Here is a 110,420-nt window from a genome sequence, read left to right on the forward strand (position 1 = left end):
AAAGAGCCAACATGAGCGAAAACAGCCTGGCCATCCGCAAATTCAGCGATCTCGCCAACCCGACGCGGTTCCTGGCGTTGGCTGACCGTCTGTTGCCCTGGCTTTCCGGGCTGACGGCGCTGTTCTTCGTTGCCGGCGTCTGGCTTTCCTTCACGACGGAAGGTGATTACCAGCAGGGCGAAACGGTGCGCATCATGTATGTGCACGTGCCCGCGGCCTGGCTGTCGATGATGTGCTATTCGGTGATGGCCTTGGCAGCTCTCGGTACGCTCGTCTGGCGCCATCCGCTTGCCGACGTCTCCTCGCGCGCGGCAGCCCCGATCGGCGCCTGTTTCACCTTCCTGGCGCTCGTCACCGGCTCGCTCTGGGGCAAGCCGATGTGGGGCACCTGGTGGGTCTGGGACGCGCGGCTGACCTCGGTCTTCGTGCTGTTCCTGATGTATCTCGGACTGATGGCGCTCAACCGTGCGATCGACGATCCGGCGCGGTCCTCCAAGGTTTCGGCCATTCTGGTTCTCGTCGGCTTCGTCAACATCCCGATCATCAAGTTCTCGGTCGAGTGGTGGAACACGCTGCATCAGCCGGCGAGCGTCATGCGGCTCGACGGACCGACGATCGATCCGGAGTTCCTGTGGCCACTGATCGTGATGGCGATCGCCTTCACGCTGCTTTTCTTCACGCTGCACATCGCCGCCATGCGCAACGAAATCCTGCGCCGGCGCGTCACGGCGCTCAGGCGCCTTGCGGCCCGTGCTGCCGGACGGGGAGCCCGCGCACAATGATGAGCCACGCCGCCTACGTTTTCACGAGCTATGGAATAGCCACGCTGACGGTCCTCGGTCTGATTGCCTGGGTCGTGCTCGACGGTCGTGCCCGCCGGCGTGAACTCACCGAACTCGAAGCCGCAGGCATCCGCCGGCGCTCGGCCGAACCGGCTTCCGGAGAAACACGATGAGCAACGCACCCGCTCCGGGTAACGAGGAGCGCAAACCCGGCCCCATGCGTTTCGTGCTGGCGGCGCTGCCGCTCGTCATCTTCGCCGGGCTTGCGGCGATCTTCTGGAGCCAGCTCAATTCCGGCAAGGACGTGAGCGAAATCCCCTCCGCGCTGATCGGCACCAAGGCGCCGAAACTCGACATGCCGGCGCTCGAAGGTGCGACGCGCGATGGCCAGCCGATGCCGGCTTTGACCGATGCGGCGATCAAGGGCAAGCTGACGCTCGTCAACGTCTGGGCCTCCTGGTGCGTGCCTTGCCGGCAGGAGCATCCCTTCATCCTGGAACTGTCGAAGGATCCGCGGCTGACCGTCGTCGGTATCAACTACAAGGACCAGAACGAAAACGCGCTCAGGTTCCTCGGCGAACTCGGCAATCCCTTCTCCGCCATCGGCGTCGACCCGCGCGGCAAGGCGGCGATCGACTGGGGCGTCTACGGTATTCCGGAATCCTATCTCGTCGGCGCTGACGGCACGATCCTCTACAAGCGCGTCGGCCCGTTCGACGAAAACAGCGTGAAGACGGGTCTGCTGCCGGCGATCGAAAAGGCGACTGCGGGTTCGTAACCGCTCCCGGCATTAGCTCTCATTCGGATGGGAGGGATTTGCTCCTCATCCGCCTGCCGGCTCCTTCTGCCCGCAAGCGGGGCGAAGAAGACACGCTCGGTAGCCCTAAACTCTCGCATCGCATCGACGGCATAAAACCGTGCTTTCCCTGCCGGGCAGTCGTGGAATGAAGTGAGTGCCTCAAGTCCCTTCGCCCCATCTGCGGGAGAAGGTCGCGGATGCGGGATGAGGGGCTGCGACAGCGACCGAAGCCCGCTTAAATCCCCGCCTGCCAGTCCCGGACCGCATCCAGCGGCCAGACGAGCATCAGTACGTTGAGCGTAAGATTGTCGCGGATCAGCCAGCCCGTGAAGAGCTCGAAGACGATGGCGACCGTTACGGTCAGCCAGACGGGCATGCGGGCGGCAAACAGGAAGCCGGCGGCCATGGCCAGTGTATCCATCGTCGAATTCAAGATGCTGTCGCCGAAATAGTCGAGCGAAATCGTCGCCGAGCGGTAGCGGTTGATCACCATCGGCGTGTTTTCGGCGATCTCCCAGGCGGATTCGATCACGGTCCCAAGGAAGAGCTTTGCCGTCAGCGGCTTGCCGCGCAGGAGCAGATGGCCGAGGCCGTAGAACAGGAAGCCGTGGATGATGTGCGACGGTGTGTACCAGTCGGCGATATGCTGCGAGTTGCCGCTGGATTTGACCACGGGCTCGAACAGTTTGACGTAGCCGCATTCGCAGATCCAGAGGCGACCCATCAGATGCTGGGTGACGATCTGGATGATGAGAACAGCAAAACAGGCGGCGAGCCAGAGGAGTGCGTGCCGGTTGCGGCTGTCATTCTCCTCGAGCATCGTGCTCACTCGGCGTTCTCCTGGTCAAGCGAGTGCTTCATGATCAGCGGCATCTGGGCGAGCGTAAAGAGAATGGTGATCGGCATCGTGCCCCAGACCTTGAAGGCGACCCAAAAATCGGTCGTGAACGAGCGCCAGACCACTTCGTTGAGCACGGCGAGAACCAGGAAGAACAGGCCCCAGCGCAGCGTCAGCTTGCGCCAGCCGGCCTCATCCAGCTTGAAGGCGGAGTGGAAGACGTAGCCGAGCAGCGACTTGCCGAACAGCAGGCCGCCGAGCAGGATCGTGCCGAACAGCGTGTTGACGATCGTCGGCTTCATCTTGATGAAGGTGTCGTTCTGCAGCCAGAGCGTCAGCGCGCCGAACACGAAGACGACGATGCCCGAAATCAGCGGCATCATCGGCAGGGTGCGGGTCAGCACCCAGGAGACGGCAAGCGCGATTGCGGTCGCGGCCATGAACAGGCCGGTGGCGATGAAGATCGGACCGCCGAGTTCGGCGAGCGCCGGAAAATGCCCGGCCAACCATTCGCCACGCGAATTGGCAAAGAAGAAGACCATCAGCGGCCCAAGCTCCAGCACCAACTTGAGCAAGGGGCTGACTTCCTTCTGCGGCTTGGCAGCCTCGATCGACGACATCTGGGGGTCCTGTTTCTGCATGTACCTGCTGCTCATAACACCAGCTTTGCGGCAAAACCATATCAAGGCAACGGGCCGGCGTAACTACGCGCAGGCCCGATCGCCCCGTCAGGCGGCAACGCCGGCGATCGCCTCGGCAAAATCCTTGGCTTCGAACGGCTCGAGATCGTCGATCCCTTCGCCGACGCCGATGAAATAGACCGGCAACTTGTGCTTGGCGGAGATGGCGACGAGGATGCCGCCGCGCGCCGTGCCGTCGAGCTTGGTCATGATCAACCCGCTGACGCCGGCGACGTTGCGGAAGATCTCGACCTGCTGCAGCGCGTTCTGGCCGGTGGTGGCGTCGAGCGTCTGCAGCACGGTGTGCGGCGCATCCGGATCGAGCTTGCCGAGCACGCGCACGATCTTTTCGAGTTCGGCCATCAGTTCCGCCTTGTTCTGCAGGCGGCCGGCGGTGTCGATGATCAGGACGTCGGACTTCTTCTCGCGCGCTTGCTGGAAAGCCTCATAGGCAAGGCCAGCGGCATCGGCGCCGAGTTTGGACGAGACGATTTCGGAGTTGGTGCGCTCGGCCCAGATCTTCAGCTGCTCGATCGCCGCGGCCCGGAAGGTGTCACCGGCGGCGAGCATGACTTTCAGGCCCGCGCCGGAAAGCTTGGCGGCGAGCTTGCCGATCGTCGTGGTCTTGCCGGTGCCATTGACGCCGACCACCAGGATCACGTGCGGCTTGTGGCTGAGATCGAGTTCCAGCGGCTTGGCGACGGGCGAAAGCACCTTGGTGATCTCGCCGGCCATGATGCGCGACACGTCCTCGCTCGAGACATCCTTGCCGTAGCGTTCCGAGGCGAGCGTGTCGGTGATGCGCATCGCCGTTTCGACTCCGAGGTCGGCCTGGATCAACAGGTCTTCGAGATCCTGCAGCGTCGCTTCGTCGAGCTTGCGCTTGGTAAACAGGCTGGCGATCTGGCCGGTCAGTTGCGATGAGGTGCGCGCGAGGCCGCGGCGCAGGCGCTGGTACCAGCTGAGCTTTTCCTTCGGCGCGGCGACGGGTTCTTCCTTGGGCTTGCGCTCGGTGGCGGAGAAGCCCTTGGGCAAAGCGGGCGTAGCAGTGGGCTCGGCCTCGGCTGTCTCGGTCGGCGCGACGTCAGTGGCGGCATCTGCTGCGTTGGCTTCTGCGGTCTCGATGCTTTCGCGGAGGGCTGCGGCTTCACCCCCGTCTGCCCTGCCGGGCATCTCCCCCACAGGGGCGGAGATCACGCTGGGCTCGCTCTCGAGTTCGGAAGCAAGCGTTTCGGTTGGCGTGACCTCGTCTGCTTCGGCAGTCGTGACGTCGCTTGCCGTGGGTTCGGCATCGTCAGCAGCTCCCTCGATTCTCTCGACGATTTCGGCCTCGCGGGAGGCTACGATGATCTCATCGGAGGGAGCAGGCTCCTTGTGCGCAACAGGCGCCGCAGTCTCGGTGGCAGCTGTTGTTTCCTCAGCTGTGGCCTCGGTCTCCGTCTGCTCTCTCCCCTTGAGGGGGAGATGTCCCGAAGGGACAGAGGGGGGTATCGCGGCTTCAGTCTCGGCCGGCGTTACCACAGCTTCGACCGGGGCGGCTTCGTCGCGCGCCAGCTCTTCGGCGTCGTCGGAGGCGGGGCCACCCGCCGTCTCGATCTCGGCCTCAAGCACCGGATCGTCGTCGGACAACGGCAGGGTCTCGATGTCGACAGGTGGTTCGAAGGCGGTTTCCGGGCTCTCTTCGACGATCTCTGCCTCGGCAACGGCGGCAGGCGGTTCGACCGCCTCGGCGCTCGGCTCCGGCTGCGCCTCGACTTCGGGCGCAGAGACGATCGTCTCCTCCGGTACACCTTCCGGCGGCTTCGTTTCCTCCACCGCGCCCTTGCCGAAGGTGAAGATCCTCTTGATGAAACCCATTGCCATTCAGGAATTCCGCATAAATCAGGCCGCAGCCATCTGTTTTACCTGCATCGTCAGATGCTTGCCATTGTGGCCGGTGATTGAGACCGGGACAAGCGCACGGGGCGTCAGGTCAGCCGCGTCGACGAGCGTGAAGTTTTGTGTGTGGGCGAGCCCGTTGTTCTCGACCAGGATCGTCTGCTCGCTGCCGACCATACCTTCGAGGTGGCGGGCGTAGAGCGTCGCGCCGACGGCGCGAAGCCGCGCAGCACGATCCTTGACGAGCGCCCGGTCGAGCTGCGGCATGCGTGCCGCCGGCGTGCCGGGACGCGGGCTGTAGGGAAAGACGTGCAGATGCGCGATGCCGCAGTCCTCGGCGAGGCTCGCGGCATTTTCGAACATCTCTTCGGTCTCGGTCGGAAAGCCGGCGATCATATCGGCACCGAGGCTGATATCGGGGCGCAAGCGCCGGACCTGATCGGCAAAGGCGCGGGCGTCGGCGCTCGAATGACGGCGCTTCATGCGCTTCAGGATCAGGTCGTCGCCATGCTGCAGCGACAGGTGCAGGTGCGGCATGAAGCGCGCCTCGTCGGCGATCAGGTCGAAGAGGTGTTTGTCGGCCTCGATGCCGTCGATCGAGGAAAGCCGCAGGCGGCGGATTTCCGGAACCTGTTTCAGAAGCGTCTTCGCCAGCAGCCCGAGGGTCGGCGTGCCCGGCAGGTCGGCGCCGTAGCTGGTGGCGTCGACGCCGGTCAAGACGATCTCGCAATAGCCACTCTCAACCAGCCTGCGTGCCTGGTCGACGACGGCGCCCATCGGCACGGAGCGGGAATTGCCGCGGCCATAGGGGATGATGCAGAAGGTGCAGCGGTGGTCGCAGCCGTTCTGCACCTGGATGAAGGCGCGCACGTGGCCATCGATGTGCTTGACCATCTGCGGTGCGGTGGCGCGCACGCTCATGATGTCGTTGACCCGCAGCTTTTCTTCAGCCGAGACGCCGAAATCCGGCAGTGAACGATAGGAGGCGCTCTTCAGCTTCTCCTCGTTGCCGAGCACGGCGTCGACCTCGACCATTTCGGCGAAGGTCTCTTTTTCGGTCTGGGCGGCGCAGCCGGTGACGATGATGCGGGCATGCGGATTGTCGCGCCGGGCACGGCGGATCGCCTGGCGCGCCTGGCGCACGGCCTCGCCGGTGACGGCGCAGGTGTTGACGAGGATGGCGTTGTTCAGCCCCGCCTTTTCGGCTTCCGCCCGCATCACTTCGGATTCGTAGGTATTGAGACGGCAGCCGAAGGTTATGACCTCGACGCCGCTCAAAGCGCCCGGGCTCCGCCCGCTTCGGCCTCGTCGCGCTGCCAGGTTCCCGTCGTCGGGTTCAGCGTGCCGGACCATTCCCATTCGGCAGGTCCCGTCATGACGACATGATCGTCGTGCTCACGCCATTCGATCGTGAGCTTTGCCGGGGCAGGGGCTGATGCGACGTCGATCACCACCTTGCGGCCGGTGCGGCCGGTGCGCGCGGCGCTGACCGCAGCCGCGCAAGCCGCCGAGCCGCAGGCAAGCGTCAACCCGGCGCCGCGTTCCCAGGTGCGGGTGCGCAGCGACGAGGGCGAAAGCACCTGCGCCAGCGTGATGTTGGCGCGCTCGGGAAACATCGGATGGTTTTCGAGCAGCGGGCCGAAACGATCGAGATCGAAGGACATCGGGTCCTTGTCGACCCAGAAGACGGCGTGCGGATTGCCCATCGACATGGCCGAGGGCGAGTGCAGGACGGGATTGTCGATCGGTCCGATCTGCAGTTCGATGCGGCTCGTATCGGCAAATTCCTCGGCAAGCGGGATCTTGTCCCAGGCAAAGACCGGCTTGCCCATGTCGACCGAGATCGTGCCGTCCTCATGCTCGATGGCGTTGAGGATGCCTGCAATGGTCTGGAAGGTGAAGGCCTTCTTGCCGGTTTCGGCGGCCAGTGCCTGGACGACGCAGCGCGTGCCGTTGCCGCAGGCCTGGGCCATGGAGCCGTCGCAATTGACGATATCGATCCAGGCGTCGGTGCCCTGAGCCTTGGGGTCGTGGATCGCCATGATCTGGTCGAAGGCGGTTGCCGGATCGGCATTGAGCGCGATCGCAGCGGCCGGCGTCACCCGATCCTTCCGACCGCGCATGTCAACGACGAGGATCTTGTTTCCAAGCCCGTTCATCCTGGCAAATTGCACGTTGTCGGTCATGTCGCGATTGTCCAAACGGGCCCGCTCCGGGCGGGCCATCCTTCATTCGGGCTGTATATGGCGGAAAAGCCCGGAAAATACCAGTGCCGCCTTTATTCGGCTCCCTCGCCGCTGGTCGGTACATCGAAGATTTCGCCGGGGCGAAGCGGCCGGAAGCGGCTGCGGGCAATGCCCGCCGCATCGAGCGCCCGTTCCAGCGCCTGTCGCGGCTCTTCGACGCCCTCGTCGGTCAGGCGAAACGTACCCCAATGGTGGCCGGCGACATGGGCGGCGGCGCAATCGACCATGCCGCGCACGGCTTCCTCCGGGTTCTGGTGCTGGTCCTGCATGAACCAGCGCGGCTCGTAGGCCCCGAAGGGCAGGTCCGCGAGGCGGAAGGCGCCGTGTTTTTCGCGGGCGGCGCGATAGTTGATGCCGTCGTGAAAGCCGGTATCGCCGACGTGGTAGATCTTGCCGGCCGGCGTCTCCACGACGAAGGCGGCCCAGAGCGCCATGCGCCGGTCGCGCGAGCCGCGCGCCGACCAGTGGTGGCAGGGCTCGGCGTGAAGAATGACGTCATCGCCGCAATCGAGCTGGTCGCCCCAGTCGACCACGTCGATCTCGACGTCGGGAACGGCGCGGCGGATGATCGTGTCATTGCCGAGCGGCGTGACGATGCGGGGAGCATGTTCCTCGTGAAGGGCTGCCAGCGTCTCGACATCGAGGTGGTCGTAGTGATTGTGGGTGACGAGCACGATGTCGATCGGCGGCAGGTCGTCGAGTTCGATGCCGGGTGCGTTGCGGCGCTGCGGGCCGGCAAAGGCAAACGGGCTGGCGCGATGCGACCAGACGGGGTCGGTGAGAATGTTGAGCCCATGCACCTGGATGAGCAGCGTCGCGTGTCCGACCATCGTCACGCGCAGGCGATCGCCTTCGACGCTGAGTTCAGGCTTCACCGGCGCGAACGGGCTTGGATTGTGCGCGGGCCAGCGCGCCTTGCCGCTGCCGAACTGCCAGCGCAGGAGATCTGCGGCGCCCTTAGGCGGTTTGCCGTCGGGATTGAAGAACCTGGTGCCGTCGAAATGATCGGTGACGGGACCTTGGTAATAGGGATTGCGTGTCTTCATCCGGGCGGTTCGCCTTGGTTGAAAGGTCAAGGTTTAATAAATTCTTGAAGACAGCAACTGGATTGCTATCGTGGTTTCATGCTCGTTCGATTCGACCCGCAAGAACGTCTTTACAAGACCCTGAAGCTGGTCCGCTCCATCCATCTCAATATGCAGCGCTCGGCAGAACATATGCTCGATGGTGCCGGCATATCAGTGGCGGAGCGGGCGGTTCTCGAACTTTTTTGCGAAATGCCGCTGACGGTGCCGGAAGCCGGACGGCGCCTGTCGATGAAACGGCAGTTCGTGCTCAGGGTCGTCAACGGGCTGATGGACAAGACGTTGCTGGAAAGACGGCCGAACCCCGAACACCGCAGCGCCTATCTTTGTGCGCCGACGGCGGCCGGGCGTGATCTGTTCGCGGAAATCCATCGCCGCGAGGTGGAGTTGCTGCATGCCCTGCTCGGCGATATCAACCAGACCGAAGTGGTGGCCGCACTTCGGGTGATGACGCGGGTGTCGACCGCCTTCGAGCAGCTGGCTGGCGAACTCGACGACGCCGGCAAGGACGAGGCGCTCTGAGCCGAAAGCGCCTCATTTGCCTGCCGTCCTTGACTTTTGCCGCGCTTTCCTGTTTATCCGCGCCAATTCCTTCGCAAGCTCAAGTCTTCGAAGCCACCGACCGGGTCCCGTAAAGGTATAAAGAGAACCCGGAGGTCAACACCCGACAGCGCGTGGCGCCCTCGGGTGGTTTTTGGCTTTGCGCCTTGTTTTCTGCGCGAAGGAACCCACGTTTCCGGCGAGTTGATCGCCACCGGAAACCAGAAGGAAGTGAGAATGTTCGAGAGCCTCCAGGACCGCCTTGGTTCCATATTGAATGGACTGACCGGCCGCGGCGCATTGTCGGAAGCCGATGTTTCCGCTGCGCTCCGCGAGGTTCGCCGTGCGCTGCTCGAAGCCGACGTCGCGCTCGACGTCGTGCGCTCCTTCACCGAAAAGATTCGTGAAAAGGCCGTCGGCGCCGAGATCCTGAAGTCGATCAAGCCCGGCCAGATGGTCGTCAAGATCGTCCATGACCAGCTCGTCGAGATGCTCGGCTCCGAGGGCGTAACCATCGACCTCAATGCGCCGGCGCCGGTCGTCATCATGATGGTCGGTCTGCAGGGCTCCGGTAAGACTACGACCACCGGCAAGATCGCCAGCCGGATGAAGACCAGGGACAAGAAGAAGGTCCTGATGGCTTCGCTCGACACGCGTCGTCCAGCAGCCCAGGAGCAGCTGCGCCAGCTCGGCGTGCAGACCGGCGTCGACACGTTGCCTGTTATTGCCGGCCAGTCGCCGACCGATATCGCTGCGCGCGCCGTTCAGGCTGCCAAGCTCGGCGGCCACGACGTCGTCATTCTCGACACGGCGGGCCGTACCCATATCGACGAGCCGCTGATGATCGAGATGGCGGAGATCAAGCGGAAGTCCAATCCGCATGAAATCCTGCTCGTGGCAGATGCGCTGACCGGTCAGGACGCCGTCAACCTCGCCCGCAACTTCGACGAACGCGTCGGCATCACCGGCCTGGTGCTCACCCGTATGGACGGCGACGGCCGTGGCGGTGCAGCGCTGTCGATGCGTGCGGTCACCGGCAAGCCGATCAAGCTCATCGGCGTCGGCGAAAAGATGGGCGAACTCGAAGAGTTCCACCCCCGCCGCGTCGCCGACCGTATCCTCGGCATGGGCGACATCGTCTCGCTCGTCGAGAAGGCTGCCGAGAACATCGACGCCGAGAAGGCGGCCGCCATGGCCGCCAAGATGGCCAAGGGCAAGTTCGACCTGAACGACCTTGCAGACCAGCTCGGCCAGATGCAGAAGATGGGCGGCATGGGCGGTATCATGGGCCTGATGCCCGGCATGGCCGGCATGAAGGACAAGATGGCCGCGGCCGGCCTAGACGACAGCCTGTTCAAGCGCCAGCTCGCCATCATTTCGTCGATGACCAAGGCCGAGCGTGCCAACCCGGATCTGCTCAAGCACTCGCGCAAGAAGCGCATCGCCGCCGGTTCCGGCACCGATGCCGCCGACATCAACAAGCTTCTGAAGATGCACCGCCAGATGGCGGACATGATGAAGATGATGGGCGGTAAGGGCAAAGGCGGCATGATGAAGCAGATGATGGGCGGCCTTGCCAACAAGATGGGCCTTGGCGGCCTCGGTGGCGGCGGCATGCCTGATCTCTCGAAGCTCGACCCGAAGCAGCTCGAAGCCCTGCAGAAGCAGGCGGAAGCCGCCGGTCTGAAGCCGGGCGGTATGCCTGGCCTTGGCGGCGGTGGCCTGCCAGGTCTGGGTGGCGCCAAGCTTCCGGGTCTTGGTGGCGGCTTCCCCGGCCTTCCCGGCCTGCCGAAGAAGAAGTGAGGATCGCTTAAAAGATGATTGATCCCGAAATCAAAAAGGAATTGGCGGGCTACCGGCAGTCGATCGACAATATCGATGCCGCGCTCGTCCACATGCTGGCTGAACGCTTCCGCTGCACCCAGGCAGTCGGCGTTCTGAAAGCCAAGCACGAACTGCCGCCGGCCGACCCGGCGCGCGAAGAATACCAGATCGAACGCCTGCGCCGCCTGGCCAAGGATGCCAATCTGGATCCGGATTTCGCCGAGAAGTTCCTGAACTTCATCATCAAGGAAGTCATCCGGCATCATGAAGCCATCGCCGCCGATCGCTCGCATTCCGCGGGCAACGCCGGCACAAACCATTCCGCTTGAACCAAGCGGTCAAGAAAGCCTGCAAGGAGTTACTCAAATGGCACTGAAAATTCGTCTCGCCCGTGGCGGTTCCAAGAAGCGTCCTTACTACCAGATCGTCGTTGCCGACGCCCGCAGCCCGCGTGACGGCCGCTTCCTCGAGAAGATCGGCTCGTGGAACCCGATGCTCGGCAAGGACGACGAAAAGCGCGTCGAGCTCGACGCCGAGCGCGTCAACCACTGGATCGCCCAGGGCGCCCAGCCGACCGACCGCGTTCTGCGCTTCCTCGACCAGGCCGGTCTCGCAAAGCGCCCGGCTCGCAGCAACCCGACCAAGGGTGCCCCGGGCAAGAAGGCTCAGGAGCGCGCTGCTGAAGCCAAGCAGAAGGCTGAAGACGCCGCTGCTGCTGCTGCTGAATAACAGCCGGCGAACGGTCCGGAGAGTGATCGGCGGTCATCTGCCGACGCAACTCTCCGGCTGGCCGTGACTTAAGGAAACGGGTGGCATTTCCATGCCGCCCGTTTTCCGTTATGTGCACCGAGATATACCGAAACGGACGCGGATGATGAGCAAACTCGAAAACCCGGTTCTGATGGCGACGATCGGCGCGGCGCAGGGCCTGCGCGGCGAGGTCAGGGTCAAGTCCTTTACCGATGATCCGACGGCGCTCGGCGAGTATGGCAATCTGCACAGCGCAGACGGCCGTGTGTTCGAGGTGCTGGAGATTCGCGAGGCGAAAAACGTCGTCATCGTTCGCTTTCGCGGCGTCAATGACCGCAATGCCGCCGAGGCGCTCAACGGCCTCGACCTGTTCATCGAGCGCGACAACCTGCCCGATGACGATCTCGACGAGGACGAGTTCTTCTATGCCGATCTCGAGGGCCTGGAAGCGATCGACGGCAATGGGACGAGCTACGGCAAGGTCAGCGGTGTCTTCGATTTCGGCGCCGGCGACCTCCTTGAGCTGAAGGGGCCAGGCCGACGTCCGGTGCTGATCCCGTTTACCGAATGGTCGGTGCTGGAGATCGATCTGGAAGCGGGGCGGCTGCTGGTCGATCCGGTTGCGGCCGGCCTTACCGACGACAAGGACCAGGATCCGGGTAGTCCGTTTTCCGCGAAGCGCAAGTGAGCATCGCGGCCATGACGTTTCGCGCCACCATCCTGACGCTCTATCCCGAAATGTTTCCGGGCCATCTCGGCGCCTCGCTTTCCGGCAAGGCGCTCGAGCGTGGCCAGTGGTCGATCGAGCCGGTGCAGATCCGTGATTTCGCCGAGGACAAGCATCGCACAGTCGACGACACGCCGGCTGGCGGCGGCGCCGGCATGGTGCTGAAGCCGGATGTGCTCGCGCGCGCGATCGATCGTGTCTCGGAGAACGACGATCGGCCGCGATTGCTGATGAGCCCGCGTGGCCGACCGCTGACACAGGAGCGGGTGCGTGAACTTGCCGCCGGCCCCGGCGCCGTCATCGTTTGCGGACGCTTCGAAGGTGTCGATCAGCGGGTGATCGACGCCCGCGGCCTCGAAGAGGTTTCGATCGGCGACTATATTCTTTCGGGCGGCGAGCCGGCGGCCCTCACGCTGCTCGATGCCGTGGTGCGCATCCTGCCGGGTGTCATGGGCAACGAGCTTTCGGGTGTGCATGAGAGCTTCGAAGGCGGGCTGCTCGAGCATCCGCACTACACCCGCCCACAGGTCTTCGAAGGCCGCGAAATCCCGGCAGTGCTGACCTCGGGCAATCACGGCGCCATTGCCAAATGGCGCGAGGCGGAGGCGCGGCGGCTGACCGCCGAGCGCCGGCCCGATCTTCTTAATCAGCCCGTGAAGAAGTAATAGGCGGCAAGCAGCAGGCCGACGGCGACGACCAGCGCGCGGATGACCGTCTGCGGCACGCGTCTTGCTGCCCAGACGCCGCTGTAGCCGCCAAGGGCGGCCCCTGGCACCATGATTGCCGCGTGCAGCCAGGACACGACCCCGCCGGCGGCAAAGACGACGATGGCGATCGCGGCAATAACGATCGAGATGAAGTTCTTGAGCGCGTTCAGCCGGTGATAGCCGCCGCCGGTCGCAAGCCCCAGCACTGCCAGCATCATGATGCCCATGCCGGCGCCGAAGAAGCCGCCGTAAATGGAGGTGACGAACTGGGCGCCGATGCCGACCGGATTGATCGCATGCTCGTCGACGCGGGCCTTAGGCTTCAGGAGCGGCCCGGCAGCGAAGATCGCCGTTGCCGCCAGCAGCAGCCAGGGCACAAGCGCGCGGAAGGAGGCATTGGAGAGCGAGATGAGCAGCAGCGCGCCGGCCAGACCGCCAAGTGCGGAGATGACGCCGAGCAGGATCGCATAGCGCTTGTCGGCGCGGATCTCCTTGGCATAGGCGAGCGCCGAGGTGATGTAGCCTGGAAACTGGATGATCGACGAGGTCGCGTTGGCGACGATTGGCGAGAGACCGCCAAGCGTCATCGCCCCGAAGGTCAGGAACGTTCCGCCGCCGGCAATGGCATTGACGACGCCGGACAGGAAGCCGGCCGCAAACAGCATGAGTATTTCGAAGATGTTCATGGTCTCCCCCGACCCCTCATGCTCGGGATAGCCGGTGGTTGTGCCGGCCGCAAGTCCGTTGCATCGGACAATCATCACGCGCGTGTTTGCGTATTTTCTGATAAATTCGGCTTTCCTGGCGCGGATGCCTTAGAAATTATGGCCTTCGGGGATGACAAGGCAGTGCGATTGGTGTAAGTGCCGCCCCGGTTCGGGTTCCATGCCCGTCGACCAAAACAAAGAATGGCGAATCCGCTCCTGCCGGTATCCGGCAAGACCTGAAGGCTGGCCCGACAGGTTCATCGAGAGCGCTCTGGCTGTTTCAGAAAAACTTGAAAGGTTAGACCGATGAACATCATCCAGCAGCTGGAAGCCGAACAGGCCGCCAAGATCGCCGCCAAGCGCACGCTCCCGGAATTCTCCGCAGGCGACACGCTCCGCGTCAACGTCCGCGTTGTCGAAGGCAACCGTACCCGCGTCCAGGCCTATGAAGGCGTTTGCATCGCTCGTTCGGGCGGCGGCATCAACGAAAGCTTCACCGTTCGCAAGATCTCCTACGGCGAAGGCGTCGAGCGCGTATTCCCGGTTTACTCTCCGCTCGTCGAGAGCGTCGAAGTGGTTCGCCGCGGTAAGGTCCGCCGCGCCAAGCTCTACTACCTGCGCGACCGTCGCGGTAAGTCGGCTCGTATCGTCGAGAACACCGGCACGCGCGCCCGCAAGCTGAACGAAGCCGAGCGTCAGGCGATTGCCGAGGAAAAGGCACGCATCGAGGCTGAAAAGGTTGCAGCAGCTCAGGCGCTCGCCGCCGAGAAGGCAGCAGCCGAAGCCGCCGAAGCAAAGGCAGCAGCGGAAGCCGCAGCAGAATAACATTTCAATCCCTAGGGATTGTTGGAAAGGCGGCCTCGGCCGCCTTTCTTTTTTGGTACTATCCGCTTGTCTTTTCGACGGAATTTGTGACATTTTCCGCTGCCACACTTTTCGGGAGCTCCTCCAATGACAATCCGTCGCCACGTGCTTGCGGGCATCGCAGCCGCACTTGCAGCACCTTTTGCGTTTTCTGCACCGGCGCTGGCCGCCGACCTGCCTGACCTCGGCGGCAAGACGGTCGTCGTCGTCACGGAGAACGCCTACCCGCCGCTGCAGTTTGTCGATCCGAAGTCCGGCGAAGCCAAGGGCTGGGAGTACGACGCGATGAACGAGATCGCCAAGCGGTTGAATTTCAAGGTCGAATACCAGAACACCAGCTGGGACGCGATGATCCAGGCGGTGCATGACGGTCAGTACCAGATCGGCATGACGGGCATCACCATCAAGGATGACCGCAAGGAAAAGGTCGATTTCTCGGACCCCTACATGCGCTCGCAGCAGTTCATGCTGGTGCGCAGCGACGAGGCCCGCTTCAACGATGGCAAGAGCTTCGGCGCCTTTGCCGACGGTCTCGTCGGCGCACAGCCGGGTACCTCGCCGTTCTACACCGCCGTCTACGAAATGCTCGACGGCAACGAGCAGAACCCGCGCATCAAGCTGTTTGAGACCTTCGGCGCGACCGTTCAGGCGCTGAAGGCCGGCGACGTCGATGTGGTCCTGACCGATAGCGTCGCCGCCAAGGGCTATGTCGATTCCTCCGAAGGCAAGCTCAAGGTCGTCGGTGGGCCGCTCGGCACCGAGGATTTCGGCTTCATCTTCCCGAAGGGCTCGGATCTCGTGGCTCCGGTCAACGCCGCGATCAAGGCGCTGAAGGAAGACGGTACCTTCGACGCCCTCGATAAGAAGTGGTTCCTCGAATACAAGATGGGCGGCTGATAGCAGGCTATGGCCGCTCCACAATCTTCAGACATGTCCGGCAAGGGCGACTATCCCTGGTGGTTGGTCGCCCTTGTTGTGATCGCTGTGGCGCTCGCCGCCGTGATCATCAGCAATGACATCTTCTCGGAAGTCTTCACCGTCGTCTTCAAGGGCCTTGGCGTCACCGTCTTCGTGACCCTCATGGGCTTCGTGCTGGCGACGACGCTCGGCCTCGGCATCGCGCTGATGGCGCTCTCCGAGCACTCGTCCCTTCGGCAGATCGCCCGCTTCTATACGGAAGTCATCCGCGGCGTGCCGATCCTGGTGCTTCTGTTCTACATTGCCTTCGTCGGCGCGCCGGGGCTCGTCGTCGCGGCCAATTTCATCTCAGCACCGCTGATCAGCGCCGGCTGGATGGAGCCGGTTGTCGTGCGCGACATCTCCTTGATGTGGCGGGCGATCCTGGCGCTGATGATCGGCTATTCTGCGTTCATCGCCGAAGTGTTCCGGGCGGGCATCCTCTCGGTAGACAAGGGGCAGGTCGAAGCCGCCAAGGCGCTCGGGCTTTCACGCTACCAGCGCTTTCGTCTCGTCATCTTTCCGCAGGCGATCCGCGTGATCCTGCCGCCGCTCGGCAACGACTTTATCGCCATGGTCAAGGACAGTTCGCTCGTCTCGGTGCTCGGCGTCGCCGACATTACGCAGATGGGCAAGGTCTATGCCTCCGGCTCCTTTCGCTTCTTCGAGACCTATTCGATCGTTGCCTATGTCTATCTCGTGCTGACCATCGGTCTGTCGCTGGGATTGCGGGGGCTGGAGCGGCGGCTCAGGCGCGCGGAGCAGCGCTGAGTCCGTTTCCGGCAATTGCCGACCTGTCAGAAAATTGATATGAACACGGCCATGGAATCCAAATTCGGATGTAGCGAGCAGAAAATCGTCGTGCTGCAGGACCACAAGCGCCTGCCGGCACGCTTCTTTGCGCGCGTCCACGGGGCGCTTACAAGCCGCCTATCCTGATCTCCTGATCAGTGCTTCCGGCCGCCTTGCCGCCGGCTTTCCTACTTTTTTTGAAAACTCGATGGATATACCGCCATGAGCGCACCGCGTACCCTCTATGACAAGATCTGGGACGATCACCTGGTCAACGCACAGGACGACGGCACCTGTCTTCTCTACATCGACCGTCACCTCGTTCACGAAGTGACGAGTCCGCAGGCCTTCGAAGGTCTGCGCATGGCCGGCCGCAAGGTCCGTGCGCCTGAAAAGACGCTCGCTGTCGTCGACCACAATGTTCCGACTTCGGCCGACCGTCACCTCGGCATCAAGAACGAGGAAAGCCGCATCCAGGTCGAGGCGCTCGCCAAGAACGCCGCCGACTTCGGCGTCGAATACTACTCGGAAAACGACAAGCGCCAGGGCATCGTGCACATCGTCGGCCCCGAGCAGGGCTTCACCCTGCCGGGCATGACCATCGTGTGCGGTGACAGCCACACCTCGACACATGGCGCCTTCGGTTCGCTGGCCCACGGCATCGGCACGTCGGAAGTCGAGCACGTGCTCGCGACCCAGACGCTGATCCAGAAGAAGGCGAAGAACATGCTGGTGCGCGTCGACGGCCAGCTGCCGCCGGGCGTCACCGCCAAGGACATCATCCTCGCCATCATCGGCGAGATCGGCACTGCCGGCGGCACCGGCCACGTCATCGAGTTTGCCGGCGAAGCGATCCGCTCGCTGTCGATGGAAGGCCGCATGACCATCTGCAACATGACGATCGAAGGCGGCGCCCGCGCCGGCCTGATCGCGCCTGACGAAACGACGTTCGCCTATATCAAGGACAAGCCGCGCGCACCGAAGGGCAAGGCCTGGGACATGGCGCTCGACTACTGGAAGACGCTGCACACGGACGAGGGCGCGCATTACGATCGCGTCGTCGTGCTCGACGCTGCCAACCTGCCGCCGATCGTCTCCTGGGGCTCGTCGCCGGAAGACGTCATCTCGGTTCAGGGCATCGTTCCCAATCCGGATGAGATCCAGGAAGAGAACAAGCGGGCCTCCAAGTGGCGCGCGCTCGACTATATGGGGCTGAAGCCGGGCACGAAGATCACCGACATCGCCGTCGACCGCGTCTTCATCGGCTCGTGCACCAACGGCCGCATCGAGGACCTCCGGGCCGTGGCCGAGGTGGTCGAAGGCCGCAAGGTCGCCTCGACCGTTTCGGCGATGATCGTTCCGGGATCCGGCCTCGTGAAGGAACAGGCCGAGGCCGAAGGCCTCGACAAGATCTTCCGCGAAGCGGGCTTCGACTGGCGCGAGCCGGGCTGCTCCATGTGTCTGGCGATGAACGACGACCGGCTGAAGCCCGGCGAGCGTTGCGCCTCCACATCGAACCGCAACTTCGAGGGCCGTCAGGGCTTCAAGGGCCGCACGCATCTGGTCTCGCCGGCGATGGCGGCAGCCGCTGCGGTCGCGGGTCATTTCGTCGATATCCGCGAATGGAAATAGGCCGGCTCTGAGCTTTTCCGGCGTCAATGGCCGCCCTTCGGGGCGGCCTTTTTTATTTGGCGCTCTCCCCGCCCGCGCGCCTGAAATGGGTTAAGCTGTGCGGGCCGAGGCACATTGGGGAGGACGATGGGATGAGCGACGATCTGCCTGTGCAACGCTACCGTCTGCTGCTGTTGCGCCATGCCAAGTCCGCCTGGCCGGACGGCGTCGCCGACATCAACCGACCGCTCGGCGAGCGAGGCCGCAAGGCGGCGCCACTGATGGGGGGCTATATGGCTCGGCATGCGCTCGTGCCGGATCTCGCCCTCGTCTCGACCGCGAAACGGGCGCAGGAGACCTGGACACTTGTAGCCGCTGCCTTGCCGCCCGGCATCACGGTCGAAAACACCCGGGCGATCTATGAGGTGGAGGCCGCCCAGATCCTCAGCGTGCTTCGTGCAACCGACCCGGCCATCAGGACGCTGCTGATCGTCGGCCATAATCCCGGCATGGAGGACCTGGCGCACGAGCTCGTCGGCTCCGGCGATGCAGATCTGCGTATGCGCATGGCGGACAAGTTTCCGACGGCGGCGCTTGCCGTCCTTGAATTCGAAGCGACAGGCTGGCGTGAGCTTCTGTCCAGCGGGGCCAGGCTCGCGCGCTTCGTCACGCCGCGTTCGCTCGATTGAGCCGATCGGACGTCGAGGTCAGATTACCTTCACGACGGTGCCGCGGCGCATATGCGGGATCAGCCGACGCATCGCCGGCAGGCTGACGGCGACGCAGCCCTGCGTCGGCTCGTAGCCCGGCCGGATCAGGTGAAAGAAGATCGCCGAACCGGCATTTCGCCGGCGCGCGAGCAGGTTCCAGTCCATCACCAGGCAGATGTCGTAGAGCCCGTCGTCACGCATCATCTCCTCATGGCTCGGCTGGAAGGGTGCCTTGACCGGGCGATTGTAGAGCGCGTGGCGTGTCGCGTCGCACCACAGCATGCCCGTGCGCGTCGTCCGGGTCGGCAGCGGCGTCGGCGGCAGGAGGAGGCGGTCGCGCCTGACATAGCCGCCGATCAGCTTCATCGCGGCGCGTGGCGTGGCGCCGTCGCCCTCGCGCTTCAGGCTGGTAATGCCACTTCGCCCGATGGCGGCGTGCTCGACGCGGCCGTCGAACGAGACAAGTGCTCGCTTGCGATCGCGCGGTGCGGCGCGCACGGTGATGACAGATTTGGCTGGTCTTCTTCCCGACGTTTTCTTGAGCATCATTCTCACGGATTTTTGCTTTGCCCGTGATTTGGGGGGCACCATAAGCACGGTTACGGATATAAAGAGGTAGCAACGCTGGTTCGCTTGCCAACACAGGCATTTGAGCTAGTTTGAAAACCGAAGCAAACAGGAATTGTCCCATGGCGACCCGTACCATTCTTCTTGTCGATGACGACAATGACCTGCGCGAGACCCTGGTCGAGCAGCTCTCGCTCTACGAGGAATTCGACCTCATCCAGGAAGCGACTGCCGGCAAGGGCATCCAGACGGCGCGTGCCCAGCAGGTGGACCTGTTGATCATGGATGTCGGCCTGCCGGACATGGACGGTCGCGAAGCGGTGAAGCTGCTGCGCAAGGGCGGCTTCAAGGCGCCGATCATCATGCTGACCGGCCACGACACCGATTCCGATACGATTCTCGGCCTTGAGGCCGGCGCCAACGACTATGTGACGAAGCCGTTCCGTTTCGCCGTACTGCTCGCCCGCATCCGCGCGCAGCTGCGCCAGCACGAGCAGAGCGAGGACGCGACCTTCAGCGTCGGGCCCTACACGTTCAAGCCGAGCCAGAAGCTGCTGACGCTCGAAAACGGCCAGAAGATCCGGCTTACCGAAAAGGAAGCGGCGATCATCCGCTATCTCTACCGCGCCGACCAGAAGGTGGTGACGCGCGACGTGCTCTTGGAAGAAGTCTGGGGCTACAATTCCGGCGTGACCACCCACACGCTCGAAACCCACGTCTATCGTCTGCGCCAGAAAATCGAGCGGGACCCTTCCAATGCCGAGATTTTGGTGACAGAGAACGGCGGCTACAAGATCGTTCCGTAGCCGGGGTGCGCAGGGTGGCAAACCACTTCTCGCGCGTTCTCCGTAGACTGTTGTTTGCATGGGTCGCGTGCGCGATCCGGTCCATCGGGACCGGCACTGGCGTGACCGTGGGAGGTTAGCCGCTTGGCGCTCAACGACGATATCGTGCTTCTGTCCAACGTGCCGCTGTTTGCCGATATCAGCGAGGACAAGCTGAGGCTGATCGCCTTCGGCGCGGAGCGGCGCCGCATCTTCAAGGGACAGGAGCTGTTTCGCGAGGGGGCGCCGGCCGATTGCGCCTATGCGATCGCCAGCGGCAGCTTGTCCCTGTCGAAGGCCGGTTTCGACGGTTCTGAGACGACGGTCTCGACCGTCAGTCGCGGAGCGCTTCTGTCGGAACTGGCGCTGATCTCGATGGTCGAGCGTAAGTTCACGGCAACGGCCGAGGAAGACAGCGAAGTCATTCGCATCAATCGGCCGCTCTTCCGCCGCATGCTGGAGGAATATCCTGAAGTGGCCGAGCTCGTCGAAGCGCGCATCCGCGAAAACCTGCAGGCGATGATCCGCCGGGCCGGCGCGCTCGCCGGCCGTTTTGCTTGAACCGCGCTACGGTTTCTCGCTACCACCGATATTTCAGCGAACCGAGCACGGTGCGGCCCTGGCCGAAATAGCAGTAGCCATCGGTGCAGACCTCTTCGCGGCGATCGCCGAGATTGGTAGCGCTGACGGCGAGCGACAGTCCGTCGAGTTCGGGATTCTTGACGCCGAAGTCGTAGGCGATCGAGGCGTCGAAATAGACGGCGCCGCCGTTCTTGGCGGTGTTGGCATCGGACGTGTAGGAGCTTGACGCCAGCCGTACGCCGCCGCCGAGGCTGAGGCCCGCAAGCTGCGTGTCTTCGGGCAAAAGATAGTTCACCCACAGCGATGCGACATGGCGCGTCTTCGTCGACGGCACGTTGCCGATCAGCGACGGATCGACGTTTCCGGTGATTTCAGCGTCGTTGTAGTTGTAGGCGGCGATGAAGCTCAGGCCGTTGTCGAACTCCCGGCGTCCTTCCACCTCGAAACCATTGGTCGTCACCTCGCCGGCCGACTTGTAGTAGTAGCCGACGGGAAGGGACGGGTCGGACACGTATTGCGGCGCGCCGCTTTCGACGATCCGGTAATAGGCCGCGCTCAGTGAATAGGCTTCGCCTTCCGGGTGGTACTTCACGCCCAGTTCGACCTGCTCGCCGGTCGTCGGATCGAGCACGCGGCCATCGGCCGAAAGCTCTGTGCGCGGCACGAAGGAGGTGCTGTAGCTGGCATAGGGCGCGATGCCGTTGTCGAAGAGGTAGAGCAGGCCGGCCTGTCCGGTCAGTTCGCCATCGTCCTTGCGATCGACGACGCCGGTATTCTTGTTGGTGCTGGTCTGGTCGACCCAGTCGTAGCGAAGGCCACCAACGGCGCGCCAGTTGCCTACCTCCAGCTGATCCTGGACATAGATGCCCGTCTGCCGAAGGTCCCGCCCGCTGAAGCTGGTAAGTGCTGGCGTCGGACCGCCGACGCCGAAGGTTGGGTTGTTGAGATCGAAGCGATAGGCCGGATCGACGGCGCCGAAACCGAGGCCGAAGTCCGAGGTGATCCAGGTGTAGTCGAGGCCGGTCAGCAGCGTGTGCGAGGCCGCACCGGTGTCGAAGTTGGCTTCGAGCTGGTTGTCGATCTGGTAGGCGCGCTGGTCGTCCTTGATGGCGACGGGTGAGCGGTCAAAGACGCCGGGCGCGACCTCCGTCCCGAACTGCAGGTAACGGGCCTTGAGGTCCAGATCGCTGACGCGGCCGTGCTGGCGGAAGGTCAGGCCGTTGTCGAACTCGTGCTCGAACTCGTAACCGGCCTGGACCTGGCCGACCTTCTGGTAGTCATAGTCCGGGTCGCTGTAGCGCAGCAGCCGGCCGTCATGCTCGAGCACCCGCGGGCTGGCGTCGCTTTCGCCCTTCTGCCCCAGGCCGTAGACCGTCAGCGACGTGCCTTCGTCCGGCTTCCAGGTGAAGGAGGGCTGCAGCAGGTAACGATCGTCGGCAACGTCGTAGTTGGTCTCGCCGTTTCGCAGAAGCCCGACGATGCGATAGAGGACGTCGCCGTCAGCCGTTACCGGCCCGCCGACATCGAAGGCGGCCTGGGCGCGACCGATCGTGCCATATTGCAACTCGACCTCGCGGTGGGGCTCCTCCTCGGGCATCTTCGATATGCGATTGACGATGCCGCCGACGCCGGCAGCACCGTACATGACCGAGACCGGACCTTTCAGGATCTCGATCCGCTCGAGGCCGTAGACCTCCGTCGGGAAGGTGCCGTAGTTCATGTAGGGCTGGCGCAGGCCGTCACGGAAATCGCCGGTCGTCGTCGTCTCGAAACCGCGGATATAGATCTGGTCGAAACGCGGATCGAAGCCGAAGGCGCCGGTCGTGACGCCGGCGGCATAACGCGTTGCCTGGATCATGTCCTGCACGCCGCGTTCTTCGAGCTCCTTGCGCGTGACCACCGAGACCGAGCGGGGCGTTTCGATCAGCGGCGTGTCGGTCTTCAGCGCCGAGACGTTGCGTGTCGGCACGATCGTGTCGTTATCCTCGGCGATCGTCGCAGCTGCCTTGCCGGCCGTCGCTTCGATCTTTTCCAGACGGGTGGTCTTCTGGCTTTCGGCCGATTGCGCATGGGTCGCTGTCGGCGAAAGGATCACGGCGACAGCGCTTGCGGCGAGCACGGTGGTTGCGGACAGCGCGCGGCGCGAGGCGTGCAGGAAGGTGGTCGGCAAGGTCTTTGGCATCTCTGGCCCTCTTGCGGGCGCACGAAAACCCTCCGGCCAAAGCCAGAGCAAAGCACCCGAATATCAGTGAAAACGACGGCTGAGCGGCCATCGGAGGCGGTGTCCCCGCCGCCCGACAAGAGGGATAGTCCGTTTGGAAATGCGCATCAAGAAAAATATGATTCTTTTAGTCATGTTTTTCTTGATGGAACAGCGGGCGCCGAAGGCGCGTGCCGCCGCCCAGAAAATGACGTCCTAGATGTCGAAGTGCGCGATGACGGGCACGTGGTCTGAGGGGCGCTCCCAGCCGCGGGCTTCGCGCAGGATATCGACGTTCTTGAGCGCCGGCGCGAGGTCGGCGGACGACCAGATATGGTCGAGTCGGCGGCCACGGTCGGCAGCTTCCCAGTCCTTCGCCCGGTAGCTCCACCAGGTGTAGAGCTTGGTCGGGGATGGCGTGTGCTGGCGCATCAGGTCGACCCAGCCGCCGCCGTTCATGACCGTGGTCAGCCCCTCGGTTTCGATCGGCGTATGGCTGACGATCTTCAGGAGCTGTTTGTGCGACCAGACGTCGTCTTCCAGCGGCGCGATATTGAGGTCGCCGACGAGGATCGAGGAAATGCCGGCCTCGGCTTCGGCGTGCAGCAGCTTCATCTCCTCGACGAAATCGAGCTTGTGGCCGAATTTCGGATTGATGGTGCGGTCCGGCTCGTCGCCGCCGGCAGGCACGTAGAAATTATGCAGCCGGATCTTCTTGCCGCCGGCCTCGAAAACGACCGAGAGGTGGCGGGCGTCGCCGATGCCGCAATAGTCGCGGCGATCGCTAAGCTCATGCAGCGGCAGGCGCGAGATCGTCGCCACGCCGTGATAGCCCTTCTGGCCGTGCATCTCGATATGATTGTAGCCGAGCGCCTTCAGGGGCTTGGACGGAAACTGGTCGTTCGGGCACTTGGTTTCCTGCAGGCAGAGGATGTCAGGCTCCCAGGTCTGCAGCAGATGCTCGACCAGCGGCATGCGCAGGCGAACGGAGTTGATGTTCCAAGTGGCGACGGAAAGGGCCATGCGTCATTCCCTGATCGGCTGGGGCCGGACGCTCGCGAAGGGAAGGCCGGCTCGGGATGGATGTTTGACCCGAGCTTTAAGCAGGTCCGGCGCGCCGGGACAAGGAATGCCTGAACGAGGCCGCACTAAAAACTGCGCGTCCTATGGACGCGCGAAGGTCGGCTTGGCGCATGATGTCGCTCAGCCGCCGCGCTTGTTGCGGACCTCGTCATAGGGGATCTGGAAGACCTTGTCGTCCAGCGCCATACCGGTCTTGACATTGAAGATCATGACCGAGGTGTCCTTCTTCTGCGCGTCGGTGATGGTCCACTGGCGCAGATCGTAGGTCTTCGGGTCGAACATCATGGTGATGGTCGAATCGCCGAAGATCGAACGGTCGCCAAGCACGATGGTGATGAGGTCGGACTCTTCCTTGACGTCGCGCACCATCTTGCCGGTCAGGTCGATCCTCTCGCTGAGCAGCAGGTTGAGCGGAGTCTTCGACAGCGGATAGATGTCCCAGGTCTTGAGCTTCATGTTGCCGATGACGACGGACTTGCCGTCGGCGATGACGCGCATCGGCGAGGGGGCCTCGTAGTTGAAGCGGATGCGGCCGGGACGGCGGATATAGAACTTGCCGCCGGTCTGCTCGCCGCGCGGGCCGAACTGGACGAATTCGCCGGCCATGGTCTTCACCGAGGAGAAATGGTCGGCGATCTTCTGGGCAGCGCTCGGGGCCTGGGCGAAGGCCTGGCCGAGGTCGAGACCGGTGCCGCCGATGCCGCCAAGTGCCGCAAGCCCGCACACGAAGAGGCGGCGCGACATCACCGGGTGGTTGCGCTCGCCAGTCTTAGTCTCTGTCATCTCGGTCTCCTTCATTTACGAATCATCTGGAGCGCAAGTGCGGCGCCTTCAAGGCGCCATTTTCGAGCTTTTTCGCTCGCGCTCTCACATGACTGTTACCGGTTTGGCCCTTTATGCAGGGCCTCTGCCCGCATCCGCCGGGCGTCTTTTCTATCAATGCATTCGCCTCACGCGAATCTGCGGGAATTGCCCTGTGGTCCGGTGACTTACTCTTCGGTCGGAACGAGGATCTCGCGTTTGCCGGCGTGGTTCGCCGGGCCGATGATGCCTTCCTGCTCCATGCGCTCGATCAGCGATGCGGCACGATTGTAACCGATCCCGAGGCGACGCTGCACGTAGGAAGTCGAGGCCTTGCCGTCGCGCAGGACGACCGCAACCGCCTGGTCGTAAGGATCGTCGGAATCGGCGAGATTGGAGGTGCCGGCCGGGCCGCCGCCCTCGCCATCCTCGTCGTCATCCTCGGTGATGGCATCGAGATATTGCGGTACGCCTTGCGTCTTCAGGTAGGCGACGACTTCTTCGACCTCGGTGTCGGAGACGAAGGGGCCGTGGACGCGCTGGATGCGGCCGCCGCCGGCCATGTAGAGCATGTCGCCCATGCCGAGCAGCTGTTCGGCGCCCTGTTCGCCAAGGATGGTGCGGCTGTCGATCTTCGAGGTCACCTGGAACGAGATGCGGGTCGGGAAGTTGGCCTTGATCGTGCCGGTGATGACGTCGACCGAGGGGCGCTGCGTCGCCATGATGACATGGATGCCGGCGGCGCGGGCCATCTGGGCGAGCCGCTGCACGGCGCCCTCGATGTCCTTGCCGGCGACCATCATCAGGTCGGCCATTTCGTCGATGATGACGACGATGTAGGGCATCGGCGCCAGATCGAATTCTTCCGTCTCGTACATGGCTTCGCCGGTCTGGCGGTCGAAGCCGGTCTGCACCGTGCGGGTGATCTGTTCGCCCTTGGCAAGCGCCTGCTCGACGCGGCTGTTGAAGCCGTCGATGTTGCGTACGCCGATCTTCGACATCTTCTTGTAGCGCTCTTCCATCTCGCGCACCGTCCACTTCAGTGCGACGACCGCCTTCTTGGGGTCGGTCACAACCGGCGAAAGCAGGTGTGGGATGCCGTCATAGACGGAAAGTTCGAGCATCTTCGGGTCGATCATGATCAGGCGGCACTGATCGGGGCTCAGCCGATAGAGCAGCGACAGGATCATGGTATTGATCGCGACCGATTTGCCCGAACCGGTGGTGCCGGCGACGAGCAGATGCGGCATCTTGGCGAGATCGGCGACGACGGGCTCGCCGCCGATCGTCTTGCCGAGCGCCATGGCAAGGCGGGCCTTGGAGGTCTCGAAATCGCGCGAGCCGATGAGTTCGCGCAGATAGACGGTTTCGCGCCGCTGGTTCGGCAGTTCGATGCCGATGGCGTTGCGGCCGGGAACGACGGCGACGCGAGCCGCGATCGCGCTCATCGAGCGGGCGATATCGTCGGCAAGGCCGATGACGCGGGAGGACTTGATGCCCGGTGCCGGTTCCAGTTCGTAGAGGGTAACGACCGGGCCAGGGCGAACGTGGATGATCTCGCCCTTGACGCCGAAATCTTCAAGCACGCCTTCGAGCATGCGGGCGTTCTGCTCCAGCGCATCGGGCGAGAGCGAGGCGTCGCGGCCGACGTTTTTCGGCTCGGCAAGGAAATGCATCGGCGGCAGCGTGAAGTCGCCATCGTTGTCGTCGACGAAGGAGCGCTGGGCTTCGCGCTCGACGCGCTGGCCCGTCTTCGGGCGAGGAGCAGGCGTCGAAACGCGCGAGCCGCCCTTGGGCAGGCCCTGCTTCGGCGGTGCCGCCTTCGGCGCCCAGTCGGCGGCTGCATCGTAGTCTTCGTCGTCGGGCAGAATGCCGGCGGGGCGGCGCTCGTCGATGTCGAAGGGCAGATCGTCGTCCTCGTCGTCGGCCATGATCGGCGGCGGGGTGAGGATGCGGCGCTCGGAGCGGTCGAGCGAGGGCTCGATGCGGTCGCCGGCGGCCATCGGCTTCGGCCGGGCGGGCTCGTTCAGTGTGCCGAACTCGTCGTTGTTGAAATCATAGGGTTCGTCGTACTGGCGCTTGGGCGTGGCTCGGGTGCCGCTCATGCCGAAAATGCGGCGCATGCGCGCGTGCATGGTGTAGCGCATATGGGCAAAGGAGCCCATCAGCAGGGTGAAGGGGCCTTCGCTGTCGTCCTCGTCCAGTTCGTCGCGCACGGTGCGCGCCTTGCTCGGCGTCGGCTCGGCAATTTCCTCTTCCTCCTCCTCGTCGCTGACGCCGATCAGGCCGGCGCTATAGACCAGGCACCAGGCGGCGGGGACGGCGAAGATGCAGGCAAGAATGGTCGCAAGCGTGCCGGTCGGGAAGGCACCGGTAAAGAGCGCGGGGAAGCGCAGGATCATGTCGCCGAAGACGCCTCCAAGGCCGTTGGGCAGCGGCCAGGTGATGGGGGCGGGAACACAGCTGAGTGCTGCGCCGGCAAGCACCGAGCCGACGAACCAGAGACCGAGGCGCTTGAAGACCTTGTCGAAACGTTTGCCGCCGATCAGCACCAGGGCCCAGGCGACGGCCGGCAGGAGGGCGACGACGCTGGCTAGCCCGAAGAACTGCATGAAGATGTCGGCAAAGGCAGCACCCGTGTAACCGAGCACGTTGGTCGGCGCTTGTGACGTGGCGTAGGAGAAGCTGGGATCGGCGACGTTCCATGTCGAGAGCGCTGCGACGGCCAGCGCCAATGCGCCGAACAGCGCAAAGCCCGCCAGCGACGCGATCTGTCGCCAAACGAAGGTGGTTAGCACGAACCGGTTGGAACGGCTGTCAAGCGCTGCCGGATTGCTTCTGCTCATGTTGCCTGCTGCCCGTCTCGATCTTCACGGCGCATTGCGCGCCATGGAATCAACCTAAGCGGTGTACGGTTAATGCGACATTAACCATGCGTAGTTGGCGCTAAAATAGCAGTCGCAGCCGGACCGATCGGCACGAAAAAAAGGCCCGGAGCTTCCGATCCGGGCCAAGGGCGATCCGCGTGGGGCGGATCGCGACGGGACTGTAGGCGGCGCCGGATTGCCGGCGCCGCGATCCGCTTAGCTGTGGTAGGCGGCTTCACCGTGCGACGAGAGGTCGAGGCCCTCGCGTTCGGCTTCGACGGAGACGCGCAGGCCGACGATCGAGTCCACCAGCTTGTAGAGGATGACGGAGACGACGCCGCACCAGACGATGGTGATGGCAACCGCGGTCAGCTGGGTCATGAACTGGCCGCCCATGGTGACGCCGTCGGCATAACCGATGCCGCCGAGCGACGAGGAGGCGAAGATGCCGGTGGCAAGCGCACCGAAGAAGCCGCCGACGCCGTGGACGCCGAAGACGTCTGCCGTGTCGTCATAGTGGAACTTGTTCTTCACGACAGAGACGAAGAAGTAGCAGAGCGGCGAGACGAGCACGCCCATGACGATCGCGCCCATCGGGCCGGCAATGCCGGCGGCGGGCGTGATGGCGACGAGACCGGCGATCATGCCCGAGGCGGCGCCCAGCATCGAGGCCTTGCCGCGGGTGAAGGTTTCGACGGCCGACCAGGAGAGAATGGCGGCTGCGGTTGCAAGGAAGGTGTTGACGGTCGCGAGCATGGCGCCGCCCGAGGCTTCGAGGTTTGAGCCGGCGTTGAAGCCGAACCAGCCGAACCAGAGCATGGCAGCGCCAACCAGCGTCAGCGTCATGGAGTGCGGTGCCATCATGTCGCGGCCGTAGCCGGTGCGCTTGCCGACCATGATCGCGCCGATCAGGCCAGCCACGCCGGCATTGATGTGAACGACGGTGCCGCCGGCGAAGTCAAGCGCGCCCATGCCGAAGAGCAGGCCGTTGCCGTCCCAGACCATGTGGGCTATCGGGAAGTAGACGAAGGTCGCCCAGAGTACCGAGAAGAGCACGGCTGCGGAGAACTTGATGCGCTCGGCAAAGGCGCCGACGATCAGCGCCGGGGTCAGTGCCGCGAAGGTCATCTGGAACAGCATGAAGATGTATTCCGGAATGACGACGCCTTCCGAGAAGGTGGCCGACGTGCTCTCAGTGGTGACGCCGGCGAGGAACATCTTGGCGAAGCCGCCGAAATAGGGGCTGGTCGAGCCGCCGAAGGCGAAGGAGTAACCGTAGACGACCCAGACGATCATCATCGTTGCGCCGATCACGGTGCACTGCATCAGCACCGACAGCATGTTCTTGGCGCGCACCAGGCCGCCGTAGAACAGCGCGAGGCCCGGGATCAGCATGAAGAAGACGAGAAGCGTCGAGATGAACATGAAGGCGGTATCGGCCTTGTCCGGCACCGGTACGGCTGCGGCCGCCGCCGGTGCCGCTTCCTGCGCGAAGGCCACGGCCGGCGCAAGCAGGGCGGCGGTCATTGCGCCCAGGCGTCCAAGAGAGGTGGAAAGCTTAAGTGATGACATCGAGGTAGTGCTCCCTGAACGGCGTGGTTTACAACGCTTCTGAATCGGTTTCGCCGGTGCGGATGCGCACCGCATGGTCAATGGCGTAGACGAAGATCTTTCCGTCGCCGATCTGGCCGGTCTTGGCGGCTGCGGCGATCGCTTCAACGGCCTTGTCGACGAGTTCTGAAGGAACGGCGATCTCGACCTTCAGTTTCGGCAGGAAGCTCACGGCATATTCGGTACCGCGGTAGATTTCGGTATGTCCCTTCTGGCGGCCGTAGCCTTTGACTTCGGTCACGGTCAGGCCCTGGATGCCGACAGCAGTGAGGGCTTCGCGAACCTCATCGAGCTTGAACGGCTTGATAATGGCCATCACAATTTTCATCTGGTTTCATCCTTGTTCGCCTCCGGCGGAGGCCGTCTCTCCTTGCTGCGGAGCGCCAGAGCGCCGTGCAACCGAACCACGACATTCAAGGGGCGTGCCAGATTCTGACGCTCGACTTAAGGTAATGAAAACAAATAGAAAAAAAGAAAGCCGCAGCACGATTGCTGCGGCGCATCAAAAAATCGTCACTTTAGAAGATTAAAAAATAGGCAGAACGAAGATTCTGCTTATTTCCTATTCAGATGCCTTTTTCCGGATCAGCCCTTCCTGGGCGACGGAGGCGATCAGCACACCGGAACGCGTAAAAAGGCTGCCTCTGGTCATCCCGCGGGCACCATGCGCACTCGGACTGTCCTGGGTATAGAGCAGCCAGTCGTCCATCTTGCAGGGGCGGTGGAACCACATGGCGTGATCCAGGCTCGCCACCTGCAGGTTCCGGTCGAAGACCGAAGTGCCGTGCGCATAGAGCGAGGTGTCGAGCAGGGTCATGTCGGAGAGATAGGCAAGGATCGCTGCCTGGATATGGCGCTCGTCCGGAACCGTGCCGACGGCCTTGACCCAGACATCCTGGATCGGCTTGCCGTCGTTGCGGGTAAAATAGTGCTGCAGCGACGCCGGCCGGATCTCGATCGGCCGCGGCCTTTCCCAATAGCGCCGGATTGCTTCGGGCGCGTGGACGAGAAACTTTTCCTTCAGCTCCTGTTCGCCCGGAAGCGTCTCGGGCATGGCGAGATCAGGCATGTCGATCTGGTGGTCGAAACCGTCCTCGTCGTACTGGAACGAGGCGGACATGGAGAAGATCGCCTTGCCATGCTGGATGGCGACCACCCGCCTGGTGGCGAAGCTCGAACCGTCGCGGATGCGATCTACCTCGTAGATGATAGGTACGGAAGGATCGCCCGGCCGCATGAAATAGGCGTGCAGCGAATGCACGTAACGCCCCTCATCAACGGTTCGCTGCGCGGCGACCAGCGCTTGGCCGATCACCTGGCCGCCGAAGACACGCTGCCAGCCGACCTGCGGGCTACGGCCGCGGAACAGGTTTTCCTCGAGCTTTTCGAGATCGAGAATGGCCAGCAGCGCATCCATGGGGGTGGCGGTCTCGGTGGGGCGCGACATTTCGGCTTTCTCCGATGGTAGGAACGTCGATGGCATTGATCTATATAGACATAAAACGATGCTCAAGTGCGACGGAGAAAGCCGATGCTCGATGTCTTGATTGCCGGTGGCGGCTATGTCGGCCTTTCGCTCGCGGTTTCGCTGAAGAAGGCGGCGCCTCATCTCGACGTGATGGTGATCGACGGCGCGCCGGAAGGCGCCTGGAAGAAGGACCAGCGCGCTTCCGCCGTTGCGTCCGCGGCCGAGCGCATGCTCGACGTGCTTGGCGTCTGGGATGAGATCGCGCCGGAGGCCGAGCCGATCCGCCGCATGGTGATTACCGATTCGAAGGCGGCCGATCCGGTGCGGCCTGTGTTCCTGACCTTCGACGGTGACGGCGGCGAGGGTCGTCCGTTTGCCCATATGGTGCCTAACACGGCGATGGTCGGCGCACTGCGCGGTGCCTGCGCGGCGCTCGGCGTGGTCAATCGCCAGTCGACCATGGTCGAGAGCTTCAAGAGCGGCGACCACGCGGTCGCCGTGACGCTCGCCGGTGGCGAGGAACTCGAAGCACGGTTGCTTGTTGCCTGTGACGGCGTGCGCTCCAAGCTGCGCGATGCCGCCGGCATCAAGACCGTCGAATTCGACTATGGCCAGTCCGGCATCGTCACCACCGTCGAGCACGAGCGGCCGCACGAGGGCACGGCGGAGGAGCATTTCCTGCCGGCCGGGCCTTTCGCCACCCTGCCGCTCAAGAACAATCGCTCGTCACTGGTCTGGACCGAGCGCACCGAGGACGCCGAACGCCTGGTCAAGGGCGACGATTTCCTGTTCGAGGAAGAACTGGAGCGCCGCTTCGGCCACAAGCTTGGTCACCTGAAGGTGGTCGGCGGACGGCGGGCCTTTCCGCTCGGCCTGACGATTGCCCGCGATTTCGTCAAACCACGCTTCGCGCTTGCCGGTGACGCCGCCCATGGCATTCACCCGATCTCGGGGCAAGGGCTCAATCTCGGCTTCAAGGATGTGGCAGCACTTGCCGAAACCATCGTCGAGGCGGATCGTCTCGGGCTCGACATCGGTTCGCTCGCGGTGCTTGAGCGCTACCAGAGCTGGCGGCGTTTCGACACGTTCCGCATGGGTGTTACGACCGACGTGCTCAACCGGCTGTTTTCCAACGACATCACCCCGGTCCGGATCGCCCGGGATTTCGGCCTGGGCCTCGTCGACCGGCTGCCGTCTCTCAAGAGCTTCTTTATCCGCCAGGCGGCCGGTATTGCCGGGGAGACCGATCCGCGGTTGTTGTCGGGTCAGCCGATCTGAGGCTTTACGGCTGGGGTTGCCCCTCTCCTCGGGTTAAACCCGAGGACTAACCCTCTCCCCGCAGGATGGGAGAGGGGACGCCTCGCTGTGTTTGCGGGGAGAAGGTGGCCGGCAGGCCGGATGAGGGGCAGTCGAGAACTCTACGGGTAACGGGCCGACGCGGCCCTCAATCCTCGATCTTGCGTGCTTCCGAGATCAGCATGATCGGCACGCCGTCGCGGATGGGATAGGCGAGGCGCGCCTTTTCCGAGATCAGTTCATTGGCTTCGGCGTGATAGCTGAGGCGTCCCTTGGTCAGCGGGCAGACGAGCAGTTCGAGCAGTTTCGGATCGACCTTGCTGGCGTTGATATCCATCTATCCGTTGCTCACTGCAAAATGCTGTCCATATCGCCGAAGTCGCGCGCAAGAACGATTTCGGTGATGGCGATCAGGGTTTCGGCGCGGGTCTTGAGATCGGGGGCCTCGAGCAGCGCCTGTTTCTCCGCCGGGCCATAGGGCGACATCATCGCCATGGAGTTCACGAGCGTGCGGTTGCTCGCCCGCTCGACGCTTTCCCAGTCGGCTTTCAGCTTGTTGGCTTCGAGATAGGCCTTGAAGGCGGCCAGAAGCGCTGCCCGGTCGACGAGGGTCTCGTCGTCGCGGTTTTCGAGATCTGCCGCAAAGGGGCCGATGCGGAAGCGACGGTAGCCACGCGTACCGCCGACTTCCGAAAACAGCCGGTAGCGGCAGACGCCTGTGAGCGAGGTGATGTAGCGGCCGTCGCCGGTCTCGGCAAAGGAGGTGATGCGACCAATGCAGCCGACCTCGCAGAGCGCCTGCATCGGTCCGGTGGCGGTGTCGTTGCGACCCTCGCAGAAGGACGGCTGTACGATGCCGATCAGGCGGTTGCCGGAAAGGGCGTCATCGAGCATGGCGAGGTAGCGCGGCTCGAAGATGTTGAGGGGAAGCTGGGCGCCGGGAAGCAGCAATGCACCGGTCAGCGGAAACACCGGAATGATCTCCGGCAAGTCCTTCGGACCGAGATAGCGTGCATTTCCGACGTGCATTTCCGATAGACCCTGCCGGTATTCGCTTTGCCCCGCCAAGGAAGCGTGGTCAACCAGATCAAAAGATGGTGCGCTGCTTGAAAATCTCAAGGGACGAGCCCGTCGATCTTCACAGGTGAAGATGGATCGTGATCGGATCCGCTTACGAAAAGGGGCGCAGATAGCGCCCCTTTCAAAAACATGTCTGACGGCTCAGGAGAACAGGATCGACGAGAGCTTGCGCCGCGCGGCGATGGTTGCCGGATCCTTCGGGCCCCAGACCTCGAAGAACGAAAGCAGCTCGCGCCGCGCGCCGTCGTCGTCGTAAGCCCGGTCGCGCTTCATGATCGTGAGCAGATGGTCGGCCGCAGCCATCCGGTCGCCCTCGACGTTGCGGATCTTGGCGAGCAGCACGCGCGCCTCGTGATCATCGGGGTTTGCGGCGAGGCGCCGTTCGAACTCGTTGGGATCGCCGAGCTTGCGGGCTTCCTCGATCTGGTCGAGCTTCTTGCCGATGGCGGCAATGCCGGCGTCCTTGGCAAGATCTTCCGGCAGGCTGGACAGCGCCTCGCGGGCCTCGGCAAGCTGGCCGAGCGCAATCATGCAATCGACCATGCCGGCGATCGCCAAGACATTTTCCGGGTCGGCCTGCAGCACGGCGCCATAGAGGCCGGCGGCGTTCTCAGCATCGCCGGCATCGATGAGCGCCTTGGCGTCGGCGAGAACCGCCTCGATCTCGGCCTTGCTGTCGTCAACGGCGGGGCCGGCGATCTTTTCGATGAACTGCTTGATCTGGCTTTCCGGAACTGCGCCCATGAAGCCGTCGACCGGGCGTCCGCCGACGAAGGCGATGACGGCCGGGATCGACTGGATGCCGAGCTGGCCGGCGATCGAGGGATGATCGTCGATGTTCATCTTGACGAGCTTGACGCGGCCTGCGGCTTCCGTGACCACCTTTTCGATGACAGGGGTCAGCTGCTTGCAGGGACCGCACCAGGGCGCCCAGAAATCGACGAGAACGGGCTGCTGCCTGGAGGCTTCGAGCACGTCCTTGGTGAAGTTGGCAGTGGTGGTTTCCTTGATCAGGTCACCGCCCGACGCGGCCGCCGGCGCCGGCTGGCCGAAGGAGGCCGAAGCCGTCATCTGAGTGCCGAAAGACCCTGCATAGGGATTGTCGCTGCCCGTCATTCTTCTCTCCTCGCCGGCTCGTCCGCCAGCTTACTGCATTCGCGCCAAAGATCGTATGTCAGGCCGTGACTTTCAAGACAAGCGGTTCGTGTCCGGTCGCTTCCATGAAGCGCAACAGATCCTTCGAAGCGATCGAGGTCGTTGCGTCGTTGGAAAGCGGGTGGCAGTTGACGATATCGAACGTCATCAGCGCCTCGTCGAGGATGACCTTGACGTTGCCCCCGGTGTCGTTGATCGCACCGAAGGCGGTTACGGCCCCCGGAATGACGCCGAGATACTCCATCAGCTTCTCCGGCTTGCCGAAGGATACCTTGCTTGCCGCGCCGATCACCTGGTGCACGGTCTTCAGGTCCACCGTCGCGTGCTCCTCGACAGTGAGCAGGAAATAGTTGTCCTTCTTGTCCTTCACGAAGAGGTTTTTCGTGTGGCCACCGGGCATCTCGTCACGAAGCGCCACCGATTCGGCCACGGTGAAAACCGGAGCGTGGTTCTTCGTCTTATGCTCGATTCCAAGTCCATCGAGAAAATTGAAGAGGTCTTCGGCGGTTTTCGGCTGTGATTCACGCATGATTCTCATCCCCAGGGCGTTCGTTTCGTCTCTGCTTTAGGGGAGAAGGCCGTCAGGACGCAATCTCACAGGCGGCGAAGCCGGCCGAAAACGCGGCATTTCCGGGCTTTGCGAAGGGTGTCCAAAAAAATATTCGATTTCTCGTCATTTCCCTGTTGCATTCCAAAATCGCTTAGGCCATATACCGCCCGTCGCCGCAAGACAGCGCCGACGCCACGGTCCACCGACTACCCCCGGACCTTGGATGATGAGCGGGTGTAGCTCAGGGGTAGAGCACAACCTTGCCAAGGTTGGGGTCGGGCGTTCGAATCGCCTCACCCGCTCCAATTTCTCCCAACCACTTCATTTCACAGTCATTTCTGGAATGAAACGGCATTTGCCGTCAGGCATTCCATGCGCCGATAGTGCCGTCCGCACCATGTGGTTCGGACCGCCGAGACGGCTCCTTTTGCATTTTGCCTTTGTTGGTAAAGCCGGTCGCCGTTTCCGCGCTCAGCTCTTCATGAACACATAGTCCGTCTCCTGCCGGCGGATCTCGCCGGGGCGAAGTACCGCGTTCGGGAAGCCGGCGTGGTTGGCCGCATCCGGCCAGATCTGGGTTTCGAGACAGAAGCCGGCAAAGGCGCCGTAGCGGCGGCCCTCGAGGCCGGGGACGGGGATGTTCAGCTTTGCGCCGGTATAGAGTTGCACGCCGGGCTCGGTCGTCAGCACTTCCATCGTGACACCCGAATCGATGCTGCGAGCAAGCGCCACCGAATGTTTCGCCATGCGTTCGTTCGAAAGGCAGAAATTATGGTCGTAGGCGATGCGCTCGCCTTCGGTCTGGCGGCTGAGCCGCGTCATTTCCCGCAGATCGAAGGCAGTGCCCTCGACCGGGCGGATCTCGCCCGTCGGCACCTGGCGTTCGCTGGTGGGCAGATAGTGGTCGGCGGCGATCATGATGTCGTGGCCGAGGGCGTCGGCGCTGCCGTCGAGATTGAAATAGCTGTGCTGGCAGACATTGGCGAGCGTCGCTCGGTCGGTCTCGCTCTCGTAGACGACGCTCAAGACGCCGCCGGGCTTCAGCTGGTAGGTGCAGGTGACCTTGCAATTGCCGGGATAACCGGCGCGGCCATCCGGGTCGGTAATGGCGAGCGTGATGCTGTCGGGCGTCTGCTTTACGATCGTCCAGTTGCGCTTGCCGATATTGTCGCTGCCGCCGTGCAGGTGCGTGACGCCCTTCTCGTTCAGTTCGAGCTGGTAGGCCTCGCCATCGAGCGTGAAGCGGCCGTTGCCGATGCGATTGGCGCAGCGTCCAGGCGTGGCGCCGAGATAGGGCGAGTGGGCGAGGTAGCTTTCGAGATCGGTGAAACCGAGCACAAGCGGCGGCTCATGGCCTTCCAGGCGCAGGTCCTGGATCACCGAGCCCCAGGTCAAGACATGGGCGGTGAGGCCGCCACCGGAGAGCACCACACGATGGACCGGCTCGCCGGATGGCAGGTGGCCGAAGATTTCCGTGTTCTGATGCATATTCACCGCTGGCTCCCACTACAGCGCTGCGCGTCTCCCCAGACGCACAAAGGTCGCCGTACACTTTTGAATTGCTGCATGTTTTGTCCTTGGCTCGGTTAGGATCCAGGGAAACATGCAACGGTGCGATCGCAGCAACCTGCGTCATTTCCAAAGGCACGGCAACCAGAAAATCATACTAAATGCGGCCTGGCGCCGTCTCCGGCCTGAGAGCAAAACATCCAGCTATTCAAGGTGCTATAGCGACCTCTCGGCAGACATGTCAGCGCGACAGCTGCTTGGTGGCCTCCTGCAGGCCGGCGAGCGTCAAGGGGAACATTCGTCCCTCGAACAGGCCCTTCACCATCGTGATCGACTGGGTATAGCCCCAGTGCTGTTCGGGCACGGGATTGAGCCAGATGGAGCGCGGAAAATGTGCCGTCAGACGAGAGAGCCAGAGGGCGCCCGCCTCGTCGTTCCAGTGCTCGACCGAGCCGCCGGGGTGGCTGACTTCATAGGGGCTCATCGAAGCGTCGCCGACGAAGATGGCGCGATAGTCCCCGCCGTAGGTGCGCAGCACTTCCGTCGTACGGGTAATGTCGACACGGCGGCGGCGATTGTCCTTCCACAGGCCCTCGTAGACGCAATTGTGGAAGTAGAAATGCTCCATATGGCGGAACTCGTTGCGAGCCGCTGAAAACAACTCCTCGACGATGCGGATATGATCGTCCATCGATCCGCCGATATCGAAGAACATCAGAAGCTTCACCGCATTGCGGCGTTCCGGCCTCGTCACCACGTCGAGATAGCCGTGTTCGGCGGTGGCGCGGATCGTGCCGGAGAGGTCGAGTTCGTCGGCGGCACCCTGGCGCACCCAGCGCCGGAGCCGCTTCAGGGCCACTTTGATGTTGCGCGTGCCGAGCTCGATCGTGTCGTCATAATCCTTGAACTCGCGCCGGTCCCAAACCTTGACGGCGCGGCGGTGGCGCGACTGGTCCTGGCCGATCCGCACACCCTCGGGATTGTAGCCATAGGCGCCGAAGGGCGAGGTGCCGGCGGTACCGATCCATTTTGAGCCGCCCTGATGGCGGCCCTTTTGCTCCTGCAGCCGCTGGCGCAAGGTCTCCATCAGCTTGTCGAAGCCGCCGAGTGCCTCGATCAGGCGTTTTTCTTCCTCGCTCAGATGCTTCTCTGCGAGCTTGCGCAGCCAATCCTCGGGGATGGTGGCCTCTTCGCTCGCTTCCATCGGGTTGACTGCTTCGAGACCCGAAAAGCAGTGCTGGAACACCCGGTCGAAGCGGTCGATATGGCGTTCGTCCTTCACCAGTGCCGTGCGCGCCAGATAGTAGAAGGCTTCGACGTCGAAGGTGGCGATGCCCGCCTCCATCCCCTCGATCAAGGACAGGAATTCCCGGAGCGTGACCGGGACCTTCGCTGCCTTGAGTTCGAGGAAGAAGGGAATGAACATCTGACCTCAGCTTTTCCCGGTGCCGATCTCCGCGAGATCGTAGGGCGTCGTCTGGTACATCTCGTTGATCCAGTTGCCGAAGAAGAGATGTGCATGGCTGCGCCAGCGGTTCTGCGGCGGCAGGGTCGAATCGTTGTGCGGGAAGTAGTCGTGCGGCATCTTGATCGGCACGCCCGCATCCACGTCGCGGAAGTATTCGTCCGACAGCGAGGTCGAATCATACTCCACGTGGTTGAACATGTAGAGCCGGTTGCCCTTTTTCTCGTGCACGAGGCAGACGCCCATCTCCTTCGATTCCATCAGGATTTCGAGGCTCGGCACCTTGTCGATGTCGGCGCGGCGCACTTCGGTCCAGCGCGAAACGGGGACGGCGAAATCGTCGGAGAAGCCGTTGAGATAGACGGAGGAGCGGTTGAGGTTCTGGTGACGATAGACGCCGAAGGCTTTTTCCTTCAGCGGATACTTCGGCACGTCGTGGAAGTGATAGATTGCCGCCATCGCGCCCCAGCAGACGTTGAGCGTCGAATGCACGTTGGTCTCGGTCCAGTCGAGGATGCGCTTCAGCTCGTCCCAATAGGTGACGTCTTCGTATTCGAGCGTCTCGACCGGGGCGCCGGTGATGATGAAACCGTCGAACTTGCGGCCCTGCACTTCTTCCCAGGTCTCGTAGAAGGAGAGCAGGTGATCTTCCGAGGTGTTCTTGGCGCGGTGCGCGCCGATGCGCACCAGCGACAGTTCCACCTGCAGCGGCGAAGCGCCGATCAGGCGCGCCATCTGGATCTCTGTCTTGATCTTGTTCGGCATGAGGTTCAGGAGCCCGATCTGGAGCGGGCGGATATCCTGACGGATCGCCACGGTCTCGGTCATCACCCGCACGCCCTCATGCGCGAGGGTTTCGAAGGCGGGCAGCGTATCGGGAATCTTGATGGGCATGGGCTTCCACTCGATCAATACAAAAAAACCGGCGGCGATTGATCGCGACCGGTCCTCGGAAATCCAACTTTCCTCGGCCCTTTAGCGACTTGTTTAACGTGGCTGCAAGCCGGCCGGCCAAATCACCACGGAGAATTTGATAGCGCGAGTGGGCCGCGGGGGTCAAGAAAAACGATTCGCGTTGGGGGCGGCTGCCCCTCATCCCGCTGCTGCGACTTCTCCCCGCTGGCGGGGAGAAGTGGCCTTGCCGCACCCGATCGTTCCACGAGTTAAGCTCAGCGGCCGTTCGGCCCATCTTGGTAGCCGGGTTCGCTGTCGGCACGTCTCGGCTTGGGGGCAGCCGTCGTCCTCGTCCCCTCTCCCCGCCTGCGGGGAGAGGGTCAGGGAGAGTGGCTGGTCTGCAGCAGGCGTAGAGCATCCCGCATGCCATAACCCAGCCGGCGGTCAGCCTGATCGATACCGAGCCAAAAGAAACGAAAGCGGATCGGGTCACCGCCGCCAAAGGGCGTCATTTCCTGATGTATCCAGGTCTGCCGTTGCTCGCCGGCAAGGGCGATGTGGAAGTAGTGCCGCCGATGACAGATCGTCCTGCCGTCCTTCGGGTAGTGGTAGTCCTGCGTGACGAGATGGGTGAGTGCTTCCGGCGGCGTCAGCCCGGTTTCCTCGATGAATTCCCGCTGAGCCGATGTCTCCGGGCTTTCGCCTGGTTCCATCGTACCGCCGGGCACCTGCAGCTCGATGTCTGGGAAATCCGGCTCGTCGAAGACCAGCAGGCGGTCCTGCCAGGTGGCGTAGATCAGGACCTTGTGCGCGTCCGGCCTCATCCGTCGCGGCGGGCCATGAAGGCGAGGCGCTCGAAGAGGTGCACGTCTTGTTCGTTCTTCAGGAGCGCACCATGCAGCTTCGGCAGCATGGTCTTGGCATCGGCCCTGAGGTCGGCCGGATCGACCTCGTCGGCGACGAGCAGGCGGATCCAGTCGAGCGCCTCTGACGTGGAGGGCTTCTTCTTCAGGCCCGGCACCTGGCGGATGTCGTAGAAGGCGGCGAGCGCCGCCGAAAGCAGCGTCTTGCGGATGCCGGGATAATGCACCTCGACGATGCGGGCGAGCGTGTCTGCATCGGGGAAGCGGATATAGTGGAAGAAGCAGCGGCGCAGAAACGCGTCCGGCAGCTCCTTCTCGTTGTTGGAGGTGATGATGACGATCGGCCGGTGACGCGCGCCGATCATCTCGCCGGTCTCGTAGACATGGAATTCCATGCGGTCGAGCTCCTGCAACAGGTCGTTCGGAAACTCGATGTCGGCCTTGTCTATCTCGTCGATCAGAAGCACCACGCGGCGATCGGCCTCGAAGGCCTGCCAGAGCTTGCCCTTGCGGATATAGTTCCGGACCTCGTTGACACGCTCGTCGCCGAGCTGGCTGTCGCGCAGCCGCGACACGGCGTCATATTCATAGAGGCCTTGCTGTGCCTTGGTCGTCGACTTGACGCTCCATTCGATGAGTTCGAGGCCAAGGGCGGCGGCGATCTGGCGGGCAAGCTCGGTCTTGCCGGTGCCGGGCTCGCCCTTGACCAGCAGCGGCCGCTCCAGCCGGATCGCGGCGTTGACGGCGATCATCAGGTCCCTGTCGGCGATATAGTCGGCGGTGCCTTGAAATTGCATGGGCGTCTTCCGGTTCAGCGTAAGTCAGGCGAAGTCATGCCCTATGGACTATCGCATAATGGCTTAAATCGGAATCGTTTTGAGGGTAGGCGCGATCAAGGGGTCAGCCGCGAAGCGCGGTGACCTCGATCTCGATCAGCATTTCCGGGCGGATCAGGTCGCAGACGATCATCGTTGCGGCCGGGCGGATCTCGCCGAAGACTTCGCCGAAGATCGGGAACACCCGGTCGGCGAAGCTGGCATCGGTGACGTAATAGTGGTTGCGCACCACGTCCTTCATCGAGAAGCCCGCTTCCTTCAGCGCGCCCTCGATCGTCTTCAGGCAATTGCGCGCCTGCTCTTCCACCGTCTCGGGCATGGCCATGGTGGCGTAGTCATAGCCGGTCGTTCCGGAGACGAAGCACCAGTCACCCATCGCGACGGTACGCGAATAGCCTGCCGTCTTTTCGAAGGGCGAGCCCGAGGAGATGAGCTTGCGCGCCATATCTTCGTTTTAAGCCCAGGGGCGCGCGGCGCCGACCGTCTTTTCGAAGCTGTCGATGGCGGTTGCCTTTTCCAGCGTCAGGCCGATGTCGTCGAGGCCGTTCAAGAGGCAGTGACGCTTGAAGGCGTCGACCTCGAACTTGACCGAACCGCCGTCCGGACCGGTGATTTCCTGGGATTCCAGGTCGACCGAGAGGATGGCGTTGGAGCCGCGCGAGGCGTCGTCCATCAGCTTGTCGAGGTCAGCCTGGCTGACGACGATCGGCAGGATGCCGTTCTTGAAACAGTTGTTGTAGAAGATGTCGGCAAAGGACGTGGAGATCACGCAGCGGATGCCGAAGTCGAGCAGCGCCCACGGAGCATGCTCGCGCGAGGAGCCGCAGCCGAAGTTATCGCCGGCAACGAGAATGCTGGCGTTCTGGTAGGCCGGCTTGTTGAGCACGAAGTCCGGGTTGACCGAGCCGTCTTCATTGTAGCGGGCTTCGGCGAAGAGGCCCTTGCCAAGGCCGGTGCGCTTGATCGTCTTCAGGTAGTCCTTCGGAATGATCATGTCCGTGTCGATGTTGACGACGGGGAGGGGGGCGGCGACACCGGTGAGCTTGACGAATTTTTCCATAACTTCAGGCCTTCGATTTCAGAAGAATGTTGCGCTAGCGTTTAGATGAGTTTTGCGCCGAAATGAAGGAAAATCTGTTCAAATACACTTCGCCGGGCGGGTGAAAATGCCCGCCCGGCGAGAGCTTCGTCCGGATCTCGATTGTCTGCAGGGACTTAGCTTGCCTTCACCGGGCTGTTCATGGCCCAGAGAACGCCGAAGGGATCGCGGAGCTGGCCGTAGCGGTCGCCCCAGAACATCACCTCGATCGGCATCACGACCTCGGTGCCGGCGGCAACCGCACGGTCCCACCAGGCATCGATGTCGTCGACGGTGAGCGTCAGGGTGAAGGCCTGCGGCTTTTCCAGCGGATGGCCGTATTCCGGATAGGCATCGGCGAGCATCAGCGAGCTGCCGTTGACATAGAGGTGGATGTGCATCGTGCGGCCCTGCTCGTCGAGCGGGTGCCGGCCCACTTCCTTGGCCCCGAAGGCGCTCTGGTAGAATTCGGACGCCTTGGCGGCGCCATCGACCTGAAGATAGGGCAGAAGGCCGTTGAGGACCGGTGCCGGCTGCTGCGTCTGGGTATCCATATCGTTCTCCATCCTGTTCGAAGAGCCAGGACCGTGCTGGCCTGCCTCAAGGACGGACATGGAATCTCCGATCCGACATGGGGTCGAAAAAAAATCGCAGCCGGCTGCATGACGGTTTTTGAAGTCCGCCAACAGGGTTCGAGCCGATCACGGATCGGCCCGATTGCAATGATCGCCGGGGATCGATTCCGACGCCCGGGGATCGATTTCGACACCCAGGGGGATCAGAGGTCGATGATCGTGCCGCGGCCGTCGTTCCAGATGCGCATCTCGCGCTGGCCCTGGGCCGCACCTGCGGCAGCGGGGCGCGCGGTGGCGCGGGCAGGCCTGAAATTCAGCCGGGTGGCAATGGCGCTGCCGACCACGACGACGGCGGCGATGCCGGCCAGTGCCAGCGCCAGCGAGGCGGTAAGCACAAAGGCCGCGAACGTGATGGTCAGGGCTGCGGCCGTAAAGAGAACAGAGCGAATGCTTTGCATAATCGTCACCTTTCTGATGGCGATGTGGGGGCGCGCCTTCGGACTTGCAAGAGGCGGGCTTTCGAAAGGGGTGCGGCGGTTCGCCTCGTCTTGCGGAACGCGGCAAAGGCGGGCACAACTGAAGCATGAACAAATCGAGCGAACATCACCCTGTACGCCTGCGCCGCTCGGTGCTTTGCGTGCCGGCCGACAATGCCCGCGCGCTTGCCAAGGTCCCGGAACTCGCGACGGATGTCGCGATCTTCGATCTCGAGGATGCGGTAGCGCCCGAGCGCAAGGTGGAAGCGCGTGCGGCGCTGGTGCAGTATCTGACGGAAAGCCGGCCGGATTGCGAGATTGTCATTCGCATCAATGCGATCGGCTCCGACTATGGTCAGGGCGATCTTGCTGCGGCGCTTGCGGCCAATCCCGACGCCATCCTGTTGCCGAAGGTCGAAAGCCCGGCGGATATCCAGGCGGCGGCCGACTGGCTCGACGAGAACGATGCGCCGGAGACGCTGCGCCTCTGGGCAATGATCGAGACGCCACGCGGGGTGATCAACGCGCCGGCAATCGCCGAGGCCGGCCGTACCTTCAGTGGCAGGCTCGATTGTTTCGTCGTCGGCCTCAACGACCTGCGCAAGGAGACCGGCGTTCCGGATCGTCCGGGCCGGCCCTATCTCGTCCCCTGGCTGATGCAGATCCTGCTTGCTGCGCGCGGCGGCGGGCTCGATGTCATCGACGCCGTGTTCAACGATTTTCGCGATGGTGCCGGCTTCGACGAGGAATGCCGGCAGGGCCGCGACATGGGCTATGACGGCAAAATGCTGATCCATCCAGCGCAGATCGGCCCGGCGAACGAGCGCTTCGGCGTCGATCAGATCGCCGTCGACGAGGCGCGCGCGATCATCGCCGCCTTTGCGCTGCTCGAAAACGCCGGCAAGGGCGTCATCAACCTCAGCGGTCGGATGGTCGAACGGCTGCATCTGGACCAGGCCGTCACACTTGCCGCCAAGGCGGACCTCATCGAAAAACGAAAGACAAGATCTTGAAACTCTTCCGCTTCCTGACCGGCCCTGACGACGCTTCCTTCTGCCACAAGGTGACGGCGGCGCTAAACCAGGGCTGGAGCCTGCATGGCTCGCCCACCTATGCTTTCAATGCCGACACGCAGCACATGCAGTGCGGCCAGGCGGTGGTGAAGGAGGTCGAGGGCAAGGAATACACCCCGGATATCAAGCTGTCGGAGCAGTAGTCGAGGCTGTTTGCCGTCGTGCAGGTTTGCCCCTCTCCTCGGGTTTAGCCCGAGGACTAACCCTCTCCCTGCAGGCGGGGCGAGGGGACGCGGTTGATGCTCACAATCGGCGTGTGAGGCCTGCTTTCTGGAATCGGTCGTGCTCCGATTGGGATGCGAACGGTATCGCGAGTTTCCTTCGCCCCGCCTGCGGGGAGAAGGTGCCGGCAGGCGGATGAGGGGCTGCCCTCACCGCGCGATGATAGGCAAATGAAGTGTCAGCCGCCGACGTGCTCGACGCTGGCCTCGATCCGTTCCATGTCGTCGTCGGAGAGGCCGAAATGGTGGCCGATCTCGTGGATCAGCACGTGGGTGATGATGTCGCCCAGCGTCTCCTCGTTCTCCGCCCAATAGTCGATGATCGGGCGGCGGTAGAGGGTGATGCGGTTCGGAAACTGGCCGGTTTCCATGGTGAAGCGTTCGCTGATGCCGCGGCCTTCGAAGAGGCCGAGCAGGTCGAAAGGCGTTTCCAGCGCCATGTCCTCGAAAACGTCGTCGCTCGGGAAGTCGGCAACTTCGATGATAAGGTCGGTCGTCAGCTGGCGGAATTCCTGCGGCAGGTGGCCATAGGCCTCCAGCGCAAGCTGCTCGAAAGTGGTAAGCGTCGGTGCGTGGCGTTCCCGCCAATCATCGGTCTGGTCAATGCGGGCCATAGGCACTCCTTGTTGCCCTCCATATAGCGATTTTGCCTTTGTTTTTCGAGTGTTGAATTCCTTGACCACAGGGACAGGAATAAATTCTTAGAATTGGCTGTTGACTCATTTAGGAAGCTCTGGAATCTAATAGAACATAACATGAACATTCTGATGGGAGTTGACCGTCATGGCCGACACAGCCGTGCAGCGGGAGACGGTACTTTCGCTCCGAGAAACCATAGCCAGGATCGAAAACCGTCGGCTTCCGGGTGTCGTGCGCGCCGCCAAGGCGGCCGATCCCGGCGGCTTCCGTCAACGGGAAGAAGACGAGCCTGGCCGCAAGGCGCTGGCGCTCGGCGTTCCCGATCTGGACCATCTTCTCGAAGGCGGCCTGCCGCTCGAAGGCATGACGGAAATCCGCAATGCCGAGACGCGCGATGCCGGTGCAGCCGCCGGTTTTGCCGCAGCACTCAGCGTGCTCTGTCAACGGGCGCGGCTTGAAAAGGGCGAGCCGGCCGCCCCCGTTCTCTGGATCAGCCAGCCGATGGCTTCCGCCGAGGCGGGCATGCCCTATGGGTTGGGTCTGAAGGCCTTTGGTCTCGATGTCCGCGGCCTCGTCTTCAGCCTGCCACGCACGATAAAGGATGCGCTCTGGATCGCCGAGGCCGCGCTTTCCGTGCCGAGCTTCTGTGCCGTCATCCTTGAAATTCGCGGCAACCCGGCTGCCCTGGCACTCAGCGAGAGCCGACGCCTGCATGTGCGCTCGCGCGCTGGCCACGTCCCCCTTCTGCTTCTGCGCCAATCCGGACACGAGGAGGCGAGCAGCGCCTTCTTCCGCTTCCTCGTCGAGCCGGCGCCGGCGCGCGAGCGACCGCTACCGGATGGATCGATGCTTCGCGGCAGCATCGGCCATCCCGTCTTTCACGTCATTGCCGAGAAGAGCAGGGCTCCTGCGCCGCTCGGCTTCTTCCTGGAGTGGAACCCCCATGACCGCCGCCTTTACCCCGTCGAGCCCCTACCAGCCGCTGCTGCGGCAGATCCAGAACCAGCGCATTCTGTCGCTCACCTTTCCGCATCTTCCGGCCGATCGGGTCGCGCGCAAGCGCTGGGGGAACTCGTGGCTTTCCCGCGGGCGTCCTGAGCATCCGCCCGTCGTCTTCGCCGACAAGGTGAAGAGCGCAATGCGTCTCGTTGCGCTCGATGGTTTCGCTGAAAGGCGTGGGTTTTATATCGGCCAGGGTGTCGCCGAAGCGCGGGCCATGTGTCCCGAGATCGACGTGCTGCCGGCCGATCCCGCCGCCGACCGGGCGCTGCTTGCAGGGCTGGCGGACTGGTGTTGCCGCTACACGCCGCTCGTCGCGCTCGATGGCGACAGCGGCCTCTTTCTCGACATCACCGGCTGCGCCCATCTTCTCGGCGGGGAAAAAGCGCTGCTCGACGATCTGCTCGCTCGCCTCTTTCATCTGGGGGTCGAGGCCCGGGCGGCGATCTCTTCGTCCGCCGGGCTCTCCTGGGCGGTGGCGCGTTTCGGCTCCGACGCTATCCTTGCCGAGGACGAGGCGGCGCGAGCGCTGGCACCCTTGCCGATGGCGGCGCTGCGGCTGCCGCAGGAAACGATCGAAACACTCGGCCGGGTCGGGCTCAAGCAGATCGGCGACCTGATCGAGGCGCCGCGCGCACCGCTCGCCCGCCGGTTCGGCGCAACCCTGCTTCTGCGTCTCGACCAGGCGCTCGGGCGCGAGGACGAGCCGCTGTCGCCACGGTTGCCCGTCGCTGCCCTTTCGGCAGAGCGGCGGCTCGGCGAGCCGGTCCAGGGTGAAGACGATATTTTGGGCCTGACGGAAGAACTGGCGTTGCGGCTGAAACCGGAACTGGAGAAGCGCGGCGAGGGCGGGCGCCTGTTCGAACTGCTGCTTTTCCGCGTCGACGGTGCGGTCTTTCGCATCGCCGCCGGCACGTCCTCGCCGCTCAACGAGCCGCGTCGCGTCGCGGGTCTCTTCCGCGAACGCCTGCAGGCGGTGCACGAAGATCTCGATGCCGGCTTCGGCTTCGAAATCCTCAGGCTTTCGGTGCCGAAGAGCGAAAAATACGAGGTGATGCAGGAGGATTTCTCTGGCACGCCGGATCGCGAGCGTCCGCTTGCCGCCTTCGCCGACCGGGTCATGGCGCGCTTCGGCGCAGAAAGCCTCATGGTGCCGGCGCTCTCGGAAAGCCATGTGCCGGAGCGGGCGGCAAGCTTCCGGCCGCTCACGGATCTGGCGCTGATCGGCAAGGCAGAGGAACCGGGTAACAACATCCCGGCGCCCCTGCTTGCTGCCGCCGCCCGGCCGCAGCGGCTCTTTCCAAGTCCCGAACCGGTGGAGGCGGTGGCCGAAGTGCCGGAGGGGCCGCCGAGAAGCTTTCGCTGGCGGCGCACATTGCACCGTATCGCGCGCGCTGAGGGGCCGGAGCGGATCGCCGGCGAATGGTGGCTTGATGGCGAGCCGGCGCTGGAGCGTGATTATTTCCGGGTGGAGGACGATAGCGGCCGGCGGTTCTGGCTGTTTCGCGAGGGGCATTATGGCGCGAGCGCTCCGCCGCGCTGGTTCATGCATGGAGTCTTCGCATGAGCGACGCTACCCCCTATTTCGAGATCGGTGCCTGGTCGAATTTCTCCTTCCTCGAAGGCGCTTCCCATCCGGGTGAGATGGTCGTTGCGGCGAGCCGCCTCGGTATTGGCGGCCTCGGCATTGCCGATCGCAACACGGTCGCCGGCGTGGTGCGCGCCCATGCGCAGGCCAAGGTGGAGAAGTCGGCTTTCCAGCCCGGTGCGCGGCTCACCTTTGCCGAAGACCTGCCCGACGTGCTCGCCTATCCCTTAAACCGCCGCGGCTGGGGCAATCTCTGCCGAATGCTGAGCGCCGGAAACCTGCGGGCCAAGAAGGGCACCTGCACGCTCTACGAGACCGATCTCATCGAATGGGGCGAGGATTTGCTTCTCGCGGTGCTGCCGGGTCCTGTCATCGGCGCGCCGGAGGCAACCCTGCTTGCCGATTTTCTCAAGCGACTGAAACCGCATTTCGCCGATCGGCTCTATCTGGCGCTGGTGCCGCGTTACGATGGCTTCGATCAGTTCGCCTTTGCCGGGCTTGCAACCATTGCCCGCCATGCGTCGGTCAGGCTCGTCGCCACCAACAGTCCGCTGTTTCATGCCGCCGGCCGCCGGCCGCTTGCCGATGTCGTTACAGCCATCCGCGAGCATGTGACGATCGCGACCGCAGGCTATCGGCTGCATGCCAATGCCGAGCGGCATCTGAAGACGCCCGCCGAAATGATCCGCATCTTCCGCGACTATCCGGAAGCGATCGCCAATACCGGGCATTTCTTCGAGAGGCTGAAGTTCTCGCTGTCGGATCTCGAATATCAATATCCGGATGAGAGCATTCCGGGCGAGACGCCGACGCAGACGCTGCGGCGTCTGACGATGGAGGGCGCGCGCGAGCGTTATCCCGAAGGAATTTCCGAACAGGTTTCCAGGCAGATCGAATACGAACTCGGCCTGATCGCAGAGAAACGCTACGAGCCCTACTTCCTGACAGTGCGCAACATCATGCAGTTCGCGCGCGGCGCCGACATCCTGTGCCAGGGCCGCGGGTCGGCGGCGAATTCCACCGTCTGCTATTGCCTTGGCATCACCGAGGTAAATCCACTTAAGACCACCCTGCTCTTCGATCGCTTCCTTTCGACCGAACGGGACGAGCCGCCGGATATCGACGTCGATTTCGAGCATGAGAAGCGGGAAGAGGTGATCCAGCACATCTACCGCACCTACGGCAAGGAGCATGCGGGACTGACGGCCGCCGTCATCAGCTACCGGGCGCGCTCGGCCGGCCGAGAGACCGCCAAGGCCTTCGGGTTCTCAGAAGACGTGCAGTCGGCGCTTGCCGGTTCCGTCTGGGGCTGGTCGGTCGCCGATCTCTCGGAGCGCGAGGCGCAGGCGGCCGGGCTCGATACGAAGGATCCGACGACGGTGAAGGTGCTCGATTACGCCACCGAGCTGATGAGTTTCCCGCGCCATCTTTCCCAGCATGTCGGCGGCTTCGTGATGACCCGCGACCGGCTCGACGAGGTGGTGCCGATCATGAATACGGCAATGCCCGACCGCTACATGATCGAGTGGGACAAGGACGACCTCGACACGCTGAAGATCCTGAAGATCGATGTACTGGCGCTCGGCATGCTGACCTGCATCGCCCGTGCCTTCAAGCTTCTCGACCGGCATTACAACGAGCAGAAAACGCTGCATCAGCTCTTCAAGGATGACCAGAAAGACGTCTACGACATGATCTGTCGCGCCGATACGATCGGCGTCTTCCAGATCGAGAGCCGGGCGCAGATGAGCATGCTGCCAAGGCTGAAGCCGCGCATCTTCTACGATCTCGTCATCGAGGTGGCGATCGTCCGGCCCGGGCCGATCCAGGGCAACATGGTGCATCCCTATCTGAAGCGGCGGGAGCAGCGGGATAAAAAAATTCCCATCGAATATCCAAGTCCTGAACTGGAGGCCGTGCTGAAGCGAACGCTGGGCGTGCCGTTGTTCCAGGAGCAGGCGATGCAGATCGCGATTACTGCCGCAGGCTTCTCGCCCGGCGAGGCTGACCAGTTGCGCCGGGCCATGGCGACCTTCAAGCGCACCGGCACCATCCATACCTTCCACGAAAAGATGATCGAAGGCATGGTCAGGAACGACTATCCGCGCGATTTTGCCGAGCGTTGCTTCAAGCAGATCGAAGGTTTCGGCGAGTACGGCTTTCCCGAAAGCCATGCGGCGTCCTTCGCGCTGCTCGTCTATGTTTCCTCCTGGTTCAAGACCTGTTATCCCGACGTCTTCTGCGCCGCGTTGTTGAACTCGCAGCCGATGGGCTTTTACGCACCGGGGCAATTGGTGCGCGATGCGCGGGAACATGGGGTCCGGGTCATGCCCGTCGACATCAACCACTCGGTCTGGGATGCCGACCTTGAAGAAGGAGGGTTCGACAAAAGGGCCATCGAGCCGCGCCACCGTGAGATGGAGGACGTGATCAAGACGACGAAGGCGATGCGGCTCGGCTTCAACTCGATCAAGGGGCTAAAGCAGGACGAGATCGAGTTGAAGCTCATCGCTAACCGGGGTGCCGGTTACGCAACGGTGCGCGATCTCTGGCTACGCTCGGGGCTGTCGCGTTCAGCGCTTGAACGGCTCGCCGATGCGGATGCCTTCCGCTCGATCGGGCTCGACCGGCGCAAGGCGCTCTGGGCGGTGAAGGCGCTCGATGAAAAGAGTGCTGCCGAACGGTTGCCGCTCTTCGAGGGCGCGGCGAAGGAGGAGTTGCGGCCGGAGCCGGCGATGGCGTTGCCGGAGATGCTGGCAGGTGAGCAGGTGATCAACGACTATCGCTATCTCTCCTTCTCGCTGAAGGCGCATCCGGTTTCCTTCCTCAGAGATACGCTTGCCGCGCAAGGGATCGTCCAGAGCCGCATGCTGGCGACCGCCCCGGTCGGGCGACGGGTCACGGTTGCCGGGCTGGTGCTCGTCCGCCAGCGTCCGGGTTCGGCCAAGGGCGTCATCTTCATGACGATCGAGGACGAGACCGGTGTTGCCAATGCGATCGTGTGGCCGAAGGTGTTTGCGACCTATCGGCCGGTGGTTATGGGTGCGCGTCTCGTGAAGATCCGCGGCCGGCTGCAGCGCGAAAGCAGCGTCATCCATGTGGTCGCCGAGCACATCGAGGATATCACGCCGATGCTCGGGTTGTTGCGCAAGGAAGCGCGGCGGTTCGGCGCAAGCGAGCGTGCCGATGAGGCATTGAGACCGACCGGCGACGCGCGCATGAAGCGGGCGCAAGGCGACCAGCGCCTACCGATCCCCCGCCATTCCGGCAGCAGTTCCAGCAACCCGGATCGAGCGACAGCCGAGGTGGCCGACGTGATGCCGAAGGGGCGCAATTTCCATTGAAAGCCCGACCCGGCTTTGCCGCCTCTCAATTGTGTGGAGCGGTTTGGGGAAAGGACTGCCAGATACGTCGGAGGGATTCCATGGAATGCTTCCGGCGCAGGTCATGGGCAGGGTTTCCCGCCGTCGCGACCGGAGGTGTGTAAAAATGTCGCAGGCTGTGCGCCTCATGACCCATTCAGGGTTTGCAGGCGCAGTCGCTCAGGAATCTCTAAAATTCTGAAAAGGCGAAGTTTTTTGTCAAGTTTAGAGTCGTTCTAATCCACCCGCAACTTCCGCTCGCGGAGTTTTTAGTTGACACTAAATGTCCTGTTTTGCTTTATGCGCTGATACAGGGCGTTGCGTACGACAGGCGAGACGACATGCTGGTTTGCAGCTGCAATTTCATCACGGAAAAAGAGATCGAGGACACGATCATTGGTCTCCTCGATGAGGACTGTTGGCAGCTGATCGTGCCGGCGAAAGTCTACCACGCGATGGAAAAACGCGGCCGTTGCTGCGGCTGTTTCCCCAATGTCGTCGACATCATCATCCGCACCACCGAGCAATATCACGCGCACCGCGACTCGACGGACGCAGAGATATTTGATTTCATGACCCGCCTCAGACAATTCCACGACGACAACCGGAGGGCGGATCTTGAAAGGCGACAAAAAAGTCATCGAGCAGCTTAACGAAGCGCTCTATCTCGAACTCGGTGCCGTCAACCAGTATTGGCTGCACTACCGCCTCCTCGAAGACTGGGGCTATACGCTTCTCGCCAAGAAGGAGCGGGCCGAATCCATCGAGGAGATGCAGCATGCCGACAAGCTCGTCGCGCGCATCATCTTCCTTGAAGGCCATCCCAACCTGCAGACGGTTGCGCCGCTGCGCATCGGCCAGAACGTCAAGGAAGTGCTGAAGGCTGACCTCGCCGGCGAATACGACGCCCGCACCGCCTACAAGAAATCCCGCGACATCTGTCACGCCGCCGGAGACTACGTCTCCATGAAGCTCTTCGAAGAGCTGCTCGCCGACGAGGAAGGCCATATCGACTTCCTCGAAACCCAGCTCGAGCTGCTCGACAAGATCGGCGAAGAGAAATACGGCCAGCTCAATGCCGCTCCGGCCAATGAGGCCGAAGCCGACTGAGCCTGGTAAAAGCTTGCAAACACAAAGGCCGGCGATATCGCCGGCCTTTGTCGTTTCAGGAACGGGCAGGTCCGGTTCACGGCGCCAGATGCGTGAAAGCCGCAACCACTTCCTCGTAGACCTTGCGCTTGAACGGCACGATCAGCTCCGGCAGGTCGCGCATCGGCTTCCATTCCCAGGCGTCGAACTCCGGCTCGTGTCCGCCCGGCGGCGGGTTGATGGCGATCTCGTTTTCCTCGCCTTCAAAGCGGAAGGCATACCAGCGCTGCGTCTGGCCGCGATACTTGCCCTTGAGGCCGATACCGATCAGATGTTCGGGCAGGTCGTAGTTGATCCAGCCGGGCGCTTCGGCCAGCAGCGAGACGGTGCTCATGCCGGTCTCTTCGTAAAGCTCGCGATAGGCGGCCTTCAGCGGATCCTCTCCCTTGTCAATGCCGCCCTGCGGCATCTGCCATTGCTGCGGCGAGCCGTCATATTCGGAATTGCCGACGGCGATACGATGACCGGCCCAGACGAGGCCCGCCCGGTTCAGCACCATCACCCCGACACAGGGGCGATAGGGAAGGTCATCCGCCTTCAGTTTCTTGTCCTTGCTCATCGGCTGCCTCTTCTGTGCAAACGTTCATTGGTCCCGTGGGGACGGCTTTAAGCTAGTTCTGTTGCGGATCCTTGACGAGCGCGGAAACGCCGACGATCTCGATGCCGCGCCCCTGCGCTTCACCGATCCAGGAGGCGATCGCGCCGACGCTCTCGTCGAAGGCAGAAGCGACGCCAATGGCGGTACCGTTGCGGCGGGCGATGCGTTCGAGTTCATCAAGCTTCTTCAGGATCGCGTTGCGGCTGAGTTCGCTGTCGAGCGTCAGGTCGGCAAAGCCGTGCGGCACGTCGAAGGCGCCGGCAAGCTTGCCGGACAGGGACTGCGCCGAGGTGCCATCGTCGAGGAACAGCAGGCCGCGCCTGCCGAGATCGCGCATGACCGGCTCCAGCGCATCGGCATCGGACAGGAAGCGGCCGCCAAGATAATTCATGACGCCGGTATAATTGGTGATCTCGGCGAGGTTGCGGTGCAGTTCCGCGAGGTTCTTCTTTTCGCTGAGGCCGACGCGCAGCGCATTGGGGCCTGGATCGTTGGCCGGATAGTCGAACGGCTCCATCGGAAGCTGCAACAGGATCTCGTGGCCGCTGCGGCGCGCTTCCTGCATCCAGCGCTGCAGGCTGTTTCCAGCCGTCGCAAAGCCGAGCGTCACCTCGCCCGGCAGGTCGCGGATCGCCTTCTGGGTTCCCGTCTGACTGAGGCCGAGCCCGCCGACGACAAGTGCGATGCGTGTGCCGCGCGCGCCCGACCAGGGGCGCGCATATTGATCGAGCGGCCGCAGCCCGTCGGGGCCGATGATCGGCAGGCGTCCGGCGGGGCTTTCTTCCAGCAGGTCGTCATTGGGCATCGCCGCCATGCGCGGATCCTGGCCGCGGATCGGACCGACATTGATGAGCGCCGGTCCCTTGCCGTCGCGGCTGCGCGGCGAGAACGTCGTGACGGTGGAGCCGTCGTCGGTAAGCGTGCGCTCGACATCGGCGCCGGAATAGGCCGTTCCCGGTGCCATCGTTCCGGAGCCGACGCCCGTCTGGCCGCTGGCCGGGTTGGATGCCTTGTCGCCTGGGCTCTTCGCTTTCTCGGCCGTTACGACCGGCGATGCGGAATCACGCCGCAAACCGTCCGGCGAAAGCGTGTTCCAGGCGGAAAGGCCAATCACCGCGGCGATGCAAAGGCCGGCAAGAGAAAACCCGAGCGTTCGCTGGGGATTGCGCTTCGACACTGGCTTGGCCCGCCGATTCTGGCCGAGCGGAGCATTGAGATCAGTTCCCAAACGAAGCCTCGGTCGAGCTGTGGGATGTTGCCGCTAGAGCGAGGCCGGCGCCAGGACGCGTGCCGATCCTCTCCCGTCGCACGCCGTATGCCTTCGAAGAATCAGTGGCCGCGGCAGCGCTTGCTAACCCTATAATTTAGTGGCGAAGGCTTGACCAGTGCATCGGCCGGCCCAGTCATGGGGCCAAATGCGAAGCGCCGCATGTTCGGGTGAACATGCGGCGCTTCGTTTCGTGTCTGTGAGGCTTACTTCTTCAGCTGAGCCTGCTCGGGGCTCGCCGGGAAGGACGGGTCCGTCTTCTTGCCGCGCAGAAGGTCGAGCGCGTAGTTCAGCTGCAGGTCGTCCTTGGCTTCCGGCGGCACATAGGCGACCGAGCCGGAGCCTTCGTCGGTCTCGCTCTGGCCCTGGATGTGGCCGCGCAGATCGGACTCGCCCTGAGCCTCGACCTTGCCGAGCAGTTCCGGCGGCAGCGGCTGTTCGACCTTGATGTCGGGCGTAATGCCCGTGCCCTGGATCGATTTGCCTGACGGCGTGTAGTAGAGCGCCGTCGTCAGACGCAGCGCACCGGCTTCGCCGAGGGGGATGATCGTCTGGACCGAACCCTTGCCGAAGGAGCGCGTGCCGAGCACGGTCGCGCGCTTCAGGTCCTGCAGGGCACCGGCGACGATTTCCGAAGCGGAGGCCGAGCCGCCGTTGACCAGCACGACTACCGGCTTGCCATCGGTCAGATCGCCCGGCGTGGCGTTGAAGCGACGGGTCTCGTCCGGGTTGCGGCCGCGGGTCGAAACGACTTCGCCACGTTCCAGGAAGGCGTCGGAGACGTTGATCGCCTGGTCGAGCAGACCGCCCGGGTTGAGGCGCAGGTCGAGCACGTAGCCCTTCAGCTTGTCGGCCGGCACTTCCGCCTTGATCTTCTCGATGCCCTTCTTCAGGTCGTCATAGGTCTTTTCAGTGAAGGATATGACGCGCAGGTAGCCGACGTCGCCTTCGGTGCGGAACTTGACCGCACGAACGGCGATGACGTCGCGGACGATCGTCAGTTCGATCGGCTTGTCCGCGCCCTTGCGCAGGATCGTCAGCTTGATCGGGGTGCCGATGGCGCCGCGCATCTTTTCGACGGCGTCTTCGAGCTTCAGTCCGCGAACATCCGCACCGTCGATCTTGGAAATGAAGTCGCCGGCAAGCACGCCGGCGCGGGCCGCAGGTGTGTCGTCGATCGGGCTCGTGACCTTGACGAGGTCGTCTTCCATCGTCACTTCGATGCCGAGGCCGCCGAATTCACCGCGCGTCTGGGTGCGCATGTCCTCGGCATCGGTCGAGTTCATGTAGCTCGAATGCGGGTCGAGCGAGGAAAGCATGCCGTTGATCGCGTTCTCGATCAGCTTGTCGTCCTGCGGCGGCGTCACGTATTGCGCCCGCACGCGTTCGAACACGTCGCCGAAGATTGCCAGTTCGCGATAGGTCGAGGTGTTGGCAGCGACGGCCGGAACGACAGCCGAATAAACCACGCCCATCGCGGTCGCGCCCATCAGCGCCCCGACCAGAACAAGTGAAGCCCTACGTATCATTTCGCGCCTTTCCAACCTCTGCTGCGGTCCACCATGGTCGGGAATCAACCGGTTTTCCGTCTTTTCGGAATTCAATGTAAAGCGTCGGCCGGTCCGTTTCCAGCGCCAAGGCCGCAGCGCTCGCCACTCTTTTTGCGCCCATCGTCGCCAGCGGTTCTCCGGCGACGACGAACTGCCCAGTCTGAACGCTCACCTTCTCCATCCCCGAAAGCACGACGTGGTAGCCGTCGCCCGGGTTGAGAATGATCATCTGCCCATAACTGCGGAAATTGCCTGCATAGACGATCCAGCCATCTGACGGCGCAGTCACCAGCGCGCCGGGATTGGTTTCCAACATGATCCCTTGCAGGGAATGCCCCGTGCCGTCTGCATCGCCGAATTTGCGCAACAGCGATCCCGCGGCCGGATAGGCAAGCTTGTTCCTCAGCTCCGAAAACACATATGCGGGCGCAATGCGGTTTTTGTCAGGCACCGCATTGCGGGCGAGTTCCCGCGCCGCCTCGCGCTCTGCCTCGCTCATACGACGGCGTTCTTCCTCCTGCGCGCGCGCCGCTTCGGCAGCCTCGCGAACGGAGGAGATCTGGTCCTCGAGCGAGCCGATCAGGCCCTGGAGATTGGTCGCCTGCGAGGCCAGTTCCTGCGCCTTGCGCTGCTCGGCCGCAAGTTCGCTGGCGCTCGTCTGGCGCAGCTTTTCCTTTTCGGCAACCAGCATCGACATGCGGCGCTCTTCCTCGACATTGGCGGTCATTGCCGCAGTCAGGTCCTCGCGCTGCCGGTCGATGCCGGTGCGGATGTCGGCGAGCGCCTTGAGGTCGGCCACCAGGTTTTCGGTTTCCTTGCGCAGGCCGGGCACGACGGCGCCAAGCAGAATGGCGCTGCGCACGGAGCCGAGCGCATCCTCAGGCGTCACCAGGATCGCCGGCGGCGGGTTGCGTCCCATCCGCTGCAGGGCGGCGAGCACCTCGGCAAGCACGCCCCGGCGTGAGCGCAGCGAGCGACGGACCGTGTCTTCCTTGGTTCTAAGGTCGCTCAGCTTCTTCTCGCCATCGACGATCTGCTGTTCGAGATCCTGGCGTTTCTTTGCGGACTCGACGATTGCGGCGCGCAGCGTCTCGTTGGTCTTGTCGATTTCGGCAATGGTTTCCGTCAGCGCATTGGCGCGCTCCTGGGAAAGCGTGATCGTCTTGGAGAGCGCATCCAGTTCGCTGCGCGTACTGTTGCGGCGAAGCGTGAGGTCGGCGGCGGGGTCGGGCGGGCCCTGCTCCTGACCGGTCGCGGCGGCGGGCGGCGTGGCCTCCTGGGCGCTCGCCGGCAGGCCGATCGCAAGCGCAAGCGCAAAGGCCGCCGCAGTACGGGCAAGCCGTCCTGCGTCGTCTCTTCCCATGCCGAAAACGCTGGTCCTGCCTCGGGGCGTCATCCGTTGCGTGCGTCCATCCGAAAATATGAGGAAAAAACCTAATCTGATTTGGCGCGCACGACCAAGCATATTCTCGTTATCGCCGCGTGTACCGGGAGAGGTTGCCCGAAAAGCAGCCCCGCCGCTTCAGACCCGATGATAGGGGTGGCCGGAGAGAATGGTGACGGCCCGATAGAGCTGCTCGGCGATCAGGATGCGCACGAGCTGGTGCGGCCAGGTCATCTTTCCAAGGTTCAGCACCGCATCGGCGCGGGGATGAAGGCTCGGATCGAGACCATCGGCGCCACCGATCGCGATCATCAGGTCACGCTTGCCGCTGTCGCGGAACGTGCCGAGAAGCGATGAGAAGCCTTCCGAATCCAGCGCCTTGCCGCGTTCGTCCAAGAGCACGAGCAGACTGCCTTCGGCCAGTGCCTTTTCGAGCTGTGCGGCTTCCTCGCGCTTGCGCGTCTCGGCGTTCGAAGCACGACTTTCGTTGACTTCGACGACGCGGGAAAGCTCAAGCCCGATCGCCGGACCGGTCTTGGAGAAGCGATCGAGATAACGGGCCGCAAGATCCTTTTCCGGCCCCGCCTTGAGGCGGCCGACTGCGAAAAGTCCGATACGCATGACCTTGTCCGTCCTCGCTTGCGCTGCAACGCGCACTGCATAGTTCCTGAAATCGGGTCGATTCAAGGAGAATCTTATGCCGCATTCGTGGAGCCTTGCAGCGTCGTTGCGCGCCTTGTCCGGTTGACGGGCCTGCAGGTTACGATCAGTCGCAACAAATATCCGGCTGACAACGCCGCCCAAGGCGGCGCCAGCCCGTCACATTCATGCATGACCGCAACTCGGCTCGTCCGGCATTCAGCTGCGCGGCGACCCGGTCGGTCTCAATGCAAGGTGCCGTCCTCGATCTCGGGAGCCGCCCACATCTTCTCGATGTTGTAGAACTCCCGGATTTCCGGCCGGAAGATGTGAACGATCACATCACCGGTGTCGATCAGCACCCAGTCACCGCCTTCCAGACCTTCGACACGGGCATTGCCAAAGCCCCCGTCTTTCAGATCGGTCGTCAGGTGATCTGCAATGGCCATCACATGCCTGTTCGATCGCCCGGAGACAACGACCATGAAGTCTCCCAGCGCCGACTTTCCGGCAATGTTGATGCTGACGATGTCTTCTGCCTTCGAGTCCTCTAGGCTCTCGAGGACCAGTTGAAGCGCACGGACAGCGGCTTCGTCGCTAGATCCCGTGCTGCGCGGGAATGCGGTAACCGCATATCCCTTGGCGTGTGCTGTTGTCAGGGTCTTTCCTTTCCACATGAACAGAACAGGCACTTCCGATTCGAACAAAGATCGAACCGTCCATGAATGTAGGCATCAAACCGTAGCTGTTTCAAGACAGCAGAACTGAATCCCTGGAAATCATACTCCACCGGCGGCGCGAAGCGCCGTCGAACTCATCGATGAGCGCGGTCCATGGATGAAGGTCCAGGCAGGCGCGCGGTGGAAGGGGAGGCGCCGCGCGTCGTCCTCGTCGATGCGAGCATAGTCGAAGGTTTTCGCCATGCGCGAGGAGAGATAGGCGAGCGTCGAGCCCGGCCGATCGATGACGGCGATCGGGAAAGTGCGGGCGATCTTCTGCCAGTTCTGCCAGCGATGGAAGCTCTTCAGGTTGTCGGCGCCCATGATCCAGACGAAGCGAATGTCGCGGTTTCGCGCCTGCACGATTTCGAGCGTGCGGGCGGTATAGCTCTGCCCCAGAGCCCTCTCGAACGCCGTCACCTTGATGCGCGGGTTGTGCGCGATCGCTTCGCTCATGGCGATGCGGTCGGCAAGCGGCGCCAGATTGTTGTGGTCCTTCAGCGGATTTCCGGGGGTCACCATCCACCAGAGTTGGTCGAGCCCGAGCCGTTGGATCGCCGTGTCGGCAACGAGCACATGGCCTTCATGCGGCGGGTTGAAGGACCCGCCGAAGAGGCCCACCACCATGCCGGCTTCGACATGGGGCATGCGCAGGTAGCGGGCGTTCACCCTGCCTGCCGTCACCTCAGGGCCTGACCTGTCCAGCACCACGCACCCGATACTTGAAAGAGGTCAGCTGTTCGACGCCGACCGGTCCGCGCGCATGCATCTTGCCCGTGGCGATGCCGATTTCACCGCCCATGCCGAATTCGCCGCCATCGGCAAACTGGGTCGAGGCGTTATGCAGCAAGATCGCGGAATCGATCTCCGAGAAGAAACGCTCGACGACCTCGGGATCCTCAGCGATGACGGCCTCCGTGTGGGCCGACGACCAGGTGCCGATGTGCTCGATCGCACCGGAGATCCCGTCGACCAGCTTCACCGAGATGATGGCGTCGAGATATTCCGTTGCCCAATCCTCGTCGGTCGCTTCCTTCAGGCCGTCGACCGCGCCTGAGAGCTCGTCGGAGACGCGTACTTCGCAGCCCGCTGACAGCAGGGCGTTCAGCAGCGGCTTGACCAGTCGGTCGGCATCGTTGCGGTCGATCAGCAGTGTTTCGGCAGCACCGCAGATGCCGGTGCGGCGCATCTTGGCGTTGACGACGATCTTTTCCGCCATGACTAGATCGGCAGAGGCATCGACATAGATGTGGCAGAGGCCTTCGAGATGGGCAAAGACCGGCACGCGCGCTTCGTTCTGCACCCGGGCGACGAGGCTCTTGCCACCGCGCGGTACAATCACATCAATCGTGCCGCCAAGACCCGAGAGCATGGCGCCGACGGCCGCGCGGTCAGAGACCGGCACCATCTGGATCGCATGTTCCGGCAGGCCGGCGGCCTTCAGCCCTTCGACGAGGCAGGCATGGATCCCGCCGGAGGAATGGAAGCTGTCGGAGCCGCCGCGCAGGATCACGGCGTTGCCGGCCTTGAGGCACAGCGCGCCGGCATCAGCCGTCACGTTCGGCCGGCTTTCATAGATGACGCCAATGACGCCGAGCGGCGTACGCACGCGCTCGATGTGCAGGCCGTTCGGCCGGTCCCATTCGGCAATGATGTCACCGACCGGATCCTTGAACTCGGCAATCGCGCGAATGCCGTTTGCCATGTCGCGGATGCGGCCTTCGCTCAGCGTCAGGCGGTCGATGAAAGAGGCGGCGACGCCGCCTTCGCGGGCGTTTTCAAGGTCGATCGCATTGGCCGAGAGGATCTCGTCCGTGCGGGCGACGATCGCATCGGCCATGGCGATCAGGGCGGCGTGCTTGCGTTCGGCGCTGGCGATGGCAAGCGGTCGGCTGGCGGCCTTGGCGTTGCGGCCGATCTCCAGCATGACGGTCTCGACGTCGCCCTTGTTTTTCACCTCGTCAAGCATGGACTTCATCCTTCCGGCTGCCCTCGGCCTCAGCGCGTTTTCCGGTCATCACCATATCGTCGCGGTGCACCATGGCGGCGCGGCCGGCATAGCCGAGGATCGCGGCGATCTCGGCCGATTTCTTGCCGGCGATCTGGCGGGCTTCGTCGGCATCGTAGCCGGCAAGACCACGGGCGATCTCGCGGCCGGAGGTGCCGAGAATGGCGATGGTGTCACCGCGGCTGAAGCTGCCCGTCACGTCACGGACGCCGGCCGGCAGCAGGCTCTTGCCCGAGCGCAGCGCCTCTTCGGCACCGGCATCGACGGCAAGCGTTCCGGCCGGCAGCAATTGCCCGGCAATCCAGGTCTTGCGCGCGGTCACCGGCGAGCCTGATGGTGCGAACCAGGACGAACGGGCACCGTCCTCGATCGCCGCCAGCGGATGGTTCGGCTTGCCTGAGGCGATGATCATGGCGCAGCCGGCGGTCGTGGCGATCTTGCCGGCATCGATCTTGGTGCGCATGCCACCGCGCGAAAGCTCGGATGCCGCACCCCCGGCCATGGCCTCGATCTCAGGGGTGATCTCTGCGATCGTTTCGAGGAAGCGGGCGTTCGGGTCGAGATGCGGCGGGGCCGTGTAGAGCCCATCGATATCGGAGAGCAGCACCAGCAAATCGGCGCCGACCATGGTGGCGACGCGGGCGGCGAGGCGATCGTTGTCGCCATAGCGGATTTCTGTGGTCGCGACCGTATCGTTCTCGTTGATGATCGGCACGGCGCCGAGCTTCAGCAGCTGGTTGATGGTGGCGCGGGCGTTCAAGTAGCGGCGGCGCTCTTCCGTGTCGCCGAGTGTCAGCAGCACCTGTCCGGCGACGATGGCATCGGTCGAAAGGCTCTCCGACCAGGCGCGCGCGAGCGCAATCTGGCCGACGGCGGCGGCCGCCTGGCTCTCTTCGAGCTTCAGGGCACCTGCCGGCAGGTTGAGCACGGTACGGCCGAGCGCGATCGCGCCCGAGGAGACGACGAGCACTTCGACGCCCTTGGCCTTGAGGCCGGCAATGTCGGCGCACATGGCGTCAAGCCAGGCCTTCTTCAGCCCGGTGGCGCGGTCGACCAGCAATGCCGACCCGATCTTGATGACGACCCGGCGATACTTCAAAAGCGGCTTGCGGGTCTTGGTCATCTCAGAGGTTCTCCTCGCCATAGCCTTCACCGGCCTTGGCGGCGACGATGACGCTGCGCAACGCTCGCAGCGCTTCGGTCATGCCCTTGCCGACGGCGGCAGAGAGCAGCAGGGGCTGCTCGCCGCAGGCCTTGGCCAGCGCCTTGGCTTTCACCTTCAGCTCGTCCTCGTCGAGCACGTCGATCTGCGACAGCGCGACGATCTGCGGCTTGTCTTCCAGCCCGCCGCCGTAGGCTTCGAGCTCGTGCCTGACCGTCTTATAGGCCTTGGCGACATCTTCCTCCTGGGCGGAGACGAGGTGCAGCAGCACGCGCGTGCGCTCGACATGGCCGAGGAAGCGGTCGCCGATGCCCACACCTTCATGCGCACCTTCGATCAGGCCGGGAATGTCGGCGATAATGAACTCGTTGCCGTCGATGGTGGCGACGCCGAGATTGGGATGCAGCGTCGTGAACGGATAGTTGGCGATCTTCGGGCGAGCGCGCGTGCAGGCGGCAAGGAAGGTCGACTTGCCGGCATTCGGCAGACCGACGAGACCGGCATCGGCGATCAGCTTCAGCCGCAGCCAGAGCGTCTTCTCGTCGCCCTCGAGACCGGGGTTGGCCCAGTTCGGCGCCTGGTTGGTCGCGGACTTGAAGCGGGCGTTGCCGAAGCCGCCATTGCCGCCGGCGGCCAGCCGATAGCGCTGTCCCTCGGCGACCATGTCGACGATCAGCGTCTCGTTGTCTTCCTCGAAGATCTGGGTGCCGACCGGGACCTTCAGCGTCACGTCGTCGCCGCCGGCGCCGGTGCGGTTGCGGCCCATGCCGTGCTGGCCGGTCTTGGCCTTGAAGTGCTGTTGGTAGCGGAAGTCGATGAGCGTGTTCAGGCCGTTGACGGCCTCCACCCAGACGTCTCCGCCACGGCCGCCGTCGCCGCCGTCCGGTCCGCCGAACTCGATGAACTTCTCGCGCCGGAACGAGACGGCGCCTGCGCCACCGTCGCCGGAGCGGATATAGACTTTCGTTTCGTCGAGAAATTTCATTGGGCTGCCATCTGTTCGGTGTAAGTGCGCGGTCTTAGAAAGTGTTACAGCGACCTTTGCAGGTCCTAAAGGATGCGCGGCGCTGTAATTTGCCGCCATCGATATAGGCGGTTTATTCGGAGGTCAAAGAATATCGTGCGGTTCGTTAGCTACAACATCCAATACGGCATCGGCCTCGACGGCCGCTTCGATCCCGAGCGTATCGCCGCCTCGATCGGGGACGCCGACATCATCGCGCTTCAGGAAGTGACGCGCGGCTTCCACCGCAACGGCCATGTCGATCTCGTCACCCGCTTCGAAAAGCTGTTTCCTGGCCATTTCGCGGCCTTCCACGCGCCTTGCGACATCGACATCGGTTCGGCGATCGAGGATGGACGCGCCGTCAGCCGACGCTTCCAGTTCGGCAACATGATCCTGTCGCGCTGGCCGATCCTTGCCACCCGGCTCATCCCCTTGCCGCGCACCCGCACGATCAGCCCGATGAACCTGCAGCGCGGGGCGACGGAAGCGCTGATCGCAACGCCCGCCGGTCCGCTCCGGGTCTATTCCGTGCATCTCGATCATGTGCTGCCGGCCGAGCGTATTGCCCAGATCCGTTATCTCAAGGAGCGGCTGCTCGGTTATCCGCTCGAAGGCGGCGCGATCACCGGGGCGGCCGATTTCGGCATGGCCGAGCCGCCGCATCCGGAGGACTTCGTCGTCATGGGCGATTTCAACATGGAGCCGGAGACGCCGGAATACTGCGCGATGACGGGCTCGCGCGACGCCTTCTACGGCCGTTCGCTGCGGCTTGAGAATCCGGTCGATGCGCTTGCCCATCTCGGCCGCCTGACGCCTGAAAGCTATAGCTGGATCCATCCCGAAAACCCCGAAAAACGCATGCATCTCGACTATTGTTTCTTGAGCGCCGGCCTTGCGTCTCGTCTCATCGATGCCTGGACCGACTATGAGGCCAAGGGTTCCGACCACCTGCCTGTCGGTTTCACGCTAGCATGACAAAAAAGTCCCCGCGAAGCCCGAGCTTCGCGGGGATGTTCTCTAGTGCGGTCGGCGCAGATCGGCGGCGGTCAGCCGCGTCTCGATATGGGCGACCATGGCGTTGCGCGCGAGCGCATAGACCTGGGCGCAGCCGGTGATCTGGAAGCCGATCTTCTCCTGCACCTTCAGCGATCCCGGATTGTCGGCAAAGACGCCGGAATGCAGGGTCGTTTCGGGCATGCGGCGGAAGAAGCGCTCGACCGCCGCATAGGCAGCCTCCGAGGCAAAGCCCTTGCCCCAGTAGAAGCGGTTCAGCCAGTAGCCGACATGCCATTGGCCGTGGCGGAGCTCGATGCCGACGCAGCCGATGTGCACGTCGTCACCGGTGGTGACGGCGAAGGTCCAGTCGGGCGTCAGCCCTGAAGTCTGCGCCGTCAGCCAGTCGAGCGCGTCCTGCTGATCGTAGGGCGCGGGAACGCGCGCCAGCATGCGCGCCACCTGGAAATCGCCGAGCGACTGGGCGATCGCCTCGGCGTCGTTTCGCCGATGCGGGCGCAGGACCAGGCGCTTGGTCTCGATGACCGGGCAGGGGCCGGGACCGGGGCGGGAAACGATCCGCTGGCGTTCGGAAGCGAGCGCGTTCATCGCATGCCTCCCCAGCTTCTCAAGGAGACCCAGGTCTTACGGTCGAGCCGGTACCATTCGACGGCGATCGAGCCGCCGAGCGCCAGGCTGCCGACCATGCCGCTGCCCTGGAACTGGAAACCGCACTTCTGGATGACCCGGCGCGATGCCAAGTTCATGACCCGGCAGCGCGCATCGATCTGGTCGATGTCGCGGGTGCGGAAGGCCATGTCGGTCAGGACCTGGGCGGCCTCGGTGGCATAGCCCTGGTTCCAATAGGGCTCGCCCAGCCAATAGCCGAGCTCCGCCGTCTTGCCATCGGGATGCGGCTCGATACCGCAACAACCGAGAAATGCGCCATTGTCCGCTTTGGTAATCGCATAGACGCACTTGCCAATCGTGCCGGCTTTCGCGCGTCGCACGAAGTCGGCGGCATCGGCCGTCGTATACGGGTGCGGCATGCGCGAAACCATGGTCGCGACATTGGCATTGTTGGCAAGATGGGCAAGGGCGTCGATATCGTCTTCATGGGGCGCGCGCAGAACGAGCCGGGGTGACAACAATATCGGGCAATCGGTCCTTGACCGTTGGGGCCTCAGCCTCTGCTCGGGAGACCGGGATTGGTCTTCCCTCAACAACTCGGTTTGCATGGTTTCCTCCAGAAACGAAAAAGGGGAGTTGGGTATTGCCCCATCTCCCCTTTGAAGTCTGGCTTGGAACCATCAGGTGCGTCAGCCGGGTCGATGAGACGCCGGCTGTTTTAGAGCGCTACCGGCTTATTCCGCTGCTTCGGCTTTCGGCATTACAGACACGTACACGCGGCCATTGGCCTTCGTACGGAAGTCCACGTTGCCGGCCGTAAGTGCAAAAATCGTGTGGTCCTTACCGAGGCCGACATTGGCGCCCGGATGCCACTTCGTACCGCGCTGGCGCACGATAATGTTGCCTGCAATGACGTTCTCGCCGCCGAACTTCTTCACGCCAAGGCGCTTGGACTCAGAATCGCGACCGTTACGCGACGAACCGCCAGCTTTTTTGTGTGCCATTGGTGTTCTCCTTTAAACCTTAGATCCCTGAACTCAGTTTGCAGCGGCTTCAGCGGCAGCTTCAGACTTCTTCGAAGCCTTCTTTGCCTTGCCACCGGCAGCAGCGATGTCCAGGATGCGGACGGTCGTCTGGTGCTGGCGGTGACCGCGCGAGCGCTTGGAGTTCTGGCGGCGACGCTTCTTGAAGGCGATGACCTTCTTGGCGCGACCCTGCTCAACAACTTCAGCGCTGACAACGGCGCCTTCGACAAACGGAGCACCGATGGTTGCATCGGCGCCAACGCCGACCATCAGGATCTCGGTGAATTCGATCTTGTCGCCTGCAACGCCTTCCAGCTTTTCGATGGTGAGGACGTCGTTGGCGGCCACGCGGTACTGCTTACCGCCGGTCTTGATGACTGCGAACATTTTTTATCCTTTCATGTTCGATCCGGCTCTCTGCCCGAAGACAAGGCCGTCTTTTTCTCAGTCGACAGTTGAGTGGATCTCCTTTTCGGATATCCACCGGTGAAAGGGCGCAAATCGCACCCGCTGCGGTGAAGCTAGGCCACACCACTTCATTGCGCGGATTACAAGGATTTGCACAGGCGTGTCAAGGCGAAAGCAACGAGGCCGTTACATATTCTTCAAACAAGGCCCTTGCCAGCACCCGAATCTGCCGCTATGAACCCGACCGCGCCGAACAAGCGCCGACCAGCAAAGCGGAGAGGTGGCTGAGTGGTCGAAAGCACCGCACTCGAAATGCGGCGTACGGGCAACCGTACCGTGGGTTCGAATCCCACCCTCTCCGCCATAATCTATCTCACCGCCATGTGCTATGCGAAGCAGCCCGAACCAGGGCAGTTCACGCAAGCTTCCGGGGTTCGTTGTTTAAACGCGCGTCTCTATCAACTCGACTTCGGCGTCCAGGAAACAAAATCGCCAGCAGGCTCGATATCTGTTTCAGGATGGGGGCGGGGACGTTCCTGTTGTGTCGGGGGCGGGGCGATCGATCGTTCTCCTTGCGGCCAGCGGTCATCCGGCGCTTCCGATAGCCCGCCCTGATATTGCGATCGCGGGTCGTGCGCCGCGTCAAAGGGTGACCCATCTGACAACGATGTCGCGGCGTTGTCGCCAGCGATTGCGGTTTGCCGAACTATAGCCATCGATGCCGTTGCGAACCGGGCAAGGGCGTCGGCGGCCGGGCTGACGGCACGTTCGTGCTTCCGCGGCGAAACGCAGCTGCCTAGGCGACTTTCAGCGCCGCGGAAATTTCCGACAAGGTGGCCTTCTCAGCATCGCTGACAGCGACGCCGCCGAAGCCCAGGAAGCCGCCTTCCTTGGCGGCTTCCGCCACCTTCTGGCTGATCTGGTATAGCCATGTGCTGAAGGCTGCGACATCACCCTGCGCCTTGGTCTCGACGAGTGTCCGGGCCTGATTCAGCGTTTCAATGCACCTGGCCTTCATGTCCTCCGGCTTGGCACCCTTGAGTTTCGTCTGCAGCCCATCGCGAGCGGCGGTCCGGCCCTCCGAGGTTTCGAAGTCGGCGACCAGCGCCTTGACGAGCGGGCTTGCTGCTGCATCGGCTTTTGCCTGCAGAAGTGCGCTGCTGTTGGCGATGCCTTCCTTCATCATCCCCCAGAGGCCGCTCGGCTCCGCGGCCGTCACGGCAATGCCGGCCATCATCACGCTCTCCAGGAGCAGCGTCCATTCTTCCGGGGTGAATGTCGATTTGTCGGCCATGGCCGTCTTCCTTCCTATCCGGTTTCGTCGATGACAATCGCCAACGGTCCGTGCGGAATGCAGGGCCGGCAGCTCATGCTTGGGCTGGTTCTTCAGGTCGCCAGTGAGGCGAGCTTGGTCTTCAATGCATCGATTGCGGGTTTCACGATGTCGGAAGCGCCGGGTATCGCCAGCACCTTGTCGAAAAGCCCGTTGAGCGTTGGCATCATCGGCCCGACGAGCGCGGAAAGGGCTGCCTTCTGTTCGGCAGACAGTTGCCCGGTGGCGCCCGTGACTTTGTCGAGCCCGGCTGAAATCTCCTCCAGTTTCGGCAGGGCGGCCGTGGCCGAGGCGGCGTCCGTGACACCGGTCAGCGTTGTCTGCAGGCTCGCCATGCTGTCCTGGACCTGCCGGCCGATGTCGACCCCGCCGACCGTCAAGCTTTGCCCCGCCGTGCCAGCCTGTGGCGCGACCTCTCCGCTCGGTCTGCCGAACAGATAGAAGAGCACGGCTGCAAGCGCGAGCACGGCAATCACCCAGTAGAGCCAGTTGCGCGACCCGGACGGCGTCGCCGCCTCGGCTGCGCGCTGACCGGCTCCACCGACGGACGAAGCCGCTGTCGCGGCGCTGCGGGCGACCTGGCTCGCCGAGGCCGCGGCAGACTGTGCCGAAGCGCCGAGCCCGCCGAGCAAGCCTGTTCCGCCAAGCAGTTCTCTTGCGCCGGAGGGCAGGGCGGCCGCGATGTTGTCCTTCTGGCTCGCGAGCAGTCCGGCAATGCCATTGGCGCTGAGATCGCCGCCGCTCTGCCGGGCAAGGCCACCCAGCACGAGGGGAGCAAGCGTCGCCAGCAACGAACCGCTCGCCCGCGGGTCCATGCCGGAGATCCCGCCGATGGCGCTTGCCAGCGCACTGCCGTCCTTTGCCCCGAAGATTGACGAAATGATCTGTGACCCGTTCTGGCTAAGCGTCGCCTGATCGCCTCCCTGAAGCATCCCGATGAGACTGTCGAGCGATCCGCCTTGTTGACTGGCGGTATCGGCGATCTTCTGCGCCCCGCCCGGTTGCGCGGCGACACCCGTCAGTCCCGCCAGCACCGCGGGAATGGCGGCGCTGACGGCGCCCTGCACCTTGCTGCTGTCGAGCCCGAGCGCCGAAGCGATGCGTGCGATCATGTCAGGGGTAAGCATCTGCGCGATATACGAAACAAGATTGCTGGCCATTGGCTTTTCCTCCACGTTGATGTCGTCGGACATCGACGGCGCTCATGGAGCGGTCGTCCGACGGCGCGGCAATTGGCTGCAAGCAATTCGCGTTTATCTGATTGTCGGTCGCGAGGCGGGTTCCTCTGGAACCTTCGGCCCAAAAATATTAGCACTTGTGGATGTAAATGGCCAGTTCTCGGCAACTTGCGGAAACGGCAGAACGTGGCGCATTGAACACGCGCGCTAGTGCGCCAGCATGTTGAGCGGCCCGTGACCCGGCAGCCGAGGCAGGAGGGAAGCAGGCGGACCGTCGGCCGCAGGGCCGGTTTAAGGGTCGCGACGACAGCGCCGCAGGATGCTTGCGGTCACGCGCGGGCCGGCCTGACCTGATGCCCGCACCCATAGTCTGATCCCCAGCCGCGAGGCCAGGGATCCCGTCGGTTTCGCGTTACTTCTTCGGCGATTTCTCCGCCGGCGACGGTGCCGCCTGCAGGTTGCCGAGCAGCGACGAGATCGCATTTTCGCCGTTGAAGCCTGCTTCCTTCAGCAGTTGGTCGACGATCGGCTTGTTGGCCTGGTAGGACAGGAGCTGGCCCGCCAACCCGTCGCCAAGGCCGATGCCGTTGGCAGCACCGTCGCCGCCGCCGTTGCGGCCGAGCATGCCGCCGGTGTCGAAGATGCGGATGTCGGAGATCTTCTCGATCGGCTTGACCGCTTCTGCCAGCGCTTCGGGAATGATGCGGATGCGTTCGCGCAGGATCTCGAATTCAATGATGGCGGAGCTCAGCTTGTTGCGGGCCTCGTTGAGCAGCGCCTCGCTCTCGGCTGCGGCCTTGCCGGTTTCGAGCACGCCCTTCGCCTTGATGATCGCGGCGTCGGCCTCGGCGGTGGCAAGCGTCTTGATCGCATCGGCCTGGTCGAGGGCCGCCTGCTTTTCGGCTTCGGCGCCGACGGTCACGGCGGTCGCTTCGGTTTCGGCGTTCTTGCGGGCGTCGATGACGGCGATCTGGCGTTCGCGTTCGGCGATTTCCACGGCCTTTGCCGTCTCCACCTTTTCTTCCGCGGCGATGGCGAGCGCGCGGGCGGTTTCAGCCTGGGCCTTCGCCTCGGACTCTTCCCGGCTCTTGTTGGCAACCGCGATGGCGCTTTCCTGCGAAACGATCTGCAGGTCGCGGCGGGCTTCCGTGTCGCGCTGCTGCACGGCGCGGGTGGCGTCGATGTTGGCGCTTTCACGCGCCTGCTTGGCAAGCGCCTCGCGTTCGGCGATCGCCTGCTCGGCGGCGATGCGAGCTTCTTCCTCGGCGCGCTTGGCCGCCTGTTCCTGCTGCGCGGTTTCGGCGCGGGTGGCGGCCGACTTGTTGGCGATGTCGCGTTCCTGGTTCAGCTCCGCCTCGCGCTTGGTGCGCTCGATCGTCAGCGATTGCTGGCGGGCTTCCAGATCCTTCTGGGCGATCGCGACTTCGGTATCGCGCACGATCTCGTTGCGCTCCTTCTTGCGGCCCTCGGTAATGCGGGTCAGCGCCGCAAGACCATGCGCGTCGAAGAAGTTGTTGGCGTTGAAGTGCTTGATATCCGTCTGGTCGAGACGGGTCAGCGAAACGGATTCGAGTTCGAGACCGTTCGACTGCAGGTCGGCGCCGACCGCTTCCTGCACCGCCTTGACGAAATCCATGCGCTGTTCCTGCAGCGCGTCGAGGCTCATGGTGGCGGCGACCGAGCGCAGACCGTCGACGAACTTGGCCTCGATCAGCACGCGCAGCTGTTCGGCATCGTTGGTACGGTCGCCGAGTGTCTGGGCTGCAAGCGCGATCGAGGAGGCATCGGGCTTCACGCGGACATAGAATTCCGCGCCGATATCGACGCGCATGCGGTCCTTGGTGATCAGCGCGTCGCCTTCGCCACGACGGACTTCAAGGCGCAGCGTCTTCAGGTTGACGCGGGCGATCGAGTGGAAGATCGGCAGCACGATGGAGCCGCCGTCGAGGACCACCTTCTGGCCGCCAAGGCCCGTGCGCACATAGGCTTCGTCGCGGCTCGAGCGGGTATAGAGCGATGCAAGAACAAAGCCGATGCCGAGGATCAGGACGATGCCGATGCCGGCCGGCACCAAGAGTTCATAAAACATGGTTGCTCCGTGAGACTTTAAGACGTGGGAATTTTAAGGATTGGGCGGCGTCAGCAGGTCTGCCGGCGCCGATATCGCAATGAAAATGTTGGAAACGCGATCGACGACGAGCACCTGCGCGCCGATGGCGATCGGTTGCTCGTTGCGGGCGGCGCGCGCGCGCAGCACATGCCAGTTGCCGTGGCGATCCTTGAGGCGGATGCGTCCCGGCAGGCCCTGGTCCAGTGGGCCGACGGTGACTTCGCCGCTGCGGCCGACGAAATCGCCGAGATCGACGGCATAGCTTTCGTCACGCGGCACGATCTTTGCCACCCATCGGCTCGACATCCGAACTGCGGGCAGCGAGACGGCGAGTGCCGGTAGCGCCGCGACAAGGGCAGGCAGCGGCACCCACAGGGCCCCGGCCACCGCCTGGATGACAAAACCGATCATCGCGAAGAGGCCGAGGAAAAGCATCAGCAGCACGAGCAGCGGTACGCCGCCGACATTGAACCAGGACATCAGCCCGCCCAATGCGTTGTGGTCGTCCAGCCAGGCCTTGTCGATCGCCTCACCCAGTGAGAAGCCGAGCAGCAGGCAGAGGAGCTCGATGCCGGTGAAGGCGGCCAACATCACCGCCGCAACCGCGAAGGGTAGGGATTCCGGGGCGAGGAAGAACAGCATCGGCGTCAGTGCTGCTTTGCCTTGAGTGCGGCCAGTCTCGCGTCGATCGCCCGATCGCGATGCAGGCGGTCGAGTTCGTCCAGCTCGGCGCTGTTGCCGTGTTCTCCGCCCGGTACGCCCGTGGCGCGGGAGACGGCGGCAGCGGCGCGGGCGGCACCGTCCACCGGGCTGGGCTTCGCCAAGCCCGAAACCTTGCTCTCGGGGAACTGGGCGATGCTGCGCTTGAGATCGGCGAGCCGCGCCTCGGCCTCGCGGCGGGTGGCAAGCACCGCCTGCAGCGCCTGCTGGCCCTCTTCGAGATCGGTGCGGGCGCCGGCGAGCGCCTTGTCCAGGGCGGCGAGCTGCGATTCCAGGTCGATCTGGCGGGCGACGCCGGCCTTGGCAAGGTCTTCCCGGGCGGCAGAGATGGCGGTGCTGATCTTTTCGTCCAGCTTTTCGAGATCGGCGCCGATTTCGTCGCGGCGGCTGAGGATGCGATACTCCTCGGCGCGTGCCTGGCCGATATCGACCCGGGCCTCTTCAGCCGCCGCGTCGATTTCGCGGAGTGCCTGTTCGACGATCACGATCTTGTTGCTGCCTTCCGCCTTGTCGACGGCGGCATTGGCGAGACCGGCGATCAAGCGGCCCATACGGGATAGGATGCCTTCATTCGTCATCATTTTCTTCTCCGTTCGGTCGGAATGCGTGGTGACGCCAATGTGGATCTGATAGCCGCCGTGCTGTGCAACGAGCTGGGCGGCGAAGATATTCAGAGTGCCCGGCGAATAGCCGGCGACGTCGTATGGGATCGCGACGCGACCACGCACGGTGGCGACGGTCAGATCCGACGGTCCCTTGATTGCGAAAAGCTTGTCGTCCAGCGGCAGCCTTTCGGCATTGGCCTGCTGTCCGCGGTTTGCCGCGAAGTCACGCAGTCCAAGCGTGACCATGCGCGCCGGAAGCCCGGTGCGCTCCCGGACCGTTTCGTAGGCAAGTTCATGCAACGTTACGAGATTGGCGCCCGCCTTTTCGCCGGCGAGTTCATCGAGCATCGCCAGCATGTCGCCGTAGGCAACGAAGGTTTCTTCCAGCGCACGTCTGGCCTCCGCGTCCGGCGCGAGATCGTAGTACAAGATCGACGTGTGGTTGCCCTGAGCCATGAGCAATAACATAAAGCACCACTTTCGTGCTTTCAAGGATTGGCTCAGGTTTAAGTTGCAATATTCTTCTGCTGAACGCACTCAACGGTCGCGCGCCGGCAATGCGGGTTGCAGCGGGCGGAAGAGGGGCGCGTTGAAAGCGGACGATTGTCCGGCGGGTTCACTCCGCCGCGTTGTTGCGCAACCAGGTTTCCAGCGCGGCAATCACCGAGAGCCGCAGGCTTGCGCCCTTGGACAGGGCGCGGGTGAGGGACAGGTCGTCGCCGGCAAATCCCATCTCGGCCATGATGTCGTTCGCCCGCATCCGGCGGCGATTCATGATCGTGCGGATTTCGGCGATCGTTTCGGAGAGCAGGTAGCGACCGCTGGCAATCGCGGGGGGCGCTGCGAGCGGCGGATCGATATGAGCGTGTGGGGCAAGCCCGTCCGGGCCGCCATTGCTGCTCAGCCACTTGAGGAACGTTTCACGCTCGGTGGGGCTTGCCTTGGTCCAGGAATTCTTGAGCTTGTCGAGGCGCGTGCGCTCGTCCTTAAGCCCTGCCGCGATAAGCGCCTTGCGCAGTGACGGGATGCGCCCGGCGATCAGATCCGCGTGGATGTCGGGAAAATCGAGTTTCAGGCGCTGCACGTCCGCGGTTTCGTCGCTCTTGGTTTTCTTCGACATGCTCATTCCCGCGTCGTTCGTCGGCGACATGCTCTAGCGTGCTCGTGCGCCCGGCGCGAGCGAAATAGGTCGCTATCCTCTATCCTTTGTCCGTCGACCCCGTTAGGGAGCGCATGGAGAATAACGCGACGCTGCGTGCTGTGCCCTTCGCCTGATGTCATGCATCCAGCTTTACGCAAGTCCCTTCGCCTATAGTCACCTCAATGGCCGGGATGTGACACGGCGAATGAAGGACAATGATATGTCAAACGATATCGAGCATTACCGCGACCCATCCGACACGATGGTTGCCCTCTATCTCGCGAACAATGACGGCGACGAACTGACCGATGTCTTGGTCGCCGCGCTTGAAGATGCCTTCCGCATCCTCCGTGACGAGATCTCCGGCGAAACGATGCATTGAGCGGAGCGCGTCTCCTCCACGAACTATTTTTCGAACGTAATCCACCATCGGTTGCGAATCGAATCAGGGATGTCCTGTTCTGACCGGGTTCCAATCGGCGATGCGGCGGATGTCGGGAGAGTTCGCGGCCACGTATCGCTTGCGCTAGGGGAGACGCACAAGCATGACATTTTCTATCTGGCATACGGTCATAGCGCTGCTGATTATCGGCGTACCGGTCTGGCTGATCCTTCGGGCCTCGAAGCGCTCACGCTAAAGCGCGTCGCAGATCAAGTCTGCTTCATCGCATATCGCTGTCGCAAAATCGGCGCGCACATCGCTCGGCATGTTTGGCGCATCAAGGCGCGAGCGATTGGCCGTAGAGAACAAGGCGTTGCGGAGTTCCGATTTCAACGGGATCCATGCCCGCTTGATGTCATTCGACGACGACTGCCGAACCGGCCTGCTTGCAGGCTGGTGTTTCATTCGATGACCATCGGGCGCGCCGTTCAAGCTTCCTGAAGCAGCGCCTGGGCTGAAAGGGCTGACGCCAGTACGGTCGCATCGGTTCCGTTTCTCCCAACCAGCATCAGTCCGGCCGGCCGCACAAGGCCCGGCATCGGCAGGGTGATAGCGGTGAGATCGAACTGGTTGGCGACCTGGCAGTTGCGCAGCAGCAGGCTCTCGACGCGGTCGTATTCCGCCGCGTCGATGTCGACGCTTGCGATGGACACGGCCGCAATCGGCGTCGTCGGCAGTGCGATGAGATCGTAGGGCGAGAGCCGCTCGTCCATGGCGGCGGCGAGCGCATGCCGGGTTTGCAGCAGGGCCGAGATCGCCGCGTCGGGCACCAAAAGGCGGCGGCGAAGCGAGAACTTGACCCTTTCGTCGACTGGGGCGGCCGCATCACCCAGCCATCCGGCGTGGATACGGCTTGCCTCCAGGCCCGCAACCGAGCCGATCCGCGTCGCTTCGCCGAGCTTCTCGATCAAGTCATCGATGGTGCAGTCGACGATCTTGGCACCCGCTTTGGCCAGTCGGTCGAGGCTTGCCGCAAAGGCGTCGGCGACTTCGGGGGAGAGGTCTTCAAACAGCCTGCCACGTGGGATGCCGATACGAAGATCTGCGACAGGACGGGCGACAAGCGGCCTTGGCTGCTCGCCGGCCATCACAGCATCGGTCGCTGCACAATCGGCCACGGTCCGGGCGAGCGGTCCGAGCGAATCCAGAACCGGCGAGAGCGGAAAGGCGCCATCGAGCGGGATGCGGTTCGCCGTCGGCTTGAAGCCGACGATGCCGTTCAGCGCCGCGGGGATGCGGATCGAGCCACCGGTATCTGAACCGATGGCAATGTCACAGGTGCCTTCTGCTGTCGACACGCCAGCGCCCGAGGATGAACCGCCGGGGATCAGGCTTTCGTCGGTGGCGTTGCCGGGTACCGGGTAGTGCGGATTGAGGCCGATGGCCGTAAACGCGAATTCGGTCATATGCGTCTTGCCGATAATGACTGCACCGGCAGCCCGCAGCCGCTGGACAACGAGCGCGTCTTTTTGGGTCGGCGGCGCGTCGCGGCGGATGATGGAGCCGGCAAGCGTCGGTTCGCCGGCGATATCCAACAGGTCCTTGATTGAAACGATCTTGCCGTCGAGCGGCCCAAGGCCGTCCCCCGCCTGCCGGCGGCGGTCGGCCGCGTCTGCCTCGCTCCGCGCGCGCTCTTCGTAGAGCCGGACAAAAGCCTTTTGCTCGTGCCGACGATTGTTGAGCCGGCTCAGGATCTGTTCCAGGCGGTCGCGGACGGAGACGTTGGCGGCATGGGACACGATGATCACCTGTCGATTTCTGTGGCCACCGAACGGGGGCAGGAGGCGGGTTCGTTGCCCGGATTCACCAAGGCCAACGCTGATCGCCTTTGATAACAGCATTGGCAGCGTTTGCCATCGTCCCATTGTCGCCGCGGCCAGCTCCGGCCTTCACCGAACTGTCGCCAAACCGTTCAAATAGTTTCATGCGCCTGTTACGTCGCTGACACCCAGATGACCAAAGGTCCGGCACGCGCGGTGGCGCTGCCGAATCGGAGGTCTGTTTGGCCGATATCCTCAAGACGCTTTCGAGGCGTTCTTTCCTGCTTTCCGCCGGTGCCGCGGGCTTCGTGGCCTCATCCGGTCTTGCGACACCCTTTTATGCACGCGGCTACGGCCGGCCGGAATTCATTCACGGCGTGCAATCGGGCGATGTCGATACGTCCTCCGGCATGATCTGGACACGGGTGGATCGCCCGTCGAAGGTGTCGGTCGAATACTCGACCACCGAGAGCTTCTCCAACCCCCTTCGCCTTTCCGATCTGACGGCGACGCCGCAGACGGATTGCGCGATCAAATGTTCGCTCGACGGGCTGCTGCCGGACCAGGATATCTTCTACCGCTTCACCGCCACGGATCTCTACGACGTCAACCGCGTCTCCGCGCCGGTCACCGGCCGGTTTCGCACCGCCCCCTTGCGCAAGCGCTCGATCCGCTTCGTCTGGTCCGGCGACACGGCCGGGCAGGGCTGGGGCATTGATGATGTCGGCATGAAGACCTATTCGACCATGCGCCAGCACGAGCCGGACTTCTTCATTCATTCCGGTGACACGATCTATGCCGATAACCCGATCCCTGACGAGATAGCGCTACGTGATGGCGGTGTCTGGAAGAACCGCGTGGTGACGCATGAGAAGCGCGACGTGGCGCGGACGCTGGAAGAATATCGCGGGCAATGGAAATACAATCTGCTCGACGAGCATGTGCGGCAACTCAACGCCGTGTGCCCCACTTTCTATCAATGGGACGACCACGAGGTGCTGAACAACTGGTCGGCCTCGACCGACCTGCGCGACGACGCGCGCTATCCGGAAAAGGATGTTGCCGTCTATGCGGAGCGGGCGGCGCGGGCGTTCAACGAGATGACGCCGATCCGCATGCCGGCAACGCAGCCCGGCCGCATCTTCCGCAAGATCGGCTATGGTCCGTTGCTCGACGTGTTCTTCGTTGACCTCAGATCCTATCGCGGCGCCAACCAGGGAGAAGACGGCGGCGGCGCCCTGTTCGGCTGGCGGCAGGTCGACTGGCTTAAGCGCGAACTTGCTGCCTCGCGGGCCACCTGGAAGGTGATCGCCTGCGACATGCCGATCGGTCTCGTCGTCTGGGACGATTACACCAACCGGCGCGGTTCGGACGCGATCGCCAATGGCGACAACGGTCCGCCCGCGGGGCGCGAACGCGAATTTGCCGATCTCCTGCGCTTCGTCCGCGACAACGGCATCGACAACCTCGTCTGGCTGACGGCGGACGTGCATTACACCGCCGCGCATCACTACGATCCGGGGCGCGGCGCATTCAAGGATTTCACGCCGTTCTGGGAGTTCGTGTCCGGTCCACTGCATTCCGGCACCTATGCGCCGAAGGAGCTCGACATGACCTTCGGGCCGGAGGTTCGCTTCATCAAGGCATCCGGCGGCGGCATCGACCAGAACCTGCCGCCATCGGCTGGTCTGCAGTTTTTCGGCATCGTCGATATCAACGGCCAGACGCAGCAGATGACGGTGCGGCTGATGGACCGGCAGGACCAGGAACTCTGGCGCGTGACGCTCGATCCGGCCGCAATTGCATGAGGAATTCGGTCGCGGCCAACAGCTTTGCAAACGGCGTTCGTGAGACCCCTGACGAGTGCAAACCCATGGCCTACCGGCATTTGAACACGACGCTCATGCGCGCGCCCCCCTTTCGCAATCGCAAAAAAACCTGTATGAGCGCGACCATTGAAAAAGCGGCGTGGCCCATCGGGGCTTGCCCTGAACCTTCCGAGACGAAAAATGAGCATTCGTAACATCGCGATTATCGCGCACGTCGACCATGGGAAAACGACCCTTGTTGACGAGCTCCTGAAGCAGTCGGGCTCGTTCCGCGAAAACCAGCGCGTTGCCGAACGCGTCATGGACTCCAACGACATCGAAAAAGAACGCGGCATCACCATCCTCGCCAAGGCGACTTCGGTCGAATGGAAGGGCGTGCGCATCAACATCGTCGACACCCCCGGCCACGCCGACTTCGGCGGTGAAGTCGAGCGCATCCTGTCGATGGTGGACGGCGCTATCGTTCTCGTCGACGCTTCCGAGGGCCCGATGCCGCAGACGAAGTTCGTCGTCGGCAAGGCGCTGAAGGTCGGCTTGAAGCCGATCGTCGCGATCAACAAGATCGACCGCCCGGACGGCCGCCACGAAGAAGTCATCAACGAAGTCTTCGACCTCTTCGCCAACCTCGACGCCTCTGACGAGCAGCTCGACTTCCCGATCCTCTACGGTTCGGGCCGCGATGGCTGGATGAACGTCAACCCGGAAGGTCCGAAGGACCAGGGCATGGCGCCGCTGCTCGACCTGGTGCTGCAGCACGTGCCGGAGCCGACGGTTGCCGAAGGCCCGTTCCGTATGATCGGCACGATCCTCGAAGCCAACCCCTTCCTCGGCCGCATCATCACCGGTCGCGTTCACTCGGGCACCGTCAAGCCGAACCAGGCCGTCAAGGTTCTCGGCCAGGATGGCAAGCTGCTTGAAACCGGCCGTATCTCGAAGATCCTCGCCTTCCGCGGCATCGAGCGTCAGCCGATCGAAGAAGCGCAGGCAGGCGACATCGTTGCGATAGCCGGCCTTACCAAGGGCACCGTCGCCGACACCTTCTGCGATCCGTCGGTCGCCGAAGCGCTGACCGCGCAGCCGATCGACCCGCCGACCGTCACCATGTCCTTCATCGTCAACGACAGCCCGCTTGCCGGCACCGAAGGCGACAAGGTCACGAGCCGCGTCATCCGCGACCGCCTGTTCAAGGAAGCCGAAGGCAACGTTGCGCTGAAGATCGAAGAATCCTCGGAAAAGGACTCCTTCTTCGTATCGGGCCGCGGCGAACTGCAGCTTGCGGTTCTCATCGAAACCATGCGTCGTGAAGGCTTCGAGCTTGCCGTTTCGCGTCCGCGCGTTGTCATGCACAAGGATGACAACGGCCAGATGCTCGAGCCGATCGAAGAAGTCGTGATCGACGTCGACGAAGAGCATTCGGGCGTCGTCGTGCAGAAGATGTCCGAGCGCAAGGCCGAGATGGTCGAACTGCGTCCGTCTGGCGGCAATCGCGTCCGTCTGGTGTTCTTCGCTCCGACCCGCGGCCTCATCGGCTACCAGTCGGAACTTTTGACCGACACCCGCGGCACGGCGATCATGAACCGCCTGTTCCACGCCTACCAGCCCTACAAGGGCGAGATCGGTGGTCGCGTCAACGGCGTTCTGCTTTCGAACGACGCCGGTGAATCGGTTGCCTACGCGATGTTCAACCTGGAAGACCGCGGCCCGATGATCATCGACGCCGGCGAGAAGGTCTATGCCGGCATGATCATCGGCATCCACACCCGCGACAACGATCTCGAAGTGAACGTGCTCAAGGGCAAGAAACTCACCAACATGCGCGCCGCCGGCAAGGACGAAGCCGTTCGCCTGACGCCGCCGATCCGCATGACGCTGGAGCGCGCGCTCTCCTGGATCCAGGACGACGAGCTGGTCGAAGTGACGCCGAAGTCGATCCGTCTTCGCAAGCTGCACCTCGACCCGAACGATCGCAAGCGCTTCGAAAAGGCCCGCACGGCTGGCGCTGCCTGATCGATCCTGATCGATCCTACGACTTTCAGAAAAACCCCGGAGCGATCCGGGGTTTTTTGCTGTGTGTGCCACCGATGGGCGACTTGCGGATAAAGTTAAAAAGGCGTTAACCTTCCATTGGGTGCCGTTAAAGTTGCCTGTGGGTTAACGCAGGCTGGCAACCGGGCGGGATTCCTGTTCGCCTTGTGTGTGTTTAGAGTCGCGAGTCATGAAGACTGTTTCGATAGAGATTCGGCCCGGAGAGCCGCAGGAAGCGTCGGCAATTGCCGATGTGCACCGCGTTTCGTGGCTGCAGACCTATGGCGGTCTCATTCCCCATCGTCCGCTCGTTCAGATGGTCAATCGCCGTGACGAGACCTGGTGGCGCAAGGCGACCCGCGGTCCTGCCACGCTGCTCGTCGTCGACGTCGCCGGAACCATCGCCGGCTACGCAACGCTCGGCCTCAGCCGCGCCAAGGCCCTGCCGCAGGAAGGCGAGATCTACGAGATCTACCTGAGGCCGGAATACCAGGGCATCGGCCTCGGGCGTATTCTCTTCGGCGAGGCCAAGAGCCTGCTGCGTTCGCTCGGCTGCCGTGGCCTCGTCGTCTGGTGCCTCGAAGACAGCGAGCATGCCTACCAGTTCTTCCAGGGTGCCGGCGGCACCGATATCGCCGAAGGCATGGAAGATTTCGGCGACAAGCACCTGAAGAAAGTCGGCTTCGCCTGGAACTAGGCCCGACGCCTCCGCGACACTGAAATCAAAGACTTACTCAGGCAGTTCGTTGTTGGGATCGGCCGCCTTGTCGCCCCGCGTGCCGTGATAGGTGGGCTTGTCGACGCCGCAGCGGAAGGTCGGTGCCACCTCGTCGGCGATCTTGCGAGCAAGCGCATTCGGATCGGGATTGGCAAGCGCATCGACATAGCCGGCGACGCAACCCTTGCCGTCATCCTTCTCGGCCACCTTGGAAATGACGAGCACCTGCCCCTGAAGTGCAGGAACCGAAGCGCCGGACGCGTCCGTGTTCTCGATGAACCAGCGCAGGATCGTCGCTACGGCCTTGCCATCCTTGGCAACCCGCCACTCCACGGTCGTGCCGGCGTGGTTGAATGGAATGAAACTCTCGAAAGCGTCGTCGGCATAGCGCTGGTTCAGGTGGCCGAACGAAACACTCTGGCGGATGTCGGCTTCCTTGAAGCGAACGGGATAGTCTGCATGGCCGGGGCAGGTCATCAACGCGTACATGCCCTCTTCTTCGGCGATCGTCTTACACTTGTCGCGGCCGATGTCGGTATAGACGCTCTCATTGGCCAAGACGGGGCCGGCGGACAAAAGCACCAGCGCCAGGCATGCAACCCTTCCGTTCATACGAAACTCCCTCAAACGCGATTGGCAGACCTGTAGAGGTCGATGGGCAGGCGCAAAACGACCGGTTGAATCTGCGCTACGGACGAAAGTTATGTTGCATCGCGGCATGTTTCCCTTTATCCGACGGGCAAACTTCTCAAACCGACCCTGGAGTAGATCCATGCGCATCGACGCGATTTCCATCGGAAAGAATCCACCAGAAGATGTCAACGTGATCGTTGAGGTTCCCGTCGGCGGCCATCCGATCAAGTACGAGATGGACAAGGAAGCCGGCACGCTGGTCGTCGACCGCTTCCTCTATACGCCGATGACCTATCCGGGCAACTACGGCTTCGTGCCGCATACGCTCTCGGACGATGGCGATCCGATCGACGTTTTGATCTGCAACACCCGTCCGCTGGTTCCGGGCTGCGTCATCAATGTGCGCCCGATCGGCGTGATGATGATGGAAGACAATTCCGGTCAGGACGAGAAGATCATCGCCGTTCCGTCGGGTCACCTGACGCAGCGCTACGACAAGGTTCACGAATACACCGACCTGCCGGAAATCACGCTGAAGCAGATCGAGCACTTCTTCGAGCACTACAAGGATCTGGAGCCCGGCAAGTGGGTGAAGATCTACGGCTGGAAGGATGCTTCCACCGCCCGCCAGCTGATCAAGGAAGCCGTCGAGCGCGCCAAGGGCGCCAAGTAAGCTTTATCTGCCGGCCAGTTCGGCAAGGCGTTTCATCAGATCCTCCGGGTCGCTCTCGATCCGGAGGATTTTTTTGCGCTGCGTTTCGCCTGAGATGAGGGAGAGCTTGCTCGTGGCAAGCCCGAGCGTCTTGGCAAGAAAGGCAAGCAGTGCCTGATTGGCCTTGCCTTTCTCCGGGACCGCGCGGACGCGCACTTTCAGATATTCTTCGCCATCCGCCGCTTCCAGCCCGTCGATGGCATCACGGCCGCCGTTCGGCGTCAGGCGCACCGTCAGGCGAACATGGTCGCCATGCGCGGTGAAGGCCGTGCTACTCACCCTGCACCTGGCCGGCCGTCGTCAGCCCAGCAAGGCCGGCGCGATCGTCGTGTTCAGGAAAAGCTGGATGAAATAGAGGATTACCAGAACGACCAGCGGCGAAAGGTCGACGCCGCCCATGTCGGGCAGGATGCGGCGGATCGGGCGGTAGAGCGGCTCGGTTAACTGGTAAAGCGAGCGGCCGATCATGTTGATCGCCTGGTTGTTCACGTTGATGACATTGAACGCGTAGAGCCAGGAAAAGATGGCCGACGCGATGACCAGAAACCACGCGATGTTGATGATGAAGTTCAAGGTGCCGATAACAGCAAGCATGCCGGTCTCCAAATCGTTATTGACAGACATGTAGACATTGAGACCTAAACGAGCAAGTACGCCGGTTTATCGGGCGCGATCATGTTTAACGTGTGGCCGCTTGACAGTCGGTGCCGACGAAAGCATGTCGCGATCCTTCAGATGCGCTGCCTGCCTTTTGAATATTGACGTTTCACTTGTCGTTATCGCAAAACCGCGACCCAGTTTTGCGCGACCCGCTTCAGGAGCGACTTCCTCATGTCCGCCGTCCATGCCTCGCATCGTTTTGCCGCGTTTCGGCATGTCGGCTATCGTCGCTACTTCTTCTCGCGCTTCCTCGCCTATTTCGCGATCCAGATCATCTCTGTCGCGGTCGGCTGGCAGATCTACGATCTGACGCGCGATCCCTTCGATCTCGGCTTGATCGGCCTTTTCCAGTTCCTGCCATCGCTGGTGCTGATCCTCGTCACCGGATCCGTGGCCGACCGCTACAACCGGCGCATGATCATGGGCGTCTGCATGGTGGTCAGCACGCTTTGCGCAGCGGCGCTGCTCGCGCTGACAGTCACCGGGCTGTTTTCGCCGTGGCCGGTTTATGCGGTTCTCGTGGTCTTCGGCATCGAGCGTGCGTTCCTTGCGCCCGCGTCGCAATCGCTGGCACCAAACCTCGTGCCCCCGGAAGATCTGCCCAACGCGATCGCCTGGAACTCCACCTCCTGGCAGACCGCGATGATCGTCGGCCCGGTCGCGGGTGGTCTCATCTACGCGCTCGGCGCGGTCTTTCCTTATGCCATCGGCTTCTGCTTCTTCCTCGCCTCCGCATTCATGGTCTTTGCCATTCCGAAGCCGGCGACGCGCACCCAGGCCTCGGCGCAAAGCTGGCAGACGATCACCGCCGGCTTCCGCTACATCAAGGCGGAGAAGGTGGTGCTCGGCGCCATATCGCTCGACCTTTTTGCAGTGCTGCTCGGCGGCGCCGTGGCGCTGATGCCGGTCTTTGCCCGCGATATCCTCGACCTCGGCCCCTGGGGGCTCGGCCTGTTGCGCGCGGCCCCGGGTGTCGGCGCCGTTGCCATGGCGGTCTGGCTGGCGGCGCACCCGATCCGCCATCGCGCCGGTTTCTACATGTTCATCGGCGTGGCGCTCTTCGGTCTCGGCACCGTTATCTTCGGCCTTTCAGCGACCCCCTGGGTCTCGATCGCGGCCCTCGTCGTCATGGGTGCTGCCGACATGGTATCGGTCTATGTGCGCGAGACGCTGATCACGCTCTGGACGCCGGACGAACTGCGCGGCCGGGTCAACGCCGTCAACATGGTCTTCATCGGCGCGTCGAACGAACTTGGCGAATTCCGCGCCGGCATGATGGCGTCCGGCTTCGGCGGGGTCTTTGCCGTCGTCTTCGGTGGCATGGGCACGCTGCTCGTCTCAGGGCTTTGGGCGCTTGGCTTTCCGCAATTGCGCAAGATCGATACGCTCGACGTGCCCGATCACCACAAGTAAACGGTGCGAGCGGACAGCACGTTACGCGCTTTCCGCCTTTTCTCCCGGCCGTTCATCGCGCAGGAAGATCAACTCAAGGAAGTTCTCCATCCAGGTGCGCAGCGGCCCGTCGTGCTGCATGCGGCCGTCGAGATGGGCCTTGCCCACCTGGGCACCGGGCATCTCGAAGCGATGGGCGCCGTGCACCACCCAGCGATGCATCATGGCGCGGGTGAGTTCGCCGTGGAACTGGATGCCCCAGGCATTGTCACCGTAGCGGAAGGCCTGGTTGGGATAGGTGTCGCCGGTTGCGAGCAACTCGGCACCGGAAGGCAGGTCGAAGCCCTCGCGGTGGAAATGGTAGACCATGGCCGGCCAGTCCATCAGCGCCTTGCCGGCCTCGGTCGCAACCAGCGGATACCAGCCGATTTCGGTCATGCCCTCGTGATGGGGTGCCACCGAGCCGCCGAGGTTGCGCGCGAGCATCTGCGCGCCGAGGCAGATGCCGAGATAGGGCTTGTTTTCCTTGAGCGGCACGGAAAGCCAGTCGATCTCGCGGCGGACGAACTCTTCCTCGTCATTGGCGCTCATCGGACCGCCGAACACGATCGTGCCGCTGTGCCGTTCCAGCGTTTCCGGCAGATCGTCGCCGAGCGCCGGATGACGGATGTCGAGCCCAAAACCCTTCTGCTCGAGTATCTGGCCGACGCGGCCGGCGCTCGATCGCTCCTGATGCAGGATGATCAGGACGGGTTTTCGGGCGCTGTCGTCGGGCATCGGCATTTCAGTTATCCTGTTGTGACTCGGCTTTCTCTACCGTGTCGCTTCTGGCCGCCGCCTCCTGCCGCTGCAACACCCGGTCGCGACCGGAAACACCGAGCAGATCGGCAATACGCCAGATCACGTGATCTTCCATCTCACTTCGCTCGCCATCGGCATAGACGACGTCCCAGAGCATGCCGACGAGTTCGACGCGTTGCTCCTCGGAGAGGTGACGCTTGAGCTCGGCGGTGAATTGGTAGAAGTCGATCGCCTCGCTCTCGGCAGTCTCGCCGGCTTCGATCAAAGCGGAGAGCGAGGCATCGTCGAGCTTGTAATGCTCCTTGATGACCTTGCGCATCTTGCGCCGCTCGGACGCGAGGATCCGGCCGTCGGCCTCCATCACCTGGAAACAGAGAGCGATTACCGCCACGCGCGGATCGCCATGCTCTATGCGCTTCGCCGGGCCGGTCAGACCATCGAGAAACGTCCGTAAGCGTTCAAACATGTATTTTGCCACAGCCCCTTGAGAACTCAGAACAATCGGAAAGTCGTCTTTTCCGGCGCCTTCTCGCCAGCGGCCGGATCGCGCACGCCGGGGTCATCCGGCGGGCGACCGAAGAAGGGATCGGGCCTGTGCTCGCCATTCGCACCCTCTTCCTTCTCCGCCTTGACCGGAGGCTTGTCGGCAACCGGTTCCGGCGCCTTGCGCTCGGCGACCTTGATCGGCTGCGGTGCCGGACGCGGCTCCTCGCGCTCGGCCTCCAGGATCACCGGCGTCTCGCTGCGCCGGGCTGCGGGTGCGGGCTGGTGCACATGCGCCTCCACCACGGCGGGCAGGCTGCGGATCGCCTCGTCGGCGTTCGACTGGTCGTGGTCGACCGTGGCCGAAAGCGTATGCGGCGGGGCTTTCCATTCGAAGGCATCGAGCCGGCCGCTCACCGGCGAGACCGGCAGCCAGGTCGACGAGGTCACGCCGTCGGCGGTCCAGGCCGGATCGCGCGGGCTCTTCAGCGCCTGCGCCATCCAGTGACGGATGCGGCCCTCGTCGCCGGTGTCGGCCTCTTCGATGTCGGCAAGCAGCAGGAAGATGCTCTCGGTCGGGTCGAGCCGGGCGGCGGCTTCCGCCTTGGTGCGCGCCAGAAGCAGTTCGCGCGCTTCGAGCGCGGCTTCGGCGACGGCAGCCATCGCCACGGCATTGTTGGGCTTCAAGGCTTCGAGCTTGCGCGCCCGCTTCAACCGGTCGACCGCAGTGTCGCCGCCGCGGGCGCGCACGTAGAGCCGGGCCACGTCCGGATGCGGCTCGTGCTTCCAGTTCTTCTCCAGGATCGAGGTGCCCTTGCGCAGGTTGTCCTCGCGAAACAGCGCCTTGGCGGCCGTCAGCGCCGCCGGCACCAGATGTTCGTCGAGCTTCAGCGCGGCAAGCGCATCGTCCCGCGCACCTTTCACGTCGCCCTCGAGCTTCGTCATTGCGCGCGCCGTCAGCAGCACTGCCTTCTTGCGATCGGCTTCCTTGCGATCGACCACGTGGGCGATGCGGCTCTGGTCGAGCAGACGCAGGGCATCGTCCCATTGACCGGCCTGGCTCTGGCTGTCGAGCGTCGCAAGTGCTGCCCAGGGCAGGTGCGGCGCCTTTTCGGCGGCGCGCTCGGCATATTGCCGCGCGGCCTCGTGGGCGCCGAGCCGCTTGGCCTCGAGATAAAGGCCGCGAAGCCCGAGTTCGCGCGTCTCCGGATCGTCGGCCATCAGCTCGAACTTGCGGCGGGCGTCGTCGTACTTGCCTTCGATCAGTGCGGTCTGGGCTTCGAGCAGGTGGATCAGCGGTTCCTGGTCGGCGCTGATCAGGCCGCGGGTGCGGGCGGTCATCTTGCGGGCAAGATTGGCGTCACCGGCGCCGGCGGCGATCAGGCCGGTCGACAGCGCCTGGTAGCCGCGGTCGCGCTTGCGGGCGCGGAAATAGCGGGTGACCGTGTGCGGCGAAAGCCAGATGGTGCGCACCAGCCAGACGACGATCAGCACCGCGGCAATCAGCGAGATCAGCAGCGATGCCGCGCGCATCAGGCTCATCTCGATCAACTGGCCCTGCCAGACGACCGAAAGTTCACCCGGCCGGTCGGCGAGCCAGGCGAAGCCGAGGCCGAGACCAAGCACGATCAGGATGAAAATCAGAATGCGGATCATATCTGGTTCCCTCAGCCTTCCGTGCCTGATTTTGCCATCGTCGCAGCGACGGCGGCATCGATCGCGGCTTCGACCCGCAAACGCTGGTCGAGCTTGGCCTTGAAAGCCTCGCCCGCCGGCTTGGCGGTGTCGGGCAGACCATTCCATTCCAGAGCGGCGCCCTTGAGGTCGCCATTGTTCAGCTTGTCCTCGATACGGGCGATGACGGCTTCGGGCGTTTCACCCTCGACGCTGCCGACGGGACGCACGCGAATGCCGGACATGGCGCTGGACACTAGCCGATCGAAGATGCCTTCGTTCGGGTCGGGCTGGTTGAGAGCGTCGAGCATGGCGTCGGCGGTTTTCGGGAACTCGCGGCGCAGGTCGGTCCGGGTCGGCACGCCGACCTGGGCATCCTGGGCGAGCGCGGCGACGGCTTGTTCGTCAGGCGCGATGCTGCGCAGCGCGTCGAGTTCGGCGAGGAAAGGCCCGCCGCGATCGATGGCCGACTTCAGTGCAGTGACCGCAACGGCTTTCGCCATCTGGATATCGTTGACCGGCTCGTTGAGCTTCTGCTCGGCGGTCTCGATGCGGCTCGTCAGTTCCGCCTTCTCGGCGGTTGCCGCCTGCTGCGCATCGGCGAGCGCTGTCTTCAGACCTGCAAGCTCCTTGGTGAGATTGTCGACTCCCGCCTTCAGCGTCTCGACCTCGGCGCTCGGTGCGCCGTTTGCGGCCGGTTGGGAGGCGGACTGTTCGAGCGAGGCGATACGACCTTCGAGTGCGGTGTTGTCGACGACGGCTGCGGGGGTGGGCAGCGCCGCGATCTGGTCGCGCAGGGCCTGCAGTTCGCCGGAAATGTTCTGCTCGACGCCGCGGGTCGGCCCAAGTCCAGGCACGATGCCGGCATATTGCAGGCCGCCGAAGCCGAGCAGCGTCACGAGACCGCCGACGATGCCGGCCGCGAGCGCCCCGGAGTTCGATACCGGCTTCTGCGGCGGTGCCGGTTCCGGCTCGCGGGCCACATGCGGCGGCTCTTCGGCGAAGACGGCCGCGGCCGCGTCGGCGGCGGCATCGGCGCGCTGCTCCTCGATTTCTTCGTCCAGGCGGGATCCGGCGGCGCTGTCGTCGCTGGTGTCCCTTATCGGCTCATCCGTCTCGGCTTTGTGCGCTGTGTTCTCGGCCGCAGCGTCTGCCAGCGTCTCGCCGGTTGCTTCCGGGCCGGCCGGTTCCGCAACGGTTTTCTCCGCTTCGAGGTCGATCGTCAGCGGTTCCTTCTCGGACTTCGAGCGGCGCGGCGGGTTTTCCGATACCATGGTGACCTCTTACCGTTAGTGCCTGTCGGCTCTTCCTTCAAACCTAGTCAGCCGGAACGGTGAGGGAAAGCCCCTCCGTTCCGTTTTTGGATGAATTCGATGTTAGAGAAGACTGAAAAGGCTGTCTTCATCGGGCCTTGCGGCGGTCTCCGCCACGACGTTACCCGGCAGCGCCTCGGCCACCACGGGGCTGAGGCAGAGGTAGCGCGGCGCAAAGGAAGCAGCATCGACACCGGCTTCGGAAAGCAGGCGAACGAACTGTCGCGCGGTCTCTCGCGAGTATAAAAGCACGGCGTCGGGACGGCTGCTCCGCCGCAGATCTTCGATCGCGGCGCGCGAATGGGCGATCGGCTCCATGCGGTAGCACTCGACCGTCCGGTGCTCTATGCCGCGTTGTCTCAGCCCCTTTTCCAGCCCTTCGGAGCGCGGCGTTCCTGCCAGATAGAGCAGGGGAAGTGGCGGCAGCGTGTCGATGGTCGCGCCGATTAGTTCCGCCAGGGACTGGCCGGTACCCTCCGCTATGCGCAGATCGGAGAAACCGAGCCCGGCTGCTGCTTGCGCCGTGGCGGCGCCCACGCAGAAGCACGGGGTCGCCAGATGCTGTGACAGGTCTGCATCTGACGATACGAGCATCCGAATGGCTTCGGCGCTGGTGAGCACGATCGCCGCATGCGGCACTTCAAGCGCGGCAACGGAGACGGCAGCAAGATGGGTCGCCTGCATCAGCGGCAGCAGGATCGGCCGGTGGCCGGCGGCTTCCAGCCGGCGTACCGTCGCCTCGGCGGCGGGAAGCGGCCGGGTGACGAGCACGCGCATGGCTTTAAGTCCAGCTTGCAAAGAAGCCGGGGCCGGCCTTGGCGCGGATCTCTTCTCCGGCCTTTTGCCCAAGCGCTTCGGCGTCGGTGGCCTTGCCCTCGATCGTAACCCGGTGATGGGTCTGGCCGTCGGGCGTGAGGATCATGCCGGAAAAGCTGAGATGGGTGCCGTCCGAGGTGGCGAGACCGGCGATCGGCGTGCGGCACGAGCCGTCGAGCGTCGCGAGGAAGCCACGCTCGCAGGCGACTGCCTCATGGGTGCGGGGATCGTCGATGGCTGCGAGCAGGTCGTTGATGCGGCTGTCGCCGATGCGGCTCTCGATGCAGATCGCGCCTTGGGCCGGCGCCGGCGGGAATTCCTGGGGGTCGAGCAGTTCGGTCGGAACGTCGGTCATGCCGAGACGCTTGAGGCCCGCATAGGCAAGCAGTGTCGCATCGACCTGGCCCTCAGCGAGCTTTCTCAGCCGCGTTTCCACCTGGCCGCGATAGGTGATGACATTGATATCCGGACGCAGCCGGCGGATCAGCGCCTGGCGGCGCAGCGACGACGAGCCGACGGTCACGCCCTGCGGCAGTTCCATCAGTTTTTTTGCCGTCCGACCGATGAAGGCATCTCGAATGTCCTCACGCGGCAGGAAGGCGGAAAGACAGAGGCCGTCAGGCAGTTTCGTCGGCATGTCCTTGGACGAATGCACAGCGAAATCGAGTTCGCCCGACAGCAATTGTTGCTCGATCTCTTCGGTGAACAGGCCCTTACCGCCGATCTCGGCGAGCGAGCGGTCGGTGATCCGGTCGCCCTTGGTCGAGAGGATGACGACCTCGAACATTTCCGGCGCCAGACCATGCGCCGCTGCGAGGCGATCGCGCGTTTCATGGGCTTGAGCGAGCGCCAGCGGGCTGCCGCGCGTGCCGATCCGGAAAGGTTTTGTTTGCATCAAAGGCTATCCATTGTTACCGGAGTTCCGTGTACCCACCTTTCGGTGCGACCGCAATCTTTGAGTAGTTCCCGATGTCTCCGCCCCTGCGCATCCTCGGCATAGAAACAAGCTGCGACGAAACCGCCGCTTCCGTCATTTTGCGCGATTCCGGCGGTAAGGGCCATATCCTCGGCGACGTGGTCTTAAGCCAACTGGAAGAGCACAGCGCCTATGGCGGCGTGGTTCCAGAGATCGCGGCGCGCGCCCATGTCGAGGCGCTCGACACGCTGATCGAGGAAGCGCTGCTCAGGGCCGGCGTCACGCTTTCCGACATCGACGCCATTGCTGCGACAAGTGGTCCCGGTCTGATCGGCGGCCTGATCGTCGGGCTGATGACCGGCAAGGCGATCGCGCGCGCAACCGGCAAGCCACTCTATGCCGTCAATCACCTCGAAGGCCACGCGCTGACCGCGCGGCTGACCGATGGGCTCTCCTTTCCCTATCTGATGCTGCTCGTTTCCGGCGGTCACACGCAACTGATCCTCGTCAAGGGCGTCGGCGAATACGAACGCTGGGGCACGACGATCGACGATGCGCTCGGCGAAGCCTTCGACAAAACGGCCAAGCTGCTCGGCCTCCCGTATCCGGGTGGTCCGGCGGTCGAGCGGGCAGCACTTGCCGGCGATCCGCAGCGTTTCGATTTTCCGCGACCGCTCGTCGGTGACGCCAGGCTCGATTTTTCCTTTTCGGGATTGAAGACGGCGGTGCGCCAGGTGGCGCAATCGCTGGAGCCGGTAACGGAGCAGGACATCGCCGATATCTGCGCCTCGTTCCAGCGGGCGATTTCCCGCACGCTCAAGGATCGGGTCGGGCGCGGCCTGAAGCGCTTCAAGGCGGAGCATGGCAGTGTGGCGCGCCCGGCGCTGGTGGTTGCCGGCGGTGTCGCCGCCAATCAGGTGCTGCGCTCGACGCTGCAGACCTTGTGCGCGCAGTCCGGTTTCGACTTCATCGCGCCGCCGCTTTCGCTCTGCACGGACAACGCGGCAATGATCGCCTGGGCCGGTGCCGAGCGGCTGGCGGCAGGCATGGCGGCCGACGGCCTCGATGTCGCGCCGCGCTCGCGCTGGCCGCTCGACGCCCAGGCGCAGGCGCTGCTCGGTTCGGGCAAACGCGGCGCCAAGGCGTGACAAGATCTAAAGCATACGGATAGAGCATGAACGACATTTCCAAGAACGGGCCGAAGATCGTCGTGGTCGGCGCAGGCGCCTTTGGCACCGCGCTCGCCGCGGTTGCCGCCTCGACCGAAGGCAGCGACGTGACGCTGCTTGCCCGTCGTCCGGAGATTGCCGAATCCTGCCGCGACACCGGCCGCAATGAGGACGCCCTGCCGGGCATCGACCTGCCGCCGGCGCTGAAACATACGGCCGATGTCTCGGTTCTTGCCGATGCCGAGGTCGTGCTCTTCGTGATGCCGTCGCAGGCGCATAGGGATGCGGCGCGCCAGTATGGTCCTCATATCAATGCGGCTGCCACGATCGTCACCTGCGCCAAGGGTATGGAGCAGGCGACGGGACGGTTGCTGACCAACGTGCTGGCGGAGGAATTGCCCGGACGTTCGATCGGCGTGCTCTCGGGTCCCGGTTTCGCTGCCGACATCGCCAAGGGTCTGCCGACCGCGATGGTGATTGCCGCGGCCGATGCTGCGACGGCGACGATGCTGGCCGAGGTGCTCTCGGGTCCGACCTTCCGGCTCTATCCCTCGCAGGATCGCATCGGCGTGCAGCTCGGCGGCGCGCTGAAGAATGTGCTGGCGATCGCCTGTGGCATCGTCGAGGGCGCAGGCCTTGGCGACAGCGCCCGTGCCGCGCTGATCTCGCGCGGCCTTGCGGAGATGTCGCGTTTCATTGCCGCCGAAGGCGGCGAGGCGGATACGGTGCGCGGTCTCTCCGGTCTCGGCGATCTCGTCCTGACGGCGACCAGCCACCAGTCGCGCAACCTGCGTTTCGGCATCGCGCTCGGCAAGGATGGCCGTGCCGGCGGGCGCAAGGGAGAACTGGTCGAAGGCGCGTTCGCCGCATCGGTTGCTGCCCGCGTCGCCCATGATCTCGGCGTCGAAATGCCGATCACCGAAGCGGTGGCGGCGATCATCGACGGCAAGCTCGATGTCCGCACCGCGCTCGAACAGTTGATGACCCGCCCGATCACCCAGGAATGAAGGGAGCGGCGATCTTCCGCCCGCATCCCGCACCAACGAAAACTCTAGGAGGAAGCATGCTCTTCGCACTTCATTGCACCGACAAGCCAGGCGCGCTGCAGCTTCGGCTCGATACCCGCCCCGATCACGTCGCCTATCTCAACGATCTTAACGCCAAGGGCATTTTGAAGATGGCCGGTCCGTTCCTCGGCGACGACGGCAAGCCGACCGGTAGCCTGGTGCTCGTCAAGGCGGAGACGATCGACGAGGCGCGTGCGATCGCCGAAGCCGATCCCTATGCCAAGGCCGGGCTCTTTTCCAATATCGAGATCAAGGCCTTCAACTGGGTCTTCAACAATCCGGAGGCTTGAGACCAAGATGGCGCATTGGCTCTACAAATCCGAACCGTTCAAATGGTCCTGGCAGATGCAGAAGGATGCCGGCGCCAAGGGCACCGAATGGACCGGCGTGCGCAACTATCAGGCGCGCAACAACATGCGGGCGATGCAGATCGGCGACAAGGGCTTCTTCTACCACTCGAACGAAGGACTTGAGATCGTCGGCATCGCCGAGGTCTGCGCGCTGTCGCATCCGGATTCGACCGCCGAGGGTGACGCCCGCTGGGACTGCGTCGATATCCGCGCGGTTGCCGACATGCCGCGGCCGGTGACGCTGAAGGAGATCAAGGACAATCCGAAGCTCGCCAAGATGTCGCTCGTCACCTCCATGCGCCTGTCGGTGCAGCCGGTGACCGAGGACGAATGGCTCGAGGTCTGCCGCATGGGCGGGCTCGACAATCCGCCGCGCTAGTCTTGTTTTCCGCCTGTCCGGGACGCTCGGGCAGGCGCGGAGAGTTTTGTGAAGACCGATCCGGAAAGCTTCATCCTCGAAAACACCGATGTGCTCACGCCGCTGCATGTGCCGGAGATCCGTCTGCATCTGGCGACCGAAGCGCATGAGCTCTGGCTGAAGACCGAGGAAGAGTTGCAGGAGATCGGCCTGCCGCCGCCGTTCTGGGCCTTCGCCTGGGCCGGCGGGCAGGGGCTCGCCCGCTACATCCTCGATCACCCCGAAGCGGTGCGCGGCCGCCGTGTCGTCGACTTTGCCTCCGGTTCGGGTCTGGTGGCGATCGCGGCGATGAAGGCGGGTGCAGTATCGGTGCTGGCCGCCGATATCGACCCCTGGGCGGAAACGGCCGTCCGGCTCAATGCCGCACTCAACGGGGTCACGCTTTCCTATACCGGCGAGGACATCACTGGCCGCGATCTTGAAGCCGAGGTCTATCTCGCCGGCGACGTCTTCTACGACAAGGCTTTTGCCGACCGGTTGAAACCGTGGTTTTCGGGACTTGCCGCGAACGGCGCCTCGGTGATCGTCGGCGATCCCGGACGTTCCTATTGCCCGCGCGAGCTGATGACGGCGCTTGCCACCTACGAGGTTCCCGTCACCCGGGCGCTGGAGGACAGCGAGGTCAAGCGCACCACCGTCTGGCGCTTCGGCACCACCTCCTGCAATTGACGATGCCTGCACTTCCGACGATGCGCCCGACATTGAAGCTGTTGGCCTGACGGGCTGATATCGCTGTAGCCGCGATTACCGGCGGATGACGCAGACGCCGTGTTCGTAGGCGCAGGAACCGTTCATGGTCTGTGGCGTGACGTTGATGATCTTGCCGCGTTTCGCCTCGGGCGGCGGCGCAATGTCTGCCTCATCCGCATAGCCGTAGTCGCCTTCCTGGCTGAAATAGATGCCATTGCCGACGTCGACATAGGCCGAAATGCCGCCGACATAGGTGCCGATACCAGGAATGATGTCCGGATATTCATCACCGCCATAATAGCTCGGGCGATAGTCTCGGCCTTGGTTGCTCGATGTCCAGATCTCGCGCCCGGCCTGATCGCGCCCCCATCCGCCGCCATTGCCCCACCGCTCGGGATAGGCCCGATATTGCGGCAGGCGGACATGGCGGGTGCGGGTCGAGACCTGCGGCGGCACGTCATAGATGCCTGGGCGACCGTCGTGCCTGCGGGCGTCGGATGTCCAGTAGTCGCGACCGGCTCCGTCGCGCACCCATCCGCCACGCTGCTCCGACCGTCCGGCATAAGCGCCGGGGTAGGGGCGGTAGCGCGGCAGGCGAACGTGCCGCGTGCGCGTGTTCACTTCCGGCGGGCCACCGTTGGACGCCCAGTCGCGGCGCGGTCCTCGATGGCGGCCCCAGTCGCTGCGATAACCCATGCGATCGAAATCGTGACGAGGATAGAGACGATCGGCATTCATCCTGACATGGCGTGTTCGCGTCTGCGCCTCCGGCAGTCCGCCCCGGTCTCGAGCTTCCATCGGAATGTAGCTGGTGGCGATGACCAGGCCGGCAAGCGCCAGCACTTTGGTCGCATGGATTGCCCTGAACAGAATCATTCTGCCCGCCCTCCGGGTGACGCTTAACAAATCGTTAAGAGCACTCTGGGCCAGATCGTCGGGAAAGTCACGGAATTGCTTGGCTTTTTGTCGCTATCGTTAACGCCGGCCCATGTCTCCGGCTGGCAGGAAAATGGCGCAATTCGTCTAATCGATTAAATTGATTTTGCACCGCAAACACACTTGTCGTTAAGCTTTATGGTGATTAAAGGTCCGAATGACTGAATTGCGCACAATCAGGTGCGATACCGGACTAAAATCGTCCAGTTTTTTGGGCGGAAATCCGGGCATTCCGTGAGGTTCCGATGACGAATGTCACAAGAAGCCGGCCACTCTCGCCGCATCTTCAAATCTATAAACCTATCCCGACGATGGTCATGTCCATTGTGCACCGCATCACCGGTGGTGCGCTCTACTTCGGGACCATCCTCGTCGCCTGGTGGCTGATCGCCGCTGCGTCGGGTGCTGCCTATTACGACTGGGTCAGTTGGCTGTTCGGTACGCTGATCGGCAAGCTGGTGCTGTTCGGCTATACCTGGGCCCTGGTGCACCACATGCTCGGCGGCTTGCGCCACTTTGCCTGGGATCTCGGCTACGGCTACGAGAAGCACTTCGCCACCAAGATGGCCAAGGCAACGATCATCGGTTCGGTGGCGCTGACGCTGCTGATCTGGGTGGTCGGCTATCTCGTTCGCTGACTGAGGGAGAATACTCATGGATATGCGCACTCCTCTCGGCAAGGTTCGCGGTCTTGGCTCGGCCAAGGAAGGCACGGACCATTTCTGGCGCCAGCGCCTGACGGCCGTCGCCAACGTTCCGCTGTTGATCTTCTTCGTCATCTTTCTCGTTCGCTACGCAGGCGCGCCCTATGCGGATGTCGTCGCCGCGCTGGCGAACCCCTTCGTCGCCGTCGTCATGGCGCTCGTCGTGCTCTCGGGCCTCGTTCACATGCGGCTCGGCATGCAGGTGATCATCGAAGACTACGTGCATGGCGAAGGCATGAAGATCGTGCTTCTCATGCTCAATACATTTTTCACGATCGCGGTTGGCGGGCTCTGTCTCTTCGCCATCCTGAAGATCGCTTTTGCAGGGTAATTTCGCCATGGCATCGAACAGTTCACCCGCTGCAAACGGCAAGGCCTATCAATATGTCGACCACGCCTTCGACGTCGTCGTCGTCGGCGCGGGCGGTGCGGGCTTGCGCGCGACGCTCGGCATGGCCGAGCAGGGTCTGAAGACCGCCTGCATCACCAAGGTCTTCCCGACCCGCTCGCACACGGTTGCCGCCCAGGGCGGCATTGCCGCCTCGCTGCAGAACATGACGCCGGACAGCTGGCAGTGGCACCTCTACGACACCGTCAAGGGTTCCGACTGGCTCGGCGACGTCGACGCCATGCAGTATCTCGCCATGGAAGCGCCGAAGGCGGTCTATGAGCTCGAGCACTATGGTGTGCCGTTCTCGCGTAACGCCGAAGGCAAGATCTATCAGCGACCCTTCGGCGGCCACATGCAGAACTACGGCGAAGGCCCGCCGGTCCAGCGCACCTGTGCTGCTGCCGACCGTACCGGCCACGCGATCCTGCACACGCTCTATGGTCAGTCTCTGCGCAACAACGCCGAGTTCTTCATCGAGTATTTCGCGCTCGACCTGATCATGTCGGATGACGGCCGCTGCACCGGCGTCGTCGCCTGGAACCTCGACGACGGCACGATCCATCGCTTCTCCGCCAAGATGGTGGTGCTGGCGACCGGCGGTTACGGCCGCGCCTATTTCTCGGCGACCTCGGCGCACACCTGCACGGGCGACGGCGGCGGCATGATTGCACGCGCCGGCCTGCCGCTGCAGGACATGGAATTCGTCCAGTTCCATCCGACCGGCATCTACGGTGCGGGCTGCCTGATCACCGAAGGCGCACGCGGCGAAGGCGGCTACCTCGTCAACTCCGAAGGCGAGCGCTTCATGGAGCGCTATGCGCCGTCCGCCAAGGACCTTGCCTCGCGTGACGTCGTCTCGCGCTGCATGACGATGGAAATCCGCGAAGGCCGCGGCGTCGGCAAGAACAAGGATCACATCTTCCTGCACCTGGATCACCTCGATCCGGCCGTCCTGCACGAGCGCCTGCCGGGCATCTCGGAATCGGCGAAGATCTTTGCCGGTGTCGACGTGACCCGCGAGCCGATCCCGGTTCTGCCGACGGTGCACTACAACATGGGCGGCGTGCCGACCAACTACTGGGGCGAAGTCCTGAATGCTGACAGCCAGAACCCGGAGCGCATTGCGCCCGGCCTGATGGCCGTCGGCGAAGCCGGCTGCGCCTCGGTACACGGCGCCAATCGCCTCGGCTCCAACTCGCTGATCGATCTCGTGGTCTTCGGCCGTGCCGCCGCCATCCGCGCCGGCCAGGTCATCGACCGCAACGAGCCGGTGCCGGAACTCAACAAGGCCGCCTGCGACCGGATCATGGACCGCTTCGACCGCCTGCGTAACGCCAATGGCTCCACGCCGACCGCCGTGCTGCGCGAAAAGATGCAGCGCGCCATGCAGGAAGACGCGGCCGTGTTCCGTACCCAGGAATCGCTGGAATCGGGCTGCAAGCGCATTTCGGCGATCTGGAAGGAGATGCCCGACATCAAGGTCACCGACCGCTCGATGATCTGGAACTCGGACCTCGTCGAGACGCTGGAACTCGAAAACCTCATGGCCAACGCCATCACGACGATCTACGGCGCCGAAGCGCGCAAGGAGAGCCGTGGTTCGCACGCCCGCGAGGACTACACCGAGGGTCCGCTCGGCGGCCGCGACGACGTCAACTGGCGCAAGCACACGCTCGCCTGGGTCAACGAGGCCGGCGACGTCAAGCTCGACTACCGCCCCGTCCATACCGACCTGATCGCCGACGGCATCGATCCCAAGAAGATCGAGCCGAAGGCCCGCGTCTATTGATCTTGAGGAACAAGCCACATGGTTGAACTCGCTCTCCCCAAGAACTCGCAGATGACGGAAGGCAAGGTCTGGCCGAAGCCTGCCGGCGCGACCAACGTTCGCGAATACCGCATCTATCGCTGGAACCCGGATGACGGTGCCAATCCGCGCATCGATACCTTCTACATCGATGTCGACGATTGCGGCCCGATGGTGCTCGACGGTCTGCTCTACATCAAGAACAAGATCGACCCGACGCTGACGCTGCGCCGCTCCTGCCGCGAAGGCATCTGCGGGTCGTGCGCCATGAACATCGACGGCACCAACACGCTCGCCTGCACCAAGGGCATGGACGAGGTGAAGGGTGCGGTAAAGGTCTATCCGCTGCCGCACATGCCGGTCGTGAAGGACCTGGTTCCTGACCTCACCAACTTCTACGCCCAGCACCGCTCGATCGAGCCCTGGCTGAAGACGGTATCGCCGACGCCGGCCAAGGAATGGAAGCAGAGCCACGAGGACCGCCTCAAGCTCGACGGCCTCTACGAGTGCATCCTGTGCGCCTGCTGCTCGACCTCCTGTCCGAGCTATTGGTGGAACGGCGACCGTTACCTCGGTCCGGCGGTTCTGCTGCAGGCCTACCGCTGGCTGATCGATAGCCGCGACGAAGCGACCGGCGAGCGCCTCGACAACCTCGAGGATCCCTTCCGCCTCTATCGTTGCCACACGATCATGAACTGCGCCCAGGCCTGTCCGAAGGGCCTGAACCCGGCCAAGGCGATCGGCGAGATCAAGAAGATGCTGGTCGAGCGCCGTGTGTAATCGGCCGGACCGGACATGAAGTTTTGGAAACGGCGGGCCCTGGCTCGCCGTTTTCTGTTTTGCGCCTCTCCAGGGCGGCGGACAATTCGTGATTGTGCCGATGCGGGAGAGGCGGGCCGACGGCAGGAGGCGATGATACGCAGCGAGGACGTGGCGCGCGATCCGGCCCTGCGGACGTTTCAATCCTGCAACAGGTCGCCAGGAATCGTCGTCCCTTGATTTGTCAGGTGGATTTGCTGTATTTCGGCCTATATTATCGCGTTGCATCATGGTTCGCGGACACGAACAGGAGTAGGGATATGCGGGTAATTCATGCGGCGGCGGGGCTGGCGGTTGTGCTTGCGCTGGCCGGATGCCAACGGACGTCGATGGGCGGTTTCAGCTCCCAGGACGCCTCGCCCGCTCCCATCCAGGCCGCACCGGTCCCTTCGGTTTCGTCGAACCAGCTTCCGGCACCAACCGGAAACACGTCGCAATTCCCGGCTGCACCGGCGAGCGGCACGGCGGTTGCCGGCGGCGCTGTCCAGCAGCCCGGCACGCAGGTCGCCGCGGCTGCAGGTGGCGGGCTCGACGTCACCAAGGAAGCGATGGTTGGCAACTGGCGCGTCTCCAGCGCCGGCAGCTCCTGCGACATGTTCCTGACGCTCACCAATCTTGGTTCTGGTTCGCGCGGCGGCACCCGCGGTTGCGCCGGCGAGCTGACGACCATGGGCTCCTGGGAAGTGGCCGGCAAGCAGGTGGTCCTCAAGGACCGCAGCGGCAATGCCATCGCCCGCCTCTACAAGACGGCCGACGCGCGTTTCGACGGCTCGACCAATGGCGGCCAGCCAGTCAGCCTCAGCCGCTGACGCTTCTCCAGCCCGGTCTCGTGCCGGGCTTTTGTTTTCCGTCCCATCTCGGGTGAGACGTGCTCAATCCTGACGACAGCATTTACCGCAAGCTCGAAGCGCTCGTCGCGAACGGCGAGCGCAAGCGTGACCCGGCGCAGTTTACGATCGCGCGGCGGTTCGATCATCTCTCGGCCGAGCTGCTCGCCAGCCGCCCGTCGCGCAAGACCAATGCGCTCGGCTGGCTGTTTGCCTCGCGCAAGAAGGACCATCCGCCGGTCAAGGGTCTCTACATCCACGGCGGCGTGGGGCGCGGCAAGACCATGCTGATGGACATGTTCTTCGAGGCGGTGCCGATCCAGCGCAAGCGCCGGGCGCATTTCCACGAGTTCATGGCCGATGTGCACGAGCGCATCTACAAGCACCGGCAGAAGCTGAAGAACGGCGAGACCAAGCAGGCCGATCCGATCCCGCCCGTCGCCTCCGAGCTCTTCGGTGAAGCGCGGCTGCTCTGCTTCGACGAATTCTCCGTGACCGACATCGCCGATGCGATGATCCTCGGCCGCCTGTTCGGCGAACTCTTCGCCAAGGGCTGCGTGCTGGTTGCCACCTCGAACGTGGCGCCCGACGATCTCTATCGCGATGGCCTCAACCGCAGCCTGTTTTTGCCGTTCATCGAACTCCTTAAGGCAAATGCCGAGGTTATCTCGCTGGACACGGACACCGACTACCGGCTGACGAAGACCGACGGCAGCCCGGTGTGGCTCTCGCCGCTCGGGCCTGAGGCGGATGCGGCGATGGCGCGCGCCTGGGCCCATGAGACCCGCAATGCGCCGGCCGCTCCGGCGGACGTGCCGCGTAAGGGGCGCAAGATCCCCGTACCGGCCGCGTCCGGAAAGAGTGCCCGCTTCAATTTCGCCGACCTCTGCCAGCAACCGCTTGGGGCTGCCGATTATCTCGCCATCCTCGAGCGCTATTCGACGATCTTCGTCGACCACGTACCGCATCTCGGTCCGCATATGCGCAACGAGACCAAGCGCTTCATCCTGCTGGTCGATACGCTCTACGACAACGGCGCCCGGCTCTTTGCCTCGGCGGCGGCAGAGCCGCAGGATCTTTTGACCCAGAAAAAGGGCACGGAAGGCTTCGAGTTCGACCGCACGGTTTCACGTCTGATCGAGATGCAAAGCGAGGAATATGCCGCTGCGCATCCCGCAAATGTTGCTGTTTCGTGACGCAGATGTGGCGCAAACTCTTACGTTTACGTAAGAATTTTATGATCTAACCGATTGAAATTGTTCCACCAAAAAGTATCGATTGATATTTTACCGATTGCCGTTTAATGGCTTCCGGCGAAGGTTTGGCGTTTGCCGCGTTTCAGGCCTTGATCATATTGGGATCACAAAGGAAGCACTTTCATGGCTCGCAACAAGATCGCACTTATCGGTTCAGGGATGATTGGTGGCACGCTGGCGCATCTCGCCGGCCTGAAGGAACTGGGCGACATCGTCCTCTTCGACATCGCCGACGGCATTCCGCAGGGCAAGGGTCTCGACATCGGCCAGTCCTCCCCGGTCGAAGGCTTCGACGTGAACCTGACGGGTGCGAGCGACTATTCCGCCATCGAAGGCGCTGATGTCTGCATCGTCACCGCCGGCGTCGCTCGCAAGCCGGGCATGAGCCGCGACGACCTGCTCGGCATCAACCTCAAGGTCATGGAACAGGTCGGCGCCGGCATCAAGAAGTATGCCCCGAACGCCTTCGTCATCTGCATCACCAACCCGCTCGACGCCATGGTGTGGGCGCTGCAGAAGTTCTCGGGCCTGCCGAAGAACAAGGTCGTCGGCATGGCCGGCGTTCTCGATAGTTCGCGCTTCCGCCTGTTCCTCTCGCAGGAATTCAACGTCTCGGTCCAGGACGTCACCGCCTTCGTTCTCGGCGGCCACGGCGACACCATGGTGCCGCTCGCCCGTTACTCGACCGTTGCCGGCATCCCGCTGACCGACCTCGTGCAGATGGGCTGGGTCACCAAGGAACGCCTCGAAGAAATCATCCAGCGCACCCGTGACGGCGGCGCCGAAATCGTCGGCCTGCTCAAGACCGGTTCGGCCTACTACGCACCGGCCGCCTCGGCGATCGAAATGGCTGAAGCTTACCTCAAGGACAAGAAGCGCGTTCTGCCCTGCGCGGCACACCTGACCGGCCAGTACGGCGTCAAGGACATGTATGTCGGCGTTCCGACCGTTATCGGCGCCGGCGGCGTCGAGCGCATCATCGAGATCGATCTCAACAAGGCCGAGAAGGAAGCGTTCGACAAGTCCGTTGCTTCGGTCGCCGGTCTTTGCGAAGCCTGCATCGGCATTGCGCCGAGCCTCAAGCAGTAATCGCCTCCCGTCGGGCGGACGCTGATCCGCTCGACCTCATTGTTTTTGCCGCATTGGTGCGGGTAGGTGCCCCACCTGCCCGCACAATGCTCAGACAGGAAAAACACCATGAACATTCATGAATATCAGGCCAAGGCTCTCCTGAAGAGCTATGGCGCACCGGTCGCGGAAGGTGTCGCGATCTTCTCGGCTGACGAAGCTGAAGCTGCTGCCAAGTCGCTCCCGGGCCCGCTCTACGTGGTCAAGAGCCAGATCCATGCGGGCGGCCGCGGCAAGGGCAAGTTCAAGGAACTGTCCGCCGACGCCAAGGGCGGCGTTCGTCTTGCCTTCTCGATCGACGAAGCCAAGGCCCATGCCAAGGAAATGCTCGGCAACACGCTCGTTACTGCCCAGACCGGCCCGGCCGGCAAGCAGGTGAACCGCCTCTACATCGAGGACGGCGCCGACATCGACCGCGAACTGTATCTATCGCTGCTCGTCGACCGCTCGGTCGGCCAGGTTGCCTTCGTCGTTTCGACGGAAGGCGGCATGGACATCGAGGCTGTTGCGCACGACACGCCGGAAAAGATCGTCAACGTAGCGATCAACCCGGAAGCCGGCGTCACCGCCGCTGATCTTGCCAAGCTCACCGCGGCCCTGAAGCTTGAAGGCGAAGCCAAGGCTGACGCTGAAAAGCTCTTCCCGATCCTCTACAAGGCCTTTGTCGAGAAGGACATGAGCCTGCTCGAGATCAACCCGCTGATCGTCATGAAGAACGGCCGCATGCGCGTTCTCGACGCCAAGGTCTCGTTCGACGGCAACGCGCTCTTCCGCCACGACGACATCAAGGCTCTGCGCGACGAGACCGAAGAAGACGCCAAGGAAATCGAGGCCTCGAAGTGGGATCTCGCCTATGTCGCGCTCGACGGCAACATCGGCTGCATGGTCAACGGCGCCGGCCTTGCCATGGCGACGATGGACATCATCAAGCTCTACGGCAAGGAGCCGGCGAACTTCTGTGACGTCGGCGGCGGCGCCGGCAAGGAGAAGGTTGCGGCAGCCTTCAAGATCATTACGGCCGACCCGAAGGTCGAGGGCATCCTGGTCAACATCTTCGGCGGCATCATGAAGTGCGACGTCATCGCTGAAGGCGTCGTTGCCGCCGTGCAGGAAGTCGGCCTCAAGGTTCCGCTGGTCGTTCGTCTCGAAGGCACGAATGTCGAGCTTGGCAAGAAGATCCTGAACGAATCCGGCCTGGCGATCACCGCCGCCGACGATCTGGACGATGCTGCCAAGAAGATCGTCGCCGCGATCAACGGCTAACTGAAGGACCAGACCACATGTCGATTCTCGTCAACAAGAACACCAAGGTCCTCGTTCAGGGCCTGACCGGCAAGACCGGCACCTTCCATACCGAACAGGCGCTTGCCTATTACGGCACGCAGATGGTCGGCGGCATTCACCCGAAGAAGGGCGGCGAAACCTGGACCGGCTCCAAGGGCGAAAGTCTGCCGATCTTCGCCTCGGTTGCCGAAGGCCGTGAAAAGACCGGCGCGGACGCATCCGTGATCTACGTTCCGCCGGCAGGTGCCGCGGACGCGATCATCGAGGCGATCGATGCGGAAATCCCGTTCATCACCTGCATCACCGAAGGCATCCCGGTTGCCGACATGGTACGCGTCAAGGCTCGCCTCGACCGCTCCAAGTCGCGTCTGCTCGGCCCGAACTGCCCCGGTATCCTGACGCCGGAAGAATGCAAGATCGGCATCATGCCGGGCTCGATCTTCCGCAAGGGTTCGGTCGGCATCGTCTCGCGCTCCGGCACGCTGACCTATGAAGCCGTGTTCCAGACCTCCAACGAAGGCCTCGGCCAGACGACGGCCGTCGGCATCGGCGGCGACCCGGTGAAGGGCACCGAGTTCATCGACGTGCTCGAGATGTTCCTGGCGGACGAAGCCACGACCTCGATCATCATGATCGGCGAAATCGGCGGCTCGGCCGAAGAGGATGCTGCACAGTTCCTCATCGACGAAGCCAAGAAGGGCCGCAAGAAGCCGATGGCCGGTTTCATCGCGGGCCGTACCGCTCCGAAGGGCCGTACCATGGGTCACGCCGGCGCTGTCGTTTCCGGCGGCAAGGGCGATGCGGAATCCAAGATCGCTGCGATGGAGCAGGCAGGCATCCGCGTATCGCCTTCGCCGGCTCGTCTCGGCAAGACGCTGGTCGAAGTCCTCAAGGGCTGATCTCAAACCATTTGTCCGGGCCGGTCGATCCGGCCCGGACAACGTGCCTGCCGCCTGTTTCCTTGGCTGATTGAAGATCAGGACATGCGGCAATGACTGCCACGGTGACCCAGCGCGTCCTGACGATGCGCGGCGCCGTAGGAAAAAGGCCCGGCGCCCGGACGCGCCGAACGAACATGAACGACCGGGATACCCGGCAACCCAACTTCAGTCAGGAGGCGGACAGATCAGTCCGCGTGAGACCATGACAAGGCAAGAGGCCAACGAGCAATTCCAGCTCACTTCGTTTCTGGACGGCGCCAACGCCGCCTATATCGAGCAGCTCCATGCACGCTACGAGGCGGACCCGGCGTCCGTGTCGGCTGAATGGCAGGCCTTCTTCAAGGCGCTCGCCGACCGGCCGGAAGATGTGGTGAAGGCAGCCAAGGGCGCCTCCTGGAAAAAGAACAACTGGCCGATCCCGGCCAATGGCGAACTGGTCTCGGCGCTCGATGGCGACTGGGGCACGGTCGAGAAGGTCATCGAGAAGAAGGTCAAGGCGAAGGCCGAGGAAGCGGCGGCCGCCACCGGCACCGTCGCCAGCGCTGCCGACATCCACCAGGCGACGCGCGATTCCGTCCGCGCCATCATGATGATCCGCGCCTATCGCGCCCGCGGCCACCTGCATGCCAAGCTCGACCCGCTCGGCCTGGCTGCCCCGGTTGAAGACTACAACGAGCTTTCGCCCTCGAACTACGGTTTCGAGGACAAGGATCTCGACCGCAAGATCTTCATCGACAACGTGCTCGGTCTTGAATACGCGACCCTCCGTGAGATGGTCGAAATCCTCGAGCGCACCTACTGCTCGACGATCGGCGTCGAGTTCATGCACATGTCCAACCCGGAAGAGAAGGGCTGGATCCAGGAGCGCATCGAAGGTCCGGACAAGGGCGTCGACTTCACGCCTGAAGGCAAGAAGGCGATCCTGCAGAAGCTGATCGAGGCCGAAGGCTTCGAGCAGTTCATCGACGTCAAGTACAAGGGCACCAAGCGCTTCGGTCTCGACGGCGGTGAGTCGCTCATTCCGGCGCTCGAGCAGATCATCAAGCGCGGCGGCCAGGAAGGCCTCAAGGAAATCGTGCTCGGCATGGCCCATCGCGGCCGTCTGAACGTGCTTTCCCAGGTCATGGCAAAGCCGCACCGCGCCATCTTCCACGAGTTCAAGGGCGGCTCCTACGCGCCTGACGACGTCGAAGGTTCGGGCGACGTGAAGTACCACCTCGGTGCGTCTTCCGACCGCGAATTCGACGGCAACAAGGTTCACCTGTCGCTGACGGCAAACCCGTCGCACCTGGAAATCGTCAACCCTGTGGTCATGGGCAAGGCACGCGCCAAGCAGGACCAGATGGCGACCGTCTTTGAAGGCGACATCATTCCGCTGCGCGAACGCTCCAAGGTCATGCCGCTGCTGCTGCATGGTGACGCCGCTTTTGCCGGCCAGGGCGTGATTGCTGAAATCCTCGGGCTTTCCGGCCTGCGCGGTCACCGCGTTGCCGGTACGGTCCACTTCATCATCAACAACCAGATCGGCTTCACCACCAATCCGGCCTTCTCGCGCTCGTCGCCCTATCCGTCCGACGTCGCCAAGATGATCGAAGCGCCGATCTTCCACGTTAACGGCGACGATCCGGAAGCGGTTGTCTACGCGGCCAAGATCGCCACCGAATTCCGGATGAAGTTCCACAAGCCTGTCGTCATCGACATGTTCTGCTATCGCCGCTTCGGCCACAACGAAGGCGACGAGCCGGCGTTCACGCAGCCGAAGATGTACAAGGTCATCCGCGCCCACAGGACCGTCGTCCAGGTCTACTCCGACCGCCTGATCGCCGAAGGCCTGATTTCCGAAGGCGAAGTCGAGAAGATGAAGGCCGACTGGCGTGCGCATCTCGAACAGGAGTTCGAGGCCGGCCAGTCCTACAAGCCGAACAAGGCCGACTGGCTTGACGGTGTCTGGTCGGGCCTGCGCTCGGCCGACAACCAGGACGAACAGCGCCGCGGCAAGACCTCGGTGCCGATGAAGCAGTTGAAGGAAGTCGGCCGCAAAATCTCCGAGATCCCGGCTGGTTTCAGCGCGCACCGCACGATCCAGCGCTTCATGGAAAACCGCGCCAACATGATCCAGACCGGCGAGGGTGTCGACTGGGCCATGGCTGAGGCGCTCGCTTTCGGCACGCTGGTCACGGAAGGCACCAAGATCCGCCTGTCGGGTCAGGACTGCGAACGCGGCACCTTCTCGCAGCGCCACTCGGTGCTCTACGATCAGCAGTCGGAAGAGCGCTACATCCCGCTCGCAAACCTGTCGCCGACCCAGGCGCGCTACGAAGTCATCAACTCGATGCTTTCGGAAGAGGCAGTTCTCGGCTTCGAGTACGGCTACTCGCTCGCCCGTCCGAACGCGCTCACCCTCTGGGAAGCTCAGTTCGGCGACTTCGCCAACGGTGCGCAGGTCGTCTTCGACCAGTTCATCTCGTCGGGCGAACGCAAATGGCTGCGCATGTCGGGTCTCGTCTGCCTGCTGCCGCACGGCTATGAAGGCCAGGGTCCGGAGCACTCGTCTGCTCGCCTGGAACGCTTCCTGCAGCTCTGCGCGGAAGACAACATGCAGGTCGCCAACGTCACGACGCCGGCGAACTACTTCCACATCCTGCGCCGCCAGGTGAAGCGCGACTTCCGCAAGCCGCTGATCCTGATGACGCCGAAGTCGCTGCTGCGTCACAAGCGTGCGATCTCCAGCCTGTCGGAAATGGCCGGCGAGAGCTCTTTCCACCGCCTGCTGTGGGACGATGCCGAGGTGATCAAGGACGGCCCGATCAAGCTGCAGAAGGACTCGAAGATCCGTCGCGTCGTGCTCTGCTCGGGCAAGGTCTATTACGACCTGCTCGAAGAACGCGAAAAGCGCGGCATCGACGACATCTACCTGCTGCGCGTCGAACAGCTCTATCCGTTCCCGGCCAAGGCGCTCATCAACGAGCTCAGCCGCTTCCGCAACGCGGAGATGGTCTGGTGCCAGGAAGAGCCGAAGAACATGGGCGCTTGGTCGTTCATCGACCCGTACCTTGAATGGGTTCTTGCCCATATCGACGCCAAGTATCAGCGCGTGCGCTACACCGGCCGTCCGGCTGCCGCATCGCCGGCGACGGGCCTGATGTCGAAGCACCTGGCGCAGCTTGCCGCCTTCCTCGAGGACGCGCTGGGGGGCTGATGCTCCCCACGCTCTGAGCCAATAGAAACAGATATCTGATCAACGGAACAAAAATCATGGCAACAGAAATCCGCGTTCCCACCCTTGGCGAATCCGTCAGCGAAGCGACCGTCGGCACCTGGTTCAAGAAGGTCGGCGACGCCATCAAGGCCGATGAACCCCTGCTCGAACTCGAAACCGACAAGGTGACGATCGAAGTTCCGGCTCCGGCCGCAGGCACGCTCTCTGAAATCGTCGCCCAGGCCGGTGAGACCGTCGGTCTCGGCGCGCTGCTCGGCCAGATCGCTGCAGGTGCCGCTGGCGCCGCAGCGGCCGCTCCGGCTGCTGCCGCCGAAAAGAAGGCCGAGCCGGCTGCTGCCGCCCCGGCCGCTGCTGCAGCACCGGCTGCCTCGTCGATGCCGCCGGCACCGTCGGCTGGCAAGCTGCTTGCCGAAAACAACCTCTCGGCCGATCAGGTCGACGGCTCCGGCAAGCGTGGCCAGGTGCTGAAGGGCGACGTCCTTGCAGCCGTCGCCAAGGGCATCTCGACGCCGGCCGCTTCCGAGCCAGCCAAGGTCCAGGCCCGTGCGCCGTCGACGGCTGAAGACGTCGTTCGCGAAGAGCGCGTCAAGATGACCCGCCTGCGCCAGACGATTGCCCGTCGCCTCAAGGATGCGCAGAACACTGCCGCCATGCTCACCACCTACAACGAGGTGGACATGAGCGCCGTCATGTCGCTGCGCAACAAGTACAAGGACATCTTCGAGAAGAAGCACGGCGTGAAGCTCGGCTTCATGGGCTTCTTCACCAAGGCCGTCACCCACGCGCTGAAGGAAATCCCGGCCGTCAACGCCGAGATCGACGGCACCGACATCATCTACAAGAACTACTGCCACATCGGCGTCGCCGTCGGCACGGACAAGGGTCTTGTGGTTCCGATCGTTCGCGATGCCGACCAGATGTCGATCGCCGAGATCGAAAAGGACATCGGTCGCCTCGGCAAGGCTGCCCGTGACGGCGCCCTGTCGATGGCCGACATGCAGGGCGGCACCTTCACCATCTCCAACGGTGGTGTCTACGGTTCGCTGATGTCTTCGCCGATCCTCAACGCGCCGCAGTCGGGCATCCTCGGCATGCACAAGATCCAGGAGCGTCCGGTCGCCATCGGCGGCCAGGTCGTCATCCGCCCGATGATGTACCTCGCGCTCTCCTACGATCACCGCATCGTCGACGGCAAGGAAGCCGTGACCTTCCTCGTGCGCGTCAAGGAAAGCCTGGAAGATCCGGAACGCCTGGTTCTCGATCTCTGATTATCCGGAAACAGCGGGGGCGTCCTTCATGCCCCCGCCGTTCGCCGTCCGCGATCACGCGCGGCGAAAACCGTCTCTGCGGCCTGGCCGGAGAGACTGGCCCTCAGGGCCGATGATGTCGATCCGAACCGCTCCTGCGATTGCGAGGGATGATGGAAGCCGCCGCAGCGTCGACTGAAATCTGGGTGCTTGGCTGGAGCGTGGTGTTCCTGATCGTGCACATCCTGGTGCAGGCGCTGTCGCTCGATCTCGCCGGCGATCTCGGTTTCAAGTATCTGCTCGGCCCCCGTGACGAACAGCGCGTTTCGAAGAGCATCGTGGCAGGACGTTTGCTGCGGTCGCTTCGCAACATGCTGGAAACCTATCCGGCCTTCGTTGGGCTTGCGCTCGCCCTGGCGGTGACCGGCAAGACCGGCGGTCTCGGCGCCATCGGCGCAGTGACCTGGCTTCTGGCACGGCTGGCTTACACCGTTCTCTACGCGGCCGGCGTTCCCGTGCTGCGCACCCTCGTCTGGTTCGTGTCGATCATTGCGCTGTTGCTGATGGTCGTCCGGCTCATGGCATAGTATCCCGGCGACAAGGCAAGAGGAGATTGGCATGGCATTCGGACCCGACGTTCCGCCGATCCAGGCGCATATCTGCGTCAAGGACGGGCTTGCCGCCATCGCCTTTTACGAGAAGGCGCTCGGTGCGGTGAATACATTCCACGCGATGGCCGAGGACGGCAAACGCGTCATGCACGCCAATCTGGCGATCTGCGGCGGCGAGGTGATGCTGCACGACGAATTCCCCGAATTCGGCGGCAGCGTGCTTTCGCCGAACACGATCGGCGGTACCGGCGTTGCGATCAGCATCAACCTGGCGAAGCCTGCCGATGTCGACGCAGCCTACGACAAGGCGGTGGCCGCCGGGGCATCGACAGTTCTGGAGCCGCAGGATACCTTCTGGCACGCACGCTACGCGCGCATCCAGGATCCCTTCGGCCACGTCTGGGCCTTCAACGCACCGGTCGCAAACCCATGAGCCAGTATTTCTTCGAACTCGCATCGCTGATGGCGATCTTCGCCTTCGCCATCGTCTCGCCCGGCGCAGACCTCGCGATGGTCATGCGCCAGTCGATCGTGCATGGCCGCCGTCCGGCGATCATCACGTCCTTCGGCATCGGCACGTCGCTGATGTTCCATGTGACCTACACGATCCTCGGCCTCGGACTGATCATTTCGCAGTCGATCTATCTGTTCAACATCGTCAAATGGTGCGGCGTCGCTTACCTGATCTATATCGGCATCAAGGCGCTTCGCGCCGGCCAGACGGAGATCCAGGTCGACCACACGGAAGGCAGCGGGCCGGTCAAGGGCCAGTCGGCGGCCAAGGCCTTCGGCCTCGGCTTTGCCGCCAACGCGCTCAACCCCAAGCCGGTGTTCTTCTTCCTGTCGATCTTCTCGACGGTCGTTCACGCCCATACGCCGATGATGATCAAGTTCGGCTACGGCCTTGTCATGGCGACCTGCCTGATCGCGTGGTTCGTCGGCGTCAGCCTGTTCATGACGACGCCGCGCATGCGTGCTGCGTTTACCCGCGCCAGCAAGTGGATCGACCGCGCCAGCGGCGTGGTCTTCATCGCGCTCGGCCTCAAGCTCGCGACGGAGAAGGCTGCCTGATCATGTGCTCCGGTCGACTCCTTTCAGCCCTGTTCGGTCTTGCCTTTGCCGCGCCGGCGATTGCCGCCGACTGCAAGCAGTCGCACGCGATCTACGGCGACCGCGACGGAGCCTACGAGCTGCGTTTCGAACCGGTCGGCTCGGCAAGCGCCGCGACCAGCAACCACTTCAAGGTGGCGGTTCTCAAGCCCGGCCTGCTGCTCGACGGCGTCGTCATGCCGGCGGGCGAGCCGGAACGGGCGACCGGGCTGATCATGCACAATTGCCCCGAGGGGGATGCGACCGGCGAGGAACTGCGCGCCTGTACTGTGTGGCAGGGTGTCGTCTACGCGCTCGACAAGGCCGGCGCGATCAGCGAGATCCCGCAAGAGACCGAGACGGCGGCCGAGCAACTGCTGCTTCCCGACTTCGGTCCGTCGCTTCGTGCGTCGACCGCCTGGGGCAAGGGCAAGGCCGAGGCCGACAGTTGGGATGCCTTCACGTTCAAGGGATGCGCCGCATGAGTGCGAGCCCTGTTCTTCTCGTGACCGGCGGCAGTCGCGGCATCGGTGCTGCAATCTGCCTTGGCGCTGCAAAAGCCGGCTGGCGGGTCGCCGTCAACTATGCGTCGAACCGCGATGCGGCCGATGCGGTTGTCGGCGCGATCGAGCGGGCCGGCGGCACGGCGATCGCAGTTCAGGGCGATGTCGGCTCCGAGGCGGATGTCCAAGCGATCTTTGCTGCCATCGATTCGGCTTTCGGCCGGCTGGACGGGCTCGTCAACAATGCCGGCATCGTCGGACAGACGGCACGTGTCGACGAGATGTCGCCCGAGCGGCTTGAGCGCATGTTCCGCATCAACGTCACCGGCTCCATGCGCTGTGCAGCGGAAGCCGTCCGGCGCATGTCGACACGATACGGGCACCAGGGCGGTGTCATCGTCAACATCTCCTCGGTTGCCGCCACGCTTGGCTCGCCGGCGCAGTATGTCGATTACGCCGCCTCGAAAGGTGCGATCGACACCTTCACGACAGGGCTTTCGCGCGAGGTCGCGACCGAAGGCATTCGCGTCAACGCGATACGGCCCGGCATCATCGATACCGAGATCCACGCCTCCGGCGGCTTGCCGGACCGGGCGCGTGATCTCGCCTTCACCATTCCCGTTCAGCGACCCGGCACGGCCGAGGAAGTCGCTGACGCGGTTCTCTACCTCCTGTCGGATAAGGCGACTTATGTGACGGGGGCAATTCTCAATGTCAGCGGCGGACGGTAACCGTCCTGAAGGAAGGATATTCTAATGGCTTATGATCTCATCGTTATCGGCAGCGGCCCCGGCGGCTATGTCTGCGCGATCAAGGCGGCCCAGCTCGGCCTGAAGGTCGGCGTCGTCGAAAAGCGCGCCACCTACGGCGGCACCTGCCTCAACATCGGCTGCATCCCGTCGAAGGCGTTGCTGCATGCTTCCGAGATGTTCCATCAGGTTGCCCACGGTGTTGACGCGCTCGGCGTCGAAGTCGCGGCACCGAAGCTGAACCTCGAAAAGATGATGGCCCACAAGGACGCGACCGTTAAGGCCAATGTCGACGGCGTCTCGTTCCTGTTCAAGAAGAACAAGATCGACGGCATCCAGGGCACCGGCAAGGTGCTCGGCCAGGGCAAGGTCTCCGTCACCAACGACAAGGGCGAGGAACAGATCCTCGAAACCAAGAACATCGTGATCGCCACCGGCTCCGACGTCGCTGGCATCCCGGGCGTCAAGGTCGATATCGACGAGAAGGTGATCATCTCGTCGACGGGCGGCATCGCGCTCGGGAAGGTTCCGGCCAACATGATCGTCGTCGGTGGCGGCGTCATCGGCCTCGAGCTCGGCTCGGTCTGGGCCCGCCTCGGCGCCAAGGTCACCGTTGTCGAGTATCTCGACACGCTTCTCGGCGGCATGGATGGCGAGGTTGCCAAGCAGTTCCAGCGCATGCTCGCCAAGCAGGGCATGGACTTCAAGCTCGGCGCCAAGGTGACCGGCGTCGTCAAGGACGGCAAGGGCGCCAAGGTGACGTTCGAGCCGGTCAAGGGCGGTGACGCCCAGACGCTCGATGCCGATGTCGTGCTGATCGCCACCGGCCGCAAGCCCTACACCGACGGTCTTGGCCTTGCGGAAGCGGGCGTCGTCATGGACCAGCGCGGCCGCGTCGAGATCGACAATCACTTCCAGACGAGCGTCGCCGGCGTCTACGCGATCGGCGACGTCGTGCGCGGCCCGATGCTCGCCCACAAGGCGGAAGACGAAGGTGTGGCGGTTGCCGAGATCCTCGCTGGCCAGGCCGGTCACGTGAACTATGACGTCATCCCTGGTGTCGTCTATACCCAGCCGGAAGTCGCCTCCGTCGGCAAGACCGAGGAAGAGCTGAAGGCGGCTGGTGTCGCCTACAAGGTCGGCAAGTTCCCATTCACGGCCAACGGCCGTGCGCGCGCAATGCTCGCCACCGACGGCTTCGTGAAGATCCTTGCTGACAAGGAAACCGACAAGGTGCTCGGCGGCCATATCGTTGG

General features: G+C 63.4%; 113 protein-coding genes, 2 tRNA genes and 1 riboswitch (1 of these 116 only partly in view). Of the genes, 55 read left to right on the plus strand and 60 right to left on the minus strand.

Annotated features, from left to right (window positions below; all coding sequences use genetic code 11):
* The first annotated feature begins 11 nt into the window (after positions 1-11).
* Genes IB263_RS17410 through IB263_RS17420 form a run of 3 tightly spaced genes read left to right on the plus strand, consistent with a single transcriptional unit; the run spans position 12 to position 1,560 of the window.
* Complete coding sequence (locus tag IB263_RS17410; protein WP_034802828.1) at positions 12-782, plus strand: heme ABC transporter permease; 771 nt, start codon at positions 12-14, stop codon at positions 780-782.
* Positions 779-955, plus strand: coding sequence for a heme exporter protein CcmD (gene ccmD / locus IB263_RS17415; protein ID WP_082566526.1), 177 nt, complete (start codon positions 779-781; stop codon positions 953-955). Before IB263_RS17410 ends, ccmD begins: the two co-directional genes overlap by 4 nt.
* Positions 952-1,560, plus strand: a complete 609-nt coding sequence (locus tag IB263_RS17420; protein ID WP_060521458.1) for a DsbE family thiol:disulfide interchange protein — start codon at positions 952-954, stop codon at positions 1,558-1,560. Before ccmD ends, IB263_RS17420 begins: the two co-directional genes overlap by 4 nt.
* Positions 1,561-1,816: 256 nt before the next feature.
* On the opposite strand, the gene IB263_RS17425 is transcribed toward IB263_RS17420, so the two are convergent.
* The 6 genes from IB263_RS17425 to IB263_RS17450 form a co-directional block, all read right to left on the minus strand.
* Positions 1,817-2,401, minus strand: coding sequence for a DUF2585 domain-containing protein (locus tag IB263_RS17425; protein WP_060611309.1), 585 nt, complete (start codon positions 2,399-2,401; stop codon positions 1,817-1,819).
* A gap of 5 nt (positions 2,402-2,406) precedes the next feature.
* Positions 2,407-3,039 (minus strand): septation protein A, encoded by a 633-nt coding sequence (locus IB263_RS17430; RefSeq protein WP_089044390.1) that lies wholly within the window; start codon positions 3,037-3,039, stop codon positions 2,407-2,409.
* A 108-nt stretch (positions 3,040-3,147) separates the two neighbouring features.
* Positions 3,148-4,962: a signal recognition particle-docking protein FtsY gene (gene ftsY, locus IB263_RS17435; RefSeq protein ID WP_192438764.1), complete on the minus strand. Its 1,815-nt coding sequence runs from the start codon at positions 4,960-4,962 to the stop codon at positions 3,148-3,150.
* Between the two features lie 18 nt (positions 4,963-4,980).
* Positions 4,981-6,255, minus strand: a complete 1,275-nt coding sequence (mtaB, locus tag IB263_RS17440) for a tRNA (N(6)-L-threonylcarbamoyladenosine(37)-C(2))-methylthiotransferase MtaB (RefSeq protein ID WP_090295259.1) — start codon at positions 6,253-6,255, stop codon at positions 4,981-4,983.
* Positions 6,252-7,163, minus strand: a complete 912-nt coding sequence (gene dapF / locus IB263_RS17445) for a diaminopimelate epimerase (RefSeq protein WP_089044391.1) — start codon at positions 7,161-7,163, stop codon at positions 6,252-6,254. Before dapF ends, mtaB begins: the two co-directional genes overlap by 4 nt.
* Positions 7,164-7,255: 92 nt before the next feature.
* Positions 7,256-8,269, minus strand: a complete 1,014-nt coding sequence (locus IB263_RS17450) for an MBL fold metallo-hydrolase (protein ID WP_192438765.1) — start codon at positions 8,267-8,269, stop codon at positions 7,256-7,258.
* Between the two features lie 78 nt (positions 8,270-8,347).
* On the opposite strand from IB263_RS17450, the gene IB263_RS17455 reads away from it, so the two are divergent.
* From IB263_RS17455 to trmD, 6 genes are all read left to right on the plus strand, one after another.
* Complete coding sequence (locus tag IB263_RS17455; protein WP_034802808.1) at positions 8,348-8,830, plus strand: MarR family winged helix-turn-helix transcriptional regulator; 483 nt, start codon at positions 8,348-8,350, stop codon at positions 8,828-8,830.
* Between the two features lie 255 nt (positions 8,831-9,085).
* The gene (gene ffh / locus IB263_RS17460) at positions 9,086-10,651 is read left to right on the plus strand and encodes a signal recognition particle protein (protein WP_192438766.1); all 1,566 of its coding nucleotides are present in this window, start codon (positions 9,086-9,088) and stop codon (positions 10,649-10,651) included.
* Between the two features lie 14 nt (positions 10,652-10,665).
* A complete protein-coding gene (locus IB263_RS17465; protein WP_034802805.1) occupies positions 10,666-11,001 on the plus strand; it encodes a chorismate mutase in 336 nt (111 codons plus the stop codon).
* Positions 11,002-11,038: 37 nt separating this feature from the next.
* On the plus strand, positions 11,039-11,401 hold the full coding sequence (gene rpsP / locus IB263_RS17470; RefSeq protein ID WP_034802802.1) for a 30S ribosomal protein S16: 363 nt from the start codon (positions 11,039-11,041) through the stop codon (positions 11,399-11,401).
* 145 nt (positions 11,402-11,546) lie between these two features.
* The gene (gene rimM, locus IB263_RS17475; protein WP_034803120.1) at positions 11,547-12,110 is read left to right on the plus strand and encodes a ribosome maturation factor RimM; all 564 of its coding nucleotides are present in this window, start codon (positions 11,547-11,549) and stop codon (positions 12,108-12,110) included.
* 11 nt (positions 12,111-12,121) lie between these two features.
* Positions 12,122-12,814: a tRNA (guanosine(37)-N1)-methyltransferase TrmD gene (gene trmD, locus IB263_RS17480; protein ID WP_192438820.1), complete on the plus strand. Its 693-nt coding sequence runs from the start codon at positions 12,122-12,124 to the stop codon at positions 12,812-12,814.
* Here the strand turns inward: trmD and IB263_RS17485 are convergent.
* Positions 12,796-13,542: a sulfite exporter TauE/SafE family protein gene (locus IB263_RS17485; RefSeq protein WP_192438767.1), complete on the minus strand. Its 747-nt coding sequence runs from the start codon at positions 13,540-13,542 to the stop codon at positions 12,796-12,798. The genes trmD and IB263_RS17485 overlap by 19 nt on opposite strands.
* Positions 13,543-13,869: 327 nt before the next feature.
* On the opposite strand from IB263_RS17485, the gene rplS reads away from it, so the two are divergent.
* The 5 genes from rplS (at position 13,870) to IB263_RS17510 (ending at position 18,476) form a co-directional block, all read left to right on the plus strand.
* Positions 13,870-14,388 carry a 50S ribosomal protein L19 gene (gene rplS, locus IB263_RS17490; RefSeq protein WP_043625625.1) on the plus strand — a complete coding sequence of 173 codons (519 nt, stop codon included), beginning with the start codon at positions 13,870-13,872 and terminating at the stop codon, positions 14,386-14,388.
* 126 nt (positions 14,389-14,514) lie between these two features.
* Complete coding sequence (locus IB263_RS17495) at positions 14,515-15,324, plus strand: transporter substrate-binding domain-containing protein (RefSeq protein WP_034802798.1); 810 nt, start codon at positions 14,515-14,517, stop codon at positions 15,322-15,324.
* 9 nt (positions 15,325-15,333) lie between these two features.
* On the plus strand, positions 15,334-16,155 hold the full coding sequence (locus IB263_RS17500) for an amino acid ABC transporter permease (protein ID WP_060521450.1): 822 nt from the start codon (positions 15,334-15,336) through the stop codon (positions 16,153-16,155).
* Between the two features lie 243 nt (positions 16,156-16,398).
* The gene (gene leuC, locus IB263_RS17505) at positions 16,399-17,808 is read left to right on the plus strand and encodes a 3-isopropylmalate dehydratase large subunit (RefSeq protein ID WP_060521449.1); all 1,410 of its coding nucleotides are present in this window, start codon (positions 16,399-16,401) and stop codon (positions 17,806-17,808) included.
* A gap of 131 nt (positions 17,809-17,939) precedes the next feature.
* Positions 17,940-18,476 (plus strand): histidine phosphatase family protein, encoded by a 537-nt coding sequence (locus IB263_RS17510; protein ID WP_192438768.1) that lies wholly within the window; start codon positions 17,940-17,942, stop codon positions 18,474-18,476.
* Between the two features lie 18 nt (positions 18,477-18,494).
* On the opposite strand, the gene IB263_RS17515 is transcribed toward IB263_RS17510, so the two are convergent.
* Complete coding sequence (locus tag IB263_RS17515; RefSeq protein WP_127889568.1) at positions 18,495-19,043, minus strand: L,D-transpeptidase; 549 nt, start codon at positions 19,041-19,043, stop codon at positions 18,495-18,497.
* A 143-nt stretch (positions 19,044-19,186) separates the two neighbouring features.
* On the opposite strand from IB263_RS17515, the gene IB263_RS17520 reads away from it, so the two are divergent.
* Together IB263_RS17520 and IB263_RS17525 are read left to right on the plus strand one after the other, a co-directional pair.
* Complete coding sequence (locus tag IB263_RS17520) at positions 19,187-19,870, plus strand: response regulator transcription factor (RefSeq protein WP_034802783.1); 684 nt, start codon at positions 19,187-19,189, stop codon at positions 19,868-19,870.
* A 123-nt stretch (positions 19,871-19,993) separates the two neighbouring features.
* The gene (locus IB263_RS17525; protein ID WP_034802780.1) at positions 19,994-20,449 is read left to right on the plus strand and encodes a cyclic nucleotide-binding domain-containing protein; all 456 of its coding nucleotides are present in this window, start codon (positions 19,994-19,996) and stop codon (positions 20,447-20,449) included.
* Between the two features lie 19 nt (positions 20,450-20,468).
* Here the strand turns inward: IB263_RS17525 and IB263_RS17530 are convergent, their stop codons facing one another.
* From IB263_RS17530 to tesB, 7 genes are all read right to left on the minus strand, one after another.
* The gene (locus IB263_RS17530; protein WP_192438769.1) at positions 20,469-22,652 is read right to left on the minus strand and encodes a TonB-dependent siderophore receptor; all 2,184 of its coding nucleotides are present in this window, start codon (positions 22,650-22,652) and stop codon (positions 20,469-20,471) included.
* A 234-nt stretch (positions 22,653-22,886) separates the two neighbouring features.
* A complete protein-coding gene (locus tag IB263_RS17535) occupies positions 22,887-23,693 on the minus strand; it encodes an exodeoxyribonuclease III (RefSeq protein WP_192438770.1) in 807 nt (268 codons plus the stop codon).
* 180 nt (positions 23,694-23,873) lie between these two features.
* Positions 23,874-24,536, minus strand: coding sequence for an outer membrane lipoprotein carrier protein LolA (locus tag IB263_RS17540; RefSeq protein WP_034803111.1), 663 nt, complete (start codon positions 24,534-24,536; stop codon positions 23,874-23,876).
* 206 nt (positions 24,537-24,742) lie between these two features.
* On the minus strand, positions 24,743-27,400 hold the full coding sequence (locus tag IB263_RS17545; protein WP_034802771.1) for a DNA translocase FtsK: 2,658 nt from the start codon (positions 27,398-27,400) through the stop codon (positions 24,743-24,745).
* 237 nt (positions 27,401-27,637) lie between these two features.
* Positions 27,638-28,993 carry an ammonium transporter gene (locus IB263_RS17550; RefSeq protein ID WP_034802768.1) on the minus strand — a complete coding sequence of 452 codons (1,356 nt, stop codon included), beginning with the start codon at positions 28,991-28,993 and terminating at the stop codon, positions 27,638-27,640.
* A gap of 28 nt (positions 28,994-29,021) precedes the next feature.
* A complete protein-coding gene (locus IB263_RS17555) occupies positions 29,022-29,360 on the minus strand; it encodes a P-II family nitrogen regulator (RefSeq protein WP_034802765.1) in 339 nt (112 codons plus the stop codon).
* A gap of 234 nt (positions 29,361-29,594) precedes the next feature.
* Positions 29,595-30,479 carry an acyl-CoA thioesterase II gene (gene tesB / locus IB263_RS17560; protein WP_034802762.1) on the minus strand — a complete coding sequence of 295 codons (885 nt, stop codon included), beginning with the start codon at positions 30,477-30,479 and terminating at the stop codon, positions 29,595-29,597.
* 84 nt (positions 30,480-30,563) lie between these two features.
* Between tesB and IB263_RS17565 the strand changes: the two genes are divergently transcribed.
* Positions 30,564-31,778, plus strand: a complete 1,215-nt coding sequence (locus IB263_RS17565; protein WP_112976151.1) for a ubiquinone biosynthesis hydroxylase — start codon at positions 30,564-30,566, stop codon at positions 31,776-31,778.
* A gap of 166 nt (positions 31,779-31,944) precedes the next feature.
* On the opposite strand, the gene IB263_RS17570 is transcribed toward IB263_RS17565, so the two are convergent.
* The 4 genes from IB263_RS17570 to IB263_RS17585 all read right to left on the minus strand — a co-directional run bounded on the left by IB263_RS17570 (position 31,945) and on the right by IB263_RS17585 (position 34,560).
* The gene (locus tag IB263_RS17570) at positions 31,945-32,133 is read right to left on the minus strand and encodes a Trm112 family protein (RefSeq protein ID WP_034802755.1); all 189 of its coding nucleotides are present in this window, start codon (positions 32,131-32,133) and stop codon (positions 31,945-31,947) included.
* Positions 32,134-32,144: 11 nt separating this feature from the next.
* On the minus strand, positions 32,145-32,825 hold the full coding sequence (locus tag IB263_RS17575) for an LON peptidase substrate-binding domain-containing protein (RefSeq protein ID WP_034802753.1): 681 nt from the start codon (positions 32,823-32,825) through the stop codon (positions 32,145-32,147).
* A gap of 192 nt (positions 32,826-33,017) precedes the next feature.
* Positions 33,018-33,992: a thioredoxin gene (gene trxA, locus IB263_RS17580; RefSeq protein ID WP_034802750.1), complete on the minus strand. Its 975-nt coding sequence runs from the start codon at positions 33,990-33,992 to the stop codon at positions 33,018-33,020.
* Positions 33,993-34,050: 58 nt separating this feature from the next.
* Positions 34,051-34,560 (minus strand): prolyl-tRNA synthetase associated domain-containing protein, encoded by a 510-nt coding sequence (locus IB263_RS17585; protein ID WP_082566535.1) that lies wholly within the window; start codon positions 34,558-34,560, stop codon positions 34,051-34,053.
* A 251-nt stretch (positions 34,561-34,811) separates the two neighbouring features.
* On the opposite strand from IB263_RS17585, the gene IB263_RS17590 reads away from it, so the two are divergent.
* Positions 34,812-34,886 (plus strand) — tRNA-Gly (locus IB263_RS17590).
* A gap of 166 nt (positions 34,887-35,052) precedes the next feature.
* Here IB263_RS17590 and IB263_RS17595 read toward each other — a convergent pair.
* From IB263_RS17595 to IB263_RS17635, 9 genes are all read right to left on the minus strand, one after another.
* Positions 35,053-36,069, minus strand: a complete 1,017-nt coding sequence (locus tag IB263_RS17595; RefSeq protein ID WP_113553585.1) for an aldose epimerase family protein — start codon at positions 36,067-36,069, stop codon at positions 35,053-35,055.
* Positions 36,070-36,331: 262 nt separating this feature from the next.
* Positions 36,332-37,516, minus strand: coding sequence for a VWA domain-containing protein (locus IB263_RS17600; RefSeq protein WP_192438771.1), 1,185 nt, complete (start codon positions 37,514-37,516; stop codon positions 36,332-36,334).
* A gap of 6 nt (positions 37,517-37,522) precedes the next feature.
* Positions 37,523-38,449: a homoserine O-succinyltransferase gene (gene metA, locus IB263_RS17605; RefSeq protein ID WP_034802737.1), complete on the minus strand. Its 927-nt coding sequence runs from the start codon at positions 38,447-38,449 to the stop codon at positions 37,523-37,525.
* A 61-nt stretch (positions 38,450-38,510) separates the two neighbouring features.
* Positions 38,511-38,588: riboswitch (SAM riboswitch) on the minus strand.
* Between the two features lie 241 nt (positions 38,589-38,829).
* Complete coding sequence (locus IB263_RS17610) at positions 38,830-39,273, minus strand: NUDIX domain-containing protein (protein WP_034802734.1); 444 nt, start codon at positions 39,271-39,273, stop codon at positions 38,830-38,832.
* Positions 39,270-40,109 carry a MoxR family ATPase gene (locus IB263_RS17615; protein WP_192438772.1) on the minus strand — a complete coding sequence of 280 codons (840 nt, stop codon included), beginning with the start codon at positions 40,107-40,109 and terminating at the stop codon, positions 39,270-39,272. Before IB263_RS17615 ends, IB263_RS17610 begins: the two co-directional genes overlap by 4 nt.
* A 103-nt stretch (positions 40,110-40,212) precedes the next feature.
* Complete coding sequence (locus tag IB263_RS17620; RefSeq protein ID WP_192438773.1) at positions 40,213-40,593, minus strand: RidA family protein; 381 nt, start codon at positions 40,591-40,593, stop codon at positions 40,213-40,215.
* A gap of 9 nt (positions 40,594-40,602) precedes the next feature.
* Positions 40,603-41,208, minus strand: a complete 606-nt coding sequence (gene leuD / locus IB263_RS17625; RefSeq protein ID WP_034802725.1) for a 3-isopropylmalate dehydratase small subunit — start codon at positions 41,206-41,208, stop codon at positions 40,603-40,605.
* A 155-nt stretch (positions 41,209-41,363) separates the two neighbouring features.
* Entirely contained in the window at positions 41,364-41,780 is a 417-nt protein-coding gene (locus tag IB263_RS17630) for a glyoxalase/bleomycin resistance/extradiol dioxygenase family protein (protein WP_060586520.1), read from the minus strand.
* Between the two features lie 224 nt (positions 41,781-42,004).
* Positions 42,005-42,259 carry a hypothetical protein gene (locus IB263_RS17635; protein WP_060521435.1) on the minus strand — a complete coding sequence of 85 codons (255 nt, stop codon included), beginning with the start codon at positions 42,257-42,259 and terminating at the stop codon, positions 42,005-42,007.
* Between the two features lie 125 nt (positions 42,260-42,384).
* Between IB263_RS17635 and IB263_RS17640 the strand changes: the two genes are divergently transcribed.
* Together IB263_RS17640 and IB263_RS17645 are read left to right on the plus strand one after the other, a co-directional pair.
* Entirely contained in the window at positions 42,385-43,290 is a 906-nt protein-coding gene (locus tag IB263_RS17640) for a CoA ester lyase (RefSeq protein WP_112976147.1), read from the plus strand.
* On the plus strand, positions 43,287-43,493 hold the full coding sequence (locus IB263_RS17645) for a DUF1737 domain-containing protein (RefSeq protein ID WP_034802710.1): 207 nt from the start codon (positions 43,287-43,289) through the stop codon (positions 43,491-43,493). Before IB263_RS17640 ends, IB263_RS17645 begins: the two co-directional genes overlap by 4 nt.
* A gap of 257 nt (positions 43,494-43,750) precedes the next feature.
* Here the strand turns inward: IB263_RS17645 and IB263_RS17650 are convergent, their stop codons facing one another.
* On the minus strand, positions 43,751-44,185 hold the full coding sequence (locus IB263_RS17650) for a metallopeptidase family protein (RefSeq protein ID WP_034802708.1): 435 nt from the start codon (positions 44,183-44,185) through the stop codon (positions 43,751-43,753).
* A 169-nt stretch (positions 44,186-44,354) separates the two neighbouring features.
* On the opposite strand from IB263_RS17650, the gene IB263_RS17655 reads away from it, so the two are divergent.
* The 5 genes from IB263_RS17655 to bfr all read left to right on the plus strand — a co-directional run bounded on the left by IB263_RS17655 (position 44,355) and on the right by bfr (position 51,269).
* The gene (locus IB263_RS17655; RefSeq protein WP_112976146.1) at positions 44,355-45,308 is read left to right on the plus strand and encodes an ImuA family protein; all 954 of its coding nucleotides are present in this window, start codon (positions 44,355-44,357) and stop codon (positions 45,306-45,308) included.
* Positions 45,223-46,776: a DNA polymerase Y family protein gene (locus IB263_RS17660; protein ID WP_246811039.1), complete on the plus strand. Its 1,554-nt coding sequence runs from the start codon at positions 45,223-45,225 to the stop codon at positions 46,774-46,776. Before IB263_RS17655 ends, IB263_RS17660 begins: the two co-directional genes overlap by 86 nt.
* The gene (locus IB263_RS17665) at positions 46,773-50,141 is read left to right on the plus strand and encodes an error-prone DNA polymerase (RefSeq protein ID WP_192438774.1); all 3,369 of its coding nucleotides are present in this window, start codon (positions 46,773-46,775) and stop codon (positions 50,139-50,141) included. Before IB263_RS17660 ends, IB263_RS17665 begins: the two co-directional genes overlap by 4 nt.
* Before the next feature lie 359 nt (positions 50,142-50,500).
* Complete coding sequence (locus tag IB263_RS17670; protein ID WP_034803108.1) at positions 50,501-50,812, plus strand: (2Fe-2S)-binding protein; 312 nt, start codon at positions 50,501-50,503, stop codon at positions 50,810-50,812.
* Positions 50,778-51,269, plus strand: a complete 492-nt coding sequence (gene bfr, locus IB263_RS17675) for a bacterioferritin (protein WP_034802698.1) — start codon at positions 50,778-50,780, stop codon at positions 51,267-51,269. The genes IB263_RS17670 and bfr overlap by 35 nt, the downstream gene beginning before the upstream one ends.
* Before the next feature lie 76 nt (positions 51,270-51,345).
* Here the strand turns inward: bfr and IB263_RS17680 are convergent, their stop codons facing one another.
* From IB263_RS17680 to obgE, 10 genes are all read right to left on the minus strand, one after another.
* The gene (locus IB263_RS17680) at positions 51,346-51,867 is read right to left on the minus strand and encodes an RNA pyrophosphohydrolase (RefSeq protein ID WP_090295277.1); all 522 of its coding nucleotides are present in this window, start codon (positions 51,865-51,867) and stop codon (positions 51,346-51,348) included.
* Between the two features lie 52 nt (positions 51,868-51,919).
* On the minus strand, positions 51,920-53,134 hold the full coding sequence (locus tag IB263_RS17685) for a divergent polysaccharide deacetylase family protein (RefSeq protein WP_192438775.1): 1,215 nt from the start codon (positions 53,132-53,134) through the stop codon (positions 51,920-51,922).
* 245 nt (positions 53,135-53,379) lie between these two features.
* Positions 53,380-54,702 carry a S41 family peptidase gene (locus IB263_RS17690; protein WP_034802677.1) on the minus strand — a complete coding sequence of 441 codons (1,323 nt, stop codon included), beginning with the start codon at positions 54,700-54,702 and terminating at the stop codon, positions 53,380-53,382.
* Positions 54,692-56,086 (minus strand): murein hydrolase activator EnvC, encoded by a 1,395-nt coding sequence (locus IB263_RS17695; RefSeq protein WP_060521429.1) that lies wholly within the window; start codon positions 56,084-56,086, stop codon positions 54,692-54,694. The genes IB263_RS17690 and IB263_RS17695 overlap by 11 nt, the downstream gene beginning before the upstream one ends.
* Before the next feature lie 159 nt (positions 56,087-56,245).
* Positions 56,246-56,728 carry a 23S rRNA (pseudouridine(1915)-N(3))-methyltransferase RlmH gene (gene rlmH, locus IB263_RS17700; protein WP_192438776.1) on the minus strand — a complete coding sequence of 161 codons (483 nt, stop codon included), beginning with the start codon at positions 56,726-56,728 and terminating at the stop codon, positions 56,246-56,248.
* Positions 56,729-56,991: 263 nt separating this feature from the next.
* Complete coding sequence (rsfS, locus tag IB263_RS17705; RefSeq protein ID WP_034802667.1) at positions 56,992-57,423, minus strand: ribosome silencing factor; 432 nt, start codon at positions 57,421-57,423, stop codon at positions 56,992-56,994.
* 102 nt (positions 57,424-57,525) lie between these two features.
* Positions 57,526-58,134, minus strand: coding sequence for a nicotinate-nucleotide adenylyltransferase (locus IB263_RS17710; RefSeq protein ID WP_113135856.1), 609 nt, complete (start codon positions 58,132-58,134; stop codon positions 57,526-57,528).
* A 16-nt stretch (positions 58,135-58,150) separates the two neighbouring features.
* Positions 58,151-59,434: a glutamate-5-semialdehyde dehydrogenase gene (locus IB263_RS17715; RefSeq protein WP_192438777.1), complete on the minus strand. Its 1,284-nt coding sequence runs from the start codon at positions 59,432-59,434 to the stop codon at positions 58,151-58,153.
* The gene (gene proB, locus IB263_RS17720) at positions 59,427-60,596 is read right to left on the minus strand and encodes a glutamate 5-kinase (RefSeq protein WP_060521426.1); all 1,170 of its coding nucleotides are present in this window, start codon (positions 60,594-60,596) and stop codon (positions 59,427-59,429) included. Before proB ends, IB263_RS17715 begins: the two co-directional genes overlap by 8 nt.
* 1 nt (position 60,597) lies before the next feature.
* Complete coding sequence (gene obgE / locus IB263_RS17725) at positions 60,598-61,620, minus strand: GTPase ObgE (RefSeq protein WP_060521425.1); 1,023 nt, start codon at positions 61,618-61,620, stop codon at positions 60,598-60,600.
* A gap of 135 nt (positions 61,621-61,755) precedes the next feature.
* Here obgE and IB263_RS17730 point away from each other — a divergent pair, with 135 nt between their 5' ends.
* Positions 61,756-62,616, plus strand: coding sequence for an endonuclease/exonuclease/phosphatase family protein (locus IB263_RS17730; RefSeq protein WP_113187436.1), 861 nt, complete (start codon positions 61,756-61,758; stop codon positions 62,614-62,616).
* 42 nt (positions 62,617-62,658) lie between these two features.
* Here IB263_RS17730 and IB263_RS17735 read toward each other — a convergent pair whose 3' ends face one another.
* The 4 genes from IB263_RS17735 to rplU form a co-directional block, all read right to left on the minus strand.
* Complete coding sequence (locus tag IB263_RS17735) at positions 62,659-63,243, minus strand: GNAT family N-acetyltransferase (protein ID WP_192438778.1); 585 nt, start codon at positions 63,241-63,243, stop codon at positions 62,659-62,661.
* Complete coding sequence (locus IB263_RS17740) at positions 63,240-63,872, minus strand: GNAT family N-acetyltransferase (RefSeq protein ID WP_034802649.1); 633 nt, start codon at positions 63,870-63,872, stop codon at positions 63,240-63,242. The genes IB263_RS17735 and IB263_RS17740 overlap by 4 nt, the downstream gene beginning before the upstream one ends.
* A 126-nt stretch (positions 63,873-63,998) precedes the next feature.
* On the minus strand, positions 63,999-64,268 hold the full coding sequence (rpmA, locus tag IB263_RS17745) for a 50S ribosomal protein L27 (RefSeq protein ID WP_034802646.1): 270 nt from the start codon (positions 64,266-64,268) through the stop codon (positions 63,999-64,001).
* A gap of 33 nt (positions 64,269-64,301) precedes the next feature.
* Entirely contained in the window at positions 64,302-64,676 is a 375-nt protein-coding gene (gene rplU, locus IB263_RS17750) for a 50S ribosomal protein L21 (RefSeq protein ID WP_034802644.1), read from the minus strand.
* A gap of 295 nt (positions 64,677-64,971) precedes the next feature.
* Between rplU and IB263_RS17755 the strand changes: the two genes are divergently transcribed.
* Positions 64,972-65,061, plus strand: a tRNA-Ser gene (locus IB263_RS17755).
* A gap of 432 nt (positions 65,062-65,493) precedes the next feature.
* Here IB263_RS17755 and IB263_RS17760 read toward each other — a convergent pair.
* The 6 genes from IB263_RS17760 to IB263_RS17785 form a co-directional block, all read right to left on the minus strand.
* On the minus strand, positions 65,494-65,991 hold the full coding sequence (locus IB263_RS17760) for a hypothetical protein (RefSeq protein WP_034802641.1): 498 nt from the start codon (positions 65,989-65,991) through the stop codon (positions 65,494-65,496).
* 92 nt (positions 65,992-66,083) lie between these two features.
* A complete protein-coding gene (locus IB263_RS17765; protein ID WP_192438779.1) occupies positions 66,084-67,190 on the minus strand; it encodes a DUF937 domain-containing protein in 1,107 nt (368 codons plus the stop codon).
* A gap of 430 nt (positions 67,191-67,620) precedes the next feature.
* Positions 67,621-69,297 carry a flotillin family protein gene (locus IB263_RS17770; protein WP_034802635.1) on the minus strand — a complete coding sequence of 559 codons (1,677 nt, stop codon included), beginning with the start codon at positions 69,295-69,297 and terminating at the stop codon, positions 67,621-67,623.
* Positions 69,298-69,330: 33 nt separating this feature from the next.
* On the minus strand, positions 69,331-69,960 hold the full coding sequence (locus tag IB263_RS17775; RefSeq protein WP_034802632.1) for an OB-fold-containig protein: 630 nt from the start codon (positions 69,958-69,960) through the stop codon (positions 69,331-69,333).
* 5 nt (positions 69,961-69,965) lie between these two features.
* A complete protein-coding gene (locus IB263_RS17780) occupies positions 69,966-71,099 on the minus strand; it encodes a PspA/IM30 family protein (protein ID WP_034802629.1) in 1,134 nt (377 codons plus the stop codon).
* A 160-nt stretch (positions 71,100-71,259) separates the two neighbouring features.
* Positions 71,260-71,763, minus strand: a complete 504-nt coding sequence (locus IB263_RS17785) for a hypothetical protein (RefSeq protein ID WP_060521568.1) — start codon at positions 71,761-71,763, stop codon at positions 71,260-71,262.
* Between the two features lie 241 nt (positions 71,764-72,004).
* Between IB263_RS17785 and IB263_RS17790 the strand changes: the two genes are divergently transcribed.
* Positions 72,005-72,166 carry a hypothetical protein gene (locus IB263_RS17790; protein ID WP_089044398.1) on the plus strand — a complete coding sequence of 54 codons (162 nt, stop codon included), beginning with the start codon at positions 72,005-72,007 and terminating at the stop codon, positions 72,164-72,166.
* A 488-nt stretch (positions 72,167-72,654) separates the two neighbouring features.
* Here the strand turns inward: IB263_RS17790 and IB263_RS17795 are convergent, their stop codons facing one another.
* Positions 72,655-73,965 carry an amidase gene (locus IB263_RS17795; protein ID WP_371814144.1) on the minus strand — a complete coding sequence of 437 codons (1,311 nt, stop codon included), beginning with the start codon at positions 73,963-73,965 and terminating at the stop codon, positions 72,655-72,657.
* 263 nt (positions 73,966-74,228) lie between these two features.
* On the opposite strand from IB263_RS17795, the gene IB263_RS17800 reads away from it, so the two are divergent.
* The 3 genes from IB263_RS17800 to IB263_RS17810 all read left to right on the plus strand — a co-directional run bounded on the left by IB263_RS17800 (position 74,229) and on the right by IB263_RS17810 (position 78,537).
* Positions 74,229-75,794 carry an alkaline phosphatase gene (locus IB263_RS17800; protein ID WP_192438781.1) on the plus strand — a complete coding sequence of 522 codons (1,566 nt, stop codon included), beginning with the start codon at positions 74,229-74,231 and terminating at the stop codon, positions 75,792-75,794.
* A gap of 201 nt (positions 75,795-75,995) precedes the next feature.
* A complete protein-coding gene (gene typA / locus IB263_RS17805) occupies positions 75,996-77,822 on the plus strand; it encodes a translational GTPase TypA (protein ID WP_034802622.1) in 1,827 nt (608 codons plus the stop codon).
* A gap of 208 nt (positions 77,823-78,030) precedes the next feature.
* Positions 78,031-78,537 carry a GNAT family N-acetyltransferase gene (locus tag IB263_RS17810; RefSeq protein WP_034802619.1) on the plus strand — a complete coding sequence of 169 codons (507 nt, stop codon included), beginning with the start codon at positions 78,031-78,033 and terminating at the stop codon, positions 78,535-78,537.
* Between the two features lie 33 nt (positions 78,538-78,570).
* Here the strand turns inward: IB263_RS17810 and IB263_RS17815 are convergent, their stop codons facing one another.
* Positions 78,571-79,170 (minus strand): hypothetical protein, encoded by a 600-nt coding sequence (locus IB263_RS17815; protein ID WP_060521415.1) that lies wholly within the window; start codon positions 79,168-79,170, stop codon positions 78,571-78,573.
* A gap of 160 nt (positions 79,171-79,330) precedes the next feature.
* Here IB263_RS17815 and ppa point away from each other — a divergent pair, with 160 nt between their 5' ends.
* A complete protein-coding gene (gene ppa, locus IB263_RS17820) occupies positions 79,331-79,864 on the plus strand; it encodes an inorganic diphosphatase (RefSeq protein WP_034802613.1) in 534 nt (177 codons plus the stop codon).
* 3 nt (positions 79,865-79,867) lie between these two features.
* On the opposite strand, the gene IB263_RS17825 is transcribed toward ppa, so the two are convergent.
* Together IB263_RS17825 and IB263_RS17830 are read right to left on the minus strand one after the other, a co-directional pair.
* Positions 79,868-80,182: a DUF167 domain-containing protein gene (locus tag IB263_RS17825; protein ID WP_192438782.1), complete on the minus strand. Its 315-nt coding sequence runs from the start codon at positions 80,180-80,182 to the stop codon at positions 79,868-79,870.
* Between the two features lie 21 nt (positions 80,183-80,203).
* Positions 80,204-80,497 (minus strand): YggT family protein, encoded by a 294-nt coding sequence (locus IB263_RS17830; RefSeq protein WP_089044330.1) that lies wholly within the window; start codon positions 80,495-80,497, stop codon positions 80,204-80,206.
* Between the two features lie 237 nt (positions 80,498-80,734).
* Between IB263_RS17830 and IB263_RS17835 the strand changes: the two genes are divergently transcribed.
* A complete protein-coding gene (locus IB263_RS17835; protein ID WP_060521413.1) occupies positions 80,735-81,976 on the plus strand; it encodes an MFS transporter in 1,242 nt (413 codons plus the stop codon).
* A 21-nt stretch (positions 81,977-81,997) separates the two neighbouring features.
* Here IB263_RS17835 and IB263_RS17840 read toward each other — a convergent pair whose 3' ends face one another.
* The 6 genes from IB263_RS17840 to hemC all read right to left on the minus strand — a co-directional run bounded on the left by IB263_RS17840 (position 81,998) and on the right by hemC (position 87,937).
* Positions 81,998-82,738: a glutamine amidotransferase gene (locus IB263_RS17840; protein WP_371814136.1), complete on the minus strand. Its 741-nt coding sequence runs from the start codon at positions 82,736-82,738 to the stop codon at positions 81,998-82,000.
* A gap of 1 nt (position 82,739) precedes the next feature.
* Positions 82,740-83,222 (minus strand): TerB family tellurite resistance protein, encoded by a 483-nt coding sequence (locus tag IB263_RS17845; RefSeq protein WP_034802604.1) that lies wholly within the window; start codon positions 83,220-83,222, stop codon positions 82,740-82,742.
* 26 nt (positions 83,223-83,248) lie between these two features.
* Entirely contained in the window at positions 83,249-84,895 is a 1,647-nt protein-coding gene (locus IB263_RS17850; protein WP_192438783.1) for a heme biosynthesis protein HemY, read from the minus strand.
* An 11-nt stretch (positions 84,896-84,906) separates the two neighbouring features.
* Entirely contained in the window at positions 84,907-86,187 is a 1,281-nt protein-coding gene (locus IB263_RS17855) for a COG4223 family protein (RefSeq protein ID WP_192438784.1), read from the minus strand.
* A 102-nt stretch (positions 86,188-86,289) separates the two neighbouring features.
* Entirely contained in the window at positions 86,290-87,003 is a 714-nt protein-coding gene (locus IB263_RS17860) for a uroporphyrinogen-III synthase (protein ID WP_034802598.1), read from the minus strand.
* 4 nt (positions 87,004-87,007) lie between these two features.
* Entirely contained in the window at positions 87,008-87,937 is a 930-nt protein-coding gene (hemC, locus tag IB263_RS17865) for a hydroxymethylbilane synthase (protein WP_089044334.1), read from the minus strand.
* A 74-nt stretch (positions 87,938-88,011) separates the two neighbouring features.
* Here hemC and tsaD point away from each other — a divergent pair, with 74 nt between their 5' ends.
* Genes tsaD through IB263_RS17890 form a run of 5 tightly spaced genes read left to right on the plus strand, consistent with a single transcriptional unit; the run spans position 88,012 to position 91,631 of the window.
* On the plus strand, positions 88,012-89,106 hold the full coding sequence (tsaD, locus tag IB263_RS17870) for a tRNA (adenosine(37)-N6)-threonylcarbamoyltransferase complex transferase subunit TsaD (RefSeq protein WP_112976118.1): 1,095 nt from the start codon (positions 88,012-88,014) through the stop codon (positions 89,104-89,106).
* 26 nt (positions 89,107-89,132) lie between these two features.
* Complete coding sequence (locus IB263_RS17875; protein WP_113294577.1) at positions 89,133-90,134, plus strand: NAD(P)H-dependent glycerol-3-phosphate dehydrogenase; 1,002 nt, start codon at positions 89,133-89,135, stop codon at positions 90,132-90,134.
* Positions 90,135-90,190: 56 nt separating this feature from the next.
* The gene (locus tag IB263_RS17880) at positions 90,191-90,484 is read left to right on the plus strand and encodes a YciI-like protein (protein ID WP_192438785.1); all 294 of its coding nucleotides are present in this window, start codon (positions 90,191-90,193) and stop codon (positions 90,482-90,484) included.
* A 7-nt stretch (positions 90,485-90,491) separates the two neighbouring features.
* Positions 90,492-90,923 carry an EVE domain-containing protein gene (locus tag IB263_RS17885; RefSeq protein WP_034802584.1) on the plus strand — a complete coding sequence of 144 codons (432 nt, stop codon included), beginning with the start codon at positions 90,492-90,494 and terminating at the stop codon, positions 90,921-90,923.
* 48 nt (positions 90,924-90,971) lie between these two features.
* On the plus strand, positions 90,972-91,631 hold the full coding sequence (locus IB263_RS17890; RefSeq protein ID WP_192438786.1) for a methyltransferase: 660 nt from the start codon (positions 90,972-90,974) through the stop codon (positions 91,629-91,631).
* 75 nt (positions 91,632-91,706) lie between these two features.
* Here IB263_RS17890 and IB263_RS17895 read toward each other — a convergent pair whose 3' ends face one another.
* Positions 91,707-92,528 (minus strand): hypothetical protein, encoded by an 822-nt coding sequence (locus IB263_RS17895; protein ID WP_192438787.1) that lies wholly within the window; start codon positions 92,526-92,528, stop codon positions 91,707-91,709.
* A 305-nt stretch (positions 92,529-92,833) separates the two neighbouring features.
* Here IB263_RS17895 and sdhC point away from each other — a divergent pair, with 305 nt between their 5' ends.
* The 17 genes from sdhC to lpdA all read left to right on the plus strand — a co-directional run.
* Complete coding sequence (gene sdhC, locus IB263_RS17900) at positions 92,834-93,226, plus strand: succinate dehydrogenase, cytochrome b556 subunit (RefSeq protein WP_034802580.1); 393 nt, start codon at positions 92,834-92,836, stop codon at positions 93,224-93,226.
* A 16-nt stretch (positions 93,227-93,242) separates the two neighbouring features.
* The gene (gene sdhD / locus IB263_RS17905) at positions 93,243-93,623 is read left to right on the plus strand and encodes a succinate dehydrogenase, hydrophobic membrane anchor protein (RefSeq protein WP_034802578.1); all 381 of its coding nucleotides are present in this window, start codon (positions 93,243-93,245) and stop codon (positions 93,621-93,623) included.
* A 7-nt stretch (positions 93,624-93,630) separates the two neighbouring features.
* Positions 93,631-95,472 carry a succinate dehydrogenase flavoprotein subunit gene (sdhA, locus tag IB263_RS17910; protein ID WP_060521403.1) on the plus strand — a complete coding sequence of 614 codons (1,842 nt, stop codon included), beginning with the start codon at positions 93,631-93,633 and terminating at the stop codon, positions 95,470-95,472.
* An 18-nt stretch (positions 95,473-95,490) separates the two neighbouring features.
* A complete protein-coding gene (locus tag IB263_RS17915; protein WP_034802573.1) occupies positions 95,491-96,270 on the plus strand; it encodes a succinate dehydrogenase iron-sulfur subunit in 780 nt (259 codons plus the stop codon).
* A gap of 299 nt (positions 96,271-96,569) precedes the next feature.
* Positions 96,570-97,118 (plus strand): protease inhibitor Inh/omp19 family protein, encoded by a 549-nt coding sequence (locus tag IB263_RS17920; RefSeq protein ID WP_034802570.1) that lies wholly within the window; start codon positions 96,570-96,572, stop codon positions 97,116-97,118.
* Positions 97,119-97,177: 59 nt separating this feature from the next.
* Positions 97,178-98,332, plus strand: a complete 1,155-nt coding sequence (zapE, locus tag IB263_RS17925; RefSeq protein ID WP_034802567.1) for a cell division protein ZapE — start codon at positions 97,178-97,180, stop codon at positions 98,330-98,332.
* A gap of 183 nt (positions 98,333-98,515) precedes the next feature.
* Positions 98,516-99,481: a malate dehydrogenase gene (gene mdh, locus IB263_RS17930; protein ID WP_034802565.1), complete on the plus strand. Its 966-nt coding sequence runs from the start codon at positions 98,516-98,518 to the stop codon at positions 99,479-99,481.
* Positions 99,482-99,589: 108 nt separating this feature from the next.
* The gene (gene sucC / locus IB263_RS17935) at positions 99,590-100,783 is read left to right on the plus strand and encodes an ADP-forming succinate--CoA ligase subunit beta (RefSeq protein WP_034802562.1); all 1,194 of its coding nucleotides are present in this window, start codon (positions 99,590-99,592) and stop codon (positions 100,781-100,783) included.
* 17 nt (positions 100,784-100,800) lie between these two features.
* The gene (gene sucD / locus IB263_RS17940) at positions 100,801-101,703 is read left to right on the plus strand and encodes a succinate--CoA ligase subunit alpha (RefSeq protein WP_034802559.1); all 903 of its coding nucleotides are present in this window, start codon (positions 100,801-100,803) and stop codon (positions 101,701-101,703) included.
* 244 nt (positions 101,704-101,947) lie between these two features.
* Complete coding sequence (locus IB263_RS17945) at positions 101,948-104,944, plus strand: 2-oxoglutarate dehydrogenase E1 component (protein ID WP_034802556.1); 2,997 nt, start codon at positions 101,948-101,950, stop codon at positions 104,942-104,944.
* A gap of 56 nt (positions 104,945-105,000) precedes the next feature.
* On the plus strand, positions 105,001-106,233 hold the full coding sequence (odhB, locus tag IB263_RS17950; protein WP_090295315.1) for a 2-oxoglutarate dehydrogenase complex dihydrolipoyllysine-residue succinyltransferase: 1,233 nt from the start codon (positions 105,001-105,003) through the stop codon (positions 106,231-106,233).
* Positions 106,234-106,382: 149 nt separating this feature from the next.
* Positions 106,383-106,799, plus strand: coding sequence for an MAPEG family protein (locus IB263_RS17955; RefSeq protein WP_318267229.1), 417 nt, complete (start codon positions 106,383-106,385; stop codon positions 106,797-106,799).
* A 31-nt stretch (positions 106,800-106,830) separates the two neighbouring features.
* Positions 106,831-107,256 (plus strand): VOC family protein, encoded by a 426-nt coding sequence (locus IB263_RS17960; RefSeq protein WP_113553560.1) that lies wholly within the window; start codon positions 106,831-106,833, stop codon positions 107,254-107,256.
* Positions 107,253-107,894, plus strand: a complete 642-nt coding sequence (locus tag IB263_RS17965; RefSeq protein ID WP_060521397.1) for a LysE family translocator — start codon at positions 107,253-107,255, stop codon at positions 107,892-107,894. The genes IB263_RS17960 and IB263_RS17965 overlap by 4 nt, the downstream gene beginning before the upstream one ends.
* A gap of 2 nt (positions 107,895-107,896) precedes the next feature.
* Positions 107,897-108,397, plus strand: coding sequence for a hypothetical protein (locus tag IB263_RS17970; protein ID WP_060521396.1), 501 nt, complete (start codon positions 107,897-107,899; stop codon positions 108,395-108,397).
* Positions 108,394-109,146, plus strand: a complete 753-nt coding sequence (locus tag IB263_RS17975) for an SDR family oxidoreductase (RefSeq protein ID WP_113505609.1) — start codon at positions 108,394-108,396, stop codon at positions 109,144-109,146. Before IB263_RS17970 ends, IB263_RS17975 begins: the two co-directional genes overlap by 4 nt.
* Positions 109,147-109,170: 24 nt before the next feature.
* Positions 109,171-110,420, plus strand: the 5' portion of a protein-coding gene (lpdA, locus tag IB263_RS17980) for a dihydrolipoyl dehydrogenase (protein WP_192438788.1). Its footprint extends 157 nt past the window's final position; the window shows 1,250 of its 1,407 coding nt (coding positions 1-1,250); its start codon is at positions 109,171-109,173; the stop codon falls past the right edge of the window.

The sequence above is a fragment of the Ensifer sp. ENS03 genome (assembly GCF_014852035.1).
In the GTDB taxonomy this organism is placed as follows: domain Bacteria; phylum Pseudomonadota; class Alphaproteobacteria; order Rhizobiales; family Rhizobiaceae; genus Ensifer; species Ensifer adhaerens.

What these genes read in the sequence shown, in the direction of transcription:
- ppa (WP_034802613.1), top strand. Translation starts at nt 79,331, where the DNA reads ATGCGCATCGACGCGATTTCCATCGGAAAGAATCCACCAGAAGATGTC.
- IB263_RS17760 (WP_034802641.1), bottom strand. Translation starts at nt 65,991, where the DNA reads ATGGCCGACAAATCGACATTCACCCCGGAAGAATGGACGCTGCTCCTG.
- IB263_RS17640 (WP_112976147.1), top strand. Translation starts at nt 42,385, where the DNA reads ATGAACAAATCGAGCGAACATCACCCTGTACGCCTGCGCCGCTCGGTG.
- IB263_RS17410 (WP_034802828.1), top strand. Translation starts at nt 12, where the DNA reads ATGAGCGAAAACAGCCTGGCCATCCGCAAATTCAGCGATCTCGCCAAC.
- IB263_RS17570 (WP_034802755.1), bottom strand. Translation starts at nt 32,133, where the DNA reads ATGGATATCAACGCCAGCAAGGTCGATCCGAAACTGCTCGAACTGCTC.
- IB263_RS17960 (WP_113553560.1), top strand. Translation starts at nt 106,831, where the DNA reads ATGGCATTCGGACCCGACGTTCCGCCGATCCAGGCGCATATCTGCGTC.
- rpmA (WP_034802646.1), bottom strand. Translation starts at nt 64,268, where the DNA reads ATGGCACACAAAAAAGCTGGCGGTTCGTCGCGTAACGGTCGCGATTCT.
- IB263_RS17650 (WP_034802708.1), bottom strand. Translation starts at nt 44,185, where the DNA reads ATGGCCCGCATTGACCAGACCGATGATTGGCGGGAACGCCACGCACCG.
- IB263_RS17455 (WP_034802808.1), top strand. Translation starts at nt 8,348, where the DNA reads ATGCTCGTTCGATTCGACCCGCAAGAACGTCTTTACAAGACCCTGAAG.
- IB263_RS17655 (WP_112976146.1), top strand. Translation starts at nt 44,355, where the DNA reads ATGGCCGACACAGCCGTGCAGCGGGAGACGGTACTTTCGCTCCGAGAA.
- IB263_RS17735 (WP_192438778.1), bottom strand. Translation starts at nt 63,243, where the DNA reads ATGAACGCGCTCGCTTCCGAACGCCAGCGGATCGTTTCCCGCCCCGGT.
- IB263_RS17670 (WP_034803108.1), top strand. Translation starts at nt 50,501, where the DNA reads ATGCTGGTTTGCAGCTGCAATTTCATCACGGAAAAAGAGATCGAGGAC.
- IB263_RS17615 (WP_192438772.1), bottom strand. Translation starts at nt 40,109, where the DNA reads ATGCAATTTCAAGGCACCGCCGACTATATCGCCGACAGGGACCTGATG.
- IB263_RS17510 (WP_192438768.1), top strand. Translation starts at nt 17,940, where the DNA reads ATGAGCGACGATCTGCCTGTGCAACGCTACCGTCTGCTGCTGTTGCGC.
- IB263_RS17770 (WP_034802635.1), bottom strand. Translation starts at nt 69,297, where the DNA reads ATGTTTTATGAACTCTTGGTGCCGGCCGGCATCGGCATCGTCCTGATC.
- IB263_RS17815 (WP_060521415.1), bottom strand. Translation starts at nt 79,170, where the DNA reads ATGAACGGAAGGGTTGCATGCCTGGCGCTGGTGCTTTTGTCCGCCGGC.
- IB263_RS17850 (WP_192438783.1), bottom strand. Translation starts at nt 84,895, where the DNA reads ATGATCCGCATTCTGATTTTCATCCTGATCGTGCTTGGTCTCGGCCTC.
- trxA (WP_034802750.1), bottom strand. Translation starts at nt 33,992, where the DNA reads ATGACGGGCAGCGACAATCCCTATGCAGGGTCTTTCGGCACTCAGATG.
- rpsP (WP_034802802.1), top strand. Translation starts at nt 11,039, where the DNA reads ATGGCACTGAAAATTCGTCTCGCCCGTGGCGGTTCCAAGAAGCGTCCT.
- sucC (WP_034802562.1), top strand. Translation starts at nt 99,590, where the DNA reads ATGAACATTCATGAATATCAGGCCAAGGCTCTCCTGAAGAGCTATGGC.
- dapF (WP_089044391.1), bottom strand. Translation starts at nt 7,163, where the DNA reads ATGACCGACAACGTGCAATTTGCCAGGATGAACGGGCTTGGAAACAAG.
- leuC (WP_060521449.1), top strand. Translation starts at nt 16,399, where the DNA reads ATGAGCGCACCGCGTACCCTCTATGACAAGATCTGGGACGATCACCTG.
- sdhD (WP_034802578.1), top strand. Translation starts at nt 93,243, where the DNA reads ATGGATATGCGCACTCCTCTCGGCAAGGTTCGCGGTCTTGGCTCGGCC.
- IB263_RS17665 (WP_192438774.1), top strand. Translation starts at nt 46,773, where the DNA reads ATGAGCGACGCTACCCCCTATTTCGAGATCGGTGCCTGGTCGAATTTC.
- IB263_RS17920 (WP_034802570.1), top strand. Translation starts at nt 96,570, where the DNA reads ATGCGGGTAATTCATGCGGCGGCGGGGCTGGCGGTTGTGCTTGCGCTG.
- IB263_RS17425 (WP_060611309.1), bottom strand. Translation starts at nt 2,401, where the DNA reads ATGCTCGAGGAGAATGACAGCCGCAACCGGCACGCACTCCTCTGGCTC.
- rplU (WP_034802644.1), bottom strand. Translation starts at nt 64,676, where the DNA reads ATGTTCGCAGTCATCAAGACCGGCGGTAAGCAGTACCGCGTGGCCGCC.
- IB263_RS17550 (WP_034802768.1), bottom strand. Translation starts at nt 28,993, where the DNA reads ATGTCATCACTTAAGCTTTCCACCTCTCTTGGACGCCTGGGCGCAATG.
- IB263_RS17945 (WP_034802556.1), top strand. Translation starts at nt 101,948, where the DNA reads ATGACAAGGCAAGAGGCCAACGAGCAATTCCAGCTCACTTCGTTTCTG.
- IB263_RS17530 (WP_192438769.1), bottom strand. Translation starts at nt 22,652, where the DNA reads ATGCCAAAGACCTTGCCGACCACCTTCCTGCACGCCTCGCGCCGCGCG.
- IB263_RS17545 (WP_034802771.1), bottom strand. Translation starts at nt 27,400, where the DNA reads ATGAGCAGAAGCAATCCGGCAGCGCTTGACAGCCGTTCCAACCGGTTC.
- IB263_RS17610 (WP_034802734.1), bottom strand. Translation starts at nt 39,273, where the DNA reads ATGAGGCCGGACGCGCACAAGGTCCTGATCTACGCCACCTGGCAGGAC.
- IB263_RS17515 (WP_127889568.1), bottom strand. Translation starts at nt 19,043, where the DNA reads ATGCTCAAGAAAACGTCGGGAAGAAGACCAGCCAAATCTGTCATCACC.
- IB263_RS17585 (WP_082566535.1), bottom strand. Translation starts at nt 34,560, where the DNA reads ATGCGTGAATCACAGCCGAAAACCGCCGAAGACCTCTTCAATTTTCTC.
- ftsY (WP_192438764.1), bottom strand. Translation starts at nt 4,962, where the DNA reads ATGGCAATGGGTTTCATCAAGAGGATCTTCACCTTCGGCAAGGGCGCG.
- sdhA (WP_060521403.1), top strand. Translation starts at nt 93,631, where the DNA reads ATGGCATCGAACAGTTCACCCGCTGCAAACGGCAAGGCCTATCAATAT.
- ccmD (WP_082566526.1), top strand. Translation starts at nt 779, where the DNA reads ATGATGAGCCACGCCGCCTACGTTTTCACGAGCTATGGAATAGCCACG.
- IB263_RS17915 (WP_034802573.1), top strand. Translation starts at nt 95,491, where the DNA reads ATGGTTGAACTCGCTCTCCCCAAGAACTCGCAGATGACGGAAGGCAAG.
- IB263_RS17885 (WP_034802584.1), top strand. Translation starts at nt 90,492, where the DNA reads ATGGCGCATTGGCTCTACAAATCCGAACCGTTCAAATGGTCCTGGCAG.
- IB263_RS17495 (WP_034802798.1), top strand. Translation starts at nt 14,515, where the DNA reads ATGACAATCCGTCGCCACGTGCTTGCGGGCATCGCAGCCGCACTTGCA.
- IB263_RS17485 (WP_192438767.1), bottom strand. Translation starts at nt 13,542, where the DNA reads ATGAACATCTTCGAAATACTCATGCTGTTTGCGGCCGGCTTCCTGTCC.
- IB263_RS17835 (WP_060521413.1), top strand. Translation starts at nt 80,735, where the DNA reads ATGTCCGCCGTCCATGCCTCGCATCGTTTTGCCGCGTTTCGGCATGTC.
- IB263_RS17895 (WP_192438787.1), bottom strand. Translation starts at nt 92,528, where the DNA reads ATGATTCTGTTCAGGGCAATCCATGCGACCAAAGTGCTGGCGCTTGCC.
- IB263_RS17535 (WP_192438770.1), bottom strand. Translation starts at nt 23,693, where the DNA reads ATGGCCCTTTCCGTCGCCACTTGGAACATCAACTCCGTTCGCCTGCGC.
- IB263_RS17540 (WP_034803111.1), bottom strand. Translation starts at nt 24,536, where the DNA reads ATGACAGAGACTAAGACTGGCGAGCGCAACCACCCGGTGATGTCGCGC.
- IB263_RS17855 (WP_192438784.1), bottom strand. Translation starts at nt 86,187, where the DNA reads ATGGTATCGGAAAACCCGCCGCGCCGCTCGAAGTCCGAGAAGGAACCG.
- IB263_RS17810 (WP_034802619.1), top strand. Translation starts at nt 78,031, where the DNA reads ATGAAGACTGTTTCGATAGAGATTCGGCCCGGAGAGCCGCAGGAAGCG.
- IB263_RS17595 (WP_113553585.1), bottom strand. Translation starts at nt 36,069, where the DNA reads ATGCATCAGAACACGGAAATCTTCGGCCACCTGCCATCCGGCGAGCCG.
- rimM (WP_034803120.1), top strand. Translation starts at nt 11,547, where the DNA reads ATGAGCAAACTCGAAAACCCGGTTCTGATGGCGACGATCGGCGCGGCG.
- odhB (WP_090295315.1), top strand. Translation starts at nt 105,001, where the DNA reads ATGGCAACAGAAATCCGCGTTCCCACCCTTGGCGAATCCGTCAGCGAA.
- IB263_RS17520 (WP_034802783.1), top strand. Translation starts at nt 19,187, where the DNA reads ATGGCGACCCGTACCATTCTTCTTGTCGATGACGACAATGACCTGCGC.
- IB263_RS17970 (WP_060521396.1), top strand. Translation starts at nt 107,897, where the DNA reads ATGTGCTCCGGTCGACTCCTTTCAGCCCTGTTCGGTCTTGCCTTTGCC.
- IB263_RS17880 (WP_192438785.1), top strand. Translation starts at nt 90,191, where the DNA reads ATGCTCTTCGCACTTCATTGCACCGACAAGCCAGGCGCGCTGCAGCTT.
- IB263_RS17450 (WP_192438765.1), bottom strand. Translation starts at nt 8,269, where the DNA reads ATGAAGACACGCAATCCCTATTACCAAGGTCCCGTCACCGATCATTTC.
- IB263_RS17840 (WP_371814136.1), bottom strand. Translation starts at nt 82,738, where the DNA reads ATGCCGATGCCCGACGACAGCGCCCGAAAACCCGTCCTGATCATCCTG.
- rlmH (WP_192438776.1), bottom strand. Translation starts at nt 56,728, where the DNA reads ATGCGTATCGGACTTTTCGCAGTCGGCCGCCTCAAGGCGGGGCCGGAA.
- IB263_RS17965 (WP_060521397.1), top strand. Translation starts at nt 107,253, where the DNA reads ATGAGCCAGTATTTCTTCGAACTCGCATCGCTGATGGCGATCTTCGCC.
- IB263_RS17575 (WP_034802753.1), bottom strand. Translation starts at nt 32,825, where the DNA reads ATGCACGTCGGAAATGCACGCTATCTCGGTCCGAAGGACTTGCCGGAG.
- IB263_RS17790 (WP_089044398.1), top strand. Translation starts at nt 72,005, where the DNA reads ATGTCAAACGATATCGAGCATTACCGCGACCCATCCGACACGATGGTT.
- IB263_RS17765 (WP_192438779.1), bottom strand. Translation starts at nt 67,190, where the DNA reads ATGGCCAGCAATCTTGTTTCGTATATCGCGCAGATGCTTACCCCTGAC.
- IB263_RS17775 (WP_034802632.1), bottom strand. Translation starts at nt 69,960, where the DNA reads ATGCTGTTCTTCCTCGCCCCGGAATCCCTACCCTTCGCGGTTGCGGCG.
- tsaD (WP_112976118.1), top strand. Translation starts at nt 88,012, where the DNA reads ATGTCTCCGCCCCTGCGCATCCTCGGCATAGAAACAAGCTGCGACGAA.
- sdhC (WP_034802580.1), top strand. Translation starts at nt 92,834, where the DNA reads ATGACGAATGTCACAAGAAGCCGGCCACTCTCGCCGCATCTTCAAATC.
- ffh (WP_192438766.1), top strand. Translation starts at nt 9,086, where the DNA reads ATGTTCGAGAGCCTCCAGGACCGCCTTGGTTCCATATTGAATGGACTG.
- rsfS (WP_034802667.1), bottom strand. Translation starts at nt 57,423, where the DNA reads ATGTGGAAAGGAAAGACCCTGACAACAGCACACGCCAAGGGATATGCG.
- rplS (WP_043625625.1), top strand. Translation starts at nt 13,870, where the DNA reads ATGAACATCATCCAGCAGCTGGAAGCCGAACAGGCCGCCAAGATCGCC.
- IB263_RS17740 (WP_034802649.1), bottom strand. Translation starts at nt 63,872, where the DNA reads ATGCAAACCGAGTTGTTGAGGGAAGACCAATCCCGGTCTCCCGAGCAG.
- IB263_RS17860 (WP_034802598.1), bottom strand. Translation starts at nt 87,003, where the DNA reads ATGCGCGTGCTCGTCACCCGGCCGCTTCCCGCCGCCGAGGCGACGGTA.
- IB263_RS17600 (WP_192438771.1), bottom strand. Translation starts at nt 37,516, where the DNA reads ATGTTCATTCCCTTCTTCCTCGAACTCAAGGCAGCGAAGGTCCCGGTC.
- IB263_RS17695 (WP_060521429.1), bottom strand. Translation starts at nt 56,086, where the DNA reads ATGGGAAGAGACGACGCAGGACGGCTTGCCCGTACTGCGGCGGCCTTT.
- leuD (WP_034802725.1), bottom strand. Translation starts at nt 41,208, where the DNA reads ATGGAAAAATTCGTCAAGCTCACCGGTGTCGCCGCCCCCCTCCCCGTC.
- IB263_RS17630 (WP_060586520.1), bottom strand. Translation starts at nt 41,780, where the DNA reads ATGGATACCCAGACGCAGCAGCCGGCACCGGTCCTCAACGGCCTTCTG.
- typA (WP_034802622.1), top strand. Translation starts at nt 75,996, where the DNA reads ATGAGCATTCGTAACATCGCGATTATCGCGCACGTCGACCATGGGAAA.
- proB (WP_060521426.1), bottom strand. Translation starts at nt 60,596, where the DNA reads ATGACCAAGACCCGCAAGCCGCTTTTGAAGTATCGCCGGGTCGTCATC.
- IB263_RS17680 (WP_090295277.1), bottom strand. Translation starts at nt 51,867, where the DNA reads ATGAGCAAGGACAAGAAACTGAAGGCGGATGACCTTCCCTATCGCCCC.
- IB263_RS17785 (WP_060521568.1), bottom strand. Translation starts at nt 71,763, where the DNA reads ATGTCGAAGAAAACCAAGAGCGACGAAACCGCGGACGTGCAGCGCCTG.
- IB263_RS17500 (WP_060521450.1), top strand. Translation starts at nt 15,334, where the DNA reads ATGGCCGCTCCACAATCTTCAGACATGTCCGGCAAGGGCGACTATCCC.
- mdh (WP_034802565.1), top strand. Translation starts at nt 98,516, where the DNA reads ATGGCTCGCAACAAGATCGCACTTATCGGTTCAGGGATGATTGGTGGC.
- IB263_RS17845 (WP_034802604.1), bottom strand. Translation starts at nt 83,222, where the DNA reads ATGTTTGAACGCTTACGGACGTTTCTCGATGGTCTGACCGGCCCGGCG.
- IB263_RS17635 (WP_060521435.1), bottom strand. Translation starts at nt 42,259, where the DNA reads ATGCAAAGCATTCGCTCTGTTCTCTTTACGGCCGCAGCCCTGACCATC.
- IB263_RS17465 (WP_034802805.1), top strand. Translation starts at nt 10,666, where the DNA reads ATGATTGATCCCGAAATCAAAAAGGAATTGGCGGGCTACCGGCAGTCG.
- IB263_RS17555 (WP_034802765.1), bottom strand. Translation starts at nt 29,360, where the DNA reads ATGAAAATTGTGATGGCCATTATCAAGCCGTTCAAGCTCGATGAGGTT.
- IB263_RS17955 (WP_318267229.1), top strand. Translation starts at nt 106,383, where the DNA reads ATGATGGAAGCCGCCGCAGCGTCGACTGAAATCTGGGTGCTTGGCTGG.
- IB263_RS17565 (WP_112976151.1), top strand. Translation starts at nt 30,564, where the DNA reads ATGCTCGATGTCTTGATTGCCGGTGGCGGCTATGTCGGCCTTTCGCTC.
- IB263_RS17715 (WP_192438777.1), bottom strand. Translation starts at nt 59,434, where the DNA reads ATGCTTGACGAGGTGAAAAACAAGGGCGACGTCGAGACCGTCATGCTG.
- trmD (WP_192438820.1), top strand. Translation starts at nt 12,122, where the DNA reads ATGACGTTTCGCGCCACCATCCTGACGCTCTATCCCGAAATGTTTCCG.
- IB263_RS17780 (WP_034802629.1), bottom strand. Translation starts at nt 71,099, where the DNA reads ATGGCTCAGGGCAACCACACGTCGATCTTGTACTACGATCTCGCGCCG.
- tesB (WP_034802762.1), bottom strand. Translation starts at nt 30,479, where the DNA reads ATGTCGCGCCCCACCGAGACCGCCACCCCCATGGATGCGCTGCTGGCC.
- IB263_RS17620 (WP_192438773.1), bottom strand. Translation starts at nt 40,593, where the DNA reads ATGGCGCGCAAGCTCATCTCCTCGGGCTCGCCCTTCGAAAAGACGGCA.
- obgE (WP_060521425.1), bottom strand. Translation starts at nt 61,620, where the DNA reads ATGAAATTTCTCGACGAAACGAAAGTCTATATCCGCTCCGGCGACGGT.
- IB263_RS17430 (WP_089044390.1), bottom strand. Translation starts at nt 3,039, where the DNA reads ATGTCGTCGATCGAGGCTGCCAAGCCGCAGAAGGAAGTCAGCCCCTTG.
- IB263_RS17830 (WP_089044330.1), bottom strand. Translation starts at nt 80,497, where the DNA reads ATGCTTGCTGTTATCGGCACCTTGAACTTCATCATCAACATCGCGTGG.
- IB263_RS17975 (WP_113505609.1), top strand. Translation starts at nt 108,394, where the DNA reads ATGAGTGCGAGCCCTGTTCTTCTCGTGACCGGCGGCAGTCGCGGCATC.
- IB263_RS17875 (WP_113294577.1), top strand. Translation starts at nt 89,133, where the DNA reads ATGAACGACATTTCCAAGAACGGGCCGAAGATCGTCGTGGTCGGCGCA.
- IB263_RS17420 (WP_060521458.1), top strand. Translation starts at nt 952, where the DNA reads ATGAGCAACGCACCCGCTCCGGGTAACGAGGAGCGCAAACCCGGCCCC.
- sucD (WP_034802559.1), top strand. Translation starts at nt 100,801, where the DNA reads ATGTCGATTCTCGTCAACAAGAACACCAAGGTCCTCGTTCAGGGCCTG.
- metA (WP_034802737.1), bottom strand. Translation starts at nt 38,449, where the DNA reads ATGCCCATCAAGATTCCCGATACGCTGCCCGCCTTCGAAACCCTCGCG.
- hemC (WP_089044334.1), bottom strand. Translation starts at nt 87,937, where the DNA reads ATGCAAACAAAACCTTTCCGGATCGGCACGCGCGGCAGCCCGCTGGCG.
- IB263_RS17690 (WP_034802677.1), bottom strand. Translation starts at nt 54,702, where the DNA reads ATGATACGTAGGGCTTCACTTGTTCTGGTCGGGGCGCTGATGGGCGCG.